General features: G+C 57.7%; 93 protein-coding genes, 8 tRNA genes, 1 pseudogene and 1 riboswitch (1 of these 103 only partly in view). Of the genes and pseudogenes, 40 read left to right on the forward strand and 62 right to left on the reverse strand.

The window, feature by feature from the left end; translation table 11 throughout:
* Positions 1-222: 222 nt before the first annotated feature.
* From LG373_RS09335 to LG373_RS09345, 3 genes are all read left to right on the forward strand, one after another.
* Positions 223-299: transfer RNA gene (locus LG373_RS09335), tRNA-Arg, on the forward strand.
* Between the two features lie 623 nt (positions 300-922).
* Positions 923-2,275: a magnesium transporter gene (locus LG373_RS09340; protein ID WP_114567952.1), complete on the forward strand. Its 1,353-nt coding sequence runs from the start codon at positions 923-925 to the stop codon at positions 2,273-2,275.
* 4 nt (positions 2,276-2,279) lie between these two features.
* A complete protein-coding gene (locus LG373_RS09345) occupies positions 2,280-3,575 on the forward strand; it encodes an Nramp family divalent metal transporter (RefSeq protein ID WP_225749643.1) in 1,296 nt (431 codons plus the stop codon).
* Here the strand turns inward: LG373_RS09345 and LG373_RS09350 are convergent.
* Positions 3,572-4,045 carry an Rrf2 family transcriptional regulator gene (locus LG373_RS09350; RefSeq protein ID WP_114567950.1) on the reverse strand — a complete coding sequence of 158 codons (474 nt, stop codon included), beginning with the start codon at positions 4,043-4,045 and terminating at the stop codon, positions 3,572-3,574. The genes LG373_RS09345 and LG373_RS09350 overlap by 4 nt on opposite strands.
* A 290-nt stretch (positions 4,046-4,335) precedes the next feature.
* Between LG373_RS09350 and LG373_RS09355 the strand changes: the two genes are divergently transcribed.
* A complete protein-coding gene (locus LG373_RS09355; RefSeq protein WP_225749644.1) occupies positions 4,336-5,007 on the forward strand; it encodes a 5-formyltetrahydrofolate cyclo-ligase in 672 nt (223 codons plus the stop codon).
* Positions 5,008-5,064: 57 nt separating this feature from the next.
* Here the strand turns inward: LG373_RS09355 and LG373_RS09360 are convergent, their stop codons facing one another.
* From LG373_RS09360 to LG373_RS09390, 7 genes are all read right to left on the reverse strand, one after another.
* The gene (locus tag LG373_RS09360) at positions 5,065-6,720 is read right to left on the reverse strand and encodes a Na+/H+ antiporter NhaC family protein (RefSeq protein ID WP_216529290.1); all 1,656 of its coding nucleotides are present in this window, start codon (positions 6,718-6,720) and stop codon (positions 5,065-5,067) included.
* 198 nt (positions 6,721-6,918) lie between these two features.
* Positions 6,919-7,920, reverse strand: a complete 1,002-nt coding sequence (locus tag LG373_RS09365; RefSeq protein WP_225749645.1) for a YdcF family protein — start codon at positions 7,918-7,920, stop codon at positions 6,919-6,921.
* A 520-nt stretch (positions 7,921-8,440) separates the two neighbouring features.
* Positions 8,441-9,985: a sodium:solute symporter gene (locus tag LG373_RS09370; protein ID WP_225749646.1), complete on the reverse strand. Its 1,545-nt coding sequence runs from the start codon at positions 9,983-9,985 to the stop codon at positions 8,441-8,443.
* Positions 9,986-10,105: 120 nt separating this feature from the next.
* Positions 10,106-10,297, reverse strand: a complete 192-nt coding sequence (locus LG373_RS09375) for a hypothetical protein (RefSeq protein ID WP_147269851.1) — start codon at positions 10,295-10,297, stop codon at positions 10,106-10,108.
* A 295-nt stretch (positions 10,298-10,592) separates the two neighbouring features.
* Positions 10,593-11,828 (reverse strand): phenylacetate--CoA ligase family protein, encoded by a 1,236-nt coding sequence (locus LG373_RS09380; RefSeq protein WP_216529287.1) that lies wholly within the window; start codon positions 11,826-11,828, stop codon positions 10,593-10,595.
* 192 nt (positions 11,829-12,020) lie between these two features.
* Positions 12,021-12,614, reverse strand: coding sequence for an indolepyruvate oxidoreductase subunit beta (locus LG373_RS09385; protein WP_225749647.1), 594 nt, complete (start codon positions 12,612-12,614; stop codon positions 12,021-12,023).
* A complete protein-coding gene (locus tag LG373_RS09390) occupies positions 12,607-14,616 on the reverse strand; it encodes a thiamine pyrophosphate-dependent enzyme (RefSeq protein ID WP_225749648.1) in 2,010 nt (669 codons plus the stop codon). Before LG373_RS09390 ends, LG373_RS09385 begins: the two co-directional genes overlap by 8 nt.
* Positions 14,617-15,246: 630 nt before the next feature.
* On the opposite strand from LG373_RS09390, the gene LG373_RS09395 reads away from it, so the two are divergent.
* The gene (locus tag LG373_RS09395; RefSeq protein ID WP_225749649.1) at positions 15,247-15,558 is read left to right on the forward strand and encodes a zf-TFIIB domain-containing protein; all 312 of its coding nucleotides are present in this window, start codon (positions 15,247-15,249) and stop codon (positions 15,556-15,558) included.
* 48 nt (positions 15,559-15,606) lie between these two features.
* On the opposite strand, the gene LG373_RS09400 is transcribed toward LG373_RS09395, so the two are convergent.
* From LG373_RS09400 to LG373_RS09410, 3 genes are all read right to left on the reverse strand, one after another.
* Complete coding sequence (locus LG373_RS09400) at positions 15,607-16,293, reverse strand: queuosine precursor transporter (RefSeq protein WP_114566310.1); 687 nt, start codon at positions 16,291-16,293, stop codon at positions 15,607-15,609.
* 12 nt (positions 16,294-16,305) lie between these two features.
* The gene (purE, locus tag LG373_RS09405; RefSeq protein WP_114566311.1) at positions 16,306-16,776 is read right to left on the reverse strand and encodes a 5-(carboxyamino)imidazole ribonucleotide mutase; all 471 of its coding nucleotides are present in this window, start codon (positions 16,774-16,776) and stop codon (positions 16,306-16,308) included.
* A 77-nt stretch (positions 16,777-16,853) separates the two neighbouring features.
* Positions 16,854-17,480 carry a TetR/AcrR family transcriptional regulator gene (locus tag LG373_RS09410; protein ID WP_225749650.1) on the reverse strand — a complete coding sequence of 209 codons (627 nt, stop codon included), beginning with the start codon at positions 17,478-17,480 and terminating at the stop codon, positions 16,854-16,856.
* 198 nt (positions 17,481-17,678) lie between these two features.
* Between LG373_RS09410 and LG373_RS09415 the strand changes: the two are divergent.
* A pseudogene (locus LG373_RS09415) lies at positions 17,679-17,822 on the forward strand (twin-arginine translocase TatA/TatE family subunit); the annotation flags it as partial.
* A gap of 224 nt (positions 17,823-18,046) precedes the next feature.
* Here the strand turns inward: LG373_RS09415 and LG373_RS09420 are convergent.
* The 34 genes from LG373_RS09420 to LG373_RS09585 form a co-directional block, all read right to left on the reverse strand.
* Positions 18,047-18,122: transfer RNA gene (locus LG373_RS09420), tRNA-Phe, on the reverse strand.
* A gap of 63 nt (positions 18,123-18,185) precedes the next feature.
* Positions 18,186-18,788 (reverse strand): hypothetical protein, encoded by a 603-nt coding sequence (locus tag LG373_RS09425; protein ID WP_225749651.1) that lies wholly within the window; start codon positions 18,786-18,788, stop codon positions 18,186-18,188.
* A complete protein-coding gene (locus tag LG373_RS09430; protein WP_225749652.1) occupies positions 18,775-19,443 on the reverse strand; it encodes a hypothetical protein in 669 nt (222 codons plus the stop codon). The genes LG373_RS09425 and LG373_RS09430 overlap by 14 nt, the downstream gene beginning before the upstream one ends.
* A 5-nt stretch (positions 19,444-19,448) precedes the next feature.
* The gene (gene pilM / locus LG373_RS09435) at positions 19,449-20,441 is read right to left on the reverse strand and encodes a pilus assembly protein PilM (protein WP_225749653.1); all 993 of its coding nucleotides are present in this window, start codon (positions 20,439-20,441) and stop codon (positions 19,449-19,451) included.
* 32 nt (positions 20,442-20,473) lie between these two features.
* Entirely contained in the window at positions 20,474-21,328 is an 855-nt protein-coding gene (locus LG373_RS09440; protein ID WP_225749789.1) for an A24 family peptidase, read from the reverse strand.
* 54 nt (positions 21,329-21,382) lie between these two features.
* Positions 21,383-21,778 carry a prepilin-type N-terminal cleavage/methylation domain-containing protein gene (locus tag LG373_RS09445; protein ID WP_225749654.1) on the reverse strand — a complete coding sequence of 132 codons (396 nt, stop codon included), beginning with the start codon at positions 21,776-21,778 and terminating at the stop codon, positions 21,383-21,385.
* A 97-nt stretch (positions 21,779-21,875) separates the two neighbouring features.
* A complete protein-coding gene (locus tag LG373_RS09450) occupies positions 21,876-23,084 on the reverse strand; it encodes a type II secretion system F family protein (RefSeq protein WP_225749655.1) in 1,209 nt (402 codons plus the stop codon).
* Positions 23,084-24,139 (reverse strand): type IV pilus twitching motility protein PilT, encoded by a 1,056-nt coding sequence (locus tag LG373_RS09455; protein ID WP_225749656.1) that lies wholly within the window; start codon positions 24,137-24,139, stop codon positions 23,084-23,086. Before LG373_RS09455 ends, LG373_RS09450 begins: the two co-directional genes overlap by 1 nt.
* A 13-nt stretch (positions 24,140-24,152) precedes the next feature.
* On the reverse strand, positions 24,153-25,850 hold the full coding sequence (locus LG373_RS09460) for a GspE/PulE family protein (RefSeq protein WP_225749657.1): 1,698 nt from the start codon (positions 25,848-25,850) through the stop codon (positions 24,153-24,155).
* Complete coding sequence (locus tag LG373_RS09465; RefSeq protein WP_225749658.1) at positions 25,851-26,381, reverse strand: hypothetical protein; 531 nt, start codon at positions 26,379-26,381, stop codon at positions 25,851-25,853.
* Positions 26,378-26,710, reverse strand: coding sequence for a hypothetical protein (locus LG373_RS09470; RefSeq protein ID WP_225749659.1), 333 nt, complete (start codon positions 26,708-26,710; stop codon positions 26,378-26,380). Before LG373_RS09470 ends, LG373_RS09465 begins: the two co-directional genes overlap by 4 nt.
* Complete coding sequence (locus LG373_RS09475) at positions 26,707-27,378, reverse strand: hypothetical protein (RefSeq protein WP_225749660.1); 672 nt, start codon at positions 27,376-27,378, stop codon at positions 26,707-26,709. The genes LG373_RS09470 and LG373_RS09475 overlap by 4 nt, the downstream gene beginning before the upstream one ends.
* Positions 27,375-31,529 carry a prepilin-type N-terminal cleavage/methylation domain-containing protein gene (locus LG373_RS09480; protein WP_225749661.1) on the reverse strand — a complete coding sequence of 1,385 codons (4,155 nt, stop codon included), beginning with the start codon at positions 31,527-31,529 and terminating at the stop codon, positions 27,375-27,377. Before LG373_RS09480 ends, LG373_RS09475 begins: the two co-directional genes overlap by 4 nt.
* 397 nt (positions 31,530-31,926) lie before the next feature.
* Positions 31,927-33,234: a coproporphyrinogen III oxidase family protein gene (locus LG373_RS09485; protein WP_114566336.1), complete on the reverse strand. Its 1,308-nt coding sequence runs from the start codon at positions 33,232-33,234 to the stop codon at positions 31,927-31,929.
* A 49-nt stretch (positions 33,235-33,283) separates the two neighbouring features.
* A complete protein-coding gene (gene purD / locus LG373_RS09490) occupies positions 33,284-34,576 on the reverse strand; it encodes a phosphoribosylamine--glycine ligase (RefSeq protein ID WP_225749662.1) in 1,293 nt (430 codons plus the stop codon).
* Positions 34,577-34,640: 64 nt separating this feature from the next.
* A complete protein-coding gene (locus tag LG373_RS09495) occupies positions 34,641-35,960 on the reverse strand; it encodes an adenylosuccinate synthase (RefSeq protein WP_114566338.1) in 1,320 nt (439 codons plus the stop codon).
* 177 nt (positions 35,961-36,137) lie between these two features.
* Positions 36,138-38,309, reverse strand: coding sequence for an ATP-binding protein (locus LG373_RS09500; RefSeq protein WP_225749663.1), 2,172 nt, complete (start codon positions 38,307-38,309; stop codon positions 36,138-36,140).
* On the reverse strand, positions 38,306-39,592 hold the full coding sequence (locus LG373_RS09505) for a DNA repair exonuclease (RefSeq protein WP_225749664.1): 1,287 nt from the start codon (positions 39,590-39,592) through the stop codon (positions 38,306-38,308). Before LG373_RS09505 ends, LG373_RS09500 begins: the two co-directional genes overlap by 4 nt.
* A 36-nt stretch (positions 39,593-39,628) precedes the next feature.
* Entirely contained in the window at positions 39,629-41,044 is a 1,416-nt protein-coding gene (gene dnaB, locus LG373_RS09510) for a replicative DNA helicase (protein ID WP_114566341.1), read from the reverse strand.
* A 210-nt stretch (positions 41,045-41,254) separates the two neighbouring features.
* Entirely contained in the window at positions 41,255-41,791 is a 537-nt protein-coding gene (gene rplI, locus LG373_RS09515) for a 50S ribosomal protein L9 (RefSeq protein WP_114566342.1), read from the reverse strand.
* A 15-nt stretch (positions 41,792-41,806) separates the two neighbouring features.
* On the reverse strand, positions 41,807-42,067 hold the full coding sequence (gene rpsR / locus LG373_RS09520) for a 30S ribosomal protein S18 (protein WP_114566343.1): 261 nt from the start codon (positions 42,065-42,067) through the stop codon (positions 41,807-41,809).
* A 23-nt stretch (positions 42,068-42,090) separates the two neighbouring features.
* Positions 42,091-42,543, reverse strand: a complete 453-nt coding sequence (locus tag LG373_RS09525; protein ID WP_114566344.1) for a single-stranded DNA-binding protein — start codon at positions 42,541-42,543, stop codon at positions 42,091-42,093.
* A gap of 60 nt (positions 42,544-42,603) precedes the next feature.
* Positions 42,604-42,897 (reverse strand): 30S ribosomal protein S6, encoded by a 294-nt coding sequence (gene rpsF / locus LG373_RS09530; RefSeq protein ID WP_114566345.1) that lies wholly within the window; start codon positions 42,895-42,897, stop codon positions 42,604-42,606.
* 450 nt (positions 42,898-43,347) lie between these two features.
* Positions 43,348-43,857 (reverse strand): hypothetical protein, encoded by a 510-nt coding sequence (locus tag LG373_RS09535; protein WP_216529260.1) that lies wholly within the window; start codon positions 43,855-43,857, stop codon positions 43,348-43,350.
* A 295-nt stretch (positions 43,858-44,152) separates the two neighbouring features.
* Positions 44,153-44,623, reverse strand: coding sequence for a MarR family winged helix-turn-helix transcriptional regulator (locus tag LG373_RS09540; RefSeq protein ID WP_123191608.1), 471 nt, complete (start codon positions 44,621-44,623; stop codon positions 44,153-44,155).
* Between the two features lie 152 nt (positions 44,624-44,775).
* A complete protein-coding gene (locus tag LG373_RS09545) occupies positions 44,776-45,132 on the reverse strand; it encodes a DUF2200 domain-containing protein (protein WP_225749665.1) in 357 nt (118 codons plus the stop codon).
* 1 nt (position 45,133) lies between these two features.
* Entirely contained in the window at positions 45,134-45,424 is a 291-nt protein-coding gene (locus LG373_RS09550; RefSeq protein WP_114566349.1) for a DUF1905 domain-containing protein, read from the reverse strand.
* An 80-nt stretch (positions 45,425-45,504) separates the two neighbouring features.
* Positions 45,505-45,597, reverse strand: a tRNA-Ser gene (locus tag LG373_RS09555).
* 63 nt (positions 45,598-45,660) lie between these two features.
* A tRNA-Ser gene (locus tag LG373_RS09560) sits at positions 45,661-45,752 on the reverse strand.
* Between the two features lie 308 nt (positions 45,753-46,060).
* On the reverse strand, positions 46,061-47,296 hold the full coding sequence (locus LG373_RS09565; RefSeq protein ID WP_225749666.1) for a peptidylprolyl isomerase: 1,236 nt from the start codon (positions 47,294-47,296) through the stop codon (positions 46,061-46,063).
* 223 nt (positions 47,297-47,519) lie between these two features.
* Complete coding sequence (gene typA, locus LG373_RS09570) at positions 47,520-49,331, reverse strand: translational GTPase TypA (RefSeq protein ID WP_114566351.1); 1,812 nt, start codon at positions 49,329-49,331, stop codon at positions 47,520-47,522.
* 210 nt (positions 49,332-49,541) lie between these two features.
* Positions 49,542-50,108 (reverse strand): J domain-containing protein, encoded by a 567-nt coding sequence (locus LG373_RS09575; RefSeq protein WP_225749667.1) that lies wholly within the window; start codon positions 50,106-50,108, stop codon positions 49,542-49,544.
* 158 nt (positions 50,109-50,266) lie between these two features.
* Positions 50,267-50,342 (reverse strand) — tRNA-Ala (locus LG373_RS09580).
* 84 nt (positions 50,343-50,426) lie between these two features.
* Positions 50,427-50,503, reverse strand: a tRNA-Ile gene (locus tag LG373_RS09585).
* A gap of 248 nt (positions 50,504-50,751) precedes the next feature.
* Here LG373_RS09585 and LG373_RS09590 point away from each other — a divergent pair.
* Positions 50,752-51,261 carry a bifunctional nuclease family protein gene (locus tag LG373_RS09590; protein WP_114566354.1) on the forward strand — a complete coding sequence of 170 codons (510 nt, stop codon included), beginning with the start codon at positions 50,752-50,754 and terminating at the stop codon, positions 51,259-51,261.
* Between the two features lie 148 nt (positions 51,262-51,409).
* Here the strand turns inward: LG373_RS09590 and gyrA are convergent, their stop codons facing one another.
* The 7 genes from gyrA to LG373_RS09625 all read right to left on the reverse strand — a co-directional run bounded on the left by gyrA (position 51,410) and on the right by LG373_RS09625 (position 62,501).
* Positions 51,410-54,001, reverse strand: a complete 2,592-nt coding sequence (gyrA, locus tag LG373_RS09595; protein ID WP_225749790.1) for a DNA gyrase subunit A — start codon at positions 53,999-54,001, stop codon at positions 51,410-51,412.
* A 224-nt stretch (positions 54,002-54,225) separates the two neighbouring features.
* Positions 54,226-56,175, reverse strand: a complete 1,950-nt coding sequence (gyrB, locus tag LG373_RS09600) for a DNA topoisomerase (ATP-hydrolyzing) subunit B (protein WP_181792524.1) — start codon at positions 56,173-56,175, stop codon at positions 54,226-54,228.
* A gap of 129 nt (positions 56,176-56,304) precedes the next feature.
* Positions 56,305-56,910 (reverse strand): phosphoadenosine phosphosulfate sulfotransferase, encoded by a 606-nt coding sequence (locus LG373_RS09605; RefSeq protein WP_216529254.1) that lies wholly within the window; start codon positions 56,908-56,910, stop codon positions 56,305-56,307.
* On the reverse strand, positions 56,907-58,028 hold the full coding sequence (locus LG373_RS09610) for a DNA replication/repair protein RecF (protein ID WP_216529253.1): 1,122 nt from the start codon (positions 58,026-58,028) through the stop codon (positions 56,907-56,909). Before LG373_RS09610 ends, LG373_RS09605 begins: the two co-directional genes overlap by 4 nt.
* Positions 58,029-58,047: 19 nt before the next feature.
* Entirely contained in the window at positions 58,048-59,148 is a 1,101-nt protein-coding gene (gene dnaN, locus LG373_RS09615) for a DNA polymerase III subunit beta (RefSeq protein WP_114566358.1), read from the reverse strand.
* 628 nt (positions 59,149-59,776) lie between these two features.
* Positions 59,777-61,291, reverse strand: a complete 1,515-nt coding sequence (dnaA, locus tag LG373_RS09620; RefSeq protein WP_216529252.1) for a chromosomal replication initiator protein DnaA — start codon at positions 61,289-61,291, stop codon at positions 59,777-59,779.
* 112 nt (positions 61,292-61,403) lie between these two features.
* Positions 61,404-62,501 (reverse strand): ATP-binding protein, encoded by a 1,098-nt coding sequence (locus LG373_RS09625; RefSeq protein WP_225749668.1) that lies wholly within the window; start codon positions 62,499-62,501, stop codon positions 61,404-61,406.
* Positions 62,502-63,378: 877 nt separating this feature from the next.
* On the opposite strand from LG373_RS09625, the gene rpmH reads away from it, so the two are divergent.
* From rpmH to LG373_RS09665, 8 genes are all read left to right on the forward strand, one after another.
* Complete coding sequence (gene rpmH / locus LG373_RS09630; RefSeq protein WP_013981168.1) at positions 63,379-63,513, forward strand: 50S ribosomal protein L34; 135 nt, start codon at positions 63,379-63,381, stop codon at positions 63,511-63,513.
* An 11-nt stretch (positions 63,514-63,524) separates the two neighbouring features.
* Positions 63,525-63,851, forward strand: coding sequence for a ribonuclease P protein component (gene rnpA, locus LG373_RS09635; protein ID WP_123191618.1), 327 nt, complete (start codon positions 63,525-63,527; stop codon positions 63,849-63,851).
* Positions 63,852-63,862: 11 nt separating this feature from the next.
* Positions 63,863-64,096, forward strand: a complete 234-nt coding sequence (gene yidD / locus LG373_RS09640; RefSeq protein WP_114566361.1) for a membrane protein insertion efficiency factor YidD — start codon at positions 63,863-63,865, stop codon at positions 64,094-64,096.
* 47 nt (positions 64,097-64,143) lie between these two features.
* A complete protein-coding gene (locus tag LG373_RS09645) occupies positions 64,144-64,929 on the forward strand; it encodes a YidC/Oxa1 family membrane protein insertase (RefSeq protein ID WP_114566362.1) in 786 nt (261 codons plus the stop codon).
* 59 nt (positions 64,930-64,988) lie between these two features.
* Positions 64,989-65,525, forward strand: a complete 537-nt coding sequence (locus tag LG373_RS09650; RefSeq protein ID WP_114566363.1) for a R3H domain-containing nucleic acid-binding protein — start codon at positions 64,989-64,991, stop codon at positions 65,523-65,525.
* Positions 65,526-65,644: 119 nt separating this feature from the next.
* The gene (rsmG, locus tag LG373_RS09655) at positions 65,645-66,286 is read left to right on the forward strand and encodes a 16S rRNA (guanine(527)-N(7))-methyltransferase RsmG (RefSeq protein WP_114566364.1); all 642 of its coding nucleotides are present in this window, start codon (positions 65,645-65,647) and stop codon (positions 66,284-66,286) included.
* Between the two features lie 123 nt (positions 66,287-66,409).
* Positions 66,410-67,375, forward strand: coding sequence for an AAA family ATPase (locus LG373_RS09660; RefSeq protein ID WP_321191394.1), 966 nt, complete (start codon positions 66,410-66,412; stop codon positions 67,373-67,375).
* The gene (locus LG373_RS09665) at positions 67,368-68,423 is read left to right on the forward strand and encodes a ParB/RepB/Spo0J family partition protein (RefSeq protein WP_225749669.1); all 1,056 of its coding nucleotides are present in this window, start codon (positions 67,368-67,370) and stop codon (positions 68,421-68,423) included. Before LG373_RS09660 ends, LG373_RS09665 begins: the two co-directional genes overlap by 8 nt.
* Before the next feature lie 96 nt (positions 68,424-68,519).
* Here LG373_RS09665 and rlmN read toward each other — a convergent pair whose 3' ends face one another.
* Positions 68,520-69,560, reverse strand: a complete 1,041-nt coding sequence (gene rlmN / locus LG373_RS09670; protein WP_216529335.1) for a 23S rRNA (adenine(2503)-C(2))-methyltransferase RlmN — start codon at positions 69,558-69,560, stop codon at positions 68,520-68,522.
* A gap of 119 nt (positions 69,561-69,679) precedes the next feature.
* On the opposite strand from rlmN, the gene LG373_RS09675 reads away from it, so the two are divergent.
* Complete coding sequence (locus LG373_RS09675; protein WP_114566365.1) at positions 69,680-70,624, forward strand: D-alanine--D-alanine ligase; 945 nt, start codon at positions 69,680-69,682, stop codon at positions 70,622-70,624.
* A gap of 66 nt (positions 70,625-70,690) precedes the next feature.
* Here LG373_RS09675 and LG373_RS09680 read toward each other — a convergent pair whose 3' ends face one another.
* Entirely contained in the window at positions 70,691-71,335 is a 645-nt protein-coding gene (locus tag LG373_RS09680) for a hypothetical protein (protein WP_216529334.1), read from the reverse strand.
* 114 nt (positions 71,336-71,449) lie between these two features.
* Between LG373_RS09680 and LG373_RS09685 the strand changes: the two genes are divergently transcribed.
* The 7 genes from LG373_RS09685 to LG373_RS09715 all read left to right on the forward strand — a co-directional run bounded on the left by LG373_RS09685 (position 71,450) and on the right by LG373_RS09715 (position 84,861).
* Positions 71,450-74,524 (forward strand): helicase C-terminal domain-containing protein, encoded by a 3,075-nt coding sequence (locus tag LG373_RS09685; protein WP_370632901.1) that lies wholly within the window; start codon positions 71,450-71,452, stop codon positions 74,522-74,524.
* Positions 74,525-74,545: 21 nt separating this feature from the next.
* Positions 74,546-75,919: a hypothetical protein gene (locus LG373_RS09690; RefSeq protein ID WP_216529250.1), complete on the forward strand. Its 1,374-nt coding sequence runs from the start codon at positions 74,546-74,548 to the stop codon at positions 75,917-75,919.
* Between the two features lie 57 nt (positions 75,920-75,976).
* Entirely contained in the window at positions 75,977-79,234 is a 3,258-nt protein-coding gene (locus LG373_RS09695) for an aminopeptidase (protein WP_225749671.1), read from the forward strand.
* Between the two features lie 147 nt (positions 79,235-79,381).
* On the forward strand, positions 79,382-79,531 hold the full coding sequence (locus tag LG373_RS09700; RefSeq protein WP_225749672.1) for a DUF5679 domain-containing protein: 150 nt from the start codon (positions 79,382-79,384) through the stop codon (positions 79,529-79,531).
* A 251-nt stretch (positions 79,532-79,782) separates the two neighbouring features.
* Positions 79,783-81,129 carry a citrate/2-methylcitrate synthase gene (locus LG373_RS09705; protein ID WP_216529249.1) on the forward strand — a complete coding sequence of 449 codons (1,347 nt, stop codon included), beginning with the start codon at positions 79,783-79,785 and terminating at the stop codon, positions 81,127-81,129.
* A 696-nt stretch (positions 81,130-81,825) separates the two neighbouring features.
* Positions 81,826-83,496, forward strand: coding sequence for an FAD-binding protein (locus tag LG373_RS09710; RefSeq protein WP_225749673.1), 1,671 nt, complete (start codon positions 81,826-81,828; stop codon positions 83,494-83,496).
* A gap of 60 nt (positions 83,497-83,556) precedes the next feature.
* Positions 83,557-84,861 carry a hypothetical protein gene (locus tag LG373_RS09715; protein ID WP_225749674.1) on the forward strand — a complete coding sequence of 435 codons (1,305 nt, stop codon included), beginning with the start codon at positions 83,557-83,559 and terminating at the stop codon, positions 84,859-84,861.
* Positions 84,862-84,886: 25 nt separating this feature from the next.
* Here the strand turns inward: LG373_RS09715 and LG373_RS09720 are convergent.
* Positions 84,887-84,974, reverse strand: a tRNA-Ser gene (locus tag LG373_RS09720).
* A 161-nt stretch (positions 84,975-85,135) separates the two neighbouring features.
* On the opposite strand from LG373_RS09720, the gene LG373_RS09725 reads away from it, so the two are divergent.
* The 6 genes from LG373_RS09725 to LG373_RS09750 all read left to right on the forward strand — a co-directional run bounded on the left by LG373_RS09725 (position 85,136) and on the right by LG373_RS09750 (position 91,936).
* Positions 85,136-85,639 (forward strand): nucleoside deaminase, encoded by a 504-nt coding sequence (locus LG373_RS09725; RefSeq protein WP_225749675.1) that lies wholly within the window; start codon positions 85,136-85,138, stop codon positions 85,637-85,639.
* Entirely contained in the window at positions 85,636-86,694 is a 1,059-nt protein-coding gene (ispE, locus tag LG373_RS09730; protein WP_225749676.1) for a 4-(cytidine 5'-diphospho)-2-C-methyl-D-erythritol kinase, read from the forward strand. The genes LG373_RS09725 and ispE overlap by 4 nt, the downstream gene beginning before the upstream one ends.
* A 140-nt stretch (positions 86,695-86,834) precedes the next feature.
* Complete coding sequence (locus LG373_RS09735; protein ID WP_225749677.1) at positions 86,835-87,389, forward strand: LemA family protein; 555 nt, start codon at positions 86,835-86,837, stop codon at positions 87,387-87,389.
* 153 nt (positions 87,390-87,542) lie between these two features.
* Positions 87,543-89,495, forward strand: a complete 1,953-nt coding sequence (locus tag LG373_RS09740) for a hybrid sensor histidine kinase/response regulator (protein ID WP_225749678.1) — start codon at positions 87,543-87,545, stop codon at positions 89,493-89,495.
* Between the two features lie 102 nt (positions 89,496-89,597).
* A complete protein-coding gene (locus LG373_RS09745) occupies positions 89,598-89,960 on the forward strand; it encodes a guanylate cyclase (protein ID WP_114566375.1) in 363 nt (120 codons plus the stop codon).
* Between the two features lie 203 nt (positions 89,961-90,163).
* Entirely contained in the window at positions 90,164-91,936 is a 1,773-nt protein-coding gene (locus LG373_RS09750) for an oleate hydratase (RefSeq protein ID WP_225749679.1), read from the forward strand.
* 173 nt (positions 91,937-92,109) lie between these two features.
* Here LG373_RS09750 and LG373_RS09755 read toward each other — a convergent pair.
* Positions 92,110-92,200: transfer RNA gene (locus tag LG373_RS09755), tRNA-Ser, on the reverse strand.
* A 58-nt stretch (positions 92,201-92,258) separates the two neighbouring features.
* On the opposite strand from LG373_RS09755, the gene LG373_RS09760 reads away from it, so the two are divergent.
* The 3 genes from LG373_RS09760 to LG373_RS09770 are packed head-to-tail and all read left to right on the forward strand — an operon-like array spanning position 92,259 to position 95,225.
* Positions 92,259-94,271, forward strand: a complete 2,013-nt coding sequence (locus LG373_RS09760; protein WP_225749680.1) for a DUF2207 domain-containing protein — start codon at positions 92,259-92,261, stop codon at positions 94,269-94,271.
* 50 nt (positions 94,272-94,321) lie between these two features.
* On the forward strand, positions 94,322-94,843 hold the full coding sequence (locus LG373_RS09765; protein WP_114566377.1) for a shikimate kinase: 522 nt from the start codon (positions 94,322-94,324) through the stop codon (positions 94,841-94,843).
* A 13-nt stretch (positions 94,844-94,856) separates the two neighbouring features.
* Complete coding sequence (locus tag LG373_RS09770; protein ID WP_225749681.1) at positions 94,857-95,225, forward strand: tRNA-binding protein; 369 nt, start codon at positions 94,857-94,859, stop codon at positions 95,223-95,225.
* Positions 95,226-95,285: 60 nt separating this feature from the next.
* Here the strand turns inward: LG373_RS09770 and LG373_RS09775 are convergent, their stop codons facing one another.
* Both LG373_RS09775 and LG373_RS09780 read right to left on the reverse strand, forming a co-directional pair.
* Positions 95,286-95,894 (reverse strand): AAA family ATPase, encoded by a 609-nt coding sequence (locus LG373_RS09775; protein WP_225749682.1) that lies wholly within the window; start codon positions 95,892-95,894, stop codon positions 95,286-95,288.
* A gap of 151 nt (positions 95,895-96,045) precedes the next feature.
* Positions 96,046-97,866, reverse strand: a complete 1,821-nt coding sequence (locus LG373_RS09780) for a flavocytochrome c (protein ID WP_225749683.1) — start codon at positions 97,864-97,866, stop codon at positions 96,046-96,048.
* Positions 97,867-98,237: 371 nt separating this feature from the next.
* On the opposite strand from LG373_RS09780, the gene LG373_RS09785 reads away from it, so the two are divergent.
* Positions 98,238-99,668 (forward strand): response regulator transcription factor, encoded by a 1,431-nt coding sequence (locus LG373_RS09785; RefSeq protein WP_225749684.1) that lies wholly within the window; start codon positions 98,238-98,240, stop codon positions 99,666-99,668.
* Positions 99,669-99,830: 162 nt separating this feature from the next.
* On the opposite strand, the gene LG373_RS09790 is transcribed toward LG373_RS09785, so the two are convergent.
* The 3 genes from LG373_RS09790 to LG373_RS09800 form a co-directional block, all read right to left on the reverse strand.
* Positions 99,831-101,318, reverse strand: coding sequence for a sodium:alanine symporter family protein (locus LG373_RS09790; RefSeq protein ID WP_301282395.1), 1,488 nt, complete (start codon positions 101,316-101,318; stop codon positions 99,831-99,833).
* Between the two features lie 160 nt (positions 101,319-101,478).
* Positions 101,479-101,605, reverse strand: a riboswitch (glycine riboswitch).
* Between the two features lie 631 nt (positions 101,606-102,236).
* Positions 102,237-103,700: a L,D-transpeptidase family protein gene (locus LG373_RS09795; protein ID WP_225749685.1), complete on the reverse strand. Its 1,464-nt coding sequence runs from the start codon at positions 103,698-103,700 to the stop codon at positions 102,237-102,239.
* A 175-nt stretch (positions 103,701-103,875) separates the two neighbouring features.
* Positions 103,876-104,316: a MarR family winged helix-turn-helix transcriptional regulator gene (locus LG373_RS09800; RefSeq protein WP_114566385.1), complete on the reverse strand. Its 441-nt coding sequence runs from the start codon at positions 104,314-104,316 to the stop codon at positions 103,876-103,878.
* A 376-nt stretch (positions 104,317-104,692) separates the two neighbouring features.
* On the opposite strand from LG373_RS09800, the gene LG373_RS09805 reads away from it, so the two are divergent.
* From LG373_RS09805 to rlmH, 7 genes are all read left to right on the forward strand, one after another.
* Positions 104,693-107,602, forward strand: a complete 2,910-nt coding sequence (locus LG373_RS09805) for a molybdopterin-dependent oxidoreductase (RefSeq protein WP_225749686.1) — start codon at positions 104,693-104,695, stop codon at positions 107,600-107,602.
* A 1-nt stretch (position 107,603) separates the two neighbouring features.
* Complete coding sequence (locus LG373_RS09810; protein WP_225749687.1) at positions 107,604-108,176, forward strand: 4Fe-4S dicluster domain-containing protein; 573 nt, start codon at positions 107,604-107,606, stop codon at positions 108,174-108,176.
* Between the two features lie 2 nt (positions 108,177-108,178).
* Positions 108,179-109,054 (forward strand): DmsC/YnfH family molybdoenzyme membrane anchor subunit, encoded by an 876-nt coding sequence (locus tag LG373_RS09815; RefSeq protein ID WP_225749688.1) that lies wholly within the window; start codon positions 108,179-108,181, stop codon positions 109,052-109,054.
* 188 nt (positions 109,055-109,242) lie between these two features.
* Complete coding sequence (locus LG373_RS09820) at positions 109,243-109,920, forward strand: molecular chaperone (protein WP_216530010.1); 678 nt, start codon at positions 109,243-109,245, stop codon at positions 109,918-109,920.
* Between the two features lie 20 nt (positions 109,921-109,940).
* A complete protein-coding gene (locus LG373_RS09825) occupies positions 109,941-110,684 on the forward strand; it encodes a 4Fe-4S dicluster domain-containing protein (protein WP_216530009.1) in 744 nt (247 codons plus the stop codon).
* Positions 110,681-111,586, forward strand: a complete 906-nt coding sequence (locus LG373_RS09830; RefSeq protein ID WP_216530008.1) for a 4Fe-4S binding protein — start codon at positions 110,681-110,683, stop codon at positions 111,584-111,586. Before LG373_RS09825 ends, LG373_RS09830 begins: the two co-directional genes overlap by 4 nt.
* Positions 111,587-111,711: 125 nt before the next feature.
* Positions 111,712-112,182, forward strand: a complete 471-nt coding sequence (gene rlmH / locus LG373_RS09835; RefSeq protein ID WP_114566392.1) for a 23S rRNA (pseudouridine(1915)-N(3))-methyltransferase RlmH — start codon at positions 111,712-111,714, stop codon at positions 112,180-112,182.
* Here rlmH and LG373_RS09840 read toward each other — a convergent pair.
* Positions 112,173-115,343, reverse strand: the 3' portion of a protein-coding gene (locus LG373_RS09840; RefSeq protein ID WP_225749689.1) for a peptidase M6. Its footprint extends 240 nt past the window's final position; 3,171 of the gene's 3,411 nt are visible here — the last part of the coding sequence; its start codon lies off the right edge, out of view; it ends in the stop codon at positions 112,173-112,175. The two genes, rlmH and LG373_RS09840, sit on opposite strands and share 10 nt — an antisense overlap.

Genomic DNA, 115,343 nt, shown 5'->3' on the forward strand with positions numbered 1-115,343 from the left:
CTTTTGTCTGCGCAAACAGGGATGTGCTCCAACCCATCCTAGGAGCATGTTTCCTACTCTGAACTGGCCTTGCTCGTACGTTTGGCATCCGTAACCGCATCGATTTCATTCCGAAACCCATCCCCTCGCAACAAGTCGTTATCCAAAACTTTCAACTTTTCTTAAAAAAGTCGTTGACAGAAGATGGGAGTACGGGCATAATATCTTTCGCTGCTTCGACGTGCGCCGTTACCTCAGCTGGATAGAGGGACTGACTACGAATCAGTACGTCGGGGGTTCGAATCCCTCACGGCGCACCATTTAGCATTCAAAACCGTCCAACTGGGCGGTTTTTTTGCGTCTCTTGCAAAACAGAGGAGCTGCCCTCCCCCGAAACAGTGACGAACCTTGCCGGTGCATCGCATTCCGGTGCGCCGGCAACAGGGCTCGCAGCGTCGCTTCCAAGAACCCGCATGCAAGCAGCCCGACGGCTCGTTTCAAATGCGGCTACGACCACCCGGAGCAACCTTGTAACCTACACAAACAAAAAACACGCCCGGATGCTCGGCCAATGAGGTATGATACGTACCAGTTGCGTTGACAATGCGCTTCGATGGCAGCATGCTCATACGCAAACGCGATCAGACGGTTTGACTGAACGGCACGCCGTTCAGAAGCCCGAAATCCGCAACGACTGGTATCAGCACGTGCGGTTTTTTTATTGGTCAATAGGAAAGGGACTTTGTTGAAGGTTCGAAAATCGAAACCTCACAGTAAGTAGCCCTCCTTCGATTTCCTTACGTCGGCAGTCGAAGGTGGCTGCGGCGCTCGTGTTTGACATAGATTTTACTCCCCCGCATCGGGATGCGCGTAACCGCACGCGTTACCATGGGATACGGTACGATCGCTTGCGAACACGGGCATGAACAGTAAGGGATAAACCATGCTCTACCTCTCTCAAATGATGGGGAAACCCGTCGTAGACGCCACGGGCGAAAAGATCGGCACGATCTCTGACCTGGCCATTTCAACTGGCGAGGTGTTTCCGCGCATCACGAGCCTGGCTTTTCAAGGGCCCGGCAAAGTGCCGTTCATGATCTCATGGCGCAAATACGTCGAGGAGTTCGACGAAACCGGCATCACGCTCACCGTGGAAGCGCACGACATCCGCTTCAGCTATCTGCAACCTGACGAAGTTCTTCTCGCGCGCGACTTGTTGAACCGTCAGATCGTCGATACGCAAGGCATGAAAGTCGTTCGCGTCAACGATCTCAAGCTTTCCGTGTCGGGTTCGCAGCTACGCCTGCTTGGCGCCGAAGTGGGCGCGCGCGGCATCCTGCGCGGTCTGGCCCCCTGGCTCGAACGCGCCGTTGTAGCAGTGGCCAAGGTGTTCGACAAAAAAATCGACGAGCAGATCATCGCATGGAACTACATGGACCTGCTTGACCGCGACCTGTCCGAAGTACAGCTGTCCGTTACGCACAAGCGCTTGGACGAGCTCCATCCCGCAGACGTGGCCGATATCCTGGAGCAACTTGACCCGCAGCAGCGAGCCAACGTGTTCCAGCACCTCGACGACGCTCAAGCAACCGAGGCTATCTCGGAAATGGAAGACGAGTACCAGGCCGACTTCATCGAAGACCTCGACGACGCCCGCGCCGCCGGCCTGCTGGGGAACATGGACCCGGACGACGCTGCAGACATCGTGCGCGACCTGTCGTACGAGAAAGCAGAAACCCTGCTGCGCCTCATGGGCGTGGAGGACGCCACCGAGATCCGTCGCCTGCTTGGATACAAGGACGGCACGGCCGGCGGTATGATGACCACGCAGTTCGTTTCCGTCAAGGCCGACACCACCGTTGGCGAAACCATAGAAGTACTGCGCGAACTGCCCGAAGACCATCCCACCGTGCATTACGTGTATGTGCTGGACGACTACGATGAATTCATCGGCGTGCTCAGCCTGCGAACCCTTGTGCTGACCGACGATGCGAAACCCGTGCGCGAAGTCATGTTCGACGACGTGATTTCCGCAACGCCAGAAGAAACCGAAGAGGACGTGGCTGCCGACATCTTCAAGTACGAGCTGCCCGCCATGCCGGTGGTGGACGAGCATGGCGTGCTGCTGGGCATCGTCACCGTTGACGACGCCTGGGACGCTATCGAGGAGGACGTCAGCAGCGACAAGACGCAGGTAACCGCGGCGAAGATCGTTGGCGGCATCATTGGCGCCGTACTGTTCTTGGTCCTGTACACGATGGTGTTGTTCCAGATCATCGGCTACGATTGGAGGTAGCCTCATGGTCGAAAAGAACCTCGAGCGCGCGGACGCTGCGCAAGCGATCGACGAAACCGCACCTGAGAAAAAGAAACCCGATAAGCTCTGGCTGCTCTTGGCCGCCATGGGGCCCGGCATCGTAACGGCTATGGCCGGCAACGACGCCGGCGGCATTTCAACGTACTCCACCGTGGGAGCCAAGTTCGGGTTCGCCACGTTGTGGGTCATCCCCGTCATGTGCGTCCTGCTTATCGTGGTGGAGCTGACCGCCGCAAGAATGGGAGCCGTCACCGGCAAGGGCTTTGCGGCCCTCATCCGCGAGCGCTTCGGCATTCGCCTAACGGCGCTGGCCATGTTAGCGCTGCTCGTCGGTAACGTGTGCACCACGTTTTCGGAGTTCGCAGGCATCGCAAGCGGCATGGAAATGTTCGGCGTGTCGAAATATTTGGCAGTTCCGGTAGCCGCAGCTGCGGTGTGGCTGCTTATCGTGGGCGGCAGCTACAAGCGCGTAGAGAAAGTGTTTCTGATACTGTCGTTGGTGTTCGTCACGTACATCGTAGCCGCGTTCATGGCGCAACCGGACTGGGGCCAGGCACTGCAGAGCACCGCCATCCCCCGCATTGTGGAAGACAAGAGCTTCGTTTCCCTGGTCATAGCCATGATAGGCACGACCATCGCGCCGTGGATGATGTTCTTCAACCAGAGCAACGTGGTTGAAAAGGGCATCTCGGTAAAGGATCTGTTCTCCCAAAAAGTGGACGTGATTGCCGGCACGATAGCGGCTTGCCTGGTGGCGTGGTTCATCATCGTGACCACGGGCGCCGTGCTGCATCCGCAGGGAATCGAAATCGAATCCGCTGCCGATGCAGCACGCGCTCTCGCACCGTTCGCCGGGCACTACGCTGAAGCGCTGTTCGCCATCGGCCTGGTAGCTGCGTCGTTTCTTGCAGCATGCGTATTGCCGCTTACCACGGCGTTCGTTATTTGCGAAGCCTTCGGGTGGGAAGCGGGCGTTTCTTTCAAATGGAAGGAAGCGCCGCTGTTCAAGAGCATCTTCACGTGCATTATCGTGTTCTCGGCCGTCATTGTGCTGGTTCCGAACATCGATTTGATGAACGTCATGCTCACGGCCCAGTTCGTAAACGGCCTTGTACTGCCGGTGCTGCTGGTGTTCATGGCAATTATCGCAGCCGACAAGCGCGTCATGGGCGCCTTCCGTTCGCGCATGACGTCTCGCGTGCTCATCTGGCTGACGGTGGGCATCGTAACGGTGCTCACCGTCGCCTTGCTGATCATGCAGCTTCTGGGTATCGGCTAGTTGTCCGCCACCAGGCGCTGGCTTTCCTGCTTGAGACGATCGGAGAGGTATTGCCGGCTGCTTGATTCGTCCTGAACGCACCCGAGCAGCATGTCGATGGTCAAGCTGGAAAGATACGCGTCCATGCTTTCTTCGATCAAGTTGTACGTTTGCTTGATGTTGTCGACCATCTCGCCGCCCTTGCGCGCGTTGCGCTTTTCACGCGTGGCGCGCTTGGAGTCTTCGTCAAGCGCCTTGATGATTTCAAGCACACTGATTTCGGAAGCATCCTTGGCCAGTCGATAGCCCCCGTGCTTGCCCGGTCGGGCCTCGATGATGCCCGCATTGCGCAAAAGCTGCGCAAGCTGGATCAGGTAGTCGCGAGGAATGGACATATCCTCGGCAATGTCTTTGGAGGAGCAGGTAGCCCCTTGCGCAGCCAAGTACAGAATGGCTCGCATGCCGTAATCGGTCGATGCTTTGAGTTGCACTGGTATCTCCTAACTCGATCCATCACCGGACTCATATTGAGATTCGCGGTAAACGGTTCGCCTTATGGTCAAAGGTTGGCTTGAGTGTACCTAATTCCGATCGATTATAGCAAGGTCATTGATAGGCATGTAGGTCAAACCGAATTGAAACGGTTACGTTTACGATACGTTGCATGCACAAATAAGGTGCTACAGGCCGTCAACCGGCAGGGTCACGCGTGCAAGACCGAATCGCGCGAACGGGTACGGCGCGCAATGCAAGCCGGACAGCTTAGGCTATACTGGCTCGCATGGATGAGAAGAAACGTGTTCGAGAAGAAGTCCTTCGTCGTCGAGATGCTTTGAGCGCTCAAATTCGCGCGCGCAAAAGCCTTGAGATTTGCCTTCGGCTGGAACGTTTGATTGCGGAATGCCTATCAACAGACCCCGCAAGCGAAGAAGCGATTTCCCACACCGACGCGAAGCATGCGAGCGGAAGTCCGGGCGCCTGTTTCGACAAGCCTTGCATTGCCGTGTTCTCCGCCATGCGCAGCGAGGTGGATTTGAGCGCTTTCGTGCAAGCGGCGCATACGCGCGCATGGAGCGTGTGCTTTCCCTGTATGCTGCGCGAAGCCGCCGACCAGCCTGCGCGCATGGCGCTCTACCGTGTGACGCGCGCACAGCTCGATCGTGCACAAACGACGTTTCTCGACCATCCGCTTCGCTGCCTAACGCCTGCAACGCTTGAACGCAACGGGTTCGAAGCCGTTCATCCCAACAAGCTCGACGTAGTAGCCGTGCCGCTGGTTGCGTTCGACGGACAGGGCAACCGTCTGGGATACGGCGGCGGCAACTACGACCGCCTGCTCCCCAACCTGCGCGCCGACGCTCTTGTTGTGGGCGTGGCGTTCAGCGAGCAACGCGTAGAGGTCGTGCCCTGCGAGCCTCACGACCAACCGCTTCCGCTTATCATCAGCGCCTAAAAAAGGAGGGCGCGGAACGAATCCCGCGCCCTCCCCTTGTTTCCTTCGAGCTCAAAACTACTTGGCTGCCCCGTACTTCGAACGGTTGAGCACCAGCACGGCCAGCACCATAACCACAGCGCCGCCCGCAAGGGAAATCCACGGATTGCCCGTGAAGCCGGCAACCACGTAACCCGCGAAGCAGATAACCGCAACCACGGAGGCGTACGGCAGCTGCGTGGCAACGTGGCGCAGGTGGTTGCACTGCGCGCCCGCCGACGACAAGATAGTGGTGTCCGAAATGGGGGACACGTGGTCGCCGTACACCGCACCACCCAGCGTGGCGCCGACGGCAACCAGGAACAAGGGGCCTTCAACCGGGAACACGCCGATAACGATAGGCAGAATAAGCGCGATAGTACCCCACGACGTGCCCATAGCGAAGCCGATGAAAGCAGCAACCAGGAAGATCACGGCGGGCAGAAGCTCCAAGCCAACGCCGATGCTGTTCAGGAAGCCGCTGACAAACTCTCCCGTGCCCAGCAGGTAACGGCAGGTACCGCCCAAGCTCCATGCCAGCACCAGGATCATGATGGCGCCCACCATCGAGCGAACGCCTTCCGAAATGCCCTCCATGTAGCCCGAAAGCGTCATGAGCTTGCGGGGCAAGAACATTCCGGCCGACACGACCAGCGCCACGCACACGCCAATGCACAGGCCGAACACCGGGTTCTCGCCCACGGCAGTGGAGAAGTCGACGCCCTGGAAGAAGCCGCCTGCGTACAGCATGCCCAGAATAGAGAACACGATCAACACGATGATCGGCACGATCAGGTCGAACACGCGCCCCTTGTCGGAGATGGTCATGCCCTTGAACTCTTCGACGGCCGCTTTCGCAGCATCTTCAAGCTCGTCTCGCTCGGCAACGATCGTCTCGATCTTGGCCGGCAGCGGGTCGCCTTCGGCGGTGCCGTCAAGGCGAGCCGTGGACACGGCCTCAAGCGCGCTGTCGGGCGAAGGGATGCGCTGCTGCTGGTCGGCCGACTTATGAGCATCGGCCTCTGCTTGGCGCATGGGACCGAAGTCGCGATTGGAGAAGCACATGAAGAATACGAACACGATGGTCAGAAGCGCATAGAAGTTGTACGGGATGGACTGGACGAACGTGGTGAACCCGCCTTCGCCCAAGTAGCCGCCCACGGCAACGGCCCACGACGACACCGGCGCGATGATGCAGATGGGAGCGGCGGTGGAGTCGATGATCCACGCCAGCTTCTCACGGCTGATGTTGAAGCGGTCGGTAACGGGGCGCATGACCGCGCCCACCGTCAGGCAGTTGAAATAGTCGTCCACGAAAATGATGATGCCCAGAAGCGCGGTCAAAACCTGCGCCATTTTCGCGTTCTTGATGTGCGTGGAAACCCACTCGGCGTACGCACGGGAGCCGCCAGCCGCGGCAATGACCACCACAAGCGCGCCTAAGAGCGCCAAGAACAACAGCAACGCCCCGTTGCCCGCTATCTGTTCCGCCATCATCTGCGGAACCATGGTGAACGAGTCCACCAACTGCTCGAACCCGGCACCGTTCAGCGTGAACTGGTAAATAACCATACCCGTGAACACGCCGATAGCAAGCGACGAGTACACCTCCTTCGTGATAAGGGCCAATCCGAGCGCCAAAATCGGCGGAACGATGGACCACACCCCCGCACTGATCAGGTCAAAACCTTCCATACAATCCCCTTCGTCGATATGACAACCGTGCGGTCGGGCGTGCCGGTTCCCTTCGAACGCACACGCGCGGCTGCACAATAATGGTCACTAGTATACCGAACCTCGCTCGAACGCGAAGGAAAACGCGGATGTTTAAGCCGCAAAATAGCGGTATCACCAGGCGAGCGTTACATTCTTGGGGATGTTCGGCGCAAGGTTTTACCGCGTCGCAAAGCTCAGCACGATCGGAATGATCCACAGCACGAAGATGACCGCGAACGGCCAGCGATGCTCATTGCTAACTGCCACGAACTCCCGTATGAACGCCGTCGGCCAGAAGTACCGGGCGGTCGTGCTTCCCACGCCGTCAGCGGCAAGACCAATCTTATGCGCGTACTCGGCAGCTCGGAACACGTGGTAGTCGCTTGTCACCACAACCGCACGGTAGCTGTCCTCGCCCGACCGGGCGTCCATGATCGCCTTGCTGTTGCGCAGGTTTTCCATCGTGGTTGAAGACCGGTCCTCCACGAGAACCGCATCGGCGGGCACGCCGCAACGATCGACCAAATACGTCCGCATGGCTTGAGCTTCCGAAACCTGCTCGTCAGGGCCTTTTCCGCCGGATGCCAGCATCAGCGCGCGACAGCCGCCAGCCTTCCACAGCTCCACGCCCTTGTCCAAGCGCCCTGCGAGCAGCGGAGTAGGCTCGGTGCCCGACAAGCCGGCGCCGTGCACCACAATGTAGTCGTAGTCGCGACGCTTCGGCAAGCGACGATACAGCCACGAATACAAAAGCAGCGCGAAGAAGGTGAACGCGACGTACGAGCCTTCCATCAAAACAAGGAGGTACAGGGTCAGCACCGGGCCTGGAGCCTGCCAAAGCACCAGCAGCGGACCGGCCAGACACACCGCCACAATGGCTAAAGCCATCAACCCAGGCAGCGCATGCGAAAGCGAGAAGCCCTCGCGCCTAATCACGACAACGGCATTCGCCAGCAAGAACACAACCAGAGCAATCGTGCCGAAGGGAATGGCCAGAATTCCCAAGCCGAACAACCATGGCATGTTGAACTGTATGGACATCCCCCAGAAAGCGAACAGGCACAACAGCAAGAAGTACATGGCGTTGCGGAACTGACGAGGCTCTTTACGGTAATTCCGCACGAACAGAAACCCGAAAACAAGAGCCGGCAAGTACGTGAACAGCAGCGAAAGGAACATGAGAAACCTTTGATAATCGCGGAGGTCTTTTCCCTAGTATATCGCCTGACATTTCTTTGTCGCTAATCTGTTGCAAAGAACGCGCCTTTTGAGCAAACCGCCGAAGAGGGGCGGGCGTTCGGGTGCAGGGCCCGCAGCCGGTTCGGGCACCGGGGCGCAGGGCCGGCCGCCAGGACGCGGGGCGGGCGTTCGGGCGCAGGGCCGTTCTGTCAAAACGAACGAGTTTTGCTGGTCCTCGATCAAGGATAAAGGGATGCCACACGCGTATGACCTGGTACGATAAAAATCGCATGCACGAGAACTTTCCTCGAGGGAAGCAAAACCGCCGCAAAACTCGTTCGTTTTGACAGAACTTGCCGCCGCGCCTCAAATCCCGGTAGCAACAACCCGGCCGCCGGCCCCGCGCCCCAGCCCCAAGCCTCGGCCCCAACCCCACGCCCCGCCCCAGCCTGAAGAACGCAAACCCGCGTGCCAAGAGCCCCTCAAGCCCGGACCCTCGGCATGCAAGCGCAAGCCGCTGCTACTTTGCTTCGGCTTCCAACTCTTGAACGTACTCGCGATCGATGGCTCCCTGAACGCTCGGCGGGTCGATGTCGAAAGGAACGGACTTGGTGAACAGGCTGACCAGGGGAACCAGCACCAAAGAAAGCACCATGGCGATAGCGCCGCAGTTGATGGGAGAAGCGATCAACGGAGCGCCGAAGAAACCCGCGATCATGTTTCCGGTAGTCAGACCCACGCCCACGATAAAGCTAACCCATACGGCAGAGCGCGAAATACGCTTGGAGTACAGCCCCCAGAAGAACGGTCCCAGGAAGGCGCCGGCGAGCGCGCCCCACGAAATGGACATGAGCTGCGCAATGAACGTAATGGACGAGTTGTACTGCACAAGCGCAATCACCGCAGAGATCACGATGAACACCACCAGCAGCACGCGCATGTAGAACAACTGCATCTGCTCGGGCATCTTCTTCACGATGTTTCCCTTGATCAAGTCAAGCGTCAACGTGGAAGACGACGTCAGGACCAGCGAGGAAAGCGTAGACATAGACGCGCTCAGCACCAGCACGATCACGATGCCAATCAGCAGGTCAGGCAGCGTGGACAACATGGTGGGCATAATGGAGTCGTACACCGGCGTTCCCGCAGCGGTCATTTCCACCTGGTCGCCGTACAGGCGCCCGAAACCTCCCAAAAAGTAGCTTCCTCCGGCAACGACCATGGCGAACACGGTCGAGATGATAGCGCCCTGCTTGACGGCGGGACCGCTTTTTATAGCGTAGAACTTCTGGACCATCTGGGGTAAACCCCAGGTACCCAGGCTGGTCAGCACGATAACGCCGATCAGGTCGGGAAGGTTCGGACCGAAGAAGCTCACAAACGGGCCGGCCATCTGAGAGCCCTCTGCCGGAATAAGCGAAAGCTGGTTAATGGCCTCGGTAAACCCGCCGTTGTTAGACAGCACGGCGGCAATGACGGCAACAATTCCCAGCAGCATGACGATACCCTGGATAAAATCGTTCACGACGGTGGCCATATATCCGCCCAGCACCACGTATATGCAGGTGACGACCGCCATTCCGATAACGCATACCTCGTACGGCAAACCGAACGCCATGCCGAACAAACGCGACAGCCCGTTGTACACGCTCGCGGTGTACGGAATCAGGAACACGAAGATGATGGCAGCGGCAGCGATGCGCAAGCCTTTCGAATGGTAGCGCGCTCCGAAAAACTCGGGCATCGTGGCCGCCTTCAAGCGATGCGTGACCTCGCGCGTACGCGGGCCAAGCACCCACCAGGCAAGCAAGCTTCCCAAAATAGCATTGCCGATGCCAATCCACGTGGCAGCAAGACCGTATTTCCAACCGAACTGTCCCGCATACCCCACGAAGATCACCGCGGAAAAGTAGCTTGTGCCGAACGCGAATGCTGAAAGCCACGGTCCTACGGAGCGACCTCCCAGCACGAACCCGTCAACGCTGGTGGTGTGTCGTCTGCAGTAAATGCCCACGCCTATCGCCACTCCGACAAATATGAGCACCATGCAAATTTTCTCGATCATGCGGATTATTCCTTACGTTGAATGCCTGCAACAAAAAAGCCCGTTCAAGAGCTTGAAGGCGCACACGAATTTCCAACGGATGCGTCGAGGTACGACGACGCGCCAGCAGAACCCCGTGTGCTAGAGGTATCGATAGGAATAATAGGAAACGTAATGAGGCTCGGCGGCGTCGAGCGCGCAGGGCTTCGAGCCCAAGTCGAGCGGTGCGAGAATTTCTGAGGACCGAGGGGCGAAAGCCCGGCACGCCGCCGCGAGAGCCAGCTCCAAACGCCAGCGTTCGTCAACAACGATATGTCCCTTTGCAGAATGCATGGGGACACTTTACCATAGCGCAGCGCCAACAGGCGGCAAAATACCGCGAACGAGCCATGCGCTTCTTCGCGCAGACGCAAGCCGTGGACCGCAAGCCCTAGGCCACAGGTGACGAACCGCGAACCGCAAGCCGCAGTCGACAGGCAACGAACCCGCCTTCTTCACGCGCAGCGCGCAAGACAAAGGCGTCGACAATCCGTCGCGCCAAAGCAAAAACCTCCCCGCACGCCTGCTCAGCGCACGGGGAGGAGCACCATCAACGTATCATCCGCGCAAGCCTCACGCTAAAGCGCATTTAGTATCGGCTGTCGAAGATGCGCTTGGTCTTCTTTTCGCTGCGCGGAAGCTCACCCATGGGAACGCCCTTGGCGTCAGGAGTGCAACCGCATTTCGCCTTGAAGATCATGGCGAGTTCCTGCTCGGCGCGCTCCTTTGCCTCGTTCTGCAACGCGGTCTCGAACAGAACGGTCAGCACGTCTTTGCCGCTGATGTTCTCGATCATCACCTGGTACTCGCTGGAAGCCCCGTCGGTTATCGAGATGACCTCTTCAACCTGAGCCGGGAAAATGTTGCAGCCCTTCACCTTGAACATGTCGTCGGTGCGGCCCGTCAGCGTGTCGATGCGCGGATGCGCCAGCCCGCAGGCGCAGTCGCCGGGGATGATGCGCGTCAGGTCGTGCGTGCGGTAGCGAATGAGCGGCGCGCCCTGCTTGCGCAACGTGGTCAGCACCAGCTCGCCCACCTCGCCGTCGGGCACGGGCGCTCCCGTAACGGGGTCGACCACTTCGATATACACGTAGTCGGCCCACACGTGCATACCGTTGTGCTCGCTGCACGAAATACCGATGCCGGGGCCGTACACCTCCGTCAGTCCGTAGATGTCGAAGATCTCCACGCCCAACTCGCCCGAAATGCGCTGGCGCATCTTGTCGCCCCAGCGTTCGCTGCCGATAACGCCCTTGCGCAGGCAGATCTTGTCGCGCAGGCCGCGCTCGGCAATCTCTTCGGCCAGCAGCAGCGCGTACGAGCTGGTTGCGCACAGCACGGTCGATTTAAGATCCTGCATCATCTTCAGCTGCTTTTCCGTGTTGCCCGGCCCCATGGGAATAGCCATCGCGCCCAGTCGTTCGGCACCCAGCTGGAACCCGATGCCCGCCGTCCACAAGCCGTAACCAGGCGTGATGTGGATGCGATCCTTATTGGTGATCCCTGCGGTTTCGTAGCAGCGCGCAAACTGCACGGCCCAGTCGACAACGTCCTGCTGCGTATAGGGAACGATCACGGGCGTGCCCGTGGTTCCGCTGGAGCTGTGTATGCGCACGATCTCTTCGTCGGGAACGGCTTGCAGTCCCAAAGGATACGCGTTGCGCAGGTCGTCTTTTTCGGAGAAGGGCAGCTTCTCGAAATCTTGCTGAGTCTGCACATCGGACAAGTCGATGCCCTCGAACTTGGATCGATAGAAGGCGGAACGGTTTTTCAGCGTTTCGAATTGCTTTTTGATAAGGGAAAGCTGATCGGCAGTCATCTGCATGAGGGGTCCTTTTCTCTCAACCGGAATGTTCGATTCATAGATGCTTCAAGCCTGCACAGAGCGAGACTTGAAGCTAAAGCCATCGACCAGCCGGACCCACGGCTATACAAGGCATATTGTTGAATACGAATTCCATGCGTTCCATTCTAGGCGAACAATCGAACAATGCAAAGCACTTTGAAAAGGACGAGCCTACCTTGCCGCCACATCGATGGCAGCAAGGTTGAGGTCCACGAAGCGCGGCTTCACGCACGCGCGGACCGCGCGGCGCAAGTCGTCCAGGCTGATCGGGATGCAGTTCGTGTTCAACGCACTAGCCAGCAGCAGCGTGTTGAGCACCTTGCGGCCGCCGGCCGCCTCCGTCAACGCGGCGTCGTCTATGGCAATCAGTCGAGCTTGCGTCCCAGCCAAAGATCGAGCGATGCCGTCCACAACGTCGTCGGCGCGGTAAGGATGCTTGCCCAGCGCCGCAGTCACCGGCTGGATGGCCGTAACCGCAGTAACCATCACCCCGTCGGAAGAAAGATACGGAAGAACGCGCGCCGCCTCGGCGGGCTCGAATGCAATCACCAGATCGGCCGTGCCCTGTGCAACCAATGGCGCGAACACCTCTTCGCCCTGATCGCCCATGCGCACGTGAGACACCACGTTCCCGCCGCGCTGCGCCATGCCGATAGTCTCGGCAGTGCGAACATGCCAACCCTTGTCCTGGGCCGCTTGAGCCAGAACCTTCGCAGCCAGCACGGTTCCCTGGCCGCCGACGCCCGCAAGCAGCACATTACGCATGGGAGCCTCCTTCCATCGCAGAGCCGTTAAGGGGTTTGTCCGCCAACGACGCATTCGCGTCCGACATCGTGATCGCATCGAACGGGCACACCTGGGTGCACAGGGTGCATCCGTTGCATAGGCTTTCGTCAACGAACGCCTGACCGCGCTCTTTGCTCTTTGGCCCGCGCGCATCAACGTTGAACCCTATACCCGGGCAGCCAATTTCCGTGATGCACTTTTTACAGCCCGTGCACAGATCCTGGTCGATCACCGCCGGAGGATTCGGCTTCACCAGCTGAATGCAAGGAGATTCGAACAGGATGGCGGAGGGGCCCTCGAACGAGACGGCCTTCTGAGCGGCCTTCGTGGATTCGTCGAAGTTCAGCGGATCAGCATGGACGATGCATTCGAAGCCCACGGCCTCCAGAACGCGCTCGATAGAAATAGGGGTGCGCGTATCTCCCATCAGCGTCACGCCGGTGCCCGGATGCGGCTGAGAACCGGTCATGGCAGTGGTCGCGTTATCCAGCACGCACACCGTGATGTCGTGGCCGTTGTACACCGCGTTCACAATGCCCGGAAGACCGCTTGCGAAAAACGTCGAGTCGCCCACGAACGCGAGCGTTTTCTTCTGCGGCTCGGCCACGGCAAATCCTTGCGCCATCGTGATACCCGCGCCCATGCACAAGCACGTGTCGACCGCATCGAGTGGCTGGGCGTTGCCCAGCGTGTAGCAGCCGATGTCTCCGCACAGGACGGCGGGCGTACGGCCCAGAGCACGTTTAATGGCGTAGAAGCTGCCGCGATGAGGGCAGCCTGCGCACAAAACGGGCGGGCGGACCGGCAGCGGAGCGTCAGCGGACTCGTACACGGGCGGCTGGGCGGCGGAGCGCCCGTCGGAAAGGCCCAGAAAGCGAGTGATTCTGACGACGGCATCGTCCACGTCGTTCTCGCCGCGGTCGCGCACGTCACCGGTAAGCTTGCCCTTCACGTCGAACGACGCATGCGTGCGTCCCGCAAAGACCAGCAAAGCGTCTTCCAGCACGTGGTCGAGTTCTTCAAGCACGAGCACCTGGTCAAGCCCCTGCGCGAAGCGTTCGGCGGTTTCCTCGGGGAAGGGATACGGGGTTCCCACCTGCCAAAAACGATAGGCCGGGACCTCGAAGCCCTCAAGCGCCGCACGCTCCTCGATCATGCGCAAGGCTTCCCGCGCGTAAGCAGCCGAAACGCCGCCCGCCACAATGCCCAAGCGGGGAACGGAAGCTTCCTGCGACGCGTCTTCCGCGGCAGCAGGGTGCGCGGCGCCGCCTTCTTCAATCGGGTTGAACGCCGACAGAACCGGATCGTTCGCATAATCGCCGGCGATGCACCGCAAGCGCTCGTTTATCTCGCCGTGCGCTTCGTATGCGCGGCGCGGGAAGATGACCCATTTCGGATCGCGCTCGAAGCCCTCTTTCGGCACCGGACGGGCAACCGTCGTCTCGGCAACCTCGAAGAACGTGGACGCGTGGCAAATGCGCGTGGTAGGCCGCACGATAACGGGCGTAGCGTAGCGCTCGGACAGGTCGAAGGCGGCCTGCATCATGGCAAACCCCTGGTCGGGAGTAGCCGGATCAAGAACGGGGATCTTCGCGAACGAGGCGAAGCGGCGCGTGTCCTGCTCGGTTTGAGACGATATGGGGCCGGGATCGTCGGCCACGAACAGCACGGTACCGCCCTTCACGCCCACGTAGTTCAGGCTCATCAGCGGATCGCTCGCAACGTTAAGACCCACCTGCTTGCAGGTGAACAGCGTGCGTGCGCCGCAGTAGGCAGCACCGGCCACCACTTCAAGCGCGCTCTTCTCGTTCGTCGACCACTCCACATGGACGTCGCGCGCGCTGCCTGCGCCGTGCAGTTTCGCTATCGTCTCGATAACCTCGGAAGACGGAGTGCCAGGATATCCCGCCACCACGCGCACGCCCGACTCAAGCGCCGCGTGCGCGAACGCTTCGTTCCCCATCAACAATTGCTTCGTCATACGTCTCGCCTGTCTCGCTTTTCGCGGTTCGTGAAGGACCTGCACACGAACGAGTGTTTCACGTGAAACATTTCCGTTCCCATGATAGCAAACCCTTCGCTAGGATTTTCGATGGAGCCGCTGCACATCGGTCGCAGGAGAGCCTTCTCCACAGGAAGTGCCGCGCGACCTCGAACAAGAGGTGCGCTTTGCCCGTTGTCGAACGGCATTCGATATGCAACGAGAGACGCGCAGCGAAGCAAGCGCAACCGGGCCGCGAGCATTCCGAGCAAAACCGCCCCGCCGAGCGAACATCGACATCGGGTTGATCGGCGGTCCCTGAAAATGTGGACGCGAGCGGGGGGCCTGCGGCACCGATCGTCGCCTACAAAACCATAAAACCGCGCATTGGCCTTATCCTGGAACGCGACGGGCATTTTTACGAATACGCCGATCGGAATTGCTCTTCGAAGCTTGATTTCTTTGACATGGGCCCCGTTCGCATCCGCGCAGTTCATCCTCGAACCCCCTCTATGCAGGCAAGAAATTCTTATGTCGTTTCTGATATAAAAGCAAAGAACTTTACCCAAGGCGCGTTTGCGCTCAAAATGGAGGCGCATCGTTTTGCATCCCCGAGAGCAGGAGGTTCCTATGAAATGCCCCCTCTGCGATGTCGACCTGATCATGAGCGAGCGCCAAGGCATCGAGATCGATTACTGCCCGCAATGTCGCGGCGTATGGCTCGACCGCGGCGAGCTTGACAAGATCATCGAGCGCTCAACGTCCCTGGCGGCCCCCGCTGCCGCGCCGAGCGCATCGTATGCAAGCGCGCCCGAGCGCTACGACGAGCGCCGTTACGACGATCGCCGCTATGAGGACAAATACCGTGACGACTATTACAAAAAGGGAAAGAAGAAAAAGCGCGGGGATTTCCTGGGCGACCTCTTCGATTTCGGCGACTAGCCAGCTTCGTGCGTCGCGTGGCCGTCCGAAGACTACCGCAATACGTCGTTAGGCGGCCACACGCGCTCGAACCCTCACGATCACCAGTTTCGTTACGGGATACAGAACAACTTCGTACAGCACCTTGAACAGCACTTGCGAAGCGACCATGGCAATGACGACCTCCGGCGAAAACGTTCCGGCGAACGCGATGGTAATAAACACAAGGGAGTCCACCGTTTCCCCTAAAAGGGTCGACGAAACGCAACGAAAGAACAGGTGCTTGTCGAAGCGCCGCTTCAAGGACGCCATCACGTACGAGTTGAGCAAACTCCCCAGCAAATAAGCGGCAAGCGAGCCTAAAAGAATGCGCCACGAGCTGCCCAGCGTAATAGCGAAGGCGCTGTCGACGCTCGGATCAAGGCCCGGAAGCGCGATGGCAACATGAAACGCCAACGCCGCCAACGCCGCCAATGCGAATCCCAGCAAAATAGCCGAGCGCATGCGCTTGAATCCGAACACGTCGGACAGCACGTCATTGATTATATACACCACGGGGAACGTCAAAATAGATGCTGGAAGCGTAAAAAGCCCCAGATCAAGAGCTTTTGCGGCCAGTACGTTCGATATAACCAACGTACCGCAAAACAGCGCCGTGAACACTCCGTACACGCGCAAGCCTTCCGCCGAAACGGCCGGGGCGCCGTCTCTTGCCGGGCAGACAAGAGCGGCGCCATCCCCCTGATGCTCGGTCACGTTCGCCTGCTCCTATGCTTCGGCCATGCCCTGCTTGAAGTCGATGATCTTCTGACGCGCGTCGTCGCAGCCCGTGCCCAGCATTTGAACAGCTAAGATAGCGGCGTTCTTCGCGCCGTTGATAGCAACGCACGCTACGGGAACGCCGGAAGGCATCTGCACCATGGAAAGAAGGGAGTCCAATCCGCCTAGGTCGCTGGTCTTCATGGGAACGGTGATGACCGGGTTCGGCGTGTAAGCCGCCACCACGCCGCCCAAATGCGCCGCCTTGCCGGCCGCAGCCACAATCACGCGGATGCCGCGCTCGTGCGCAGTAGACGCCCAGTCGTGCACGTCCGCCGGCTTGCGATGCGCGCTGGCAACTTTGACCTCGTACGGAATGCCGAACTCGTCAAGCTGCTTCATGCACGGCTCCATGGCCGGCATGTCGCTTTCAGATCCCATGATAATGCCCACAAGCGGGGTGTTCGGTTCGCAGGACATGACTGCTCCTTCTCCTCGTTCGCTCCGCGGCGCGGATCCCGCGCGCGACGCGTCTGTTTTCGTTCGCTGCAAGTGTATCATCCGACGATGCGGCGAACGACCTCCTCCACGTCCTCTGCCGACATAAGCCCTTCGGACGGGTTTCGCGCCGCGCGAGACAACGCGAACTTCGCCGCCTCCAACGCCTCGGAAACCACGATGCCCGCCTCTTCAGAAGACGACAGAAGCTCGGGGCACGTGCGCAATTGCGGGCGTTCGTCCAGATACGAAGCTACAAGCGTCCTGAAATCGGCTACGAATTCAAACGCGTTGTCCAAGAACATCTTCATAAGCGACGGGGTGTCTTTCACCAACGCAACGCGAAGCGACGATACGTCGCTTTCCCAGTCGAACGATTCAACCACCTGCAAGAACAGCGTCAGCGTGGCGGTGAACATGGTAGCGGGCATCAGGCGGTCGAACGCCGCATGAACCGCATCGGGATCAAGGTTGTACGTACCGATGCCCACGATTGCAGCATCTTTCGTAGGAAAATAATTGAAGAACGTGCCTTGAGACACCTGGGCGCGTTCGGAAATCTGCGCAACCGTTATATTGTCGTACCCTCGCTCTTGCACCAACGTGATAGCCGCGCGCTCGATAGCCGCACGCGTTGCACGGCGCTTTCGCTCGCGCAAGCCGTGCGGAGCCGCATCGTTAGACATAGTCAACCCTTCGTTTGCAATATCGATTCGAATTATACGAAGCTGTGCTGAACCTTGCAGCAATATTGTTGTTTACCTATAAAATTGTAGTGACTATAAATTTAATGTTGCTATAATGCAAGTCAAATACACGCAACCGCGCAAACGCGCACGCAGAGAACCGCTAGGCACGGAAACTTGCTCAAGAAGGAGTGCAGCATGAGGATATTCGGCATGGGAATGCCTGAACTTGTTTTGATTCTGGTAGCCGTCCTGCTTATCTTCGGTCCGAAAAATCTGCCGAAGCTGGGGGCCATGCTCGGCCGAGGCGTGAAGAAGCTGCGCGGTCGCGTCGAAGACGACGACATGGAGCCGAGCGCCACGCAAGGAGCGTAGCGCCGCTCTTAACCGCATGCGTTTCATGCCCCCGAAAACGTCCCGATCACCGGGGCGTTTTCGTATATAAGGGCCGATAAAGACGGTGTGCGAGCGAAAACTCGCAACCCTCCAGCACCGCACGCCCGATCAGAGGCAGACGAAAGTTCAGACACGAAAAAGCGCCCCAATCGGGGCGCTTCGCAATGCAATGGTGGTCGGAGGGGGACTTGAACCCTCGGCACGCGGATTTTCAGTCCGCTGCTCTACCAACTGAGCTACCCGACCATTTCGCTATCCGTAAAGGACGCGGATTGATATTTTACCGATGTAGCCACCTGCGGTCAAGCCCTACTTCGCGCTTTTCTCAACAAGGCCTCCAAGATTCGTGGAGCCGTTCGTCGTTTCAAGGTATGTAACGTTAAACGTCGAAGCCACGCTTTCGACCGACCCGTCCGCCAACAGCTTTCCCGTCATGGAGAAGTTCATGATCTCGCACCGATAAGCGCCGTTCTCCAACGCCCGAACCACATCAAGAGCGGCGCTGTAATTGGAAGTCGTAAACGAAACCGTTACCGGGCGGCGCACCAGATGCCCGTCAAGCACGGACTGCTCGAACTTCAGATCGTACGTAATCACAGAAGCCATCAACGCGTTGAGCTGGTCAAGCTCGTTTTTCAGGTTGTCGTACACCGCCACCTCGGGAACCGGCTGCTGCTTGCCCAGCTCATCCAACTCGGCCTGCATACGCTGACGAACGCTTGCCAGCATAGTCTGCTGGTCAACTTGCAATCGAATGTCCTCAAGCTGCTGTTCGTTGGCAGCCACGGTGTCGGCTACGCTCTTCACCACAAAAAAGTAATGGCAGGCACCCACCAGCAGAACGACTAGCACCAGCAGCAGGCCCTTTTCGCGACCGGAGAACGAGCGATTCAAGAAACTACGCCGCGCCATTGCTGCCTCCCTTCTTCGCCACGTCGCCCTGCGCTTCCGCCATCGCCTTGCCAGCCGCCTGGTCGAGCGCGCCCTTGAAGGTTATCTCGATGGTGGCCGACGCAACCGCGTCGGTTTCTCCTTGCGCGGTGGAAACCGTTACGTGCGCTACGCGATCGTCGCCTTCCAGGTCTTGGACCAGGTGCGACACCTTGGTAAGATCCACTCCCAAGCAGGTAACAGTCGCTTTGTTTCCCGACACCTTCAGCGAGGACAGGTACCCTACGCTCAATACCTTCTGCTCCAGCAAATCGAGCACCGTATCGCGGTCGACCAGGTTCATCTCCTCTTCGGAAAGCCCCGTGACCACGTAGCGAGCGTACTGCTTGTTCAGTTCTGCGTAGTCGTCGTTCTGATCCCTCAGCGCATCAAGCTGGGCTTGCGCGGCCGCAACGTCTCGACCGCTTGCCGCGCTTGCAGCCAACGGGTCCACAACCGCGAACTTGGCGAACAGGGCAATCAGCACCAAACCTATCGCGAACAAGGCAACGTAGGTTGCACGCGACCCACGTTGCTGCTCGACCGCCACAAGGTTGATGAACGTTTTTGTGGGATAGGAATCCTTCTTCGCCGAGGGCGAGAACCCTTTGATGGAAACCGGTTTTTTCAGATCCACGCCCCTCACCTCGCATTCCTGGTAGCGCCCACGGCGGCCGGGCACAAGGTGCGCAAGTCGCGATCGCTTGTGGTGAAGGGCATAAGGTCGATAATGGGGCGAAGTTCGATGTTCGTGTGGGCATCGATGGTTTCCATAAGAGGCTCCAGCAGCGTTCCGCCGCCGCAGCAATACGCCACCTCGATAGCTGCCGTAGGATTATTGAAGCTGTAGAAGTTCAAAGCCCTTCCAAGTTCTACGGCGATAGATGCGTATATCGACTGAACTTCCTTAGAATGCTGCGCGTCCTCAAAATCCGCCAGCTTGTACTTCACGGCAACATGCTCGTCAACGCCGCGTTCGCGAGCGAGTGCGCGATCGATATCCATCCCGCCGATCTCAATAGAGCGAGCAACGTCGTACATTCCGTCCAAGAAGAAGTGCAGCTTCGTGGCGCGATACGAAAAGTCGATGACGCAGCAATTCTGAAACGCAATCGGATTTTTCCTGATCAGATTCTGAAACGCCGCTTGCTCGGGCAATGCTACACGCAACCGCAAGCCGGCGCGACGAAACAACTCCGCAAAGTCGGCGATCGTCTGCCGAGGCGACGCCACGGCCAAAAGATCCATGGTTTTAGGCGTTCCGTCCGGGGCTTCGTTCATGGAAAGCACGGCGTAATCGTACAGGTACCGGTCTTTGCCTTGTGCTATGTAATCGCGAAACTCGTAGGGAAGGTTGAGCTTCAGCTCTTTCTCGGTCATGGCGGGCAACGTAAGCCGACGCACTAGATTGTCGGCCGCAGGAAGCACCAACGCAACGTCCTTGGAGATACCGCCTGCGCTTTTGGCCAGGCTTTTTATGAAATCGGCCATAGCGTCGCGACTCACGATGCGGCCGTCGACAACAAGACCCTCGGGAAGGGACTCCACTACCACCTTTTTAACAGCATCCCCCTCGCACACCGCAAGTTTGATGCTGCTTTCGCCGATGTCGACGCCTGTGCACGTTTTGCCCATGCGGCGTGATCCTTTCAACCTTCTTTTGAACCCTACAAGAACAATCCCGTATACCACGTAAGAGCCGCCGGTCCCACCAGCAACGTCAGCACCGTTGCAAAGGAGATAGCGGGACCGAACGGGATCGCCTTTGTCCGGAAGCTTTCAGAACCCGAATCCGCCGCACCGTCTGCAACGGCATCGGGCGAAGCGGAAAGCCCCCGGACAAGGGCGAACACCAACCCGGCAATGCAAGCGATCAGCAGGTTCAGCAACGAACCGGCCAATCCCAGAAACAACCCCACCGCAAACAAGAGCTTTACGTCGCCGCCACCCAGGGAAGCGCGCTTCGTTGCGGCATCGAACATGATGGAGAACAGCAGGATGCCGCCGCCTACGCCAAGGCCGCCTGCCAAACCGTCGAGCGCCACCGACGCCCACCCGAAACCCGTCAACGAAACGAACAGGCTGCCCACGCCAAAGCTTCCGTTTGCCGGAGGAGACATGAACCCTACGGAAGCCGCCCAAACGAGCAGCGCCGCGACAACGAACCCATTCGGGATGGTAAACGTGTCCAGGTCAACCAAAGCCGCGCCCATGAGAATGGTCGCGAGCGCCATGTACGCCAAGACGGAAATGCCGAAGCCATGCACCACCGCAAGCGCGACGAACACGATTGCCATAACAACCTCGACAAGCGCGTAGCGAGGGCTGACCGGGGCTTTGCAGTGACGGCATCGGCCTCTCAAGGCCAGCCACGATACGACGGGCACCAAGTCGAGGGGGCCGAGCGCATGGTCGCACGCCGGACAATGGCTGCGCCCATGCAGGACGCTTTCGCCGTGCACCATGCGCCATGCCAAACAGTTGATGAAGCTGCCCATGCACGCGCCAAGGAGGGCGACCATCCCCAGAAGGATGGCCGCCTCACCTGGCGTGAAGATGTTGATGGGGAGGGGCAATTAAGCAGCAGGGGTTACGTCGCTTGAGGAAACAACAGCCGTTACGGTGTATCCCTTATCTCCATTTACCGGCACGGCGTCATCCTTATCGCCCTCTTTCCACTCGGCAATAGTCACTTGACCAACATTGCCGTTCTCGTCAACCGTTGCCGTCGCAGTCCATTTTCCGGACTTAAGATTCTCGGGGCCTTTTTCCAGAATGATTTCAGTTGCCGCCACAGCCTTTACAGCACGAATATCGGCCGCCTTAACCGCCTCATTCGCCTTATCCAGCGCGCCCGTGAACACCGGCACGGCGATCGCGACCAGCACGAGCACGATCGCAACCACGATCAGGAGCTCGGCTAGCGTAAAGCCGCCCTTCTCCTCGCGAATCTTCTTGATCATTTCCTTCATAGTTGTTCCTTTCTCCTGGTCTAGCACTTCCGTCGTGCCAAATTCACGTTATATTCTGCACAATGCAACGAAAATAAGTCATAGCTTATCTATTTCGTTACATTGCAGCATACATGGTAAACAGCGGCAAGTACAACGCCACCACGATGAAGCCCGCAAATATCGCCATCAGAACCAGCAGGGTCGGCTCCATAAGCGAAAGCGCGCGATCGGTCACGCGTTGCGTTTCGCTATCGTAAAACGACCCCATGGTTTCCAAGGTCTCTTCAAGTTCTCCGGTGTGTTCGCCCACGATGGTCATCTCGATAAGCGTGCGCGGGAACCAGCGGCAGTCGATCATGCATTCGCCCAGCGTTCGGCCTTCTTCCAGCCCTGCTTCCATGCGCCCCACTTCGCGCGACAGCACATAGTTGTCCATCACGCGAGACGTCACCGACACTGCACGAGGCATGGAAAGCCCCGACGATATGAGCATGGCCATGGTGTTCGCAAACTGCGAAGCACCCGAGTACTTTCCAATCACGCCAAGAACCGGCAGGTTCAGCCGAATCTTCGCGAACTGCGTTTTTCCGGATTCGGTGGTGCTGTACAGCTTGATGCCCAGCACCAACAACGCCACGATCACCAGCACCATCACGATATTCGCCGAAACCCAGTTGGAGGAATCGATCAAAAACTGCGTGATGCCCGGCATGTCGCTTCCCAGCGACGAAACCATGCCGGCTATGGCCGGCACCACCATCACCATCATCACCGCCACTACAACCACAGCGATGATCAGCACGAAGATGGGATACGTGAGCGCGCTGGCCACCTTGGCGGCCACCTTGGATCGCTTATCGTAATACGCGTGCAGGCGCGCGAAGCACTCGGGCAGGTGCCCGCTTTCCTCACCGGCGCGCACGGTTTCGACGAACACGCGCGGCAAGTTCTCGCCCTTGTTCTCAAAGCTTTCGGCAAGCCCGTACCCCGCCGATACGTCGGCGGCAACCTCGACCAGCACGCGCTTGAGGTACTTATCGGCGGTCTGGTCGGCCACCAACGACACGGCGCGCCCAATAGGCAAGCCCGCTTTCAAGATGGTCGAGAACTGCGTGCACATGGTGGCGAGGTTCTTCGTTTTCGCCTTCGGCTTGGTAATGTCCATGGTTAAAATATTGGCGCCTTTTTTGACCTCTTTGACGCTTTGGACCACGCGGCACAGTTCGCGGGCCTTTTCCATGGCCTCGATCTCGTCGAACGCCTCGACCACGCCGTTGATGCGCTGTCCGTCGTTGGCAACTCCCATGTAGGTGTATGCAGGCATTAGCGCGCGTTCCTTCTCACGTAGTCTTCGTCGTACGCTGCGGCGGCTGCCGTTTCCAAGCTGATGGCGCGCGTGCGTACCAACTGGATCAGCGCATTGTCCATGGACACGCTGCCTGCCGCCGCCGAAGTGGCAAGCGAGCTGGCGATTTGCGGCGTTTTCGCCTCGCGAATAAGGTTGCGGATAGCGGGCGTCACCATCATGAGCTCGCAGGCCAACGCGCGGCCCGCCCCGTCGCGGCGCGGCAACAGCTGCTGTGAAAGAACAGCCACCAGGCAGGTGGAAAGCTGCATGCGAATCTGTCGCTGCAAGCCCTCGGGAAACGCGTCCACCATACGGTCGATGGAATCCGCCGCTGACTTCGTGTGCAACGTGGCCAGCACGAAGTGGCCGGTTTCGGCAGCGGTCAGCGCCGTTTGGATGGTTTCCAAATCGCGCATCTCCCCAATAAGGATGACATCGGGGTCTTCGCGCAGGACGGCACGCAGGGCGTCATGGTAGCTAGCCGTATCCTGACCGATTTCGCGCTGAGAGACAATCGAGCGATCCGGCGTGTAGATGTATTCGATGGGGTCTTCCATGGTGATGATGTTTTGGTCGCTCGTATGATTGATGCTGTTGATGAGCGCAGCCAGCGTGGTCGACTTGCCGCTGCCCGTTTCACCCGTAACCACCACGATGCCGCGCTGGATACGGGGGAAATCGAGCACCGCAGGCGGAAGCCCCAGCGATTCGAGCGCGGGTATGGCGTCGGACAAAAGGCGCAGGGCGGCACTGACGTGGCCTTGCTGCCGGAACAGGTTGATACGAACGCGCACACCGGCAATGGTGGCGGCTCGGTCAAGCTCTCCCGAGCGCTTGATGCGCTCGAAATCGTCGCCGGCCAGCTGCCGTGCAAGCTGCTCGCAATCGTCGTGCGTCAACGGCGCGTCGTCGGCGAATCCCGCGTTCGTCAATCGACCCACAACGCGAAACTTGGCCGGAAGGCCGCACACCAGATGCACGTCCGACGCCTGCGCACGATGCGCGGAAGCTATGAGTTCCTCTACGTTCATGATCGGCTCCTTGCTATTCCAACGCCGTAATGGTCTTGCGGGCTTCCTCGGCGGTTGTCACGCCAGAGAGCACCAGCTCACGGCAGGAAGCTTCCATGGTTTTGAACGAACCCGAACGCTCGATGGCGCCCTGCAGCTCTTCGCGCGTCGCGCCTCCTGTGATCGAGGTGCGCAAAGCGCGATCGAGCGTCAATATCTCGAACACGCCGGTCCTTCCACGATACCCCGTTCCGAAGCACAGGGGACAGCCCGTCCCGCGGTAGAACTTGACGTGCGCGTCGTACGGCAGCCCGATCGTCTCGAATTCTTCAGGCTGAGGATCGCACTCCTGCCGACAATGCGGACACACCAAGCGAACCAGGCGCTGGGAGATAATGCCGCGAATGCCGCTTGCGATAAGGTACGGCTCGACGCCGATGTCGACCAGGCGATCGATCGTAGACGCAGCGTCGAACGTGTGCACGGTGGACAGAACCAGGTGCCCGGTGATGGCGGCGCGCATGGCGATCTCGGCCGTCTCGCCGTCGCGGATCTCGCCCACCGCCACAATATCGGGGTCCTGCCGCAAAATAGCGCGCAGGCCGTTCGCGAACGTCATGCCCGTTTTCTCGTTGATCTGGACTTGGTTCACTCCGTCGATGTTGTATTCCACGGGGTCCTCGAGCGTAACCAGGTTCACCGAATCGGTGTTGAGATGGCGGATCATGGTGTACATGGTGGAGCTTTTGCCGCTGCCCGTGGGCCCGACGATCAGAACCATACCGTTGTTCGAGCTGATCAGGCGATTGTATTTTTCCAGGTTTTCCCCAGTAAGGCCGATGCCCTGAGGGTCGAACAGGCTGTCGTTCTTGTCGAGCAGACGAACAACCACCGTTTCGCCGTGGATAGTGGGCAGCGTGTTGATACGCAGATCGATATCCTGTTTCTTCAGGCGAATGCTCGCGCGGCCATCCTGGGGAACGCGACGCTCCGAGGTGTTCATGCCGCCCATGATCTTAAGACGCGAGATAACGGATGCCTGAAGCTCCTTCGGCACCGTCAGTATCGTTCGCAGCAAACCGTCGATGCGCATGCGCACGTGCAGGTCGGCTTCGCGCGGCTCAAGGTGAATATCGCTTGCCCGCTCGGTTGCCGCGCGCTCGATGATGCTGTTCACCAGGCGCACCGTGGGCGCGGACTGGGCGTCGGCATCGTCGCCGAGCGACGTAGCGGCAAACCCGCTGGACGAATCGTCCGCCGGGCGCGCATCGCGCTTCATTTCCTCGATCGCGCGAGCGGCGCCTTCGTTGCCGTACAGCGTCATGATGGCGCGCATGATGGCGTCGTGCATGGCAACCATGGGAACGACGCGCTTGCGGGTGGCGTGCTTCACCGCTTCGATGGCCATGAAGTTCAGCGGGTCGCTCATAGCCAGGTACACTTCGTCAGGCGTAGTGCGAACCGGCACGACGTTGTACTGGCGCGCGACGTTCTTGGACACCACGCGGCTCATCTCGGGATCAAGATCAACCTGGGACAAATCGATGAATTCGACGCCCAACTGCATCTGCAACGCCTCGATCAGACCCGCTTCCGTAATGATGCCCTCGGCAATAAGTTCGTCGCCCAGACGGCGCTTCGTTGTTTTCTGCTCCGAAAGCGCATGCTCTATCTGGTCCTCGGTCACGAGGCCCGCATCGAACAGCACGTCTCCCAAACGTTTGTAAGGCATTTACGATCCTATCCTCAGTACGTTCATGGTGGTTTTGGCAAGCGCATCCTGCGCGACGTCTCCTTCGGCGTACACGCCCAACTCGAAAGACCAGGTCTTGGAGGCGGCATTGTACGAGAGCATTTCAAGCCGCGGGGTAAGGCCGTCTTCGGCAGGAGCAAGAAGAGCCTGCGCGCCGTCGGCGTTCAACCAGATGCCTTGCTGACCGTCGGACTGCAACAAGGCGATTTCATGCCGCGTGGAGCTTGTGAAATACAGAGGGCTCTCGTCAGACTGCACCCCGTCGCCCTCCACTTCAAGCGCGTACGTTAGCTCGTCGCTTACCTCCTCGACCGCCTGCATGAGCATCGCGTTGGCTTTCGTCTGCACGGTAATGCGACTGTACGAGTTCATGGCCGCCTGCAATCCGGCGGTTACCGCAACGCACAGCAACCCGATAAACAAGATGCTGATCAGGTGTTCGCCCAGCATGAATCCCCGCGTATCGCGCAAGCGGCTGCGGAGCATGGCTCTGTACTTCACGTTTTTCATGCGCGCTTGCCTTCGCAATAGCGCTCATAATCGCCCGAACCGTAAAGCGTCACCGCCGGCTCCGGGTCATTCGCCCCTTCCGAATTGGGAATGTAGACTTTTACCTTGGTCAGGTCTACATGCGAATTCATGAGATTCGATTCCGCATCGTACGAAGCGTCCAGCGCGCGCTCGCTCTGAATCGCCGTGCTCGCAGACGCCATCACCATAGTGGCCAGCATCGTTGCGCCCAGCACAGCAATCAAGATAGCCACCAGCGCTTCAACCATGGAGTCGCCCCGACGGTCGACAACCTTGCGGCGGAACCTGTCGAACAAGGATTCGGTCATGACTGACCTCCCGAAGCCTTCTTGACAACAGTATTATCCCCGTATGTGAACGCAGCCAAACGACCGGCGGCATCATACGTCGGAGTACACTGAACGGACACCGTCATATTGTAGGGGGAGCTTGCTGAAAGCTCTTCGTCAAGCGACAGCTCAACGGTTACGTTCAGGTCGGCATCCACCGTCACCTTGCCGTACACGGGGTCCATAGCTTTCGATTCGAACGGCGGGTGCACAACAAGGCGATCGGACGACGAATCGCCTATTGTATAAGGAATACCTTGCTCCCGGCAGGCAAGGATTGTCGCTGTCCGGTCTTTCGTCCAGAAGCCTTTCCCGACTTCCGAATAAACTTTGCTCACGTCGACGGAAGGCTTCTCGTCCGGTCCGTAGCTGATCGAAACCGTCACGCAAGGCGCTGGGCGCGCCTCATAATCCTCGTCCAATATCGTGTCCTCGCCGCCTAATTGCTGGGCTATAAGATCCGCGGCGGATGCCATCGAGTACTCATCTTGCTGCAAATCCTTGTGGGTCTGCACCGCTTTCGCATTCACCGAAGCAGCCGTTACCACCACGGACCCAACGATCGCGCAAATCAAAAAGAACACGAGCGCGATACCAATGGAGGCGCCGCGTTCGTCACGCAGGGTATGTTGAAGCGCGCGGTTCATGCCGCGGCCTTTTCCGCAGGATCCTCAGCATCCGCAGCACCCGGAGGCGCATCCTCAGGTGCAGGTTCGGTTGACTGCGGTTGATTGGGATTGGGAACAGGCTGCTGGTCGGACGGGCTTGGGTCTACAGCAGCCACCGAACGCTGATCGTTAGACCGCGAGGAAGCTTCAGCGGAGCCGCCAACGCTCGCGGCAAGCAGCGCCTGCGCGTGCTTGGTCTGACCCCCTATCACATCCTTCTCTCCAAGCTTTTCCCTGTTTCCATCAGCATCGACGAAGTACACCTCTGTCCCAACCAGATGCTTTACTTGACCGTAGCCGATATGATTGCCCTTCGCAAAGCCGATGAGCGAACCCACGAACGAATCAACCGGACTTTCTGGTCCGATCGAGCGCAGAGAAAGATCGGCATAGGAAACGGCGATCTTCTGACTATTTTCAAGATAAGGGAACTGGCCGCTGAATCTAAGCATGCCCAGCAATCCGCCCATCCTGACGCTCGCTTGTTCCTTCGAGGAATCGAATCGAACGCTAGCCTGCAATGCGACTGCAAAGACCTCGCAGTCTTCCACTCCAACTTTTTCGCCGTCTTCGTCGGGTTCGTTCGACTCCTTGGCATAACCTACCAAGCCGCCGACATTGAGAACGGGGCCGCTGTAAGAGGGGTACGGATTCTTCATGACCACAGCAAGGTTCGTAGCAGAGCTGTTAAAAATATAGCAATTCTCGGCTTCGCCAACCAGCAGGCCAACGTTCGTTGTTCCATTCGTCGCCGGGATGTCAATGACCAGCGAAGGATCGGTTAAGCTGGCCCTGCCTTCACCTGACACGGAGCAGTTTTCAATCGTACATTCCTTAGCCAAACCCACCAAAATGCCTATAGATCCCGCTCTAGTTGTAACCAGCTCTTTTGAAGCGCTATTCTGCTCAAACCCCACAATCTTGATATTCTTCAAAGTTGCATCGCTTGCCTTGGGGAACAGCCCTGCGTAGGCCCCTACGTCACCAATGCCCGACGCTAGCTGATACCCCGTTATCCGGTAAGTACCCCCGTCGTAAATTCCTTTGAACGCATGAGCGAAATTGTATTTCCGAGACGCGTCGCCACCGTTTGCAGCAGCCGACAAATCCATATCGTGCGATTGGAGAAAGGCGTGCTTTACGTAATGTTCCTGCACATCGTACGCAGGCAGGCACCCTACGAACTGGTCCGCATGACGAACGCTCCAGGGGCTATCGTCCTCCCCCCAGTCGTCAGCCTCGCCATCATCAACGGCAATTGCAGCTGCAAAATTCACGTTGTACCAATAGTCGTGCTGATTCGCCCCAAGTCGGAACGGGTAATGCAGCGTGTTTTTTTGAGACTGCCCCCAAACCGTACCGGGCGCTTTGTACGCATCGTACCGAATACCGCCGACGGAGAAGTCTACGTCGACCTTGCTCTCTTTTAGCGATTTCCAATTCCAAGGATCTTGGGCATTGCCGCCTTGCTGATACTCCGGCGCTGCCGCTCCGGCGGGCACCACAACGTAGTAACCCCATGAGGCAATCTCGTTGTTTCCAGGAAGATCACCGTCGCAAGACGAACCGTCCAGCGTTCCGTAATAACCCGTCACTTTATTATCCTGGTCGAATTCAAGGTACATCAGCCCAACGGAATCCTTCGGAACTTCCTTGTACTGCGCCTTCAGTTTGACCGCGCCGAACGCAAGCTGCGAGTCCCAATCGCCCACCAGAGAATTCGAGGTAGGCATAATAGTGAACGAGGGGGATTGGTAAGTGCTGTCGCCCTCAACCTTCCAGCCTGCAAACGCCAGGCCCTCTTTGTTCGGAAGCAACGAGATAGACGCATGCGTTTTGTCATCCTGGACGGTATAGGGCACGTACTGAACATCGTACCCGTCAAGGCGCTTGCCGTTGCCGTCGCAATACTCAACGGCTCGGTAGAAAAGGTAGTCCCTTTCGGTGGACAACTCGTAATCGGCGGACGAGGTTTTGCTGAGCGCGTAATCGCTGCTCGCGCCCGAACGCGACGACCTCACGTATGCCGACGGATTGCTCGACAAATAACCGTCGGACTTCTCGTACAGCCACAATTGCGCGCTCGGAAGCTTCGTGTACGTAGTCACGTTGTCCAGCCCTTTGCCCCAAGCAACGGCAGGCGCCGCCGTGTAATACACGCGCACGTCCCCCTGACGAGGGAACGCTCCGTTCGAAAGATTCAAGCTGCCGCCCTTGGTGGTCACATTGTACAAAGCAACGGTAGAAGAGGCGCCGAACTCGTTTTCAAACGGCTGGCGAATCGGTGCGCCCAAGTTCACGCCGCGCGACCCCGTCGTAGTCTTTCCGTTCGACAAGTACTCGGCAAAGCGCGGGGCTAGACTGGAAAAGTACGCTTGAACCTCATCCGCGCGCGGCGTGGTGCGAACATATATCTCATACCCATCGAAGTCCTGCTCGACCAAATCGTAGAGTTTGACGGTGTCTATAGTAAGCGATGTGGCATAGTTGGCCGACTCCGCAGCAGGCAAGGACGCGTCCTTGCCCGACCACTGCACGCATTCACGCAGATCGCGTCCGAGATTCGTATTCTCCCACGTCCAAGCACCTTGGTCCAAATAGCCGGCTCGTTCGCCGTTGACCCATATTTCGTATATCTGATACTGACGCTGTTTCCCGCTTGCCTCGAACGGTTTTCCGCCAGACCACAGCAACTCGTTGTTTCCAGGATTGACCATTCCGCTTACGTCGATAGAACTTCCCACCTGAGACGTGTACGAGCCTGCGGAAACGAATACGTTAGCTTGCTGTTCTCGAGCGTCCGCAAGTTTCACCCAGGCTCCCGAATACGACTGCCGCGTTGATTCGATATTCTCGGCGGCAAGCACCGAAGATGTTTTTATTCCCGCCGCACTAAGCTCGAACGTCGCCTCGGTCGATATCATGGAAATACCCGTAACCGGCGGCTCGCCTGCAGTTGTGACCAGCTTCACCGAAGGATCGGCATAGACGCCCGATATATGAGCGGCGCGCGATTTGCCGCCATTGTTTTTAGCCTCAAGAGCAGGATTGGTTACCAAAACCGAAAGCTTCGCCACCTTTTCAGGCCACTTGAAATAAGCAGATGCCGTAGCAGGAACGGATGTTTTCTCCAAGCAGGAAACTCGCGCGTCCGCGCGAATATCACCCGCTGAGCTCGACAAAGCACCAATCGTAACAGCAAGGTCTCCTTGACCGCCGGCCTCTTGCAAGACGCGCTTCAAGTCGTTCAGATCGATTGCGTACACGTCAGCCTGAGCAGCATCGCCCTTCAATCCCAGGGAATACACTTTGGTTTCTTTCACCGTGTTGGAATTGGTCTTGGTCTCCGATCCCGCTTGCACGGTGTACGAGGTTTCCGTCCCATCAAGCCCTGAAATTGAAAGAACGCTCGCGCCTAGAGACACGGTCACTTCGATAGAGGTTTTCCATTCGGGGTTCCTTGACAGATTTTTATCCTGCACGCACAACTCGCCATTTTCGTTCAACCACACCACGGGGTTTTGCAGAGCAATTTCAGGAGTTGCCCCGTGCGGAGTGGAGTCGGCATATCCAATCATGTAATCGGCAGCCATGCGCGCGGCCCGGTCGCGCGATCCCCCCGCTTCGTAATACTCTTGCGCGGCATTCGTGCTATCGGGAGCAAAGCTGAAGAACCCGCTTTTTCCATCCGCGTAAAACACGCTGACCACTGTTGCCGTGGTCACATTGAACTCTATGATGAAATCCCCCCGGCGAACGCTATCATCCACAGCAAGAGGAGGGACGATACTGCTCTTTCGGGCTTGGTCAGCCGTGATATAGAACGTATTTTGGGCATCGGTCGGCCTTCCGTTGATCGTGCTGGGAAGATTCACGGCCTTGGTCTGGGCTAATCCCTCGGACTCGACGAGCGACCACCACGCGCCCGATACCTTTTTAGCCGTCATCTGGGATTGCGCAGCGTTTGCTATCGACTCGGCGGCGTTGTTCAACTCGACCATGCGCATGTTGTTCTGAGCGCTTACGATAGAAGGGAACGCCAGTGCTGCAAGCACCAAAAGAATCGCTACCGACAGCAACAGCTCGGCAAGCGTAAACCCTTTCGTATGTGCCTGATGCGCTTTTACCAAAGAAGCATCCCTATCTCATTCGTTCAAGTTCTTAACTAATTGTGCTGGTATGATACCACCACCAGGCATAAATGAGACTACATTACTACGACAATTATAAAGACGGTCAACGCTCGATCGAAATCGGCGGAAACGAGCCACCCAGCTCCTCGAAGCGCCGACAAAGTTTTGGGAAACAGACTGGTCCGACCTGCGCTAATAGCGGTTTTACAGCAAGAAGCCCCTCCGGGAAACCACGTGACCGCGGCCTCGCTTCTTCTCACGCGAAAACAAATCGCCCGAGCAGCGGGGCTTCGCTTTGCGAAACCTCGACGCTCGGGCGACACTGCATTGCAAGATGTTCGGGAGGTGCTGCGTTGCAGCATCGCTTTCAAGAACCTCGCGAAGGGTGCGGCAGTTAGCCGAAAATCAACTGGCGCTCCTCGCCAACCAAGGACGCGCGCGCCTGATCGCGCAGATTGTTCACGCCGATGAAGAACTGGCGCATCATCACAACCATGAGATAGCGGCCCTTCGGCGTAAGCGTGAACTCATCAGGCGTATCGCGGTCGAATGCTCCTGCCGCCTTCATGAACCCAACCTCTACGGGAAGGCCGCGCTCCACCGTGCATCCGAAATCGCGCTCGAACTGGCGCTTGTCCAGCCTCAATCCGAACAGCTGCATCATGAAGCGGTACCGCATGCGATCATGCTTCGAGAACTCCGTCTTTCCCATAAGCGACATACGATCGGAAGAGATTGCGGCATTGTAGTCGTTCACGCTGAACGTGTTCACGTACAGGTTCTTTCCCAAATACGTGATACCGCCGCTGCCGATAGCCGGGTACTCCTCGTAGTCCACAACGTATTCGTCGATCATCGCACCATCGCCCGCAGCACCCGTGCCGCGCTTGTTGAACGTCCAAGCGCTTCCGTGCTCGAACAGTGGATCGGAACCACCGGCAAGCAGTTCGCTGATAATCTCGTAGAAACGCCGTTCACGCTGGTAATCAACCTTGCCAACCGTCCTGGCCAGAGAGCGCGCGACGCTCGGAGAGGCCATCAGCGGATAAAACGTGGTTTGGCTGGTCCCGCTTTCCACCACGCGTTCGATATCCTTGATCAACACGTCTTCGGTCTGCGCCGGGAAATTGAAAATCATGTCCACGTTCAACGACGTGAAGTACGGGCTTGCATCCTGCACGCGCGCCAAGATCTCGGCGGCGCTTCCGTACTTGTCGTAGCGATCCATCTGCTTGAGCAGGTCGTCATCGAAGCTCTGAACGCCAACGCTCAAACGCTGAACGCGACCTTGCAGCTTATCCAAGTAAGAAGGAATCAGATGATTCGGGTTCGTCTCGCTGGAGACCTCGTTGATAGAGAACGTCTCGCGAGCAAGGTCGATAGTGTCGCACAGCTCGTCGATCATGATGGTCGGCGTGCCGCCGCCCACGTACAGGCTGTCGAAATCGTAGCCCAAATCTTTGAGCATCATCATCTCTTTGCGCATGCTTTGGAAGTACGGTACCGCACGATCCTCGGAAAAGGGGAAACGATTGAACGAACAGTACGGGCACAAGCGCTCGCAGAAAGGCACGTGCATGTAAAGCATGTATTTCTGACCAGGCACCGGAGCCGGAACACGGCGCTCGTCAGTGGGCTTGAGTTTCAAGTACTGGTTCGTGCATTGGCGGACTGCCGCCGTAAGCATGCGTTCAGATAGCATAGACTCCTCTGTCCAAAAAAACCGCCGCCCTTTCGGACGGCGGAAACCTTTATTCCCAAGCGGTCCGTCCAGCAGCAGCTTTTTTGCCGATGTCGGTTCGGAATTGTTTGCCTTCAAAATTGATATAGTCGCACGCTTCGTACGCCTTTTCGCGGGCTTCGTCGAACGAATCGCCCAAAGCCACTACGTTAAGAACGCGTCCACCTGCAGTAACAAGTTCCTCGTCGTAGTTCTTGGCAGTACCGGCGTGGAATACGGTAACGCCCTCTATGGCTTCGGCTTCGTCGACGCCAAGGATGACCTTTCCTTTTTCGTACGATCCGGGATAGCCCTCGCTCGCCAAAACCACGCACACCGCCCACTGCTCGGACCAGCGCAAGGTGATGTCGTCCGGACGCCCCTCGGCAACAGCCATCATGATATCTACCAGGTCGGTTTCCAGACGCGGCAGAACCACCTGCGTCTCAGGGTCGCCGAAACGAGCGTTGAACTCGATGATCTTAGGGCCTTCCGGCGTCAGCATGAAACCGCCGTACAGAACGCCGCGATAGTCATGGGCAAACGGCGCGCGAGCCGTAGCAGCGGCAGCCGTCTCCATGATCTCATGCATGGCGGCCAGTTCTTCAGGGGTAACGATAGGCACCGGCGAGTACACGCCCATGCCGCCCGTGTTGGGACCGCGGTCGCCATCGAATGCGCGCTTGTGATCCTGTGCGGTGGTCATACAGTGAGCCTTGCCGTTGCTGACGAACGCAAGCAACGAACACTCGGGACCCGTCAGGCATTCTTCGATGAGCACGGTGGAGCCGGCATCGCCGAACGCGCCGTCGAAGCAGGAACGAACAGCATCCTCTGCGGTTTCCAGGTCGTCGGCAACGACAACGCCCTTGCCCGCTGCCAAGCCGTCCGCCTTGACAACGATGGGAGCGCCCAATTCGCGAACGTAAGCGAGCGCTTCGTCCAAGTTCGTGAAGCTGCCGTAACGAGCCGTCGGAATACCGTTGGCTTGCATGAATTCCTTGCTGTAGGTTTTGCTGCCCTCCAGCAAGGCTCCTTGAGCATCGGGTCCGAACGTAGCCACGCCCGCTTCGCGCAAAACGTCCGCCACGCCGGCGACCAAAGGAGCTTCGGGGCCGATGACAACCAGGTCAATCGCATGCTCCCGCACGAACGCCAGCACGGCATCCGCATCCTCGGGATTCAGCCCGGCAACGTTCTGAGCAACGGCATCGGTTCCGCCGTTGCCAGGAGCTACGTACAGCCGATCGGCGCGAGAAGACTTCGCCAAGGCCCACGTGATGGCATCTTCGCGACCGCCGCCGCCCAACACCAGGATGTTCACATTCGTTCCTTTCATCAACCAACGCGTTTCACGTGAAACGCTCGAAAATCGAAAGCCTGAGAAGCTACGCGCGATCCCAGCCGCGCATGATGGTTTGGTCGCGATCGGGACCCACCGCGATAATGCTGATGGGAACACCGACGATGCGCTCAAGGTACTCGACGTAGCGCTGCGCCGTTTCCGGCAGGTCCTCGAAGGTACGGCATCCGGTGATATCGACGTCCTTCCAACCGGGAAGCTCTTCGTACACCGGCTTCGCATGGAACAGAACGCTCTGCTGCATGGGGAAGTAATCGTAAACCTTGCCGTCGCACTCGTACGCCGTGCACACCTTGATAGTATCGAATGCGCTCAAAACGTCAAGTTTGGTCAGCGCCACATCGGTCAGGCCGTTGACCTCAGCTGCATAGCGCGCGATAACCGCATCGAACCAGCCGCAGCGACGCTTGCGGCCCGTGGTCACGCCGAATTCGTGGCCGACAGCGCACATGAGCTCGCCGGTCTCGGCTTCCTCGCCTACGCCGCCATCTTCGGGAAAGCGCTGCTCGGTGGGGAAGGGGCCGCCGCCGACGCGCGTGATGTACGCCTTCTGAATGCCCAAAACGCGATCGATGGCCGTAGGACCGACGCCCGTTCCGGTTGCCGCGCCACCGGCGCAGCACGAAGAAGAAGTCACGTAAGGATACGTTCCGTGATCGATGTCGAGCAGCGTGCCTTGCGCGCCCTCGAACAGGATGGACTTACCCGCGCGCACGGCCTCGTTCAGCAGCTGCGCCGTTTCGGCCATGTACGGTTTGAGAATACGAGCGTACGGCAGGTACTCTTCGCAGATTTCTTCCACCGTGTACGTATGCAAACCGTAGATCTTCTCCAGAACGGGATTCTTCTGAGCGAGAACCGCTTCAAGCTTCAGGCGGAAGATCTTCTCGTCCAACAGGTCCTGGATGCGGATGCCCTTGCGAGCGACCTTATCCTGATAGCAGGGACCGATGCCGCGCTTCGTGGTGCCGATCTTGTTTTCACCGAGGCGCTTTTCGTCGGCGCCGTCGAAGTCTTTGTGGTAGGGCATGATAACGTGCGCATCGCACGAGATCTTGAGGTTCTTGCAGGAAATGCCCTCGGCTTCCAACATGGCCATCTCTTTGATGAGCACGCCCGGGTCGACGACAACGCCGTTGCCGATAACCGGCACTGCGTTCTCGTACATGACGCCGGAAGGCATAAGATGAAGAGCCAGTTTCCTGCTACCGTGGATAACAGTGTGGCCGGCATTGTTTCCGCCCTGGTAGCGAACCACGTAGTCGTATTCGCTCGCGATGAGGTCAGTGATTTTGCCTTTGCCTTCGTCGCCCCATTGGGCACCGATCAGAACCGTGCTGGGCATGTGCGTGAGTCCTTTCAACGCCCCGGTTTCATCATGCGGGGCAGTCCCGTAACAACCCTTGCATTATAGTATAGTTGCGCGTTCGGCCCCGCGCTTCCTCTGTCTTTATCGAGAAACCCCATCTAATGGGCCCTTATCAGCCGCATAACCGAGAAACAGGCCGGAGTTCAGGGCAAATTACAGCTCCAGCTTGTTCAAGGTTGGATCGACGGCGCGCAGGGCCTTGACCACTTCCTCATGACAGGTGAACAGAAGCACCTGCCGCATGCGCGCCAGTTCCGCAAGGGCACGCGCCGCTCCGGCGCGACGCTCCGAATCGAAGTTGACTAGGATGTCGTCGGCCAGGATAGGTATTGCACGGCCGACGTTGTCAGCCGTCATCAGCAAAGCAATACGCAAAGCAAGATAGAGCTGTTGGCATGTCCCCAACGACAGATGAAGGGGGTCTCGGGCGGTTTTGACTGCGTCGACCACATGCAACCGACCCTCGGCGGTCATGGCCACCTTAACCCACGCGCCGTCGGTCATAACGGAAAGCAAGCGACTTGCCTGGCGATACACTTCAGGCTGGCTCTTGCTCTCCCAAGCGCCAATAGCCGTTTCGAGCATGCGCTTCGCCAGAAGCAGGCGCGCATATTCGCGGGAGCTCTCATCGATGCGCGTCTTCACCTCTTCCGCTTGCAGCTTGAGCGCGTCGAATTCCCTTTCCTTGACGGCATGGGACAGTTCTTGCTTCAGCTCGCCGTACCGGCGGTTCAAATGCTCGCTTGTTTCCAACAGGCCGCTGCGCTGCTGCACCTTTTGAGCCAAAGCCGCGTCAAGCGCTTCCACGGTTCGCTCAGCACGCGAATCGATGCGCTCGAACAAGCGCTTGCGCTGGCGCTTCGCAAGCGCCAAGCTTTCTTCAAGCGAACTGCGCCGCGACACAAGGGCCTGTTGCCGCTGTCGATACAGATTGGATTCGGCGCGGGCATCCTTCGCTTCATCCAACAACGTACGAGCACGCCGAAGCGAACCTTGCGCCTCTTCCAACCCAACCGAATCAAGCTGAGCGCGCGCCTCCCGGCGAAACGACTCCCTGCTTTCCACGCATGCTTCAAGCTTCTTCTTGTCCTGCAACATAACCCACTGCGCATCTTGAAGACGCTCTTCCTTTGCATCGGCCTTCTTATCAGGCCGAAACAGCATCACCATCGCAGCCAGAGCCAACATGATGGCGAAAACGATCAGGCCGATGCCGCCAACGGTGAACGAAAGGCTGGTTATCTCTCGGCCGTGGATGAAAAGCGGCACGCCGGAAAGCATGAACAGGAGAGGCAAGGCGATGGACAGCACGATCTGCGTTGCGCGTTGGCGGCGCATCACCCCTTGCACAGACGTTGCGTCCTCGGACTCGAGCAGTACCTCGTACGCAGCCTTCGAAGTGGAAAAGTTATCCTGGGCAAGATCAACGGCATGCTCGAACTTCGCCTCGTCGACCGCCAAAGACTCGATCTTATCCCGCAACGCACGGTCTTCCGTTGTCGTCAAGCGAACAAGCGCGGCCGAATCCCCTCGATCGCGCAGACGATGCTCCAGTCGCAGCGTTTCTTCTTCAGCCCTTAAAGAGGCGATCTTGTCCTCCAGATCGTCCATCTCTTGGTCGATCTTTTCCACGCTTGCGCGGCAAACCGTCAACGCCTCTATATCGGAGTTAAGCGAGTCCAAACGCGCAAGCAGCTGGTCCCGTTGCGGCGCAAGGTCGTGAAACTCCTTGTCCTGGCGCTTGAACCGTTCGACCGTTTCAGCGGCGTAAGACAGCTTTTCACGCAGTTCGTCCTGCTGGACGCCTAGGTTAACCAGAGAATGTTCGATACCGGCAGCGCGCGAAGTGTATTCAGCCAGGCGATTCTGGATCAATGAGCGCGCGTGGGCGGGGGAGGCTCCGGTTCCCGACCCTGCCGTTAACAGTTTCGCCGTGACGTCCGATGTGTTCCTAAGCGTGCGAAGCTCGTCGCTTGTAAGCGAGAACATGGTTTGGAACGTTTCTTTGTCGATGTCGGACGCCAATGCAGCATCGCCTTGAAGCCCGTCAGCATTACGACCACGCGAGAGTTCGATTTCGTTTCCGCCAGCCTGGAAGAACAAGGACCCGGCGCGTTCGGCGTTCGCAGGCTTGTACGTGTTGCGCATACCGCGCGCGTCTTCCCACCCGAACAGAACGCCGCCGACAAACGAAGCCAAGGTTGTTTTGCCTGATTCGTTTCGGCCGAATATCACGTTAAGACCCGGCGTTAACGGCCCTACCGCCATATTGGAAAACGCGCCGAAGGACGCTATTTTCACGCGCTCAAGATAAGGCCTGGTCATCGGTCCTCCCCTTGAGAGAGAAGATCGAGCACAAGGTTTTCGGCTTCTGCGGACAACTCGTCCACAAGCCGCGTGCAAGCACTGGGCAGCTGCATGCCCTTCGCAAGGAATTCCTCTTGAAGATACGCTATCTCATCGTCGGGATTCGAGCGTTGGGCATCGGCGACCTGAAGAAGCACCGCGGGGAACAGCCCTTCCCGACGCAACGCATCCTTGTCGCGCGGCTCCACCGTTGCATCAAGCAGCGCGTCGCAGAAAAACGCCGGGTACGAATCGTTCAGGTGCTTTCGCAGGTCAGCGCGTATATCATCGCGCTCGAGCATAGCATGAAGATGCGTCGACCCCACCAATGTGATGCGCGAAACCATTTCCTCGCAGTGGGCTTTTCCGTTTTCGCGGAACAGCTCGCGCATGATCTTGTCGGTGACCGCCGGAAGGTTCGCGCAATCGGAAACGTCCACCCGCATGCGCTGCCACACGACGCTTGCCGTGGGAATGGGCTCTATCGTGTTCCGCGCGCCCTCCGTAAGCGTAACGTGGTAGATTCCGCGTTCGCCCGTCTCGTTGATGTCACGGCCCTGAATGCAACCGGAAAACACCAGGCGAGGATCTTCGAAAGACGGGTAAGCGTACCGAAGGTGGATATGCCCTAACGCCCAGTAATCCATCCCGGCGTTCATGAGAGTGGATGGCGCGACGGGCGCTTTCAAATGATCGAGATTGAGGCCCGTGTGCAAAACCCCTACCGCGAACGGAGCACTGGCAACTTCAGGGTATCTTTGAACAAGTGCCTCTTCAGCAGCGCGGCGCGTCACTCCCTCGGCAATGCACTCGTCAGCCGGCCATGTTTGGTTGTAGTACCCGCGACCCCCCACGATGCAAAGCGGGCGGCCATCGCGCTCGTACAGGGCGAATCCCGGACGATCGCCCGGTAGCATGACCGCATTCGAGGGAAGCGAGAAGCTGTCGTGCTGCCACGAGGTATACGGATCATGGTTTCCCGTGATCAGGTAAACGGGTATGCCCGCTTCCTCAAGCCTGCGCAAGCCAGCGAAAAAGTGCAGGTAGTCGCCGTACGAAGGACGGGCGTTATCGAAAATATCGCCCGCCATCACCACGAAGTCGACCTCACGGGCAAGAGCGGCCTCTATCACGCGGTCGTATGCTTCGGACAAAGCCGTGAGCAGGCGCGCTGCCCACGCATCGGAAAGCGCGCGTAAACCGCGAAAAGGAGCGCCAAGATGAAGATCGGCGGCGTGGATGAATGTCAGACGTTCGGCCATGCAAGCAGTGTACCTCGAATGCCTGCGACAAGGGAATTACATATAGCCGCCCGCGCGCGAATCGTCGATGAAATCCATGAAGCGCGTAAACTCGGCGTTGAAAGCCAGGGGGATGTCGCGCGTAGGACCGTTACGGTGCTTCGCCACAATCAACTGGGCGGTGCCCAGGTCAGGACGATCTTCGCTTTCAGCCTCGATTTCGTCCATGCTTCGGTCAATGAAGGCAACGATGTCGGCGTCCTGCTCGATCGAGCCCGATTCTCGCAGGTCGGAAAGCATCGGACGCTTCTTGCCGCGCATTTCGACCGCACGGGACAACTGCGACAGCGCAATAACGGGCATGTCCATTTCTTTTGCGAGCACCTTCAAGCCTCGGGAGATCTCGCCAACCTCGACGGCGCGGTTGCCGTCGGCGCGCGCTTTGGGCGGCTGCATGAGCTGCAGGTAGTCGACGATAATCAACCCTTTTTCAGCGTTGCGCAACTCTCGGCGCGCTTTCGCACGCAGCTCGAGGATGGAAAGCGCCGGCGTGTCGTCGATGTACATTTTCAGATTGGAAAGCTTGCTCGAAGCTTCAACGATGGCGCTCCAGTCAGAATCTTGCAACTTGCCCGAGCGCACGTTCGCAAGACCCACGCGGGCCTCGGCGCACAGGATACGCTGGACCAACTGGGAACCGCTCATTTCCAGGGACAGGAACGCAACCGTAGCGCCCAGCTTGGCGGCATTCGTTGCAAGGTTCAACGCGAACGACGTCTTACCCACACCGGGTCGGGCGGCAAGAATGACCAAGTCTCCGCCGCGGAAACCGTGGAACAGGTCGTCAACGTCCTTGAACCCCGATGCAACGCCGGCGATACCGCCGTCTTGAGCGGCGATCTCCTGGATCTCCTCGAACGCATCGACCAGCAAGGTATCGATACCGGTGAACGCCGACGAAACGCGCTGTTCGGTAACGTTGAACAGCGTTTTCTCGGCTTCCTCTACTACAACGCCCAAGTCGTCGGGGGCATCGTAGGCAAGGGCCGTGATAGACGCCGATGCACGGATCAAGTCGCGCAAAATAGACGTACGCTTAACGATTTCGACATGGTTCTGCCAGTTGGTAAGTGCAAACGTATTGTCCGCAAGCTCGATCAGATACGGTTTTCCGCCAACGGCTTCAAGCTGCCCCAAGCCCTTCAAGTTGTCAGCCAACGAGATATGGTCAATGGGAATATGCCGGGCGTACAAATCGAGCATCGATTCGAAGATACGTTGGTGGGAAGCGCGGTAAAAGTTCGCGGGAACAAGTTTCGCAGCAACTTCCTCGATAGCTTCCTGAGTCAGGATACATGCAGCCAACACGGACTTTTCCGCTTCGATGTTCTGAGGTTCAAGGCGACGGCGATCTTCGACGCGTTCGTCCTCAGGAGCAAAATCCGGGCTGTAGGGCGCAATGGGACCTGACATGAAATCTATCCTTTCAAAGGTATCGGCTCCCTATGATACCCCAAGCATTCTACCTGGTCATCAGTAATTTCTATGAGCCAAACACACCTAGTTTCGTTATCCACCGCAGCAAAAGAAACCCCTTTGCCCGCTATCAGGGGCAAAGGGGTTTTCCTCAAGTTTCCACAGCGTCTTGCAGTGGAAAACTATTTTTCAAGCAGGCTGCGATCGCTATTCAGCGGACTCGGCAGCTTCCTCGACAACCTCCTCGGCGGGAGCGACTTCTTCAGCCACTTCCTCAACCACGGTCTCTTCGACGGCAGCCGCGTCGCCGACGAACAGCTTCACGGTGGTCTTGATTTCGCGGTACAGGGAGATCTGAACCTCGTGGTCGCCAGCCGTCTTGATGGCATGACCCAGCGCGATGCGGCGCTTGTCAACATCAACGTCGGTCGCAGCCTTGATGGCGTCGGCGATCATCTGAGCGGTAACGGAACCGAACAGCTGACCCTCTTCGCCAACCTTGGCCTCAACCTTGACGACGGAGCCTTCGAGCTTGGCTTTCACAGCGTTAGCATCGGCAATGCGATTTTCCTCGCGCTTGGCAATGTTGTGCTTGCGCTGCTCGAGCTGCTTGAGGTTGCCCTTCGTGGCCAGGATGGCCAGCTTGTTCGGCAACAGGTAGTTGTTGGCAAAACCGGGAGCCACGTCGACGACGTCGCCCTCACCGCCCTTGCCCTTCAATTCTTGGAGCAGGATGACTTTCATGGTTCCTCCTAGCGCCTAGCGGCTGCGACGGTCGCCGCGACCGCTGATGGCGGGAACCGCGTAGGGCATCAGAGCCATCTCGCGAGCGCGCTTCACGGCGTTCGCGATGTCACGCTGGTGCTGGGTGCAGGCACCCGTCACGCGGCGCGGCTTGATCTTCCCGCGGTCGGTAACGAACTTACGCAGCATCTGAGTATCTTTGTAGTCGATGAACTGCGAGTCCTCCTTGCAGAACTGGCAGAACTTGCGACGCGGCTGCTTCGCGTAATCGGACATTTCAATAACCTCTTTCGTATCGCTTAAAACGGGATGTCTTCGTCATAAACCGAAGAAGAGGCATCAACCACCGGAGCGGCCATTGCGGGAGCAGCTGCCGGCGCGGAGTACCCGCCGCCCATGCCGCCGCCGTATGACGAATCGCTGTTTCGGCTGGACATGAATTCCAACTCGTCAACGATCACTTCGATCTTGCTGCGCTTCTGTCCGTCGCGCTCCCACTGGCTCCAACGGAGCTTGCCTTCGATGGACACCTTCGTGCCCTTGCTCAGGAATCGCGACAGGCTGTCGGCGCGAGCGCCGAACATCGTGCAGTCGATGAAGTTCGGGTAATCCTCCCATTCGCCGGTCTGCTGGTTCTTGCGACGGTCGTTGACCGCCACGCCGAAGCCCAGAACCGGAAGCCCGCTCGCAGTGGAGCGAAGCTCGGGATCGCGCGTCAGGTTTCCGCTGATGATCACTCGGTTAATGCTCATGGTGTCTTCCTCTTCTCATGACGGGTACCGGGTTTCGAACCGGGACCCTGCGTCGTATCCTTAATCGCGATCGGTGCGCTTGACGATCATGTGACGGACTACAGCATCGGTGATGCGCAGAACACGATCGAGTTCGGCAACGTCAGCGGGATCGGCGTGGAAGTCGATGAGAGTGTAGTCACCATCGGTCAGACCGTTGATCTCGTAAGCGAGTTTACGCTTGCCCCAGTTGTCGACGTTGTCAACCGTACCATTAGCATCGGCGATCGTGGTCTCGATACGCTTCATAACAGCGGCGCGGATTTCTTCGTCGATAGACGGAGCGACAAAAAACAGCAATTCATAAGCCTTCATCAGCTCACCTCCTTTGGACTGTACGGCCCCGGGCTGTGAAGGCGTTAACCGGGGCAGGAATTAGCCTTGCTAGTTTAGCAAAGGAGGAACGAGTTTTCCGTCACAACTCGCAGTATTCCGCCATTACACCGTTTCGCCACACTTCACAACCGGCGCGTTTGCCCAAATATCATTGTCGAACACGTTAAGGACATGATACCAAGGCGATCTAGCCAATACATGACGTGCGTCCAGCGCGCAGCCATCTTCGATCCATCCGAATCTTGCACGGATCTAGCTTCCACATGACCCCGCTCTGCTTTGAATCTAACGCAGCGCTCGCTCGAACCTTGCACGGATCTAGCAAGAATCTACGTCGATCCTAGCACAGGAGGTCAGAGGCGTAAAAAAGCCGCGACCCTCTGCAGGCCGCGGCAATCAATGCGAACAATATGTTCAGGGGAAAACGCCTTACTCGGCAACGTCTTCCTCGAGGTATTTCTCTTCGATATCTTCATCGGCGTAGGAATCGGCATCCTGAAGCGCGATCATGAAGTTGGGAGCTTCGCCAATATAAGCCGGCTCCTCCTCGAATTTCACCTCTCCGTCTTCGGAAGTCTCGTACAGGTACCCCACGGCGTATCCGGTGTCTTCGCCGGGAATGCCGCCTTCGGCGATCAAAGCGTCCTTCACGCCGTCGTCCACTTCGATGTAGCCGTCGTAGCACAGAGCGTACGCCGCCGCGCCGCGGGCATGCTCGACGGTGTGACGTGCAAAGTTGAAGCACTCCTCAGCAGACTCGCCGGGATGATTCTCCAGGAACAGGTTTTCCTTCACCACCAAGGCCGTGAAAGGAATTACCTCGGATCCTTGAGCCAGTTTCTCTTTAGCTTCCTCAAGCGAGAATAGCAGAACCTTCTCCAGGGTTTCTGGAATCTCGGGAACCTCTACGTCAGCGCTCTCGACCATGCGATCAGCCATAACCTCGTCCTTTCAATGAAACGCTCGTATCTTTTCGCAAGCGTGTCTCATAACGGCAATACCGTTTTTTCGCTGCGTTCAGTGTAGAGCTTGCCAACCTTAACGCGTATGACTGCTGATGGTATGCGTTGTATCTTCAGAATTCTCAGGCCTACGCGCGGGCTCTTTTGTTTCACGTGAAACGAAGGCTATGTCCGCGTCGAAGCGCATGCATAATGGAAGCTGGGAATGAAACGCATAAAAAACCCTGCACCGCCGAAGCAATGCAGGGCTCCTTTATTTTGAACAGCGCAGCTTAGTGACAGCTGCAACGATGGGCTTTGCGGCCCTTCTTTTTACCATTGATGCCCTTGTCCTTCATGGACAGAATAAGCTTCTCGGTTATCGCGTTCAGCTGAGCGACCTCTTCCTCGCTCAGACAAGACAGAATTTCATCAGCTGTTTTATCCTGCGCGACAACGCGCTTCTGAGCAACAGCGCGGCCTTCATCGGTCAGCTTTACCGCGTAGGTGCGCTCGCCGTCCGCGTCCTCGATGGTCGCGTATCCGTTGCGAACCGCCTTCTTCACGATATCCTTAAGCTCGCTGCGGCTCATGCCCATCACGCCTACCAGATCGCGCTGGGTTGCGCCGTCGTTTTCGATCAAGGCATTCAACAGTGCGCCCTGGCCGCGTTTATAGCTTTTCGGGCCGTTCTTGTGAAATCCCAGGCGCGTAAGCTTGCTGGCTTTCTTCAGTTGGTTCAACGTCATAGTAGCTTGATTCATAGGTATTCCTTCTTGCATCTTATTGATCTCTGTATGACAGAAGCTACTATACCGCTTGTTTTTTCACCTATTATATTATTCATAAATTTATCGTGATTAATAGTTTTGGCTGATTATAAGCAGTATTTATATTATTCACGAATAAGGAGTTATCAGCTCCTGAGCACCTTCTCCAAGGGTTTCCCCTTTGCCAGCTCGTCAACCAGCTTATCCAAGCGACGGATGTTCCTCATGAGCGGATCCTCTATGGCTTCAACGCGCACGCCGCACACGACGCCGGTTACCTTGTCGGCGCAAGGATTGATTTGCGGCGCCTGCTCGAAAAACGCGGCAAGGTCGGTGTCGTCGCTCGTCTTTTCCTGCAACTCTTCCTGACCGTATCCCGTCAGCCAACGAATTGCCTCGTCAAGCTCGGTTTTTGAGCGTCCCTTTCGCTCCACTTTTTGAAGGTAGAGCGGGTAGACGCGGGAAAACGGCATGGAAAACACCTTTGAGGAATCTTTGCTCATGTCATTCACGCTCCTGCACGGTTACATGGACCGTGTCGCCGATACCTTTACCAAGTTCGCTTCGTATGCCTTTCAATATACCCACTATATAGCAAACAGAGCCGTCTTCGTTTTTCACTCCCATGTTGACGATGCTCCCGTCGTAGGGAATCCCGTCGAACGTGACACGGGCTTTGACGCGGCCTTTTCCGAACTCTTGGCGAACGTCGTAAGGAAACGGAACGTACGCGCCGCCTTTTCCAATTTCCGATGAACGAATAACCGCATCGTATTCGTATACCGCAGGATTCATAATGGTCCCTCGCTTCGAGCATCCGAATGAATAAGGAGCATGATAAAACAAAAAGCGCCCGAAGGCGCTTGTTTGAAAACTGGCGGAGGAGGAGGGATTCGAACCCTCGTCACCGGGGTTGCCGGTGAAACGGTTTTCGAGACCGCCGCATTCAACCACTCTGCCACCCCTCCGCTTGGGGTGTCGAGGCTATGCCCCGTACTGCAAACGCGCCCTTAAAGGGCGCGGAATTAATCTGGCGGAGAGATAGGGATTCGAACCCTAGGTACTCTTTTGGAGCACACACGATTTCCAATCGTGCACCTTCGGCCAGCTCGGTCATCTCTCCGCTTCATGGAATTGCACACCTGAATCGAAACCAGGTCGTGCAGCGAGTATGTAGTATACAACAGCCCTTACGTCCCCACAAGCAATAAATTTCACCTTCACGAGCTTCCCAACCACAGCCCTCATCAATCCAAACCCATGCGCCCGGCGCGAAACAACCTTCGCTCGGCAAGCACGCCGCCTTGCCCGAAAATCACAGCGCATCACCGCGGCGTGCCGCCGCACACGCCCATCGGAAGCAAGCCCTGAAAAGCAGCAAGCCGACCGCTGCGCGCGGTCGGCTTGCTCTCAACTTATGGGAAGCACCTATTACGAAGCTTCTGCAGGCTGGCCGGAGCCTTCGCTCTTCTGCTCGCCTTCGGAAGAAGCATTGTCAGCGTTTCCGGAGTTGTTGGAAGAGTTATCGGCGCTACCTGCTTGCGCGCCCTGATCGGTGGAATTACCCGACTGAGCAGCAGATTCGTCCGTCTTGTACTTCGTCACGTCCACGTTGTAGGGAACGTCAGCAGGCATGTCGTTGATCTTCACGTCAGACGCCTCGCGCTGCTCATCGACCCACTTCTGGTACGCCTCGGACTGAGCCTGAGACTTCAAAGACTGCTTGATCGTATCCAGCCAGTCGGAAGGAATCTGATCGACGCTGGTGATCTCCACCTTTTCAGTGCCGTCTTCAGCCTTGGTCTTGGGAGCCTCGTACACATCGGTGCACTTGATGATATGGATGCCGTACGTGCTGGTCACCAGCCCGCTTACCTGGTCTTTCTGCAGGTTGTTGAGCGCATCTTGATACTCGGTCACCAGCTTGGAGGTCTTATCCCAGCCGATGTCGCCACCCTTTTCGGCGGAAGCGGTGTCGTGCGAGTACTCCTTAGCAGCTTCAGCGAAATCAAGCGCGCCGGAGTTGATCTTGTCCAACACTTCCTGGGCGGTTGCCTCGGCACCGCTATCGAACAGGATATGGGAAGAGCGACGCGCGCCGTCGTAGGCAGTTGCATACATCTGCGCATACTGAAGCTGGTCCGCTTCGCTGGGATCCTCATCGACGGTGAACGATTCCTTCAGGTACTTGTCTGTGAGCTGCAGCTTGACCTCTGCGCGATAATCGTCTTCGGTCATGCCGGACTGTTCGAGCGCGGCCTGCCACTTCTCATCGTTTTCGTAGTTGCTCTTCATCTGGTCGACGTAGCCGTTCACTTCCGCGTCATCAACCGTGACGCCGCGATCAGCCGCGTGAGCCCTGATAACCTCGCGCGTTACGAACGCATCGATGACCTGTTCTCGGAATTCTGCAGGATTCTTATCGAGCTGGACAAGATACTTGCCCCAAGAATCCTCATCGGTCATGCCGTACTGGGTTCTCAGGTTTTCGATGTACTTAGTCACATCGCCTTCGGAAATTTCGACGCCGTTCACCGTGGCTGCCACGCTGTCGGTGCCGGAACCACCCGAGGATCCGTTGCCTCCCGTGCAGCCTGCCAGCCCCCAAACGCACGCAGCGGAGATGCCAACAGCACACACGGTCTTTACAAGATGCAGCTTTTTCATAAGACCCTTCCCTCGAACACGCGTGGTCTTCGCAGTTCATCTGCAAATAACCTGCATGTAAAGATACTGGGCCGTATTTTCGCATACGCACGAAATAGGGTCTCACCTTGCACAAGAAGCCCATGTTCGATTCACAGTCCCCACGCCAGGTTCAGGGAAAACCCTGATACGAAAAGCGCCGCCTCGCATGAGACGGCGCTTGGAACTGCCTTGACTGAAAAGCCTATTTCTTGTTGGCCTTCTTACGCTCGGTAGCGGAAAGAATGCGCTTGCGCAGGCGAATGCTCTTCGGGGTGATCTCCACCAGCTCGTCGCCTTCAATGTACTCGAGCGCTTCCTCAAGCGTGAAGGTTTGCGGGGGAGTCAGCTGGATGGCCTTGTCGGCGCCCGACGAACGCTGGTTGCCCAGCTGCTTCGACTTCGCAATGTTGACCACCATGTCGCCCTCTTTCGCGGACTGGCCCACGATCATGCCCTCGTAGCAATCCTCGCCCGGACCGACGAACAGCTTGCCGCGCTCCTGCAGGGCGTCGAGCGCATACGCAACGCTCTTCTCGGTGGACATGCTGATCAGCGAACCGTTCTTGCGGCCGCCGAACTCGCCGCGATACGGCCCGTACTCGCTGAAGTGGTGGAACATGGTGGCTTCACCGCGCGTGACGTTCAAAAGGCGCGTGCGCAGGCCCATGGTGCCGCGCGAGGGAATCTTGAACACGAGGTGCGTCTGATCGCCGCGCTGGAACATGTCGGCCATTTCGCCGCCGGCGCTGCCGAACACCTCGATCGCCTTGCCGGCGTACTCGCTCGGCACGTCGACGGTTGCTTCCTCGATCGGCTCAAGCTTGCGTCCCTGCTCGTCCTTCTTGATGAGGACGCGCGGACGGCCCACTTGGAACTCGAACCCTTCGCGGCGCATGGTCTCCATGAGAACCGAAAGGTGCAGCACGCCTCGACCGGCAACCTCGACGCCGGACTTGTCCTCAAGCTCTTGGATGCGCATGGAGATATTGCTCTCCGCCTCGCGCATCAGGCGCTCTTTCAACTGGCGAGCGCCCACGATGTCGCCCTCGCGGCCCACAAGGGGGCTGGAAGACGCTTCGAACACGATAGCGATGGTGGGCTCTTCAACCTGGATGGGATCAAGGCGAATGGGGTTGTCGCGACTGGTTACCATATCGCCGATGTCAGCGTCGTCCACGCCCACCACGGCCACGATATCGCCCGCGTGCACCTCGGGCTTTTCCTTCTTGCCCAGCTCCTCGAACGTGAACACCTGCTTGATGTTGGTGTTGTAGCGCGTGCCGTCGTTCTTGATGACCAGCACGGGTTCCCCTTTGTGGATGGTGCCGGAGAACAGGCGACCGACGCCGATGCGCCCGACGAAGCTGGAGTGGTCCACCGTGCAGATCTGCAGCGCCACAGGGCCGTTCGGCTCGCAGTCGGGGGAGGGGACCTCTTTGATGATGGTCTCCAGCAAAGGAAGCATGTTCATGTTGTCGTCGGTCGGGGCGAAGCGCGCGTAACCGTTCATGGCGCTGGCGTAGATGACGGGGAAGTCCAGCTGCTCGTCGGAAGCCTCGAGCTCAACCATCAGGTCGAACACCTCGTCAACCACTTCCTCGGGGCGCGAACCGGGGCGGTCGATCTTGTTAACCACCAAAACAATGCGCAAGCCCAGCTCAAGAGCGCGCTTCAAAACGAACCGCGTCTGAGGCATGGGGCCTTCGAACGCGTCGACGATCAACAGGGCGCCGTCGGCCATGTTCAGAACGCGCTCCACCTCGCCGCCAAAGTCGGCGTGGCCCGGCGTGTCGATGACGTTGATCTTCACGCCGTCGTAGGTGACGGAGATGTTCTTGGACAGGATGGTGATGCCGCGCTCGCGCTCCTGGTCGTTGCTGTCGAGCACGCGCTCTTCAACCTGCTGGTTCTCGCGAAACACGCCGGACGTATACAGAAGACGGTCGACAATGGTCGTCTTGCCGTGGTCGACGTGCGCGATAATGGCTACGTTGCGGATATTCTCTTGTTTCATGCCTTTCTTCTTCTTTCTATTCAAGCCACACCTAGATCGGCGCGGCGATGATCCTTGTGATAGGGCCCGCGGCGGATACCGCTCCCGTAGAGGACGATTGTCGCCCGAAACGTACGTTTTCCGCCTGAATTCCGTACGTTTCGGGCGACAATGCAGGCGCTGCCGGACAATCGATGCAACAGGGAGGAACGATCGCCGGCGAAACGGCGGCTACACGTCGTCCAACTCCTCGGCGAGGCGCCGTTCTTCCTTGTTCAATTCGTCGATATGCTCGTTCAGCGTATTGAGCGTTCGCTGCGAGGAAACCACCTGCACGATGCCCCACACCGCCGCAGCGCCTGAAATAGCGGCAACGATCCCGAACAGGCCGAACGGACGCCTGCCCGTTATGAACGCCACGATACCGCCCACGGCTGCCATAGCCATGCCGTTACGGCGTTCGTCAAGAACCACGTCGCGCTGCTTGACCAGCTGAATGCGCGCGGCAGCGATTCCCGCCATGCGCGCTTCCTCCTGGCTTCCCGTCGCGTAAACGCGATCCGACCCGTCTTGCGCACCTCGGCGCGCTGACGTGCGCGCCCCTTTGCCCTTGGTCAGGTACTCGTATGATTCTTGGAGGTTCTTGAATTGCTCGGTGGCCCGCTCTTGAAGCTTTTTGTTGCTGGCGAACCGATCAGGGTGCAGAATCTGCGCCGTTTCCTTGTAGGCGGTCTTGATGTCCTCAGGCGTCGCGTCCTCGTCAAGACCCAAGATGCGCAGTGCTTCCGTTCGGTTCATAGCTCCCCATGTGCGGTTTTCGAATGCAGCCTTCCACGAAGGCTTGGCGATGGTCGTACGAAAGAAGATTTTACCACGCTCGAGGCTTTTTCAGGGAGCGCGGCGGCGCTCTCACAGAATGGACGAATGAAAAAACGGCCTTGCGGCCGTTGAATACATGGTGGAGCATAAGGGGATCGAACCCTTGACCTCAGGCTTGCAAAGCCCGCGCTCTCCCAGCTGAGCTAATGCCCCATGTTTTGAACCTACAAGGTTCCGAACATTAATAAACGCTCCACCGGCTAACTCGGCTCACGGTGGAGCGTTTATCGCAAAAAATGGTGGGCCCGAATGGATTTGAACCAGCGACCTCACGCTTATCAGGCGTGCGCTCTAACCAACTGAGCTACGGGCCCCAAAAAAGTGCCTGGCTAGTATAACCCACTTTTGAACGATTGGTCAAGCATCGATTTTCTTAAAATTGAAAATTTTTTATCATACCTGGTCAAAGGTGTAATATAGGCTTTTCGGACGCTGTTCGAGCGCGAAACGAGGCAGGTCCTGCAATCCGATGAAGGCGGTACCGTTATAATCGAAGAAAGAATCGCATCGAAAGCTCTCCCGTGCTTCGATGCCGAGGCGAACCTTGCGAAAAGGAGCATCGATGGTACCCGTCAACGTCCAAACCCTGATAGTTTCCGCCGCTCCCACACCCTCGATCATCGTTTTGCAACCGATCGAGGAAGCCCCCCAGCAAGGCAAGTACCGCATCGTCCCCATCTGGGTCGGCGTGAACGAAGCAACCCAGATGGGCGTCGCGCTTGAGAGGGCGCGTTTCTCGCGCCCTATGACGCACGATCTGTTCTTGGACGCGCTGACGAACCTTGACGCCTGCGTCGATCACGTGGTCATCAACGACGTGAAGGGCTCGACGTTCTTCGCGCGGCTCGCCCTGCGCCAACATGACCGGCTGATAGACCTTGATGCCCGCCCGAGCGACGCGCTGGCCCTGGCGGTGCGCCAGAAGGCTCCTATCTACATCGAGGAGGACGTGCTGGAACGAGCATCGTTTCCCTACGTGCTCAAGAACCCGTCAGGCGGCGTGCCCGAACACGAGCTTGAGGAGTTCCGCCAGTTCCTTGAAGGGATTGCTCCCGAGGACTTCGAGGCTTAGCGCAAGGGCACGCTCGAACAACCGACGGCGCCCGGGACGATAAGCCAACAAGTGTGAAAGAAGGGGTCGAACCTGTTGCCGGTTCGACCCCTTCTTCAATGTTCAAGCCGTTGAACGGCTCGTTTTCTCAGCGGGAAGCGCGTCCGTGCTAGTCCTCAGCAGGTGCTTCCTCGGGGGCAGTCGCCGCGTCAGGCGCCTGCGCGTCAGTCGACTCGTCTTCCATGTCGTCGATCTGCGACTCGTCCAGCTCGTCGGCGGAACCTGGCTTCGTGGACTTCTTCTTGCCGCGGCTCGAAATCGCCACTGCGGTCACGCGGTCCTTGTCGGCCACCTTCATGACGCACACGCCCTGCGTGGAGCGGCCCAGCTCGGAAATACCCGAAACCGGGGTGCGCACGACCACGCCCTCTTCGGACATGATCATGATCTCGTCGTCCGATCCGACTATCTTCATAGCCGCGAGCAGACCCTTCTTTTCGGTCATCGTAATGGTGAACACGCCCTGGCCGCCGCGGTGATGCTCAGGGTACTCGGCGATAGGCGTGCGCTTGCCGTAGCCCTTCTCGGTGATGACGAACAGGTCGGTGTCGGGCTGCGCGATCTCCATGCCCAGCACCTTCGCGATAGGCGGCACGTTCATGCCGCGCACGCCCATGGTGTCGCGACCCATGGCGCGCACCTCGCCCTCGTCCCACATGATGGCCTTGCCGGCCGAGGAGACCATGAGCACACGCTCGCCTTGCGCAACGCGGCGCACGCTGATCAACTCGTCGTTGTCCTTCAGGTTGATGGCGATAAGCCCGTCGCGGCGCGTACGATCGTACAGTTCCATCGACGTCTTCTTCACCATGCCGTGGGCCGTGGCGAACATCAGGTACTCGTTTTCCGGGAAATCCTTCGTGGCGATGACGGCGCTGATCGTCTCGCCGCGCTCAAGCGGCAGCAGGTTCACGATAGCCGTGCCACGCGCGTGACGCGACGCTTCGGGCAGCTCGTAAACCTTCAGTCGGTACACCTTGCCCTTCGTGGAGAAGAACAGCATGTACGAGTGCGTGGAGGCGATGAACAGGTGCTCCACGTAATCGTTGTCCTTGAGGTTCACGCCCTGCATGCCCTTGCCGCCGCGCTTCTGCTGGCGGTACGTGGCAACCGGAAGGCGCTTCACGTAACCGGACTTCGTAACCGTGACCACCATGTTCTCCTCGGCGATCAGGTCCTCGACGTCCAGATCCTTCGCCGCGTCGGACAGGAGGGTCTTGCGGGGGGTACCGTACTTCTTCTTGACCTCCAGCAGCTCCTCCTTGATGATCTCACGCACGAGAGCCGGATCGCTCAGAACGCGCTTGTAGTACGCGATGCGCTCAAGCAGTTCGTTCAACTCGCTTTCGATCTTCTCGCGCTCCAAGCCGGTCAGACGACGCAGGCGCATCTCCAAGATGGCATCGGTCTGCTTCTTCGACAACCCAAAGCGCTCGGTCAAGCGCTCGCCGGCCTCTTTGTCGGTTTGGGACGAGCGGATGATGCTGATAACCTCGTCGATGTTATCGAGCGCGACAATCAAGCCTTCCAGGATATGAGCGCGTTCTTCGGCTTTCGACAGCTCGTAGCGCGTACGGCGCACGATGACGTCTTCCTGGTGAGCGATGTAGTAATGCAGCATCTCCTTGAGGGAAAGGACGCGCGGCACGCCGTCCACCAGCGACAGCATGATCACGCCGAAACCCACCTGCAGCTGGGTGTACTTGTACAGCTTGTTGAGCACCACCTGCGGGATGGCGTCCTTCTTCAGGTCGATGATGATGTCGATGCCGTGACGATCGGCGCCGTCGTGGATGTTGCTGATCTCGGGAAGCTTCTTCTCGCGAACCAGCTCGCCCAGCTTCTCCAGCAAACGCTGGCGGTTCACCTGGTAGGGAATCTCGGACACCACGATGGAGCTGCGGCCGTTCTTGCCCTCCTGCACCGAGCACTTGGCGCGCACGGTCAGCGAGCCGCGGCCCGTTTCATAGGCATCCAGGATGCCCTTCTTGCCCATGATGATGCCGCCGGTGGGGAAGTCCGGGCCGGGAAGCGCCTTCATCAGCTCGGCGGTTTCGATCTCCGGGTTGTCCAGCATAAGGCACGTCGCGTCGATCGTCTCGCCCAGGTTGTGCGGCGGGATGTTGGTGGCCATGCCGACGGCGATACCCGACGAGCCGTTGACCAGCAGGTTCGGAAAGCGAGCCGGAAGCACCGTGGGCTCTTCCAAGCTTTCGTCGTAGTTCGGCTGGAAGTCAACCGTCTCTTTGTCTAGGTCGCGCAAGAGCTCCATGGCGGCCTTGTCCAAGCGGGCCTCGGTGTAACGCATGGCGGCGGCGGAGTCGCCGTCGATGGAGCCGAAGTTGCCGTGCCCGTCGATCAGCGGGACGCGCAGCGAGAACGGCTGAGCCAGGCGCACCATGGTGTCGTACACCGCGGAGTCGCCGTGCGGGTGGTACTTGCCGATAACGTCGCCGACCGTACGGGCCGACTTCATGTGCGGGCGGCTGGGCGTGTAGCCGCTTTCGTTCATGGCGTACAGGATGCGGCGGTGAACCGGCTTCAAGCCGTCGCGTACGTCGGGCAGGGCGCGCGACACGATAACGCTCATGGAGTACTCCAAGAACGAAGTCTGCATCTCTTTGCCCAGGTAGGCGCTGCGAACGATGGTGCCCTCGCCGCCGTTGGCGCCCTCGACGATGGATCCATGGGGGTTGCCCATGGACGACGTGTCGATCAGCGCGCGAGCCTTGTCTTCCTCGGACACGCCGGCACCTGCGACGGGCGTTGCATGCGCCTCCGCGGCTTCCGTTTCCTCGTCGGCGCTCTCCTCGGCATCGGCGTCGGCCTCGGCGCGGGCGATCAACTCGTTCAGCTTGTCGTCACGTTCGCCGGAGCCGTCGATGGGGTCGAATTCTTCAGTATTGTCTGCCACTTGCCTTCTCCTTAGATGTCCAGGAATCGGACGTCACGGGCGTGCTTCTGGATAAACTCCTTGCGAGGCTCAACCAAATCGCCCATCAGCTCGGACACAACGCGCTCGGCTTCGGCGGCGTCGTCGATGTTCACCTGCAGCAACGTGCGCGTGGCCGGCTCCATGGTGGTCTCCCACAGCTGTTCGGGATCCATTTCGCCCAAACCTTTGTAGCGCTGCACGTCGAACTTGTTCGGGTCGTCGTACTCGGCCAGCGTTGCGGACAGGGCGGACTCATCGTAGATGTAGCGCTCGATCTTCGGGTTGCGCGAGTTCTTCTTCTTGAGGCCGAAGATGGGAGGCTGCGCGATGTAGATGTAGCCGCGGTTGATCAGCTCCGGCATATAGCGATAGAAGAACGTCAGCAGCAGGCAGCGGATGTGCGCGCCGTCGACGTCGGCGTCGGTCATGATGATGATGCGGTGGTAGCGCGCCTGATCAGCGTCGAAGTCGTCGCCGATATTCGTGCCGATCGCCGTGATCAGCGAGCTGATGGTGTCGCTCGAAAGCGAACGGTGCAGGCCCGCGCGCTCCACGTTGAGGATCTTACCGCGCAAGGGCAGGATGGCCTGCGTCTTGCGGTCGCGGGCCTGCTTGGCAGAGCCGCCTGCGGAATCGCCCTCTACAATGAAGATTTCGGACTCGGCCGGGGTCTTCGACGAGCAGTCGGCCAGCTTGCCGGGAAGCGCGAACGAATCCAGCACGCCCTTGCGACGCGTCATCTCGCGCGCTTTGCGCGCGGCTTCGCGGGCCTTGAGGGCCTGGGTGGCCTTGCCGATGATGCGCTTGGCGGGGGTGGGATTCTCTTCCAGGTACTCGGCCAAGCCCTGCGTGACCGCGTTCTGCACGAGCGGGCGGATCTCGGTGTTGCCGAGCTTCGTCTTCGTCTGCCCCTCGAACTGCGGATCGTGCAACTTCACCGAGATGACGGCGGCGCAGCCTTCGCGCGTATCGTCGCCGGACAGGTTGGAGTCCTTCTCCTTGAGGATGCCCTTGTTGCGCGCGTACTCGTTGATCGTGCGCGTGACGGCCTGCTTGAAGCCGTCGAGGTGCGTGCCGCCCTCGTGCGTGTTGATATTGTTCGCGAACGCCATGACCGAGTTCGTGGAATACGAAGTGGACCACTGCATTGCCACTTCCACCGTGCCGTCAGCGTTTTCAGCCTCGAAGTAGATGGGCTTGTTCAGCGTTTCCTTGCCCTCGTTCAAGAACTTCACGAAGTCGACGATGCCGCCGGCGAACTGGAACACGTCCGTGCGGGGGTTACCGTCGGCGTCGGTTACGCGCTCGTCGTGCAGCACGATCTTCAAGCCCTTGTTGAGGAAGGCCATTTCGCGGAAGCGGCTTGCCAGGGTGTCGTAATCGTACACCGTGGTCTCGGTGAAGATCTCGGGATCGGGCCAGAACGTCACTGTAGTGCCGGTGTGCTTAGCCGGACCCGTTTCGTGAAGCTTCGTAGCCGTCTTGCCGTGATCGAAATCGATCTCGTACGCCTTTCCGTCGCGGCGCACGCACACGGCCACGCGGCTGGAAAGCGCGTTCACAACGGACACGCCTACGCCGTGCAGGCCGCCGGACACCTTATAGCCCTCGCCGCCGAACTTGCCGCCGGCATGCAAGATGGTGAGAACCACCTCGACCGTAGGGATTTTCTCCTTCGGGTGCTTATCCACGGGAATACCGCGACCGTTATCGTCGACCGTGATCGAGTTGTCTTCGTGAATCGTCACTTCGATCTGGTCGCAGTAACCGGCCAAAGCTTCGTCCACGGCATTGTCGACAACCTCGTACACCAAATGGTGAAGGCCACGAGGACCTGTCGAGCCGATATACATGCCCGGACGCTTGCGGACCGCCTCCAGGCCCTCGAGGACCTGAATGTCAGAACCGTCGTAATGGTCAGGTTTCTTTGCCACTGACATGCTCCTTTTGTAGTGCGATGCGTGAGTGAGGCGCGTCGGCGCCAACCTATAAAGTTTACCACAGGTATTCGTGGTACGAATAAAATACATCACGTTTGAAGGCTTTGAGAAGCCTTGTAAGACACGATCTTAGAACTGAACGTCGTTTTTAACGTCTTTCGATGTTTTGCGTTGCAAATCAGCAATCATGGCTTTCTCGAGCGCACGGCGAACAGCGGCGTTGTCCACCGTGGCAACAAGCTCCTCCACCGCCGCGGTCTCCTCGGGCGCCAAAGAGCGGCGCGCAGCAGGACGTACGGGCGCGCCGGAGGCTCCGACACCGGGCTCGTCGGCGGAATCAGGCCGAAAAGGATGCCTCGATTTCATATCGAAGCGCGATGGCTTGATGCAGAACGCCTCCACGTGCTCGCCTTGCTCGTTGAGCTTCATTTTGAGAAATTCCTGCCGCGCGTCAAGGTCGGATCGAATCATGCTGTCATCCGAATACACTACCAACACGGTGCCGCCATCCGTCACCCTCGCCGCCGCGCGCGCGTCGTCCACATCATCCGCCCGCATGACGTACACCGCGTTGATATGGTCGAGAACCATAGGCGCCGCATCTTTGTAAACGGCTTCGACGGCTTTTCGCCACATGACCTTCACCGCTGCCGCGCGACGAGCGCGGGCTCCGGAATCGTCCCCTGCGCCGAACGAAGCCATCAATTCTTTCAAGCCGCTTCCCAGCGTTTTCACGACCGATCGCCTCGATCCCCCAAGCGGACCACCCGAGCGCGTGCAAGCAGATCCTCGTCGAAATACGATAAATTCGTCGTGGTTATGAACGTCTGAATATCCCCGGCCACAAACGACACGAGCGCTCGGCGTCGGGCGGAATCAAGCTCGCTCATCACGTCGTCGAGCAACAGCACGGGCTTCTGCCCCAGAATATCCTGGATAAGCGACGCCTCGGCAAGCTTGAATGCCAGAACCACCGAGCGCTGCTGCCCTTGGCTCCCGAACACGCCCGCGTTGCTTCCATTTATGAAGAACTCGATTTTGTCCGCATGGGGCCCTACGAGCGCGCGGCGGCGCGCACGTTCGTCAGGAAGCCGCTTCTGCAGCGCGCACGACAGCGAGGCGCGCGCCTCGTCGCGACCGAACGAGTACGAGCGCGACACGCTTGGATCGTGATCTTCCCACGACGGCACATAGCACGCCGTCAAGGACTCACGACCTTCGGTAATCTCGGAATAGTAAGAACTCATCGAGCTTGCCAGCTTCTCAAACAACGCGCTGCGGTAGCACGCCAGCTGCGCGCCACAGGTGACGATCATCTCGTTCATGCTCTCGATGAGCAGCGAAGACGAATCTTCCTTGAGAAGATGATTCTTATGGCGAAGCACTTTTTCGTAGTCGCGTCGAATCAAGTAGTGATTCGCGGAAAGCTGAGAGCCCAGCGAATCGAGAGCGGCGCGGCGGACGGACATGGAACCCTTCGACAACTCCAAATCGTCGGGTGTGAACGTCACCGAAGGAACAAGGCCCTTCAAATCTGCCGTGCGCTTGGGCTTCCCGTTCAACAGGTGCTTCTTCTTCCCCTCGGACAACTGGACGCCCAGAGTCAATTGACGGCTTCCGTCGGTGACATCCGCCTGCAACCGACCGAACGAAGAACCGGCGCGCACCAGTTGAGGCACCGTGGGATTCCTGAACGACGATTGAGCCGTTAGAAGCTGCACCCCTTCGATAATGTTCGTCTTGCCTGCAGCGTTCGGCCCGACGAGCACCGTCAAAGGACCGATGTCGCTCAAGGCGAACGCTTCATAGCTCCGAAAATCGCAAAACGAGATATGAGATATGCGAAGATCCACCGCGGACGCTTCTCCCGCTTTACGAAATGCGAACTGGCATGACCAAGTAGAGGTAGTTCTCCCCTTCGTCAGCCTTGAAGATACCGGGCTTGAGCGCGGACTGGACTTCCAGGTACACCTTATCGGTCGCGACCGACGACAAGCCGTCCAAAACGTACGCGTAGTTGAACGCGATCTCGACGTCTTCCCCCTCGCCTTCGCACGGAAGGGTTTCCTGAGCAGTACCCACGTCCTGAGCCACGGCCGATAGCTGGGCGGTTTGAGACGCTATGTTGATATCGAACTTAACCGGAGAGCTCGTCTGCCCCAGAAGAGACGTACGCTTCACGCCGGCCACCAGATGACCGACTTCCATGCTCACGCGCGTGACGTACGAATCAGGGAGCAGTTGGCGGTAGTTGGGGAAGTTTCCCTCGATGCGGCGGTTGATGAACACGGTGTCGTGGTAGGTCACGACGATCTGGTTCTCGGCCAACGCAAGCTTGAGCGGATCGTCGGTACGCTGCATGGACGCAATCTCCTGCAAGAACGAACCCGAGATAACCGCTTGGAAATCCTCTGCCGCCGAATCGGGAAGGTCAGCTTCCGTGATAGCCAGACGATACGAATCGGTGGCGACCATCTTGAGCAGCGTCCCTTCCAGCGTGATGAGCACGCCGGTCAGGATCGCGCGGCTCTCATCCTTCGACACCACGCGAGCCACACGCTTGACCATCGAGGCAAATTGCGAGAACGGAATAGAAATTTCCTGCTGCACGTCAACATGCGGGAAACCGGGGAAATCCTCGGCATCAAGCGTTTTGATCGAGAACGACGACGTGTCGCAGGTGATGACTGCTGAATCGTTTTCAGCATGAACATGCACGGCGGCGTCGGGAAGGTTCTTCACGATTTCGGAGAACAGCTTGCCGGGGAACACGGCTTTGCCTTCTTCCTCTACCAAAGCCGGCACGGCATACTGGATGGAAAGCTCAAGATCGGTTGCCTGAAGCGTGAGCGTGTCGCCGCGCGCATCCAGGTAAATGCCCGACAGAATAGGCAGCGTCGAGCGCGTAGCGATACCCTTCAAAACGACGGACAGGGCATTCTGCAGTTCCGTTTGGTTGATGCTGAATTTCAAGCCGCTCCCTTTCTCTTGCTCTCTATGGTTCCGGTTCAGTATCGCACAATCAATCCGTTTTCACGTTTGCCACCATGATAAAAGCTCTGCCGCGCACGGCAAGCGCACGTGAAGAAAAGGACTCGGAACACGGATCTGCTCATGTATCAAAAGTATGCTTGCAGGAAGTACGGCAGCGTTGCGTGAACATTCAAAAAGAATGGACGTTTGAAATTGAAGAGATGCGACCAAAGGGATGTCCTACACACGTGGCCGAAACGTGCATGTTTCACGTGAAACATGCACTGAGCGAGCGCACGGGTATAAGTTCTTCGTGACGCTCGCAAAGAATCATGATCTTAGGTTTTGGGTTTTAAGGGGTCTTCCCTAAATATATATAAGGTTTTAATAGTTGTAATAATAAGGGCGGTGGAAAAGTGGATAACTATTAAAATACCAGATCAGAAGCTGAAAATAATACCTTTCTAGATGTTTAGATCCAGTACCCTCCATCAACATGAATTATTGCTTATATTATCTTTCCAGAGGGTTTCGGGGGTTTTCTTCAACTTGTCAGTCATATTTCAGTCATCTTTCCTCCGAACGTTCGTGCGCCCGCCGAATGGATCGGGCGGGCGCACGAACAAGGCTATATTTCCCTGATAATTTGCCGGAGCGTTTCAAGCTCTTCGCGAAGCTCCCGGTTCTCCTTCATTTTCGCCTCGATGTTCGAGACCGAATACATGACGGTCGAATGGTCGCGGTTGAACTTCTTTCCGATGTCGCTGTACGGTATATCGACCATTTCACGGCATAGGTACGTGGCGATCTGTCGTGCGTAGGTGATGTTGCGCGTTCTTTTCTTTCCTACGAGATCGGCGTGGCTCACCTTGTAAAACGTTTCGACTTCCCTTTGGATATCGGCAATGGTCAGGCGTTTCGACGGGCCTCCTGAGAAGTGATTCTCAAGCAGCGCGCGCGCATCGTCGAGCTTCAGGTTCGGTTGGTTGAAAAACGTCATCTGATAGATAACCTTCGTGACGGCGCTTTTCAATTCTCGGATGTTCGAGCTCGAGCTTTCCGCTATGTACATCTGAATGTCTTCGGGAATATTGAAATCTTGAGACCCCTCCGCATCCCGGTATTCCTGAACGAAGCTTTTCACGATGCCCAGTTTCGTCTCGATCTCGGGAGGCTGGATGTCGAACGTCCCGCCCGAATTGAATCGGCTTTTGTAACGCTCGTCGATGTCGATGTTCTTGGGAGCGCGGTCTGCGGAGAGCACGACTTGCTTTCCCTGGCTGGTCAGCTTGTTGAAGATCTGGAACACGATGTCGAGCGTCTGCTTCTTTCCTTGCAGATACTGAACGTCGTCGATCAGCAGCACGTCGGCTTCTTCGTAGCGCGTTTTGAAGTTCTTGTAGCTGGATTTCTGCTTGTCGTGCGCCGCGCTTGCTTCGGTGTATTCCGATAAGAACTCGGCCGAGTCCACGTAAATGGTGGACAGCTGGGGGATGTTCTCGCTGATGTAATTTTGGATCGCGCGCATGAGGTGCGTTTTCCCCAACCCTGATTTTCCATAGATGAACAGGGGATTTAAGTGCGCTTTACCCGGCATTTCCGCAACGGCGACCGCCATGGAGTACGCCATGCGGTTGGAATCGCCTATGACGAAGTTCTCGAACGTGAGCGTGGACGTCGGACCGTCTTGTCCGGTCTCCGCGTTCTCGCCGTCTTCGCTGCCGCTTTCCTCTATTTTTGGGGCGACGTCTTCCACGAGCGGTTCTTCCGGGCGCAACGTCGGTGCGGGCTCCACTGCGGCCGCCGGCGTCGGCATCGGTACAGCGGGTCGTTCCTGGCGCGGCGCGCTGCTCGCCGCAGGCGTCGGCATCTCGTCAGCGGCGGTGATGTCCACTTCTATGATGACGGTGAACGAAACATGGAACAGGTCTTCGAGCGCTTGCTTGATGAACCCGACGTAATGACGCTCGATCCACGTTTTGATGAAGTCGTTATCGGCCGTCAGCATGAGAAAATCCTCGCTCATCGCCTGGGGATGCAGGCGGGAGAAGAAGGCGCTGATCTGTGACGGGTCTATGTTATTGTAGCTTTTGACCTGGTCGCATACTTCTTGCCAGGTTTCTTCGAGTTTTTGGCTGTTCATACGCTGCTTCCTTGGTGGGTTCGCCCCCGCCCGGGGAGCGACGATGGCGTGCTCCCAATGGCCGTCCGCTTCGTGTTCGATTGTATATAAAACGATAGGGTCAGGCAAAGGGTTACAGGGAAATGGCTACCTGGTATCCCAGATCCGTCAGAATGCGCTTCTGCCCCGCGGTTTTCTCTATCAGTCCGGCTTGCTCGAGCTTCGTCAGCGTTACGTACGTGCTCGATTGGGGAACGCCGGTGATGCGCACCAGGTCGGTTACGCCGAGTGCCCCTTCGTTCAGGAATATAGGAAGGAAATCTCGCTCGCGTTGGGACAGGGGCGGCACCAGCGGCGTGACGGAATGGTGCGGATAACCCGCTTGAGGCATGGACGGCACTGCCGCCGTGGGGTACCCGTAGGCGGGCGCTTGCATCGGATATCCTGTCGTACCGTACGGTTGTGCTTGCTGACCAGGGTAAACGGTTCCCGGCATAGCGCTCATCGGGGCCATGTGCTGGATGGGCTGCATAGGTTGAATAGGCTGTGCCGGCACCGTGTAGCCCTGTGCTTGGGGTTGGTACGCCTGCTGTTGGTAGAGGTTTTCCTGATAAGGCTGCACGGCTTGTGCGCCCTGAGCCTGGGGCTGCCTTGCGGGTCCTTCCGCCACGGCGTCAAACAGCTCCTGCACTGCCGACTCGCTCGGCTGCAGGCTGATGGTGACGACGGATCCGGTTCCCAGGTTGTCCTCTATGGTTATGGTTCCGTGGGAGAAGTCCAGGTATTCCTTCACGATGGGAAGCCCCGACCCTACGCCGCGGATGTACTGCTTCATAGACTCGACCGCCGAGGAGAACCCCGGAAGCTGTGCCTTGTCTTTCTGAAATATCCCCGGCCCCTGGTCGGCGAAGCGAATCGTGTTTCCACCGTCCAGGATGGACACGGTCACCTCGGCGAATTGGGCGTGGATGAAGTTTTCCGACACCTCTCGGATCACCGTGTACGGGATGGTTCCTCCGCTGAGCTTCGCTTGTTCGTAAATGCTCGATGCGAGGTTTTCAATGTAATCCGCCGTCGGTGCGGGGTTGATCTCGGTGACGCGCGGCGCGCTCTTGAGATCGTCGTACAAAGCTATGCGCGCGATCGAGTCGACATGTGCATAGTCGTACAACGCCGAGTTTTCATCGGGCGTTTTACCTTGGTGATCTGCTTTTTCAGTCTGGTTGTTCAATTCTGTTCCGTTTTTCAGATCCGATATTCAGCATTTTTCAATGACTTTCAACGGCATTGTATACGTTTTCAACTTTAGAATCTATCCACCTGGGATATTCAATGCGTTTCATTGCGGATATTCCCGTTTTCCAGAAAAGAAAATCGACTATCTACGCGGCCTTTTCAGCGTTTTCCACTTTTTATTCAAAAATTGTGGAAAACTTTGAAGAAAAGAAAGAACCGAGAAGAAACCCATAGTGAAAAACTCTTGGGAAATGTTGATAGAACCGTGGTCGGGCGCGATCGAAGGGCGTCTGTTTAACGCACCATCGGCCATAGCTGAACGGTTTTCCTGAAACAGTGGATTTGTATCACCTACGTCAAAGAACGCCCTCTTCAAAAGCTAGAGCTTTATAAAACACCAGTTCAGAAGCCTAATTATTCAGTTGAAAACAACTAATGCCTGATGAGGGGCTTGTAAAAATAAGCAAATTCATATCTTGACAAAACAGCGAAATTGGAGATTTCCACAATGATGCTCGAATGAAATAAGAGTTTTCAACATTTTCCACAATTTGGTTTCTCGCTTTTGGGGATAAGTCTGTTTAGCGGGGCTCTTTTCACGCTTTCGGAAGCGATTCAACGCTGTTTTCAGCATGAGCATGGCGTTTGACATCGACGAGGGAAACGGGCGTTCTTGTTGGCAGTATGTTGAAACGCGTATTCGGGGGTCTTTTCGATCGAGTCGACGAGTGGTGAGCGTGCAGCGGGTAGGCAGTGCGACCCAGCGCGAAGACTTGAAACGGAGTTGGTTTGTTCTTGTGAGTTTCGCTTGACTACGCCGTAACCTGCGCTATACTTTCGAGGTTGCTCTAAAACCATGAAAGGGAATCAATATGAAGCGCACGTATCAACCTAACACTCGTAAGCGGGCTAAGTGCCACGGTTTCCGTGCTCGTATGTCGACGAAGGGCGGCCGCAAGGTGCTGGCTGCTCGCCGCGCAAAGGGCCGCAAGCGTCTCTGCGTGTAAAGAGAGCGAGATTGGAGACGATAAAGTCCCGCGAGGACATCTCCGATCTGTTCTCTTGCGGCAAGCGTTTGCATACGCCGTACCTTACGCTCATAGTGTTACCCACGAAGCAGCACGGCCTCAATGGTCGTGTTGCTTTTGTTGCGGGTAAAAAGCTAGGGAACGCCGTCTGGCGCAATAGCGCAAAGCGGCGTATGCGCGCAGTCTGTCATGAGCTCGGAGGGCCTTGGAAGGGCTTCGATGTGATATTTCTCGCGAAGTCGGGTATTTGCAGGGGTTCTTATAGTAAAGTGCTAGCAGCATGCGACGAGACGTTGGAACGCGCGGGGATCCGATAAGGTCGATCGATATGAAGGCTTTTGTAAAGCGCTTGCCGTGTACCATTGCGGTGATGCTGATCACCTTCTATAGGGCCGCTATATCGCCCCTGTTTCCTTCTTGCTGTCGTTTTACGCCGACATGTTCCGAGTACGGACTCATAGCGTTTCAACGCTACGGGTTTTGGAAAGGCTTGAAGCTCACGTTCAAACGTGTGCTGCGCTGCCGTCCGGGAGGTCCGCACGGCTACGATCCAGTACCGTAGGATTGTAGAAGCGGCCTTCTTTGGTATAGAGGAAGGAACAACATACAATGTGGGACGTAATCAAGGACTGGGTGTTTAACATCATCCATTTCTTCTACGATTTTTGCGGCGACTGGGGACTCGCCATCATCGTCGTCACGGTGATCTTCCGTGTGCTCATCTCTCCCTTGATGCACAAGCAGACGAAGTCTTCCTATCAGATGCAGAAGGTTCAGCCTCTGATGCAGGAAATCCAGCGTAAGTACGCTGATGATCCTCAGCGTCAGCAGGAGGAGATGCAGAAGCTGTACGCCGAGGCGAAGTTCAACCCGCTGGCCGGCTGTCTGCCGATGCTGCTTCAGATGCCTATCTTCATCGCGCTGTTCCAGGTGTTGAGCGAGATGGGTTCCCGTACGCAAGGCACCACGTATGAGTTCTACAACCTGGTTCCCAGCTTGGTTATGCGTCCTTCCGAGGCGTTTTCCATGGGATTTGGAACGTTTGTTCCCTATCTGATCCTTATGGTCGTGTTCGCTGCCGCCACGTTCTTGCCCATGATTCTCATGCAGATGGGCAACAAGGATAACCCGCAGCGCAAGCAGACCATGATCATGGCGGCCGTCATGAGCGTTTTCATGCTGTGGATCAGCTGGGGCTCTCCTGCCGGCGTGCTCTTGTTCTGGGGCGCTTCGTCGCTCATCGGCATTGCTCAGCAGCAGATTTCCATGCGCATCATGAAGAGGCGCGACGCTGAAGCTGCCGAAACTATCGAGGTTAAGCCTATCGAGGTTGACGTTACCCGTAAGGTGAAGAAGCCGCGCCCGACCAAGAAGGACACCGTCAAGAAAAGGTAGCTCGGCGGTGTTTCACGTGAAACACCCCAGCTTTTCTGTTTCGATAAAAGGAGTCTGTTATGGCTGAAGAGTTGGTTGAAAACGTTGAGGAGTGCATCGATCCCTCTGAGATTGATTCCACCGAGTTGACCGATGAGGAGCTTGATCGTATTGCTGATACTGCGATCGGTGCCCTGCAGGATATCCTCAAGTATTTCGACGTTGGAGAAGTCACTATCGATGAGTACGAGGGTGACGAAGGCGAGCTGATTCTTGATATTACCGGTGACGATCTGGCCGTGCTTATCGGTCGCCACGGTAAGACGCTTGATGCCCTGCAGTTCTTGGTATCGGCGATCACGGTGCGGACGATCGGCTTCCGTTATCCGGTTATCGTAGATGTCGAGGGCTATAAGGGGCGTCAGCGAGAGAAGCTTGAGTCGATTGCTCGTTCTTCAGCGAATCGCGCTGCAAGTCAGCACCGCAGCGTCAAGCTTCGTCCAATGACTCCTTACGAACGCCGAATCGTTCACATTACGCTTCGTGACGACAAGCGCGTTGAGACTGCTTCTGAAGGCGAGGGAAGCGCGCGCCACGTGGTGATTCTTCCTCGATAACGGCACGTTCCTTGTTTTGATCGAAAGCCCGTATCTTCGGATACGGGCTTTTTCATGTTTGAAAGTTTCACGTGAAACATTCCTTTATACTACAGAGGACATCTTATGAAGGAGCATGCATGCACGAAGATCTACTGAAGCGACACCTCGAGCTTGTTATAGAGGCAAATAAAACAACGAATATCACTCGAATTTCAACATGGGACGAAGGTATGCTCCTGCATGTGCAGGATTCTCTCATAGGTCTGCCGGAGTTGAATGATGCTCCCGAGGGTTGGTATGTGGATATAGGATCGGGTGCGGGATATCCGGGGATACCGTTGGCAATAGAAAGCGGGAGAAAGACGCTCCTCGCCGATTCAGTAGGCAAGAAAACCGCTATACTTGACGGTATTATTGCTCAACTTGGCCTTAGCTCGGTAGAAACCTACACGGGGCGAATAGAGGACCTCGCACGAGAGCATCCGGGTGAATTCGCTGTAGTCACCGCTCGTGCATTGTCTCGAGTTTCCGTGCTTATGGAATTCGCGTCGCCTCTTCTGCAAAAAGGCGGCCGCTTAATCTGTTATAAAGCCCGTATGGAAGATGATGAGCTAGACCACGCGCTATCGTTGCAGGAAACGCTAGGTATGACTCTCGTGTCTGATCGAACGCTTGAATTGGAAGATCGGTGTCGTAGGATCATGTGCTTCGAGAAAACGGCGAAGCCAAAGATTAAGCTTCCCCGTAAAACAAGTTTTGCCCAAAAACGTCCTCTCTAAGGGTGTTTCACGTGAAACACTGGCAGAGTAGAGCGGTTGTGGGAATGCTCCGTTTCAAGGGGAGCGCTTTATATAAGATGCAAACAAGGTATACTGTCGTTGCGGTTAAGAAAGGGGGTCCCTGTGGGACTATTCGATAGTCTTAAACGAGACAAAAAGCCAGCCGAGACTGTCAAGCGTGACGAAACCATACTTGTTGAGGATGATTTGTCGATCGATCATATAGAAGTGGTTGAGCGAGAGGTTCCCGCTAAAGTGGAGGAACCTGCTCCGCCGAAGCCTATCAAATCGTTCAAGGATAAGGCTCCGGTGAAGCATGTGGTTGGTCAAACCAAGGTTATGGCCATTATCAACCAAAAAGGCGGCGTCGGTAAATCTACGACGGCGATCAACCTTTCAGCTGCTCTAGGAGAGCTTGGCAAGCAGGTTTTGCTCGTTGATTTGGACCCTCAAGGGAATTCCTCAAGCGGCTTGGGCATCGAGAAGAGCCAGGTGTCCAACTGTATTTACGATGTCCTGCTCAATGATGTGCCTATCGAGAACGTGATCATTCCCGATGTATGCGACGGTCTTGACGTCATTCCAGCTACCATCAACCTTGCTGGCGCTGAAGTCGAGCTTGTCTCCGAGATGGCACGAGAGAACCGTTTGAAAGACTCCGTTGGAAGTCTGCGCGGCAAGTACGACTACGTTTTCATAGATTGTCCGCCTTCCCTTGGGCTTCTTACCGTGAACGCATTAGTAGCTGCGGACAAGCTGCTTATTCCTATCCAGTGTGAGTTCTATGCACTGGAAGGTGTGACAAAACTTCTTGATTCAATGAAACGTGTCAAAACTCGCCTTAATCCTACTTTGGATATCTTCGGCGTGCTTTTGACTATGTACGATGGACGTACCACGCTCTCGCGGCAGGTGGTAAGCGAGGTGCGCGGTTATTTTGGAAAAACTGTCTTTACGACATTGATCCCTCGTACCGTTAAGTTGTCCGAGGCACCAAGCTTCGGGCAGCCTATTACGCAGTACGACCCGTCGGGAAAAGGTGCTCAGTCGTATGTGGAGCTTGCAAAGGAAGTGATTCAGCGTGGCTAAGTCGGCGAAAAGTGGTTTGGGACGAGGTCTGAACTCGCTGCTGGGAGGTGCTTTCGAAGAAGCGGCTCCTATCGAGTCCGCTCCGAAGCGGGTGTTGGTGGAAAATGAGCAAGAGGAAGCCCCCCGTCCTCCTCGTTCGGCACCGAGTGAACCGGCGCGTCCTCTTGACGATGCAAGCGTCAGAATCACCTCTTTTCCTGCTGAAGGCGAATCTATCGTCGAAGAAGGAAGCCAGGTAACCATCAAAAGCGTGGTGCAACGTAATACGGACGAAGTTGCTATCGAGTCCATTAGCCCGAACCCCGATCAGCCTCGTACGAATTTCAAGCGCGAGGAATTGGAGGAGCTTGCTGCTTCCATCGAAAAAGACGGGTTGTTGCAGCCTATCCTGGTAAGGCCGCTCGGCCAGCAAACGTATCAGATCATAGCCGGAGAGCGCCGTTGGCAAGCGTGCAAGCTTGCTGGCTTGAAGAAGGTTCCCATTCGCATCAAGGAAGCTGACGACGATCGTTCTTTAGAGCTTGCACTTGTTGAGAACATCCAGCGTTCCGATTTGAACCCTATCGAGGAAGCGTACGGGTATCGTCGCTTGATGGAGCGCTGCAACTTTACTCAGTCTGAAGTTGCGCAAGCTATGTCGAAGGGTCGCTCGACCGTTGCGAACGCGTTGAGGTTGCTTGAACTTCCTGAAGAAGCGCAGCAGCTTTTGTTCGAGGAGAAGATTACGGCAGGCCATGCTCGTGCGATTCTATCCATTCCGACCAAGGAAGGCCGTCAAAAGCTCACCGATAAGATTATTGCGGATAAGTTGACGGTGCGGGAAGCTGAAGCAATCGCGCGTTTGATGTCGGGTAAGAAGAACGAATCCGCTCAGCCGAAGGCTCCGCTGCCTAAAACTTACAAAACCGTCGCTCGTGCTTTGAAAGATGCTCTGCATACGAATGTAAGGGTTAAGTCGGTCAAAGGGAAGAATAAGATAGAAATCGAATTCAAAGACGAAGAGGATCTTGAAAGATTGTTCGAGGAGCTGCTTTCTAAGCCCTCATAATGATTTAGACGAGTCTGTACTCAAGAAACACCAATATATGACGTTAGAAGGGCTTAGAAGAGCTCTTCTAACGTCATAGTACTTTAAATAGGTTATCTATCCTTGGTTTTTATGATACGTATTTTTTAACTGTCCGCACGCTCCGTCGATATCGGAGCCGCGAGAATCACGCAAGGTAGCTTCGGTGCCGTGCTTCTGAATTTCACGGAGCCAGGTTTCAATGGTTTCCTGATCGCTCGGTTGAAAAACGGAATCGGGAACGGCGTTGATGGGAATCAGGTTGACATGGCAGTGAAGACCGGAGCAGAACTCTTTCAGTTTGGAAAGCTCTGCATTCGAATCGTTCACGCCTTCTATCATGATGTATTCCAACGTCACGCGACGGTTGGTTTTCTCGACGTACGACTGTAGCGCCTGCTTGAGGTTTTTAAGCTTGAAGCGATCGACTTTCGGCATAAGCAAATCGCGGGTGCCTTGTGCGGCGGAGTGAAGCGATACCGCAAGCGTGAACTGCTCGGGCTCCGTGGCGAACTTTTCTATACCGGGAAGTATGCCGCAGGTTGAAATGCTAATGTGGCGCGCGCCAATTCCGACTGCCTTCGGGTCGTTGAGTATGCGCAGCGCGGCAAGCGTATTGTCGTAGTTAAGGAACGGTTCGCCCTGTCCCATGCCCACAGCGTTCGTGACCCGCGTTCCCGTGTCCTTCTGGATCAAGAGTATTTGGTCCACCATTTCACCCGGAAGGAGGTTCCTGGTGAACCCTTCCCTTCCCGTTGCGCAAAAGGCACATGCCATGCCGCACCCAGCTTGTGTCGAGAAGCATACTGTCAAACGATCTCCGCTTCTTGAGGGTATGGCAACCGTTTCGACGCACACGCCGTCTTCGTACGATATAAGGTATTTTCTGGTGCCGTCGCTCGATATTTGACGGTCAACTACCGAAGGAGCATCTATCGAGAACTTTTCAGCAAGAGATGATCTGAACGCTGCAGGGAGATTCGACATTTCATCAAACGACTGCACGTTGTGTGTATAGAGCCATTCGTAGAGTTGCTTTGCGCGGAATGCCGGCTGTCCCAGGTCTTTCACAATCTGAGTAAGACCGTCGAGTGTATAAGCTTTAATTGAAGTATTCATGCCGGTCATTATACATGTTTCACGTGAAACATTGCTCCTCTCGCACCATGGTTTTCGCTCGGTGTTGCTCGTTTTGCTATACTGCTGACGTTCGTATCCATAGGGTGAAAGAAGGACGCATGTCTGAATGCTTCGATCCGCGCGAGTGTCGCGTGGCGTTGCTTGCCGGGGGAAAAAGCGGGGAGCGAGAGATATCGTTGGCTTCTGGAGAAGGGGCTTCCCAAGCTCTGAAAGAAGCGGGATTTAACGTGACCGTCCTTGATCCTGCTGAGAAAGAGGATTTGAAGCGTCTGATCGACGAACCTTTCGATGTTGCATTCCTATGCTTGCACGGAAAACTTGGCGAAGACGGCACGGTGCAGGGCTTCTTGGAAGTGATTGGGCTTCCTTATATTGGCTCAGGGGTGTGGTCAAGCTCCTTGGCCATGGATAAGGCGAAAGCGAAGTTGTACTATCAGCAGCACGATATTCCTACGCCTCCTTCCGTGACGGTTCGCGCAGGCGATTCCGTAGACGCTCGTCAGGTTATCGCTTTTCTTGGGGATCACTGCGTGGTGAAGCCTGGTACGGAAGGCAGCGCGCTCGGTGTGTTCATCGTCGAGGGAGAGCAAGCTATTCTGGATGCGGTGGAAAAGGCGCTCGAGATAGATGATGAGGTCCTTATCGAACGGTACGTCAAAGGCACCGAGCTGACTGTTGCGGTTATCGGAGGGGATGATCTACAGGCTCTTCCGATTATCGAAATCGTTCCGAAAAGCGACTTTTATGATTTTGAATCGAAGTACGCTCCCGGAGGGTCGCAGCATATCTGCCCTGCTCTGCTTTCTGACGAGACGACGAACATGGTGCAGAAGCTAGCTATCGAAGCGCACAAGGCCCTTGGATGCGATGGTGTTTCGCGCTCCGATTTCATTTTGGAAGAAGATGGGTCGTGCTGGATTCTGGAAACCAATACGATTCCTGGCATGACCGGCACCTCGCTTTTGCCGGATGCTGGCAGGGCGGCGGGGATTTCCTTCCCTGACTTGTGCACGAAGTTGGTACAGTACGCGCTTCGCGCCTAAACTTTCAACGGTGGGGTAAAAAATAGGGCGAGGTCACGAACCTCGCCCTATTTTTTCTGCAAGCGTTTACAGTATTCCGCAGGATTTCAATCCGAACAACGCTAAGGCGACGATTGCAAGAAGGAATATCCAGCTTACCGCATAGCACCCCTTGTTTCCCTTGCGCCCTTGCTCGATCAGCTTCTCGCTCATTTTGCGGCGGCTTTTCATAATGACGGTTCCAGGCTTTTTCTCAGGAAGCGGCACGGTGTCTTTCGGTTGCCATGATCCTTCGCTTTCGACAATCTGCTGCACTGCTTGATCGCCGAATGAGACATCGGGGCGAACCCCGTCCGCCAAGCGCGCCGAGATTCCCTGTATGAAGGAACTCATAGGCTGCTCAAGCTCATTCTCGTAGCAAACGAGCGCGACTTGTCCCCAGTAATGGCCTGGATCGGGCGCGTCGGTGAACGCTATGAAAGACAGGATCGCCTTGAGGTTCCACCCGCGAGCAACGAGGATGCTGAGCGTGCGAGAAGTCTCTTCGTCAAGATATCCGATAAGCCCGCCGAAACGGTTCTTCAGCCAGGCAACGTTCTTCTTGTCCCGAACGATGAACTCTAGTTCGAACACATCGCCAACCAGGTTGTCGGCGCCAAGCAGCGCCGCTGCATCCTTCTTGGATTTTGTCTCGAATCGAGCGTATGTTCCGAAATAGCGTTCCGCCTGCATCTTTTCTCCTCTACCATGGTGTAGCTCAGGGTGTGTCGGGCGTGTAATCACCGTGTTTTAGGTTTGTGCGATCCTATGATAGATGATAGGCTGATAGCTATGGATAATCAAAGTATGCTCAAGCAGGATACCCTGCAAAGTTTCATAAGCGATGGAACACCCCAGCCCGTGTGCGACCGTTACGCATTGCTCCCTTCGTGGGCGGAATCCCTTGATTTCGGCGAACTTGACCGTAACGTGGTTGTGCTTGATACGGAAACGACGGGGTTCTCGTACAATCACGATGAACTGACCCAAATTGCCGCTGCTCGCTTCGAGCAGGGCGAGATAGTGGATTGGTTCATCACGTTCGTGAATCCGGGTAAGCCTATTCCGGAAGAAGTGGCTCGTCTGACCGATATCCACGATAGCGATGTTGCTGAAGCCCCTTCCCCTGAAGAGGCGCTTGCTGCACTGGTGTCGTTCGTCGGCGATGCAAGCGTGGTTGCTCATAACGTTGATTTCGATCGCACGTTCACGACGCGTCATCCCAGCGGGTATCCGCTTCTGGAGAACACTTGGATCGACTCTCTTGATCTTGCTCGCATAGCTTTACCGCGCTTGAAGTCTCATCGGCTTTTAGATCTTGTGCGAGCTTTCGGCGCACCGCTTTCCACTCATCGCGCCGATGCGGACGTGGCGGCCACCTGCGCGATGTATCGCATCCTTCTTGCTGGCGTGGCGGCTATGCCTCCTGCGCTTGTGAGGGAAATTGCTCGAATGGCAACCCCTGACCAGTGGTCTACGCAGGTTGTGTTCGATCGTATTGCCGATCTTCAATCGAGCTCAGCGTACAGCAAGGTCTTTTCCAGCCTTTGGAACGATGTTTCACGTGAAACATCGTCGAATGCCGCCGTTGAGCCCGGTGATGTTTCACGTGAAACATCACCGCTTGATGCAAAGCACCACTTCTCCCTTCGTGCTTTGAGAAGGGATCGACTGGGTAAAAAAGAGCATGCTCCTAAGGTGGATGCAGACGATATAGCCTCCAATCCCCAACGAGAGCTTGTGTTTCCTTCGCAAGAAGCTATCGACCAAGCGTTTTCCGAACAGGGACTTGTTGGAGCTTTGTACGGCGATTTCGAGCCGCGCAAAGAGCAGCGCATTATGGCCGAAGCCGTGCGCGATGCGTTTGCCAGTTCGGAAAATCTTATTGTCGAAGCGGGTACGGGCGTTGGAAAGTCGATGGCTTATCTGGTGCCGGCTGCGCTTACGGCGCAGGCGAACAACATTACGGTAGGCGTTGCGACGAAAACCAACGCACTGCTTGATCAGCTGGTGTACCATGAGCTTCCTGCGCTCGCCGAAGCGCTTCATACGGTGAATCCCGAGATGCCGCTGTTGACGTATGCTCCGCTGAAGGGGTTCTCTCATTACCCGTGCCTGCGGCGCATAGATCGCATTGTGTCTGATGGCCCTCAGATGAGGCTTGTGAATGGTAAGGAGCAAACTCAGGCTCCGGCGCTCGCGGCTCTTCTTTCTTATGTGGAGCAAACCTCGTACGACGACATGGACGGGTTGAAAATCGATTATCGAGTACTGCCCCGTCGAGCGGTAACCACGACGAGCCATGATTGTCTTCGCCGTAAATGCCCTTACTTCGGAACGTCTTGTTTTGTGCATGGGTCTCGCCGGCGTGCCGAGGCGGCCGATATCGTTGTGACCAATCATAGTCTTCTCTTTTGCGATTTAGTGGCCGATGGCGGGTTGCTTCCCTCTATTCGATACTGGGTGGTGGACGAGGCTCACGGGGCTGAATCGGAAGCGCGCCGAGCTTTTTCGGTTTCTCTGGCTGCTGAGGATATTACGCGTCTTGCTCATCGCGCCGGTGCTGACGAAGCTTCCCGTAACGTGTTCGTTCGAGCCGAGCGCCGCGTGGTGGTTTCCGGAAGCGAAGAAGGAAGCTCCCTGTTCTATGCGTTGACCAGTAAAGCTCGAGCTGCCGGGAAAACGTATGCCGAAGCTGCGCAGGAATTCGCTTCCCACATGAAAGACCTGCTGTTCTTCGATCAGAACAAACGAGGACGAGGGTACGAAACCGTAGAACTCTGGATCAATAACGATATTCGCAACAGCGCTACGTTCGGTCAAGTTACATTGCTGGGGCGGGCTATGTCGGATGCTGCGGAAAAGCTGGTGGCCGCATGCCAAAATCTGGTTGCGTATCTGGAAGAGGTTGACGGGGCGGCTGAAATTCAGCGCGAGATCGCATCGATGGCTATCGAGCTGAAAGAACAGATCGATTCCGTTGACATCATATTGACTAAAGCGCCCGAATCCTGCGCATACTCCGCAACAATCAATCGCAAGAAAGACCGCGTTGCCGAAAAGCTTGAAGCGCTGATGGTCAACATGGGCGCGATTATGAACGAGACCTTGTTCGCGAAAACCCACTCAGTGGTGTTTGCTTCGGCCACGCTGTCGGTTGATGGAAAATTCACTGCGTTTGAGAACTCGCTCGGGCTGAACGAAACCGAATTCTCGCAATCCAGGACTTGCAAGCTTGATTCGAGCTACGACTACGACGGCCATATGACAGTGTACGTTGTTGACGATATGCCCGAACCGAGCGACGCAGCCTACCTTTCTTCGTTGCAGCGCCTTCTGGTGGACGTTCATCGTGCGCAGCAGGGGTCTATGCTGACGCTGTTCACGAATCGTCGCGAAATGGAGAAGTGCTTCGACGAAGTTAGTCCGCAGCTTAAAGAAGACGATCTCCGTGTTGTCTGCCAGAAATGGGGCGTGTCGGTAAAGGGACTTCGCGATGATTTCCTTGCCGACGAACATCTATCGCTGTTCGCTCTCAAGAGCTTTTGGGAAGGGTTCGATGCTCCCGGGGCTACGTTGAAGGGCGTGATTATTCCTAAGCTGCCGTTCTCCAAACCTACTGACCCCTTATCGTGCGAGCGCGCGGCGCGCGACGATCAGGCATGGCGCCGTTACGTGCTTCCCGCTGCTGTCCTTGAAACGAAGCAAGCGGCAGGAAGGCTTATTCGCAAGGCCGAGGACGAAGGCGTGCTTATTCTTGCTGATAAGCGATTGCTTACCAAGAGCTATGGCAAGGCTTTTTTGAATTCTCTACCAAGCCGAACTATCAAAATCATGTCCGCGCGCGAGATAGCGGACGATGTGCGGCGCGGTCGTGCGTGATCTAAGCTGCGACGGGGTTGTATGGCCAGGAGAGACGACAAGCTAACGCGAGCTGCACATATTAAGAGGCATACGAAGGGCACGTCGAACGAGATTTCGTTCAGCGTGCTCGATGCCGCTCGAGAGGCTCTTGACGGTGGCCGCGCAGAGAAGGAAAAGCGCGGCCCGTTCGGTCATGTGTCCTTGTTTACGCTGCCCGCGCGCAGAAAAAAACCCTCAGGAACCCCCACTAAGGAAAAAGGACTCCCTCTTTCGACTGGTGACTTCGTATCGGTGGACGACAAAGAGGTTTTTTCGCGCTTCGATGCGTTTGATTTTGCAGCTCCAGCGATGGGGGGCGCTCAGTCTGCATCCTCGGACAAGACAAGACGTTCAAGGTTGTCTTCGTCGGCCTCCTCTGCACCGAGGAAAGCATCGAGCCCTTCTAAACCCGTTCGGTCTCCTGAAGAGGAAATAGCCCTGCGCAAAGCCCGCCGCAAATTGAGCAAAGTGGTGGCTGCTGTTGTCATATCGCTTACGATGGTGGTATTGCTGTCGCTTGGCGGGATGTATCTGTACAACGATCTTAAGAGCCATCAGAGCAATGTCGCGCAATTAGACGAGGCGCTTGATTTGGTGAATCAGGCTGACGAAGTGATCGTGGAGCTCGATGATGTGGTCTCGCATCCTTTTGACGAGGGAATGGCGCAACGGCGCAAAGACGTGTACTCGCAGCTTGAAGCCGCGTCCCTTCAATTGAATCAGGCTGACGAAAAGGCCCGCGCTTCATCGCTTAATCTGAACGAATCGCGCGATAAGGAAGCGGCTAATCAGACTGTGGCCGCTATTGCTGCTCGTCGGTCGCTTATTGAATCGGGTACGGAGCTGCTTGAAGAGTCTTCCAGGGCTGAAACTGCCGCTATCAATCTTCAAAATGTTTGGAACGAGGTTCTGAAGGCCGATAGCCTCGCACGCGACGCGGCTAAACTGGTGAAAAATACGACAGCTGAGAATGTTCAGGCTTCGAAAGATAAGACCAACGAGGCTCTTGCTGCGTTCAATGACGCCTATAGCGCTCTTTCCGAGGTGCAACGTGCCTACGATGAAGCCGATATGAGCGCATTGCTCTCTTATGTGGAAAAAAGAATAGAGTCCCTTGGCTATGCGATAGCTTCGGATGACGCGTTTTTAGCTAAGAACAAAGAAGAGGCGTCTGCTCAGAACGAGGCGTACAACGTTGCCGATGCAGAGGCGGTCGCTCTTGCGAAGGCTATTCCCGAAAAACCCGAAACGCTTGTGTACGAAGCATACGAACAGGTCGTGTCCAGCATGGAGGAGTCGTACTCAACAGCTCGTTTACAAGCGGGGACGGCCGATGCTTTTATTCGCGATTATTTGGGCGCGGAAAGCAAATAGCGTATACTTGCGTTATATGTGCCTTGTAGAAACACCAGGGAACGAAAGGCAAAGCTAATGCCGGAAATAGTAGATCACGTTGCGTATCTGTCCCAGGAAATCGGCCCGCGTCCAGCGGGAACCGAAGAGGAGCAGCAGGCGGCGCTGTACATAACCGAGCAAATGCAGAAAGAAGCTGGCCTTTCCGCAGTGATCGAGGATTTTAACGGCTCTCCGGATGCCGATATTCCCCGCATGATTTGCTGTGGTTGCTCGCTGGTCATCACGGTCGCGGCTTTGTTCGTGCCTGTTCTGGGAATCGCCTCGGTGGTTGTTACATTGATAGCAGCGCTTTTGTTTGCAGCGGAGGCGTTCGATCGACCGGTTCTGTCTAAGGTTTTGGCGCGAGGCGTCAGTCAAAACGTGGTGGCGAAGTACGATCCGGGCTATTCTGCTGAAGCAGGCGGATCTCGTCGGCGTAAAGTCGTCCTGGTGGCTCGTTATGATAGCGGCAAGGTGCGTGCCGAGCTGAACGGTCCGCTTGCGCAGGCGCTTCCTGCCATTCAATGGACGACGTTTGGGGCTATGGCCTTGCTGCCCGTTGTTTTACTGCTGCGCAACGTGGTGTTCTTGAACGACGGTGGAATGGTTTCCACGGTTCTTAATGTGATTGTCGTCATCCTGCTGGTTCTTGCCTGCATTCCTTTGGTGACCGGCGCTTTTCATAAATTCGCCGCTTACAACGAGGGCGCGAACAGCAACGCTGCGGGTACGGCCGTACTGCTTGAAGTGGCGCGCCGCGTGGGTCGCGGCCGCGTAAGTGAAGCTGAACTGGCCGAACGTGGAGAAGCTGCCATTCATGGCGAAGATGCGGCCCGGGCTGCTGGATTGGTTCCCGAGGGAGTCGAGCTGGTATACGAGGCCGAGAACTTGAAGCCGCCCGCGATGGCTCCCCAGACGCCCGAAGCTCGTTTGGCGGCTGCAAAAGCGGCCGTTGCGGCTTTGACCGGAAAACCTGTAGCGGGTGCTGCTGCCGCTGACATAGCGCAGAATCTCGTCCAGATCAAAGAGCCTCCCCTGCCTCGTCCTTCCGATGAAGATTATCACGAGGTGCGCGGAGAGGTTTTGGAAGCGTTTTCCACTATTCCCCCCGATACCATGCAGGAAGCGCTCGCTAAGGCTGAAGCCGCTGCCCAGGATGTTGAGGGAATCGTTGCAGCCGGCGATGCTGCCCTGAACGTGGTTTCGTCGGTCGAGCCTACCCCGTACTCCACCGCATCGACGGGTGGAGTTCCCGATTGGTTCAGGAAGGCGCAGGAAAAGGCGAAGAAGCCCCGCACCGTTGAAAAGCCCGTGCAGCGTTCTCGTTATGCGAGCGCGCTCGATGCGGCCGTAAGCGAAAGCGCTGGTCATTTTGCCGAGGCGAACATGGCTGTTGAGCGCCGCTTCGAGCAGCAGATGGACGCGAACCGCGATGGCATTCGCGAGATAAAGGCCCCTCAGTGGAACGTTTCCCCCGACCATGCCGAAGCTCCTGGCAATGCTTCCAAGGACGGAGAAGCGGTCGACGGCGCTGCTTCTGCTGCCGAATATGGCGCTGAGAACGTGCATTCGTCGGACCCCTTCGACGGATCTGCGCCTTCCGCTCCGCAGGATGCGGAAAACGATCCGCTGTCCACCACCGCGATGGCTCCTATCGATGTAAGCGGCCTTCGACCGGGTGATCTACCTTCCATGCCGGAACTATCCATGCCGTCGTTTTTGGATCCTCGCAAGGTTCAGGAAGAGGCTTTGGCAACGCGTCAAGACGAGCACCGTACGGATAACCGCGTAAACGTGACCGACGGCGTTTCTGAAGAGGATGAAGCGGTGTTCGGGCTTGCTCAGGATACCCCGCTCGACGAGGCGGCGCGTAAGCCCATCGTGCTGCCCGATATCGGCGTTTCTGCGGCGAAGCCGGCTCCTATCACCGAGCTGCCGAAACAGCGTGCTCCTTTAGCGGACGTTGAAAGCGCTGGTAAAACTGCTGCGAAGAGCCTGCTTACCATGCTTCCTTCCATCAGTTTGGGATCTTCCGACGAAAACGACGGATCGGGATCGACGTCTGCCGAAGGTTCCCCATCCGAAAAAGGCGCTTCCCTTCGCTCTATGCTTCCGTCTTTGTCGGGGGCTATTGCACGCACAAATGCGCCCGAGGCGAAAAGCTCTAACGTAAATGCCGCTGGGTCGTTCGCGCCTGCTGGAGCTACCGGCGCCTTCGCTCCTGTTGGCGATGAACTGCTCGACAACGTGGATCCCGACGACATCTACGTCGACGATGCTGATGACTCGGCGTACGATGCTAACTTTACCGAAACGGGCGCTTTTGCCGGACCTGGGTACGTGGAAATGCCGAAATCGCGCGTCCGTCGCTTGCTCGATCGTTTCCGTCGCAAAGATAAGGAAGAGGCGCCGAGCGCTCAGGAGTGGTTGAACGTAGACGACACGTTCGATGCGCGCACCGTGGGAGCCGAGCGTGGCGGATGGGAGAGCTTCCGCGAGGAAGATGAGTCCGCGGGCGGCGTTGATCCTTCTGCAACTACGCGTATGGATGCGTACGAGGGCGATTATCTTGATGAGTCGTTCGATACGTTCGACGAGAACGCTTTTGTTGGCCAAGGTGATAGCTTTGAAGCCGATGGGTTCTACGACGAGGAGCTTGATGTCGAGGATGACGAATTCGACGGCTATAAAGGCAACGCCTCTCGCCCTTGGAACGGCGGCGCGTTCTCGGCCCGTCGCGTAGAGAACGCGGATTTCGATTCTGAGAGCCTTGCGGAAGAATCGGCACAAGCTGCTGCGTCTGAAATCGAGATTTCGGACGAACTTCAGCAGATATACCAGTTCCGCAACCCTGATATCAATACGGAAGTATGGTTCGTCTCGCTGGGATCCGAGCTTACTCAAAACAGCGGTATGAAGGCTTTCTTGGCAGAGCACCAGCAGGATTTGCGCGGTGCGATCATCATCGATCTCGAAGCTCTGGGTGCAGGCGATTTGAGCATGATTGAACAGGAAGGCCAGTTCAAGACGGTAAAAACTTCTTCTCGTATGAAACGGTACGTAAAGAAAGCTTCTCAAGCAACCGGAGTCAGCGTGTCGGGCGGGCGTATTCTGTGGCAGGACAGCGCTGCTTCGTTCGCTATCAAGCACGGCCATCAGGCAATGCACCTGGTGGGCATGGCGGGGTCCAAGCCTGCTTACTTCGCCCAAAGCGACGACGTTTTGGAAAACATCGATGAAGAAACGCTGTCGTCGAATGCAGACTTTGTTATGGAGTTGTTGAAGAATATATAGTCACCTGCGGATATACTCTTCAAGCATGTTCCAGGTGACCTATAATGGGCAATTGCGCATCTTGGGATGCAAGTTTACAACCTTGATTTAAGAGACGGGCTGCTTTGCGGTTCGTGAGAGTACAGGACAGAGAGGTGTTTTTCAGCCATGGCTATTGAGGCATATTGCGTGAAGTGCAAGGCAAAGAAAATCATGAAGGATCCCGTTGAGAGCATGACGAAGAACGGTAAGCCCATCACGAAGGGCAAGTGCCCGGATTGCGGCACCACGATCTGCCGTATCGGTGCTGCGAAATAGCCACCATCTCTTTTAAGAGTATTGAATGCCCGTCGTAGGACGGGCATTTTTATATATACCGAAGGTCTCGTATAATACTCTTTCACCATGGTTTTCACCGATAACTCCCTTTGGCTCGTTGTGCGGAAGGTTGTTGCGCTTTATCATGGTAAAGACTTCATTCTCCACTCTAAAGGTACGCAAGGCCGTCGTTTCAGATTGGCCGTATCCGCTTTATCGAAAAGCCGTTGCTGCGGCAGGAAGGATGCGCTATGGGAGACGAGAAAAAAATCGCGCTGTACGAAAGCTTCAAAACCATTAACTCGATTGATGTCGATAATTACGATCTATACGACGTTAAGCGCGGTTTGCGCAATGCTGATGGCACGGGTGTCGTAGCGGGATTGACCAATATTGCGAACGTTCATGGCTACGTGATTTCGGATAATGAGAAAATAGCCGATGACGGCATGCTCCGATATCGCGGCTACGATATCTACGACCTGCTTGATACCGATGCTATCGATCGTCGCTTCAACTACGAAGAAGTTGCTTACCTTCTTCTAATGGGAGAACTTCCTACGCAGGACCAGCTGGATCGTTTCGTTTCCGTTCTGGATGCTGAGCGCGAGCTTCCTGATGGGTTTACCGCGTCGATGATCATGCGCGATACTCCCCCCGATATCATGAACGTTCTTGCGCGCACTATTCTGCTGCTGTATGCGTACGACCCCGAAGCTGAAGATCGCAGCGCTCATCACGAGGTTCATGCGGCTATTTCTCTCATATCGCGCCTGCCTCGTATTATGGTCCTTACGTATTACGCCAAGCGTGCGCGTTACAACAACGAATCGATGATTATGCATCGGTTCCTGCCGGGGCAATCTACTGCAGAGACCATCTTATCTATGCTTCGCCCAGACCGTGCTTTCACGCCCGAAGAAGCGCGAATGCTCGATATTATGCTGTGCCTGCACGCCGAACACGGCGGCGGCAACAATTCCACGTTCACGACGCGCGTTTTAACTTCGGCGGATACTGACGCGTATTCCACGTATGCGGGCGCAATTGGATCGTTGAAAGGCCGTAAGCACGGCGGTGCGAACCATCAGGTGCTGGCTATGCAGAAGGAAATCAAAGACCATGTTTCCGATTGGTCTGATGAGGGCCAGGTTGCAGATTACCTGGCGAAGATCGTCAATAAGGAAGCATACGATAAGACGGGGCTGGTATACGGCATGGGCCATGCCGTATACACGAAGTCGGATCCGCGTGCCGTGATCTGCAAGAAGTTTGCGGAGAAGCTTGCTCGAGGAACGGAATACGAGGCGGAATTCCAGCTGCTTGAGAATATCGAACGTCTTGCTCCTGAGGTTATCTTGAAGGAAAAGGGTACGCGCAAGGATATGTGCGCCAACGTCGATATGTACTCAGGCTTCGTGTATTCGATGATGGGCATTCCTGAAGATCTGTTTACTCCCCTGTTCGCTTGTGCTCGCATGTCGGGATGGGCTGCGCATCGTTTCGAGGAAATCGTTTCGGGCAAGCGCATTATTCGTCCGGCTTACAAGTCTGTACGCAAGGGAAAGCGCGACTACGTTCCCATGACGGATCGTTAAAGATTGCAGCACTACTCAGGAAAAGCCGATGTTTCACGTGAAACATCGGCTTTTCTTTTTTGGAACGTATCGCTACTTGTTTTACGAGGATAGGCGATAGATTGGTTTTCATGCGCTGTGCCGTTCGTGTCTGAACGTCTTGAGGTTAAGATGTTTCACGTGAAACATCTTAAAAGATCGGGCATTGACGAAGGCGATTGGTTGCAATCGAGGTACTTTTTTCTGTGCAGGTGTGCAGGTGTGCAGGTGTGCAGGTGTGCAGGTGTGCAGGTGTGCAGGTGTGCAGGTGTGCAGGTGTGCAGGTGTGCAGGTGTGCAGGTGTGCAGGTGTGCAGGTGTGCAGGTGTGCAGGTACTTCGCGTCAAACAGATAAAGGGCCAGTTCGCGAGTTACCGTGATACTAAACCCCGCTACTCTTAAATATTATTAAATAAATTATAAATAAAAATACGAAAGCATACGTTCTGGAACAAACGCTTTCTCAGTCCCGTTTCCCCCGTAGCGAAAATCGCCACCGTGTGGTATCGCCTTTCATAATACGTATTTGATCAGGTAAAACAAGAATATCAAGCTAACGATTATTGCCATCTTGACGCTTTTAGAATCGGTTTCGTACACTGGCGCAACCGGTAAGGGGAATCTGCAGATCCTTCGCAATCGAACATGTGAAACAGTCGTGCTTTGGAAAGGATCGGCCATGGAGGGCATGAAACGTACCGTAGAGGCAAACGCTGCAAAACGATTTACTCGTCGCGAGGCGTTGTTCGCTGGCGGCGTCGTGACAGTCGGCGCGTTGGCGAGCAGCTTGCTTGGGGGTTGTTCAGGCGCGGCGTCATCGTCGTCCGCAGAATCATGGGATAAGGAAGCGGACTTGGTAGTCGTAGGCGCTGGGACAGGATTGTACACTGCGCTTCGAGCACGTGAAGAAGGACTGAGCGTTATCGTGCTGGAAAAGGGTGCGAAGCCCGGTGGCTCTACCCTGTACTCGTCCTCGGTGGTTTGGGCTCCTGCGAACAAGCTTATGGAGCAGAACGGTGACAAGGATTCGAAAGCGGACGCACTCGCGTACCTTGCAGCAGGATCGGGTGAAACGTACCTTCCTGATCATGCTGAAGCTTTCGTAGACAATGTGAACATCGCTCTAGACAACGTGACGCGCCTAGCAGGCGTCGAATGGGTGTATTGGGCACCCGGTATCGACTACCGCTCTGATCTGCCGGGAGGAAGGACCATAGGGCGCTCTCTCTGCCCCAAGGTAGAAAAAGATCAGGCAATCGCCGGAGTTCTGGGCGGCGCCCTTGTATCGAGCGCGGAAAAAGCAGGCGTTGAAATCATGGCGAAAACTCCGGCAACCCAGCTTGTCACGCGCGTTTCTGACGATGGTTCCACCGAAGTGCTTGGCGTGGTCGCAAAGGACGGCAAGAGCGAAATGAAAATTCGCGCCAAACGGGCGGTCGTCATGTCGTCGGGAGGGTTCGATTGGAACGAATCGATGATGAAAACCTATCTGCGCGTCCCCGCGTTGTATAGTTGGGGCACGCCGGACGGCACCGGCGACGGACAGCGAATGGCTATGAAGGCGGGCTGCGATCTTAGCTTCATGAACGAAGCTTGGCTTTCGCCCGGGTACAAGGTCGAGTACGAAGAAGCTCGGGCTATGGGAGCGAGCAAGCTTTCAACGGCTATTCGCGACGATTGCAAGCGCGGGGTGATCTACGTCAACAAGCACGGAAAGCGATTCACGAACGAATGCTCCAACTACGATTCCGTAGGCAGGTCGTTCTGCGCTTTGGAGAACGGGGTTGAGCCTCGCGGTTGGCAGAACCTTCCCGCGTTCGCGATAGCCGACCAAGCTGCGGTCGACACGTATGGGCTGAACGGCGGAAAGCCCGGTCAGCCGGGGGCGGCGTTCAAGCAGTACGGCTCCATCGAAGAACTTGCCCAGGCATGCGGCATCGATGCTGCGGGTCTTGCCGAGGAGCTTGCCCAATACAACGACCATGCGCGGAACGGTTCGGATCCCGATTTCGGTCGCGGGCAAGACTACTATGGACAGCACTACGTGGGTGGCGACTCGAACTACGAAGGAGCGGCTCGCACGCTTGCTCCACTGGAAACCGGTCCTTTCTGGGCGGCTGAAGTGGTTCCCGTTGTGCTTGGAACCATGGGCGGGATGAAAATCGCCGCAAACGCTCGGGTTTTGGATACGGACGGTAACGAGGTTAAGCGTTTATTTGCTCATGGCAACTGTGCGGGGGTTGGCTGTGGAGGGGCATTTTATGCAGGAGGCGGCGGCACGTTGGGCCCCTCTCTGGCGTTCGGTGAAATCGCCGCGGCCCAGCTTTCTTCGCTCGAAGCCTGGTCGTAAAAGTTACTGCATGCCATGGGAGGTGCAGCCCTCCCATGGCATGAGGGAGCGGAGGGGTCTGTGTCTTTGGGTTTTTTAAGCAGTCCGGAGTTTCAGCTTCTGCTTTCGGCAACGGCGCGCCGCCCCATGCTGAAAAGCGAGCTTGATCGCCGGTTCGTACCGGACGGTTATACAGCGGACGAAATATGGGAAGCGTTGACGGCCATCCGACGTGGCCAGGCGTTTTACGGGCCGATCGTCGAATTCACTCCCGAGGGAGTTCGTAAGAACTGGCATACGGTTCCAGCGACGTTGCAGTATTCGTTACGCCAGATAGCTCGTAAAACGCAACGGGGATCGTTTCTTGATCTTCTTATATCGGAGCGCGCCGGGTGTCGCTTTGTGACGCAGTATTACATAGAGGAAGCCGTTGCGAACTTAAAGCACGATGGGTTTGAAACGGACTACGAGAGCGTTCGTGCGGCAATATTCGGCGAGCGTGCATGCATGACCTTCGCGGAGCGGCTTGCGGTGAACTTTCATTCTATTATGAGGGATTTGCCTGCGTACGAAGAGCTCCCCTTCGACGAATCGGTCATTATGCGTTTGTACCAGGACCTTACCGAAGGGCTTTCGGATGAGGATCTTCCTGCTCCGGGTACGGTGTCCTTGTTGGATCAGCATGCTGTTTCGGCTCGAGACAACGGCGTGCTGGATATTATCGTTGCCACCGGAAACGACTTGAACACCGAGCCGGTTCAAGATCCCATTATGGTGTCGATGCTGGTGAACTGCCATTTCTGGAGGCTTTCACCGCTTCCGTCGTGCAATAACCTCATGGGGTGCATAGCCAGCCGGTTCTATCTGCTTAAAAAAGGGCTTCCTGCGTTTCGCTTCCTTCCGAAAACGAAGATTCTGGAAGATTGGAGCATGGGAAGCAGTTTTTCAGGAAGCGCTCGCTACTCTTTGCGAGAGTCGATTGTGGCGGACGGGGCTGCTACGGATTGGACGGCGTACTACGATTCGTTTATGTCCATCATGTTGCACATGCTTCAGCTTATGGAGGAATCCCTTGCAAACCTCAAGGAGTCAGACGATTTGATCCTTGCGCGCATTGCGACTTCGGATGGATTTAATCATCGACAGAAAACCCTGTTGAAACGCGCGGTTCTTGCACCCGAGACGGAATTCGCCATATCGGAACATCGCGCTGCGCATGGAATCGCGTACTCGACAGCACGGACCGATTTCGAAGATTTGGTTGCTCGGGGGCTGCTTGTTCGAACTACGAGGGCTACGGCGAACGTGTACTTGAGCGCACCCGACTTGCGGGTATCGTTCGCTCGGCTGATCGAGCGAACCGCATCGGAAAAAGCTGCGTTGTGATTTGGGCGATCAGCAAGAATAGCAATGGCGGAGGCGGTAGGATTTGAACCCACGAACGCGTGAACGTTAACAGTTTTCAAGACTGCCGCCTTCAACCACTCGGCCACGCCTCCGCATTTTTGGTCCTGGGGCTTTGCGCGATTGGTTTGGCGAACGCGTTTAGGCTTACTTGTTTCACGTGAAACAATGATATTTGAGCCGCTCCAGCATTCTGGCCATGCGAAAATCGCGTTGAATCCCTGAACGATTGGTAGGATACCATATAATATGCGACATGACCGATGAAGACTACATGCGTATGGCTCTTGCCGAAGCGCGCCGTGCCGAACAGTTGGGCGAAGTTCCTATCGGCGCCGTTGTCGTATACCAGCCTATTGATCCCGCTACCTGCAAGCCGTTGGCTGATCCGGTGGTTATTTCTCGGGCTTGCAATATGAGGGAAACGACGAAAGACCCAGCTGGACATGCAGAGTTTTTGGCTATGAAGCAGGCTGCTGAGTATCTAGATGCATGGCGTCTGACGGGTTGCACGGTGTACGTGACGCTCGAACCCTGCATTATGTGCGCTGGGCTGATGCACCAAGCGCGCGTTGATCGGTGCGTCTTTGGCGCTCCTGATCCGAAAGCTGGTGCGACGGGCACGTTGTACTCCGTCAACGCTGACGAACGGCTTAACCATACCTTCGAGGCGACTTCCGGCGTCCTTGCCGACGAATGCGCCCAGATACTACGCGACTTCTTCGCAAGCAAAAGAAAGAGGCGAACGAAACCTTTATGACGAATACGACCGAACTTCCGGAATCCAGGCCCGTTTCTCCAGGTGCGGAAGGGCCCTCTTCTCGTGCAAACGACCCGCATGTTGTTGATATGTTCGAGGTTGCGTGCATCGCTCAGGGGGTGGATGTCGCCTCGTTCAATGCCTTCGGATCCGTTAAGATGGTTGCTCCTGCGAAGGTGAACCTGTACCTCGATATAGGCGAACAGCGCGCGGACGGATACCACGAGGTTACTACCGTCATGCATGCGCTGTTGCTGCATGACGTCTTGCGCATGAAAACCGCCCCGGCGGCGCCGGGTGCGGGATTGGCGGTTGATCTGGCTTCACGCTCGTGCGAGGGACTTGCGCCGCTCGACGTTGCCCCTTCAGACAATATCGTGAGCAAGGCTATTCGCCGTTTCGCCGCCGCGCTTGGGCGGCAGCAAGACGAAACGATTGTGGTAAGTATCGAGAAGCACATTCCCGCAGAAGCCGGTCTTGGGGGCGGGTCTTCCGATGCCGCTGCCGCTTTGGTGGGCGCGGCGCTCTTATGGGGCGTTCCGACCGACGATGCTTTGATTGAGGAAACCGCTCGGTCACTCGGTGCCGATGTGGCGTTTTTCTTGCACGGCGGCTGCGCGTGCTTGACCGGCGTAGGGGATGTGCTTGACCATAAGCTGACGCCCATGAACGGGCCGGTGGTGTTGATCAAGCCTGAAGGGGGCGTTTCGACGGCCGCTGCTTATCGCGCCTTTGATAAGAACCCTTCGTTCGTTTCAGCCGATCAACGTGCTATTGCATTACGTGCCACGCGTGCGCAGGATGTCCCCTTGATCAATAACTTGGTGCCGGTCTCCGAGGATATGCTTCCGGCTCTTGCGGATATTCGAACATGGGCAAGCTCTCATGAGGATGTGGATGCCTCGCTCATGTCCGGCAGCGGATCCGCCGTGTTCGCGATGTGCAAGTCGATCGATGCCGCAACGCGCGTGGCAGCGCAGGCTCGAAGCCGGGGTTGGTGGGCTCGCTCGACAACCTTCGGTCCTTCGCGTGCGGCTTCCGTTCCGGTGAGATAGGTTCCCGGCCCGCTTGATGCGGGACTGGGGCGATTGATCGGCGAGTCTTACCGTAAGGGAACGGTTACAGAATAGTGGCGTACGATAGTCTCGTTTCCAGCGATGGTAGAATGAGCCGTACGCATTAGCAAAGGAGAGCTATGGACATCGTATGGATCGTCGTGCTTGTCATTGTCGTTGTGCTTGCTTTGGCTGTTATCGGGTTGTACAACAACCTGGTCAAGCTGCGCAACATGGTGGACAACGCCTGGGCACAAATCGACGTTCAACTGCAGCGTCGTTTGGATCTTATCCCCAATCTTGTTGAGACCGTCAAGGGTTATGCTTCGCACGAGCGCGGTACGCTCGACGAGGTCACGCAGGCTCGCACAGCCGTCATGAACGCCGGCACTCCCGAAGGGAAAATGCAGGCTGATGGCATTTTGACCGGGGCCCTGAAAAGCCTGTTCGCCGTTGCGGAGGCATACCCCGACCTGAAGGCGAACGTGAACTTTCAACAGCTGCAAGCAGAGCTTTCCAACACGGAAGACAAGATCAGCTACATGCGCCAAAGCTATAACGACACGGTCATGAAGTTCAACACCGCTATTCAGACGTTTCCTGCCGTGCTTATTGCCGGTATGATGGGTTTCAAGGAGCGTCAGAGTTTCGATGCCGCGTCGGGCGCGGAAGTGGCTCCCCAAGTTCAATTCTAGCAAGGGCAGCCCCTCGTTTCGTGTCTGGGACGAGGGGCTTTTGTTCTATACCGGGATCGTGCTGCTGAGTTTTGACGATTGACGGGGTCCGGTACAACGACCCGGCTCGATGCGTCCTGCTCCCCTTCCCTGGTTTGTCAGACGGAGCGGTTTATGGGCAAGCGCGAAGATCGACAATCGAAAACGTTTGACCGCCTTCTGGATTCCTCGGGCGTCTTTGCCGTTGTCGCGTTGATTCTGGTTGCGTTTTTGGTTGGCTTCTACGTTGTTCTGTCTATAAACATGAATGAGATAGACCAGCGAACCGAGCGGTTGAAAGACCACCCCTACGCGGTGACGCTGGCCGCTGGTCGGGCTGAGACGTATCTGATGTCCATGAGAACGCTCGACGATCGCCTGGGTTTCGCGCGCACTCCTGAAACCGTGGAGAGCGTTCGGGTTGAGTTCGAGGAAATCGACCAGCAGATGATCAAAGAGCTTGAGCAGGTTTCCGATCGGTTCATCGCCGCTCCTGAACTTGCCGTCGAGCTCTCGAACCGCTACGAAGAGTTCCGTCTTCAACAGCAAGAGCTCATCGATATGAGCTTGGGCGATGCGAGCGATCATGATGTAGCTCGCTTCCTTTCCGACAATATCGACCCGCGCATCAACCACATGCTAACGATCAACACCGAGATCATCGACGTTGCGTCCGAATCGTTTGACAGGACGTACGCTCAGATAGCCGATGCCCGGAAAGAGGCTATAGACACGGCAACGGTTCTCTTGAGCGTGTTCGTCGTTGCGCTCATCCTGTTCATCATTGTGATCATGCGGAAAAACAATCAACAACGTGCGCTCCAGGAAAGCCTGAGCTGCGCGCTTGAAGCTGCGCAGGAAGCCAACGAGGCGAAGTCGAGGTTCCTGTCGAACGTGTCCCACGACATTCGCACGCCCTTGACCGCGATCATCGGGCTGGCGAACATAGCCAGCGAGCACGAGGATGACCGCGAGCGCGTGGGGGAATCTATCAGCAAGATAAAACTCTCCTCGCATCATCTTTTGAACCTGGTCAACGACGTGCTGGACATGAGCAAGATAGAAAGCGGGCAAATCGATCTAACCCGCGCGACGTTCAACGTGTGCAATTTGGTGGAGATGATGGTTTCCATCGTTCGCCCGCAGGCCGATACGAAACAACTTTCGTTCGAGGCGGTCAATTGCTCGCTTGGGCGCACGATGGTGGTTGGCGACGAGATGCGCGTAAGTCAGATTTTGGTCAACTTGCTGGGCAATGCGGTGAAGTACACGGAGCCGGGCGGTCACGTGTGGTTCTCGGCGGCCCGTATGCCGTTCGGCGAAGTGGCGGAAGAGTTGAACCTGAACGAGCAGGATGCCCAGAAAACCTGCGTAGTTCGCTTTGTGATCGAGGACGACGGCATAGGGATGTCGTCGGATTTCGTTGAGCGCATGTTCGATCCGTTCGAGCGGGAGGAGCGCCCATCGCGTCTTGCGGTGGAGGGAACGGGTTTGGGGATGTCTATCGTGAAGAACCTGATCGATGTTATGAACGGGTCCATTAAAGTGGAGAGCGTTCAAGGGAAGGGTTCGAAGTTCACGGTGGATCTTCCCTTCGAGATGCAGGAGGAGGCCTCGGCGGACGCCGAAGATCTTTCGACGGCGCCAGACGACGCAGAACTGCCTGATGGCGGCCGTTCGGCTGATTGGGCGCGCGTACGGGTTCTGCTTGTTGAGGATAACGACATCGTGGGAGAAATCGCCGAGGAGTTCATCAAGAGCACGGGCGCTTCGGTCGATCGCGCTTGGGACGGTCTTGAAGCGGTCGAAACGTTGAGGTCGGCACCGGAAAACTATTATGACCTGGTGTTCATGGATATACAAATGCCGCGCATGGACGGTTTGGAGGCCGCTCGCGCAATCGTGGAGGAAAGCTCTTGCGCGCATCGTTCGCATCCGCCGATTATTGCCATGACGGCCAATGCGTACGTCGAGGACAGAAAACGTGCTTCCGAGGCGGGGATGGACGGCTATGCGGTCAAGCCAATCGGAAAAGACGAGATCGTACGGCTGCTTGAAACGCACGTGAAGCCACGGAGCGCCCGTTAGAATCGATGAGCCTTCGCGCGGCCTCTTGCGAGTCTGGTATGATGCGGAATCAAGGAGTTCGTACAAGCAAGGCGCTTGCTGTTCTGAGAGAGGAGTTCCGTCATGATCGCCCGCTTATCGCGCATCGCTGTGCTGTTGGTTGTTTTGGCGGTGGTCGCGCTGGTGGTCTATCTTGTTGCCACGTATCGCTACTCGCCAACCCGTGCGAAGGAAATCCTCATCAAACTGTTCACGGCTATCACGGGCGTTCTTTCCTCGTTCTTTGGATTGTTCAGCCTGTATGCGTGGTTCGAGCACAATGTGGGCGTGTTCGATCTGGCGTTTAGCTTTTTACTTACCGCTTTGGTTGCGCTTGGCGTGACACAAGTATGCCGCGCTGTTTTCCTCAAGCATCATCCGGCGTACCGCAAAAAGCCGATGAAGGCGAAACGGATCGGCTCGCGCTTCAGGGGCCGCCGAGGCTGATCGGCTGTACTCGTTGGTATTCGAGCGGACCTGCGCAACAGCGGGTCCGCTTGTTTTCCAACCCATTCGTAACTGCTCTTTTTCGATCCGCCTTCCTTTTCGTACTGGCCCCTGTTTCGATCGGGGTCAGTCATACGATGGCATTCGTGCAACGTATGGTTCCGGCGCTTGCCGGCGCTGGCGATGGGAAAGGAAGGGTTCGCATGAGGTACACCAACGGCAACTACGAAGCGTTCGCTCGGCCTAGAAAACCCAAGGGAGTCGATGACAAGTCGGCGTATTTGGTAGGCGGCGGCCTTGCCGGTTTGGCAGCTGCGGTGTTTTTGCTACGCGACGGACACATGCAGGGCAATCGGATTCATGTATTTGAAGAAACGGCTGTTCCGGGAGGATCTTTAGACGGTAAGGCGGTGCCGCTTGACGGATTTGTGACGCGCGGCGGCCGCGAGATGGAGAACCACTTCGAGTGCTTATGGGATTTGTTTCGATCCGTTCCATCGCTTGAGGTGGAACATGCGTCAGTGCTCGATGAATTCTACTGGCTTGATCACGACGATCCGAACTCCTCCAACTGCCGCATCATTCACGATCGCGGGTGCCAGGTTGAAGACGATGGCGACTTCACGCTTTCCAAGAAGGCGAAAAAAGAGCTGATCGAGCTATGGATGGCTTCCGAGAAATCGCTCGAAGGCAAGCGCATAGAAGACGTTTTCACCGAGGAGTTCTTCAAATCGAACTTCTGGCTGTACTGGTGCTCGATGTTCGCGTTCGAGCGTTGGCATTCCGCTATAGAAATGCGCCGCTACATCATGCGCTTCATTCACCACGTCAAAGGGCTTCCTGATTTCACCGCGCTTAAGTTCACGCGCTTCAATCAATACGAATCGCTGGTCAAGCCCCTGGTTTCGTACTTGAAGGAGAACGGCGTCCAGTTTGAGTGCTATGCGCGGGTCGTTGATGTTCGCGTTGACGTTTCCGACGACGCGAAGGTCGCCCGCGAGCTGGTGGTGGACCGCAGCGGTCGCATCGATCGCATAGGGCTGACGGAAAACGATCTGGTGCTGATCACGAACGGATCCATAACAGAAAGCTCCACGCAAGGCAGCCATTTCGATCCGGCTCCCGTCACCCATGAGCTGGGCGGCAGCTGGACGTTGTGGAAGCGGTTGGCCGAGCAATCGCCCGAGTTCGGCAACCCTGACGTGTTCTGCGAGAACCTGCCCAAGGAAAGCTGGTTCGTTTCCGCAACGGCTACCTGGCAGAACAGCAAGATCGACCCGTATATAGAGCGATTGACGAACCGGGGCCTCAGGACCGGAAAGGTTGTGACCGGCGGCATCGTTACCGTGAAGGACTCCAACTGGCTTATGAGCTTCACGATACATCGTCAGCCTCATTTCAAGGAACAGCGTCCCGACCAGACGGTCATGTGGATCTACGGCCTGCTATCGGGCGTTTCCGGCAACTACGTCAAGAAACCCATCGAGGCGTGCAGCGGCCAGGAGATTGCGCAAGAGCTATTGTACCATTTGGGCGTTCCTGAATCTCAAATCGAGGCTATGGCGCATGATGATTGCACGGTGATGCCCGTGTACATGCCGTTCATCACGTCCTACTTCATGCTGCGCAAGCCGGGGGATCGTCCTTTGGTGGTTCCCCAGGGCTCGAAGAACCTTGCGTTCATCGGCAATTTCGCTGAAACCGAGCGCGACACGGTTTTCACGACCGAGTATTCTGTGCGCACCGCCATGGAGGCGGTGTACCAATTGCTCGACGTGGAGCGCGGCGTGCCTGAGACGTTCGCGTCTGCGTACGATGTGCGCGCCCTTGCGAGCTCTCTGTACTATCTGTCGGATCGCAAGAAGCTTGTCGACATGGATCTTCCCTTTGTGGAGCAGCGAATTGTCGATTCGTTCGTCAAAAAGACCGAGAACACTTACATCGGCGATATTCTCAAGAAAAGCCATTTGGCGTAAGCGTTCGGCGTATACTGCGTTGCTTGCCGCTCGGCTTCGCTTGGGCCAAGCATCGTGCGGCCGGTTTGCACCTGAGGAGCGGTGCACTGGTACCTATCCGTTGCCGTAGGGAAACCGGTTGGACGATATAATGAAGCCCGGCAGTTGAAAAACTGTCGGGCTTTTGAAGTTGGTGGCGGAGAGCTGGGGATTCGAACCCCAGACACCCTTTTGGGGTGTACTCGCTTAGCAGGCGAGCACCTTCGGCCTCTCGGTCAGCTCTCCACAATATAATAGGTGCGGTTTGCTATGATACCGTGACCACCTCCAAGTTGCAAGGAGCATGATTGTGCAAAACATGAGCGGTACGCAACTCCACATTTCCTTCGCTATGCAGCGCAGGCGATTCGCGCTTGCATTCGCCTGCCTGATCGCCTTAGCCGTGGGCGTTCTGGCGTGCTCGCCGGCCTATGCCGACGCGAAGTCGTACACCATGCCTAAGGTTGATATTCAGGCGCAAGTTGAAACCGATGGGTCCTTGCATGTGGTGGAGCAGCGCGCATTCGACTTCAGCGGCGATTTCACGGCTGTATGGTGGGAGCTCGGCAGCGGTCTTCCGTCGAACGCGTCCATCAAGATCAACGGCATGCGCATGGGCCAGCTTGGCGCCGACGGATCCATTTCGGGCGAATGGACAACGCTCAAAGACGTGCCGTTCGTGCTGGGCTGGCGCGAATCGGGCGGACCTGGCACGGATGCGTACTCGTTCGACGAGCCGAAGAACACCGTGTACGCGTTCTTCAACCAATCCGATACGCAGGCGATGATAGAGCTTGACTACACGGTGGTCAACGGCGCGCAAGCCTATGGAGACGTGGGAGAGGTGTACTGGAAGTACATAGGGTCCCAATGGGCCGAAGCGTCCGATAACGTGACGATGACCCTTGCGCTGCCGGTGCCTCAGGGAACCGAGGTGAAAGCGGGCGATAACGTGCGCGCTTGGGGCCACGGCCCGCTTGACGGATCGGTGTCGGTCAATGCGGATGGATCCGTTACGTACAAGGTCCCCCATGTGTCGGCCGGGCAGTTTGCCGAAGCGCGCGTTGTGTTTCCCGTGAAATGGCTCACGAACCTTTCAGCAAAAGATGCCGCTGCGCACGGTGGGGCCATGCGTCTTGATACGGTGTTGAAAGAAGAGCAGTCGTGGTCTGACCAAGCGAACGTTCAGCGCACCATGTCGCTTGCATTCATCGTGGGCTGCGGTGTGATAAGCGTTTTGCTGCTGCTTTGGGGCTTGTGGTCGTATCGTCGGTACGGTCGCGAGCATGAACCTGACTTCAAGGACGAGTATTGGCGCGACGTTCCCGATTCTGCCGTGCACCCTGCGGTGATCGGTCGCCTGTGGCGTTGGGATCGCGAAAGCCAGGATGATTTCTCGGCTACGCTCATGCATCTGGCTCATATCGGTGCCGTGCGCATCGATGCCGGCAGTTATGACGAGCCGGGTTTGTTCGGATCGTCCAAAACGAAGGGCGACTACTATATAACCAAGCTGCCCGCCGCCGACGCGGTGGCCGATCCTATCGACCGTGCGGCGCTCGACCTTCTGTTCGGCCGGGTTGCCGAAGGCCGCGACTCGCTGTGGTTCGGCACGATCGAAACGTACGGCAAAGACCATCCTCAAGAATTGCTTGACGCCATGCAGTCGTGGCAGGGAACGTTGTCCGCCGCAACGAACAGCCAGGATTTCTTCGAAGCAAAGGGCAAGCGCTATCAGGGGTATTTGATTGCTCTTGCCGTAGTGATGGCCGTTGGCGGCGTGGCGATTTGGTTGATGATGGAGAACTTCATACCTCTCATCTTCATGCTTCCCGTGGCTATTGCCTTGGGCATTATCGCCAACTACATGCCGCGCCGAAGCGTGCGCGGAAACAACCTGATCGCGCGTTGCAAAGCGCTGCGCAACTGGTTGCGCGATTTCTCGTCGCTTGACGAGCGCCCGCCCACCGACGTTAAAGTGTGGGGCGAGTTCATGGTGTATGCGTACTTGTTCGGCGTTGCCGACCAGGCTATCAAGCAGCTGCAAACCACCATGCCTCAATTGTTCGAGTACGACGGGTCCTTGGGCGTGTCCTACATGCCGTGGTGGTTCTGGTACACGGGCGGGCATACGTCGACCGGCGTTGCCATGCCTGCGGTGGGCGATCTGTTCCAATCGTCCATGGCTAACACCTTGTCGTCGGCTCAGGCCGCCCTGTCCGCTGCAAGCGGGGACTTCTCAAGCGGCGGCGGATTCGGTGGAGGGTTCTCGGGCGGCGGAGGCGGCGGCTTCGGCGGAGGCGGCGGTGCGCGCTAGAAAGGCCGTGCTACAATGCGGATGAAGTTGTCAGCTAGGGAGGAGCCAGTATGGCGGAAAAAGACAATATCGTTCTGATCGGCATGCCCGGTGCGGGCAAGTCGACGCTGGGCATTGTGTTGGCTAAGATCATGAACTATCACTTTATAGACGCAGACCTGGTCATCCAGAACCAGTGCGATAAAACGCTTCAGAAGCTTATCGATGCATGCGGGCCCGAAGGGTTTATCGAGGTTGAAAACGAGATCCTGCGCGATATCGAAGCGTCCAAGAGCATTATCTCCACGGGCGGTTCCGCGGTTTACTCGGATGAGGCCATGCAGCACCTGACCGAAATCGGTACGGTTGTGTACTTGCAGATATCCTACGACGAACTGGTGAACCGCTTGCACGATTTGCAGGAGCGCGGCGTGGTTCTCAAGGGCGGCATCGGCATGAGCCTGCGCGAGCTGTTCGACGAGCGCAAGCCGCTGTACGAGCAGTACGCCGAGATCACGGTCGACGTGAACGATTTGACCATTACCGCGGCGGCCCGCAAGGTTGCCGACGCGATCAAGCAGGCGCAAGCGTAGCGAAGGAGGCTCCATGGTCGAAACGATAGAAACCGCTCCCGTGAAACCGCTGATCACGATTGACGACTTGGATAAGCTGGATATTCGCGTCGGGCATATCGTGCTGGTTGAAGACGTGGAGAAGTCGAGCAAGCTTATAAAGATGACGGTGGATTTCGGTGGCTTTACGCGCACCATTCTTTCGGGCATGAAAGAGGAGCGAGAAGATCCGAAGGCCGAGATCGAGGGCAAGCAGGCTCTGTTCGTGGTAAACCTTGCTCCGCGAAAGATGGCGGGCGAAGTGTCCGAGGGCATGATCTACGATATCGGATACGAAGACGGCATCCTGCCGGTTCTCGCCGTCCCTGAACGCGACGTGCCGAACGGCGTGCGTCTCGGCTAAGTGCGAAACAGGGACGGAGCGCGCAACTTGCTGGCTCCGTCCCTGCTGGAGTTCCCTGGTCTATCGGGGCTGTTGCGCTTCGACGAACGCGCGAATCACCGAAACGGCTCCTTGCGCATCAAGCTGTCCGGAGTTGAGGCACAAGTCGTAATTGGAGGCTTGCCCCCATTGCTCGTCCGTGAAGTAGCGGTAGTAGCTGGCGCGCGCTTTGTCTACTTTGGCGATGCGCGCACGAGCTTCTTGTTCCGACAGGTTGTTGCGGCGCATGACGCGCTTGACGCGGGCGTCCATCGGGGCGCTGACGAACAGGCTGACCAAGCCCGGGTGCTTTGAAAGCACGTAATCGGCGCAGCGGCCTACGATGACGCACGGTCCCTCGTCCGCTATGGATTTGAGAATGCCCACTTCCGCTTTGTAGATGCGCGCCGCGACGGGGTGCTCGATGTCCGTCCCGCAAAAAAAGTTGTTCGGGTTGAGCAGCAGCGGTCGCAGGGGCTTTTCGTCGAAGTCCGCGATAACGTCCCCGTCGAGGCCGCTTTCCTCGGCTATGCGCTTGAGCAGCAACTTGTCGTAGTAGGCGATGCCCAACTCGTTTGCAAGGTGCTCGCCTATCTCGCGCCCTCCGCTGCCGTATTCTCTGCTGATTGCGAATATCAGATGCTGGTCCATGCAATCCCCTTCTTGCGTTTCGAGCGCGGACGTCTGTGGTATGCCGCTCATTGTACCAGTTCGGGCCCGCGTGCTGCGGGCCCGAACCAAGGGAGGGAATATGCTCGGCCGCTGCGGGAGCGCTGCGGCCGAGCCGGATGGACCGACGGCGCTATGCCGAGTAGGCAGCTGCGTTCGTTCCGGCAATGCGTCCGAACGTGTAGATGTCGGTCATCGAGCAGGAACCCAGGCGGTTCGTGCCCATCTTGTGACCTGCCACTTCGCCGGCTGCATAGAAGCCCGGAATGGGCGCGCCCGTCTGGTCGAGCACCTGCGCGTCGGTGTTGATGTGCAGGCCGCCCATCGTGTAATGGACCGCGGGCTTGCAGGCCATCAGGTAGTACGGCCCCTCTTCGATGGGGTTCATCGTGCCGCGGTAGTTGAACTCGGGATCCTTGCCGTCCTTGCAGTACTGGTTCCAGGTGTCGATGGTCTTCTGCAGTTCGGCAGCGTCAACGCCCATCTGGCTGCACACGTCGTCGAGCGTGTCGCCCTTTGCGATGACCTTGCGAGCCAGAATGTTCTCGTACTCGTCGGCGTGCGTGACCAGCAGTCCTGTTTCGTCGGCGCCCTTCTGGTTGAACAGCAGGTAGCCCTTGCCGTCGCTTTGCTTCGTGATGGCGTTGGAGATGACGTCGCGGCGGTCGAGTTCTTCCACGAAGCGATCGCCTTCCTTGTTCACCATGATCGCCTGGTATTCCAGACGCACGTCGCCGACGTACAGCAGCGCGCCGGTCGAGGGGTCGCATACGGGATACGTCTGGATGTACTCCATGTCGATCAGGTTTGCTCCGGCTGCCTCGCCCATGGTGATGCCGTCGCCCGTTACGCCTACGGAGTCGGTGGACAGGATCTTGTCGTCCATGGCCGGGTTGTACTTCACGCGCATCTCGATGTTGGAGCCGAATCCGCCGCTTGCCATGACCACGGCTTTGCAGGCAACCGTGCTCTCTTCGCCGGTCACGGTGTTCTGTACCTTGACGCCGCTGATGGCATCGCCGTTTTTCACCAGCTCAACGGCGCGCGTGCAGTCGACCAGCGTAATGTTGTCGATCTCGTTCACGCGCTTGGTCAGCTTGGTGGTCATCTCGGACCCCGAGTGCGTGATGGGGATGATGGAGCGCTTCGTGTTGTGCCCGCCGAACTGCATGAGGTCGTGCTTCCACGACACGCCGCCTTCGAAGGTGAGCCATTGCGAGCTTTCCAGCGCGCCGTCGGCGATCACCTGCACCAACGCCGGATCGCCCGCGTTGTCGCCGCCTTCAAGCATGTCCTTCGCCAGGGCTTCGGGGCTGTCGGCGATGCCCTCCTTCACCTGGATCCAGTTGCCCGGAACGGCCATCTCGCCGCCGGAAAGCGCGGTGTCGCCGCCCAGTACGCCCATTTTTTCCATCAAGACGACCTTCTTGCCGGCGTTCGCTGCGGAAATAGCCGCTGCGAATCCTGCGCCGCCGGCCCCGATGACCACCACGTCGGTGGATTCGGGCAGCGTCGTCTCGTTCGCGTATTCGGCCTTGTCGCGCTTCTGCCATTCGCTCGACTTCTGCCCCAGGTCGTCCAGGGCGCTTGCCACGGCGCCGGTGAACGCCATGCTGGACAGCGTGGCTCCTGACACGGCGTCAACGTTGAGCGTCTGATTGTCGATGATCAGCTTGGTGAGTTTCTGCATGGCGACGTCGCCCATGCCCGGCGTTTCGCGCGAATCGAGCACGGTGATGCGGTCGATGGCTCCGTCGGTTACCGACACCTCTACATTGAACTCGCCATGCTTGCCCATGCCCGACCCGATTGCCGTGCTGGTTGCGCCGTCGCCGGCTGATGCGTTCTTGGAGCCTGCCGTGCCGCTGGGCGCGCACCCGGCGAGTGCCAAAGTGCCGCCGAGCGCCGCTACGGCGCCGCCTGCAATGAACTGCCTACGCGAGAATCGTTCCATGTGTATAGTCCTCCCTACAAATCCCGTCCCGCTGCTTCGCGGGTTGCTCCTTTTGCATGCGGGTCCGTCGGATGTTGCCGAGCGTTGGCCGCACACGCCCGCCTCAGCTTGGCGAACGTTCGCAACCGTGCCGCAATGCCTCTCCAAAATGCCGCGATGAGCCGCGTCGCGCAATTGTCCGCGTAGGTTAAATGCGTAACCCTTGCCATAACCCTCTTTCGCCATCAGGCTCTTTTGGCTATGATGAACCGCGGCTAGGGAGTTGAAGCTGCACTGCTTCGCCGCCCGGGCGCAGGGGCGCCGAAGCCCTTGGACGTTTCACCGGTTGGTGCTGCATCGCACCGCCGTTCCACTTGTTTGGGGAGGAAACCGTGGAAAGCGTGGAGAAGCAGGGGTTCGCCCAGCGGTGGAAAGCCATATTCGGGCGCGTGGCGATCATCCCGTTCGTGTTCTTCGGGGTTGGCCTGTACCGCGCGTGGATTGCGACGCTTTTCCGCTACGAGGCGTTTCCCACCATTACCGTGTTCGACTACTTTTTGTTCGAAGCCGCTATTGGCGTGGTGTCGTTGGCGCTTGCTTTCGCTGCTCGGCGCGTGGCGCCCCTCTGGGCGAACAAGCCCGCCGTGATTGCAACGGGCGCCAGCATGACGGGCGGCTCGGCTCTTGTCGTGATCGCTTGCTTCTTCGTTCCGTTCGAGCCTTTGAAGGTGGCCGGATTGCTGCTTGCCGGTGGCGGTTTGGGATCCCTGATTCTTATGTGGGCGGAATTCTACGGGTCGCTCAATCCGCTTCGCGTGGCGTTGTACCATGCTATCGCCATCTTCGTGGGCGAGGTGGTGAAGTGGCTGTTTCTGGGGATGTCCGTTCCGTACCTGGCGTTTTTCGCCGTGGTCTTGCCGCCGATCTGCCTGGCGTGCGTCCGCTCGAGCATGCGGCGGCTGCCTGACCGCGATCTTCCGCGCGCCGTGCGCGAAGGCGATGTGAAAACCATACCCTGGAAGCCCATCTTCCTTATGGCCACCTGCACGTTCGCAGCGGCTTTCGGCGCGCTGCCCATGCAGCCGCTGGTCCCCGGCAACGTCGTGGGCGCGCTGTTCGTGACGGGGCTCGTGTTCTTCGGCGTACTGTCCGCTTCGCGCTGGTTCAACTTCGAGACCATTTACCAATTGGCATTTCCGCTGTTCATCGTAGGGTTTTTGTTTGTTATGCCCTCGTTTGCCGGCAGCGCACAAATTATGGCGCTGTGCTACGACGCCGGATACACGATGCTGTCCATGTACATCATGATCGTCATGAGCAACATCACGTACCGCTTTGGCGTGAACGCGGTGTGGATCAACGGCATCGAGCGCGGCATTCGCTACCTTGTCGAGCTTTTGGGGTGGCTGACGTTTGCGGGCGCTTCGGCGTATCTGGGCAGCGCCGACGCGAACATGGTGTACAACGGGATTGTGGTGGCCGTTGTGGTCGCGTTCTTGGTGATCTTCTTCACCGAGCGCGGGCTTTCGGCGAAATGGGGCGTTGCTCTGAACGACGACCAGATGGAAAGCGGCCCCGCCGAAGGTCGCACGGCTATGCGCGTGTCGGACCTTTCTCGCGTGTACAGCTTGAGTCCTCGCGAAGAAGAAGTGCTGCAGCTTTTGGCCCAACGCGCCACGGTCGCGGAGATCGAAGAGGCGCTGTACGTGTCCCAGGGCACGGTGAAAGCCCATATCAACCATATTTACCGGAAGCTGGGCATTCACAGCAAAGCCGAATTGTTCGGTTTGCTTGACAGCCCTGAAAAGCCGGCCAGGCGCTAGTCGGCGGGGGTGTGGGCCTGGCGGGCGATGGCGGCGTCGGCGCTGCGAGGCGCCGCCATCGCGGAGTGCGAACTGGCGCCCCGCCCCGCTGGGCCGGCGTCCTATGCGAAAGGCCCGCAACGTGAACGGGCCTTTCGCGGAAGTGCGGAGAGTTTTAGCGAGCTAGTTCTTCGATCCCAGACGATCGGTCAATGCGTCCAGGGGCGGGATGTCCCAGTTGTCGCCGATCAAGTGAGGTTCCATGCCGTCTTCGTCACCCGCGGCTTTCAGGCGCGCGAAGTAATCCTTCGTCTCCTTCGCCACCACGCCGGACAGGGCGATAAGGGCGATCATGTTCGGCAGGGCCATCAAGCCGTTGAAGATGTCGGCGATGGTCCATACGGCGGCAACCGTCATGTACGGGCCGATGAACACGGCGGCAATGTAGAGCCAGCGGTACACCTTCACGGATTTCATGTTGCCGTTGCTGAAGTACTCCAGGCAACGCTCACCGTAGTAGTCCCAACCGAGAATGGTGGTGAAGCCGAACAGAACCAGGCACGCCATCAGCACGAACGACACGATCTCGCCCGGGATGAACGGCAGGCCGGCCTGGAACGCTGCCGTGGTAACGGCGGCTCCCTCAAGGCCGGGGATCTGGTAGGCGCCCGTCATGACCAGGGCAAGGCCCGTCATGGAGCACACGACGATGGTGTCCAAAAACGTGCCGGTCATGGACACGAGGCCCTGACGCACCGGCTCTTTCGTCTGAGCGGCCGCTGCGGCGATCGGAGCGGAACCCAGGCCGGCCTCGTTCGAGAAGATGCCGCGTGCGATACCCTTCTGCATAGCGATGATGATGGCGCCCAGCGCACCGCCGGCAGCTGCCTGCAGGCCGAACGCGCTTTCGAAGATGGTCACGAACGCGCCGGGAACCTTGTCGAGGTTCGTGAAGATCAGCAGCAGCGAGAAGCCTACGTACAGCACCACCATGGCGGGAATGACGCGCTCGGAAACCTTCGCGATGCGCTTGAGGCCGCCGATGACCACCAGGCCCACCAGCACGGCCAGCACGAGCGAGCCTATAACGGTGAAGATGGAGTAGTCCATGCCCAGGATGCTGACCGTCATGGACTTATTGGGATCAAAGAAGCCGGTGATGGCCGTCGAAATCGAGTTCACCTGCGTGAACGTGCCGATGCCGAACAAACCAACGCACATGCCGAAGAACGCGAACATCTTGGCGAGCCAACGCCAGTTGCGCCCCATGCCGCGCTCGATGTAGTAGAACGGACCGCCCAGCACGTGCCCGGTCTTCTTGTCGACGCTGCGGTACTTGACGGCAAGCAGGCCCTCCGAGTATTTCGTCGCCATGCCGAACAGCGCTGCAAGCCACATCCAGAACATCGCACCCGGGCCGCCGGCTACGATAGCCGTGGCCACGCCCACGATGTTGCCCGTGCCGATGGTGGCCGAAAGCGCGGTGCACAATGCGCCGAAGCTGGTCACTTCGCCGGTGCCGTCTTTTTCGTTCTTCACCATGTAGCGCAGTGCGCGGGGCAGCTGGCTGAACTGGACGCCGCGCAGGCGCACCGTCAGCAGGATGCCTCCGAACAAGATGAGCACCATGAGGGGAACGCCCCAGATGAAGTCATCGATGGCGACCAACATATCGTTGATCGTGCTGAAAAACCCTTCCACCAGTTTCCTCCTTTATGCATGTACGTACGTGCAACTTCTGTAGCCTCGCAACAACGCGGAACAAGGCCGAACAGGAGGATATGCAAGGGGAAACCAAGGAAAGCGAGCGCCGCCTAACGCGACGAACTCGTAGCTTAGCTCTGTCCTTTTGCCTGAGAGTTTCAACGGTGCCGCGCGTGGACCGCGTCCACGTTCGCGTATGCATTCCGCCTTGCCCCTTCGGCACCCGATAGCCGGGATTCTCCAGAGGCCCCTTCCGCGTCCTGTCTCGTAAGATTCAGGACGTATCAACGGGGTACGCTATGAAATTGTGGGCACATTGTAGCAGGTAACAGTTTGGTTGTGAACGAAAAGAAAGGCTTGCGACCTGAAAATTTGCGCTGTGCGGTTGGTCGGAGCCTTTGAATCAACGCATCTCGTGTTGGCGGCAGCTTTTCGAACTTCCCCTAAAACACCAGTTCAGCAGCATCCCCCGCAGCGGGGCAGGGCATCTTCCTCCGAAGTTCTTTCGCGGTGGGTGATTTCCCGACCGCGCGGGAAGCGCTGATTGCAGGCGCGTGCACCCGGGTGACGTCCAGGCAATCCCGCCGTTCTGTCAAAACGGACGAGTTTTGCTGGTCCTCAAGCAAGGATAAATGCTCCTTGCAGTTCTGTGACCTGGTGCGATGTAAAACGCGCTTGGGGAAAGGTGTCTTCGAAGGCGGAAAATCGCCGCAAAACTCGCTTGTTTTGACAGAGCGGCGGGAGCGGCGGGTCGCGACGACCGCCGAGTGGGGATGGCGCGCCCTGCGGCCTCGAGTGAGGCATGCGTCTGCGGCCATGGGTTGGGCGGGCGGCCCTGGACGCGCGCGGCGCGGCGACGATCCGCCGCGCCGACAACGCGGGTTCCTACCAGTGGCTTACTACGACGTCGCCGCCCTGGACTATCGCGTACAGTTCCCCCGCCTTGTCGGGAGGCAGGTTGACGCATCCGTGGCTTCCCAGGCCGTCGGCGTATTTCGTGCCGCCGAAGCCGCTCGTCTGCCATTCCGCATCATGCAGGCCGATAGCGCCTCCTACGAATGGCATCCAGTACTGAACAGGGGTTTCATAAATCTGGGTGTCGCCGTCGTAGCCCTTCAGCGTAGACGGGCTTTCCTTGCGGTTCATCCAGTACACGCCGTCGGGGGTGTCGTGCGTCCCGTCGGGAATGCCCGTGATGATATCGGACTCCCAAACAAGAGCACCCGACTCATCGTAGAAGCGCGCATGCTGCTCGGACAGGTCGATGTCCAAGTATCGTTTGCCCCAGTCCTGCACACCGGGGCCCTTGAATGTTTCTCCGTGCGTGACCGTAGGTACGGCGATCGCCTGCGTGCTTCCGGTGGAAACGCCTTCCTTCACGGCTGCGAGCAATGCGTCTCGGTCGATTTCCCAACCGTATACGCCGCCTTTCACGGTGATCTGCTTTCCGTCGGCACGCGTGTACGTGCGCGCGCTGCCAACGGTGTTGTTTGCTTGAACCAGTTGATCAACCCAGCTGCCAAGGGCGGTTTCGTCCAGTGTGGCTTGGGCCTCGTCGTTCACGGTGATCCACTGAGCAACCAGGTCGGCGTCGACTGTTGCAAGGGGATAGTCGTCCATGGTCAGGGGGATGTTCGCGGCGATCATTACGTTGGCGGTTTCGATGGCCGACTTCAGGCGCTCGTCGGTTTTCAGGATGGTTGGCTGCTGCAGCTGGTCCGTCGTGATGGCGGCGCGGCGATTGAGCGCGGAAAGCGCATCTTCCGCCACTTTGACCACGGCATCTGCATCGAGGGCCGTACCCACCGATTCCGGTTCGATATTGAAGGTTTTCGTTGCCTTGTCGAACGCGAGCGTCGCGTTTTTCGGCGGCGTGGCGTTTGCATTGACCTGTTCGACGGCGGCTTTCACGGCATCTTCAAGGGCGGTGCCGCTGGACCCCGCTACCAGTTTGGCGGACTCGTCGTGCTGCGCTCCAATCTGAAACGGCCAGAGCCAGGGATTCACGTCCGACAGCATGTCGTCTATGACGGCCGACGTGTTGACGGCCAGGCCAGCTTCGGATGCGGTCAACTTGAGGTCGAGGCCTTGTCCGCTTACGGAAAGCGTATAGTCGTCCAGCTTGTTTTTTAGGGATTGCTCGGCCTCTGACGAGGACATGAGAGACAGGCTCATGCCTCCTGCCGTCGTGTTTGGCATGAAGCGTCCAGAAAAGTACAAGGCAACGCTGACGTATACCGCTAACAGCAAGGCCAAAGCGCAGGCCAGCATGATGCCGATGACTTTAAGGGGGTTGGTGCGGCGGTGTTCAACGTGAAAGCCGCGCGGGGCGTTTTGATACTGGTTCATGTGCGCGTCCTTGAAAAGGTGGGTTGAAAATATAGTCCAGTATAGGAATAGGGTCCAGCCGGTGCAATCGAACCCGCGAAAAACCGACAATCGGCAACCCGAAGAAACGGGGGCGGCGATCGCCTTCGGCCGCAAGCCGTAAAGCGATCGCCGCCCCCGTTTCTTCGGGTTGCCGCTACTTGCCGGAAATGGATTCGGCGTTTTCCTTGAGCTTGGCCAATACGGCAACGAAGGTGTCGAGATCTTCCTGGTCAACGCCTTCGACCAGGCGCTTTGCTCGGTCGAACGTGATTGGCTCGGCTGCTTTCAGCAGCGCGCGCGCTTCGTCGGTGATGCTGACCGCATGAGCGCGTCGGTCGTTTTTGTCGCGCGTGCGAACAACAAGACCCTTGCGTTCGAGCAGGTCGAGGTAGCGCGTGATGGTTGCCTGTTCTTTGCGGGTTCGCTCGGCAAGTGCTTTCTGGGAAAGCTCGCCAGCTCGGTCGAGCTGGTTGAGCAGGTTGAACTGTCCGGGCGTGATGCCAAGTGGAGCGAGCGCCGTTTCCAGGGACTTATAGATGGAGCGTTGGGCGTCGTACACTTTGAAGCCGATGAGTTGATTGTGCTCGTTTGCCATGGATGTCCTTCTTGTGAGCGTATGGCGGCAGGAGAGACTGTGTGCATTGTTATACAGAGTATACATAACCACAAGAGACGATCCTTCGTCAAGAATCATCTCTCGTGGGGTTGAATTTGTACGCACGTGGGCGGGCGCGTGCTGCCTGGTCGGTCCTCTATACGCCGGCTATTTTATCCTCAAAATAGGAGAATTTAACTTGTTGAACTAATAATTACAGTAAATATAATTAGGTATGCAAGTAAATAGCGGGGATCGAGGGTTCGGGCTTCGGAAGAAGGCGCCCATGCACTGCTTGCTGCGTACCTTGCGCAGGGCGTTCAGAGAAGTCCTTCGGCTCCTGCTAGAAAAGGGAGAAGCGGGAAAAGGAGGAGGAATGGCACTGAAAATGAGCCGCCGCGGCTTCGTGAAAGCTTCGGCAGTTGCGACTGCGTCCACGCTTTTGCTTGGGTCGCAAAGCGGCACCGCCCTCGCGGACAGCGCGCAAGGCGCGTCGGACGCGGCGCGATCCGACGACGTGAAGAAGATTCCCAGCGCCTGCCGGCAGTGTTACGGCCGTTGCGCGCTGTTCGGACACGTCAAGGATGGCCGCGTGGTGAAGATCGAGGGAAACCCGGACCTGTTCAGCGAGGGAACGCTGTGCTCGCGCGCCTTCGCGATTCCGCAGGAGCTGTACAATCCGCTGCGCGTGCGCTATCCGCAGAAGCGCGTCGGCGAGAAGGGTTCCGGCCAATGGAAGCGCATCACCTGGGAAGAGGCGTACCAGGAAGCGGCCGACCGGTTCACCAAGATCGGCGAAGAACACGGGTGGCACACCATTGCTCACCAGTACGGCACCGGCCGCGACATGCTGCAGTTCCAGGCCATCAACAAACTGTGGCTTGAGCTGGGAAGCACGGCTACGTTCGGCGTGGGCAACCTGTGCTGGGTGGGATCGTACTTCACCAGTCAGCGTTTGTACGGCGACGAGACGCAGTACACCGGATGGGACGGCAACAACACCAACTGCATCCTTATCTGGTGCCGCCAAGAGCGCAGCCGCGGTTACTACGACTGGCTGACCGTCAAACGTGCTCAGGAGCGCGGCGCGAAGGTCATCTGCGTGGATCCGCGTTATACCTGCACGGCCAGCAAGGCCGACCTGTGGCTGCCCATCCGTCCCGGCTCCGATATGGCGCTGGTGCTGGCCTTCATCAACGAGATCATTCACTCGGACAAGTGCGCCACCGATTTCGCACGCGCGTACACCAACGCACCGTTCTTCATCGACGAAGCGGGCACGGGCTACCAGCTGCGTCAGTCCATGATTCAGGAAGGCGGCTCCGACGAGCTGTATCCTGCTTGGGACGAGGCGCATGACCAGCTGATCTTCTGGAGCGGCGACTGGCAGAACAAGCAGAACCTGGGCGGCCCGAAGGCGTTCCAGTGGCTGGACGCCGAAGGCAACATCGTGCCCGACGCGAAGCCGGCCCTTTCCGGCAGCCGCGAGATCAACGGCAAGACCTACCGCACCAGCTGGGACATTCTGGTCGAGCATGTCACGCCGTGGACCGTCGAGCGCGCCGCCGAGTTCTGCGAACTGCCCGAGGACAAGATTCGGGAAGCCATCAAGATCTACATCGACGCCAGCCCTGCGGCATGCTTCTGCCGCGGTCAGAAGGTGGAGTTCTCCATCAACACGTCCGGCATCTCGCAGGCGTTCACCATCATGATGGCGCTGGCCGGCAACTTCGACACGAAGGGCGGCCAGAACATCGGCCGCGAACCTGCCACCGGTTACGACTCGTTCATGTTCGACGTGGTTCCCAACAGGGAAGGTCGCATGGGCAAGCGTCGCATGGAAACGGCCAGGAACATCAAGAAGCTGTCCGTGTGCCAGAACACCGGCTATCAGCAGATTCTTGTGGCCGACGACGCTACGGGCGAGCTGAAGGAAACCACGCAGAACTCCGGAGGCCAGGTTATTTACGGTCAGCAGGGCGGTTTCGGCGCGGCTACCACGAAGGCCATGGCCAAGGGCGACCCGTTCCAGATCCATGGGTACTGGCAGCAGACGTCCGAGCCTATCCTGTCCATCGAAAGCGGCCACGAGATTGTCGAGGGCTTCAAGAACCTGGACTTCTTCGTGAACGTGGACATCTACATGACGCCTTCGGGCGAGCTTGCCGACATCATCTTGCCGGCCGCTCATCCCAACGAGGTCGATCGCGTGGAGTGGGCGCACTCCGGCCACGGGTATCCCACCAGCCACACGTACCTCATCCGCCAGCCGTTCCATAAGCCGCTCGGCGAATGCAAGGACGACATGGACATTTGCTTCGAGTTCGCCAAGTACATGGACGTGGACATGTACTGGAAGGACAAGTACGAGTTCTTCGATTACATGGTGAAGGGCCCTGAGACGCTGCCTCCGAAACTGAGTTGCGCCAGCTTCGAGGAGTTCCGCGAGCGCATCAGCGTGACCGGCGTCCAGATGACCGACGTGAAGGGCGCGCCGAAGTACGAAACGGGCTTCATGCGCAAGACGAGCGACTTCCGTCCCGGCTTCAACACCATGTTCCGCGGCAACAAGATGGGGTCGGTGTATCGCTTCCCCGGCGCGAAGACGCCGGACGGCAAGGTCATCCCGCCGCATCCGCAATCGGATAACGGCAAGATGGAACTGTGGTCGGAGGACCTGCTGCTGTACGGCAACGGCCCGCTGCCGCTGTACATCGAGCCGCCCATCACGCCGCTGGCTCGACCCGACTTGCTGGACGAGTACCCCTACACCCTGATCACCGGCGGGCGCAGCCATGCGTTCTTCCATACCGAGTATCGCAACAGCCCGTGGTTGCGCGAGGTCCACATGTTCCCGACGATGGACATCAACCCCGTCACGGCTGCCGAGCACGGCATCGAGCAGGACGATTGGGTGTACATCGAAACCTACGTGGACAAGATCAAGCAGCGCGCGAACCTGACCGAGGCCATCAATCCCGGCACCATCCACGTCGAGCATGACTGGTGGTTCCCCGAGCGCGAAGCCACCGACGACCTGCACGGCGCGTACGATTGCAACTGCAACGTGCTGTTCGAGAACAACGGCCCTTACGATCCAGCCGTGGGCACGGACAACTACGGCGGCCTGTGCAAGGTGTACAAGGCCGAAGACGGCGCGCCTGCGAACATCTGCATGAACGAAGAGGACCTGAAGATATTCCTGCCGCTTTCCGCCGAAACGCTGGCCTCGGACGACCAGGCGAACGGCGTGGCGCAGGTGACGGTGAAGGGAGGTGCGAAGTAGCATGACCCGCAACATTATTTCCATCGATCTGGACAGCTGCATTGGATGCCATTCGTGTGCGGTTGTCTGCAAGCAGGAAAACGGCGTGGGCCTGGGCACGTACTACAACAAGGTGCTGACGGTGGGTCCGTCCGGAACGTACCCTGACCTGGAGATGTACTACCTGCCCGTATCTTGCCAGCATTGCGACAACCCCGAATGCGTCAGCGTGTGCCCCACCGGCGCAAGCTACAAGCGCGAAGACGGCGTGGTGTTGGTGGACCACAGCAAGTGCATCGGCTGCCAGTATTGCGTCATGGCGTGCCCGTACGGCGTGCGCGCATACGACGAAGGGCGCGACAAGGGCGTTATCGAGAAGTGCACCATGTGCGCGCACCTGATCGACAAGGGCGAGCAGCCCGCATGCGTCAAGCATTGTCCCGGCCAGGCTCGTTTGTTCGGCGATTTGGACGATCCCGAGTCCACGCCGTCCAAGATGCGCGCGTCGAAGAAGACCTACAAGCTGACCGACGTAGGGAACCATCCGGGCGTGGACTACGGCTTGGACAAGTTCTCTTGGAAGGGCGGTGAGTAAGCATGGAGATCCAGTGGCCCCTTTTGATCTTCAGCGTATGCCTGGGCGTTACTTCGGGAGCGCTCGTGTTCCTGGGCGTGGGCGAGCTCAAGGGCAAGTTCAAGGACGTGCGCTTCCTGGGAGCTTTGATCGCGTTCGTCTGCCTTGCGGTCGGCGGCTGCGTGTCGGTGCTGCACATGGGACATCCCGAGCGTGCGACGCATTTGCTGGGCAACCTGGGATCGGGCTTGTCCAAGGAGCTGTTCATCGTCGCCATCATGGGCATCGTTTCCTTTGCCTACCTGATTCTGGCGAAGAAGGACTATCCAGGCGCGAGCAAGGCGCTTGGCGTGGTCGGCGGCGTGTTGGGGTTGGCGCTTCCGGTGGTTGCCGGCATGTCGTACTTGATCGCGGCGCGTCCCGCATGGGACAGCATCACGCTGCCTCTCATGTACCTGGGTGCGGGTTTGGGCATGGGCATGCTGCTCATGTGCGGGCTGGTGCTGCTGCGCGGCAATGCCGCTGAAGAAGGCGGATTCGCGCTGCGCTTGGCTCTGGCGGGCGTGGCCGTCATGGTCATCACGTCGCTGGCGTACGTGATCTGGATTGCCATGGCGCCCTACCAGGCTCCGTCGCGTTCGATCGAGCGCCTGATCTCGGGCGATCTGGCGTTGCTGTTCTGGGGCGCGGTCGTGGTGATCGGCTTGGTGGTTCCGGCGGTTTTGACGGGCTTGGCCTGCATGAAGGCCACGAAGGGCGACAAGGGGTTGGGCGCAACCGATCCGAAGAAGCTGGCTTGGTGGCTGCTCGCGGCGTTCGCCTGCTCGGGCATGGGAGCTGTGGCGTTGCGCGTCATCATGTACGACTTGGGTACTAGCGTGGAGTCGTTCATTTACTGATGAAGCCGACAAGGCGGCCGGAACGACCTGTTCAGGGTCGTTCCGGCGCCCCGCCTTGGATCGTCGATCGTCCCTCGTGCCGGATCGAGGCCCCCTCCCCCATGCCGCGTTCCGGTACGAAGGACGACCAACGAACGGATGTCGAACCTCCCGGCGTCATGTCGGGCTGCCTTAGAAGGAGAAGCATCATGAGCGAGAATTTGACCAGCGAGCTCACCGAGAACTTGATCGAGTTTTGCGAGAGCCGCAAAAGCGTGTACGCATTGCTGTCACGCTGCTACGAGAAGGAGCTGGATGCTGCATTCGCGAGCGATTTTGCCGCAGCTCCGGCGTTGATCTCGGATGACAAAGCGCTCGCGGAAGGATTCGCTCTTTTGCAGTCCGATCTTTCGAACTGCGGCGAGGATGACCTCGAGCGGTTTGCCGTGTCGTTCAACCGGGTGTTTTTCGGCATGGGCCCGCGTACTGCCCAGAAAGCATTCCCGTACGAATCCGTGTACACCAGCTCGTCGGGCCTTATGATGCAGGACGCATACGCCCAGGTGAGAACTTTGTATCACGCCATGCGCTTTGCGAAAACCCCCGACTTCCCGGAGCCCGAGGACCATCTGGCCGTGGAGTTGGCGTTCATGGCGCGCTTGTGCGACGTGGCGGTGGATGCTTTGCGAGAGGGTGACGCCGCGGCCGCCGAAACCGCCCTGTCCGCTCAGCTGTCGTTCTTGCGCGACCACCTGTTGAACTGGATAGACCGGTTCGTCGTCGATGCGAAGAAGGCCGACGACGGCGGGTTCTACGGGGATTTGGCTGCGTTTACGCAGGCGTATTTGGAGGCCGACGTTGATGCGGTGGCGGAGGTTGTCGAGTAGAGCGTGCGGAGGCGAGAGGGATGACGGAGCAAATTACCCGACGAGGATTCTTGGCGGCCGGCGTTGTGGGCGCGGGTCTTGTGGGGCTGGGGGGATACGGTGCCTTGACGCGGCAGGCCGACGAGGCGTTCGTGCGCCCGCCCGGCGCGCAGTCGTCTTCGGACCTGGTGGCTGCGTGCGATCGCTGCCAGCGATGCCTGCAGGCATGTCCGTATGAGATTGTGACCCCGGTCCCGCTGTCCCAAAGCTTGGTGGCCTACGGCACGCCGATGCTTGCATTCGAGAACGGGTGCTGCGATTTCTGCATGAAGTGCACGGAAGCGTGCCCGACGGGCGCGCTTTCCTTCGGCGGCCCGCGCGAGCGGGATCTGGGCGTTGCCGTGGTGGTGAAGGACGCGTGCGTGGCGTGGGACTGGGCCGGATGCACGGTGTGCGTTGACGAATGCCCGGTCGAAGGCGCGATCGAGCTGGACGGCAACGACCGTCCGCTTGTGCACGCCGACTATTGCGACGGCTGCGGCAAGTGCGAGAAGGTGTGTCCGTCGGCTTCGCTGCGAGCGTACAACGCGGGCGTTGCGGACAAGGGCATCGTAGTGGTTTCGCGCGCCAGCGAAGCGGCTCAGATGACGGGCGCGGTGGATACGGCCACGCTGGAAGCGGGTAAAACCGTTGCCGTGACGCGCGGCGCGGAACTTGCCGCGCATACGAAGGGCGTCCATCCCGACGGCCCGGATAAAACACGCGAGGCGGGAGGGCTTCGATGAAGACGCGCGCGAAGATGGTTCGTATTGCGGTGGCTTCGGGCGTGCTGGTGCTTGCCGTTGCGCTTGCTCATGTGGGGGGCGTTGCGGCTGCGGGCACGCTTTGCGCGCTTTGCCTGGTTGGCTTTGCGCAGATCGCCGCGGCGTCGGGCTCGATTCCTTGGGGGCTTGCGCCCGGCGTGCTGGCCGTGCTGGCAATCGTGTTCCTGATCGGCCGGGCGTTTTGCTCGTGGCTGTGCCCTTCGCAGCTTTTGAAAAACGTGTTCGGCGGCCGTTCGCCTCGCGGCATTCTAGGCCGCAGCGGGAAGGCGGCGAACGGTCGCGCGCTCGAATCGTGCGCGCCGAACGACGATGCCGCGGCGCCTGCGCATGGGGGCTGCGCGTCGTGTGCGGAGGCTTCGGGGCTCGGCCTTAAAACGCAGGGCATCGTGCTGGTCGTGCTGTTGGTCGTGTCGTTTGCCGTCGGGTTCCCGGTGTTTTGCCTCCTGTGTCCGATCGGGCTTGTGTTCGGTACGCTGTGGGCGTTCAATCGCGTGTTCGTGCTGTTGCAGCCGGGCTGGGAGCTGATCGTGTTTCCGCTTATGCTGGTGGCCGAGCTGTTCTTGTTCAAGCGCTGGTGTTCGTCCGTGTGTCCGCTGGGATTTTTCTTCGGGCTTGTGGGCAAGCTGCGCGCGAAGCTGGGGTTCGGGGTGCGCCCGGTTGCCGACTGCGCAACCTGCCTATCGCGCGAGGGCTGCCGCACGTGCTCGACGGTGTGCCCCGAGGACATCGACGTCTCGGATTCCGGCAAGACCACGCTCGAGCACTGCACGTTCTGCCTTGATTGCGTGGAAAACTGCCCCACGAAGTCCATCAAGCTAGCCGTGAAGGAATCTGCGGCCGACGCCGATCGATCCTCTCATTAGGTGTGATGCGACTAGTTTTCCGTGCCGCCCGATGCTCGCGCTTTCCGGTATCATGGCTGCATCAAGTGCGATGAAGCTTGCCGTGCGGTAGCCGTGCGGGCAACAAGGAAAGCGAAGGGAAGTCGATGAAGTTCACGATTGTGGCGGTGGGCAAGCTCAAGGAGCGGTTCTGGGCGGACGCCTGCGCCGAGTACCTGAAGCGTTTGCAGCCGTACGCGAAGACAACCGTGAAGGAGATTCCCGATGTTGATCCTGCGCGCGCCGGCGGCGTGGACGCCGCGCGCGAGCGGGAGGGCGCGGCCATCGTGGCGGCGATTCCTCCCAGCTCCCATGTTCTGCTGCTTGCCATCGAGGGCAAGCAGCATTCAAGCGTGTCGCTGTCGAAGCGCATCGATGCGCTGGCGCTGGGGGGCACGAGCGACCTTTCCTTCGTCATCGGCGGATCCGACGGCGTGAGCGCTGCGGTGCGCGAACGCGCGAACGAAACGCTCTCGTTCGGCCCCATCACCTTGCCGCACAACTTGGCGCGCGTGGTGTTGCTCGAGCAGCTGTACCGCGCTCAAAAGATCTCGCGCGGCGAGCCTTATCACAAGTAGCGCGCGCTGCCGGATCGGTCGGATCGCCTCTGCCGTCGCGCGGCCGCCGCTGCGCCGCCAGCGAGCATAGCGAGCGCGCCCGCGGCAAGCGTTGCCGTTGTTGCTGCATCGCCGGTTGGCACCAGGGCTTTCGGATCTTCGGGTTTCGCTGCGTGGTCCTTGGTCGGATCGGTCGGCGCAACCGGCGGGGTGAGCGGATCGTCCGGCTTCTGAGGCTCCACGTCAAGGGGCGTCGTGATGTTGTAGAACAGGAAATCGCCCGGCCATGTGTTTTCGCGGCCGCCTTCGTTTGCGCCGGCGGGCGAGCCTTTAGGCCCGAACAGCGCCATCAGGTCATGGCCTATGTCCAGCCACCTTCCGTCTGCCAGCCAAGCGCCCGTGCACACGGGCGCCGTGGACAAGGAAGCCGTTCGATTCATGGTGGCATCAAGGAATTGAACGGTGCCCCTTATGGCTCCTTGAGCTGGCAAGGGGCCGCGCGCAAGAAGCGCGATGCCGCCGTTCTTCCCAACGCGCATGTGGCTGAAGGCGTCTCCTGTTGCGGCGTCCATGCTGATGTCGGCGCGGGCGATTTCGACGCCCTTGTCGTCGAAGCGGACGAGCAAGCCGTCCTCTCCCTCTGCTTGAGGGTCGTACGGGACCGAAAGCAGCACGTAATAGTCGCCGTTAGCGCGTTGCACGTCAAGGAGCGACCGCCCGACTGCAAGGGGGAGCGTGGCGCTCATGACGTCGGAGGTGCACGCGTTTCCTCCATCGCTTGCGTTTTCGGGGCTGTACGTGCTGTTGGCAAGCTTTCGAGCCAAGTCGGTTCCGGCTACGATGCCCACTTCCTTCAATGCGCCGGTTTCGTTGTCGATGGTTCCGCAGGCGATTGCGTCGCTTCCCGCGAGGGCGGTCACGTCGAACGATGTCCAGCCGTAGCGTGCATCGGTCGTTTTGTCCGCTTGGAGCGTCAGCTTGGTCAAAAGGTTGCCGGCTCGCCATCCTTGCGGAGTGTGCCCCGGGTACGCGGACAACATGATGACGCTTTCATCTGCGCTTATGATCCTTGGATGGCTTTCGCTGCCAAGGGAACACGTTGCTTCCACCGCGCCGCGCTCAAGATCTATCCAGTAGCCCTCGCATGATTTCGTTTCGTCGTTCGGCGTGGCCAGGAATGCGCGCTGGTTCGACAGCGGCACCGCGGTTAGGGTCTTCACCACTTCCCCGGCGGGCATGTCGGCCCCTTCGACCACGACGGTTTGAAGGTGCCCGGGGCTTTGCGGATCAATCGTGTGCAACTTGAGCTTTCCGTCTGCCACCTGGAAGAACTTCTGAGATCCGTCAGAGGCTGAAAACAGGTCGCTGGCAGCGGTTTGGCTGTCGTGGTATTCCGTTTCGAAATACTGGCCCGACTGCGAGATCGTTGCCATGTGGGCATCGACTTCAAGGGGGATGCGCACTTCGGGGGACAGGACGTCCTCATCGTTTTCCCGTGCGATCACGAACGTGCCTGCGGGAAAAACTATCTCGCATGTCGAGGTCGGCTTCAGATCGGCGGGGTTCACGAAGAACGGCACGGTTATCTTGGTTCCGTCTATTTTGATGTCGTAAAGGGGTGCATGCTCCCCGTCTACGATAAGGGTGGGCTGGGGTGTTGGGCCTAAGGGAAAGCTTGGCGCGCTCGACGCCTCGAACACCAGGTTGTTCGCGTTCGACACCGTGCTGAACGCAGGGGTCAGCGTGAAATCGCTCGGAGCTGCGGGCTTGTCTTCGGAAGAGTAGGAAACGGAGAATTTTCCTGCGCCTCCCCCTGTTTCGGTTGCGGTTATGGTCAATCCGGTAAAGCCCAGGTTGACGTTCTCGAAGAAGTTGGTTGACGGAAAGCTGCGCGGGGAGACCGTGTCCCCTTCGTATAGCATGCAGCCGTAGCCCGTTCCGTTTACGGCTGAAGAGACAAGCCCGCCGCCGCCGTTGGTGTGGATCTCGTTCATGTCGGGATCGACCAGCTCTATCAGCTGGTTGTACACGGTTCCGTGGCTGTTCGTGTGCGCGTAGTTCTCTCCGTTCGCGGTCAGCTCCCCTTGCACGCGGAACAGGCGGAAGCCCGAGGGCAGCGGCATCTTTCCCTCGGAAGAGCTGCCGTAGTAGACGCTTTGGTTCCCGGCGAATTGGTCGTATTCAAGCACGTAATACGACGAGAACATGCCTTCGTCCTGGTTCGAGACGACGGCTATCCGGCCGGCTTTCGTCGGATCGTTCGAGGTGAAAGGCTCCAGCGCCTGCTCGACGGTCGCGTTGCTGGGCGCTTGCTCCACAACGGTTTGCCCCTGCTTGACCGTGATGCCTTGCTCGTTGGCGATCACGCGCGTGACGTCTTCGTCGGCTATCCACCCGAGCAGCCATTTGGAAAAGCCGTTGTGGTCGCCTTGGTTGTCCATCATCATGTCGAAGGTGAGAAGCCCCGTTCGAGCATCGGTGCTTCCCTGCTGCGCCGCGTACTGGTAGTAGTCGGGCAGGCCCAGAACGTGCCCGGTTTCATGGATGAGCGTTTGCGCGGCGTGTGCGTCGTTCGACGGCTCGGCCAGCGTGACGGTGTTCCAAAGGCGCACGCGTCCGTTTTCGTACGTTTCGGTCGAGCCGAAGGCGGTGCTTTCGTTGCTCCACCATACCGAGCCCCATCCGGTGTCTTTCCCGGCGAATCGCAGGTACACGGCGTCGATCTTCCCGTCCTCGTTGGCGTCGAAGCGCGTTAGATCCACGCTGTCGTCGAACGACTTGAGCGCTTCCTCGAACAGGGCCGTTATGTTGGTCGAGTAGTAATCCCGGGGGTGTTGCGCGCGGTACTCGAACGTCTCTCCCGTAAGGGAGAGCTTGCCGTACGACGCCCGGTAATAGTACGCGCTCAAGCTTTCGTAGGGAAACGATGCGGCTCCGGGATTGGCGGCGGCTCCTTCGGACGTAGGCCCGATAAGCGCCTGCAAGGCTTGAGCCGTGTCGCCTGCTTCGAAAGAGTAATCGGGAAACGTGACGTGCAGGGCCAGCACGTGGGCCTTCCCTTGCGTGGCCATGCCGCTTGCCCAAACGCTGGGAACCGATCGCTGGGCAATGCCGTCCTGGGCATTCTGGCGTGCGAGGGCCTGCTGCACAAGCGCGTCGTTCGGCTGGTCGTTTTCGAGGGC

The sequence above is a fragment of the Paraeggerthella sp. Marseille-Q4926 genome (genome assembly GCF_916618935.1).
GTDB lineage: Bacteria > Actinomycetota > Coriobacteriia > Coriobacteriales > Eggerthellaceae > Paraeggerthella > Paraeggerthella hominis.

Coding starts and splice junctions, on each gene's coding strand:
- LG373_RS09340 (WP_114567952.1), top strand. CDS start 923: ATGCTCTACCTCTCTCAAATGATGGGGAAACCCGTCGTAGACGCCACG.
- LG373_RS09345 (WP_225749643.1), top strand. CDS start 2,280: ATGGTCGAAAAGAACCTCGAGCGCGCGGACGCTGCGCAAGCGATCGAC.
- LG373_RS09355 (WP_225749644.1), top strand. CDS start 4,336: ATGGATGAGAAGAAACGTGTTCGAGAAGAAGTCCTTCGTCGTCGAGAT.
- LG373_RS09360 (WP_216529290.1), bottom strand. CDS start 6,720: ATGGAAGGTTTTGACCTGATCAGTGCGGGGGTGTGGTCCATCGTTCCG.
- LG373_RS09365 (WP_225749645.1), bottom strand. CDS start 7,920: ATGTTCCTTTCGCTGCTGTTCACGTACTTGCCGGCTCTTGTTTTCGGG.
- LG373_RS09370 (WP_225749646.1), bottom strand. CDS start 9,985: ATGATCGAGAAAATTTGCATGGTGCTCATATTTGTCGGAGTGGCGATA.
- LG373_RS09375 (WP_147269851.1), bottom strand. CDS start 10,297: ATGCATTCTGCAAAGGGACATATCGTTGTTGACGAACGCTGGCGTTTG.
- LG373_RS09380 (WP_216529287.1), bottom strand. CDS start 11,828: ATGCAGATGACTGCCGATCAGCTTTCCCTTATCAAAAAGCAATTCGAA.
- LG373_RS09385 (WP_225749647.1), bottom strand. CDS start 12,614: ATGCGTAATGTGCTGCTTGCGGGCGTCGGCGGCCAGGGAACCGTGCTG.
- LG373_RS09390 (WP_225749648.1), bottom strand. CDS start 14,616: ATGACGAAGCAATTGTTGATGGGGAACGAAGCGTTCGCGCACGCGGCG.
- LG373_RS09395 (WP_225749649.1), top strand. CDS start 15,247: ATGAAATGCCCCCTCTGCGATGTCGACCTGATCATGAGCGAGCGCCAA.
- purE (WP_114566311.1), bottom strand. CDS start 16,776: ATGTCCTGCGAACCGAACACCCCGCTTGTGGGCATTATCATGGGATCT.
- LG373_RS09410 (WP_225749650.1), bottom strand. CDS start 17,480: ATGTCTAACGATGCGGCTCCGCACGGCTTGCGCGAGCGAAAGCGCCGT.
- LG373_RS09425 (WP_225749651.1), bottom strand. CDS start 18,788: ATGGCGCGGCGTAGTTTCTTGAATCGCTCGTTCTCCGGTCGCGAAAAG.
- pilM (WP_225749653.1), bottom strand. CDS start 20,441: ATGGGCAAAACGTGCACAGGCGTCGACATCGGCGAAAGCAGCATCAAA.
- LG373_RS09440 (WP_225749789.1), bottom strand. CDS start 21,328: ATGGTCGCCCTCCTTGGCGCGTGCATGGGCAGCTTCATCAACTGTTTG.
- LG373_RS09445 (WP_225749654.1), bottom strand. CDS start 21,778: ATGAAGGAAATGATCAAGAAGATTCGCGAGGAGAAGGGCGGCTTTACG.
- LG373_RS09450 (WP_225749655.1), bottom strand. CDS start 23,084: ATGCCTGCATACACCTACATGGGAGTTGCCAACGACGGACAGCGCATC.
- LG373_RS09455 (WP_225749656.1), bottom strand. CDS start 24,139: ATGAACGTAGAGGAACTCATAGCTTCCGCGCATCGTGCGCAGGCGTCG.
- LG373_RS09460 (WP_225749657.1), bottom strand. CDS start 25,850: ATGCCTTACAAACGTTTGGGAGACGTGCTGTTCGATGCGGGCCTCGTG.
- LG373_RS09465 (WP_225749658.1), bottom strand. CDS start 26,381: ATGAAAAACGTGAAGTACAGAGCCATGCTCCGCAGCCGCTTGCGCGAT.
- LG373_RS09470 (WP_225749659.1), bottom strand. CDS start 26,710: ATGACCGAATCCTTGTTCGACAGGTTCCGCCGCAAGGTTGTCGACCGT.
- LG373_RS09475 (WP_225749660.1), bottom strand. CDS start 27,378: ATGAACCGCGCGCTTCAACATACCCTGCGTGACGAACGCGGCGCCTCC.
- LG373_RS09485 (WP_114566336.1), bottom strand. CDS start 33,234: ATGCTATCTGAACGCATGCTTACGGCGGCAGTCCGCCAATGCACGAAC.
- LG373_RS09495 (WP_114566338.1), bottom strand. CDS start 35,960: ATGCCCAGCACGGTTCTGATCGGTGCCCAATGGGGCGACGAAGGCAAA.
- LG373_RS09500 (WP_225749663.1), bottom strand. CDS start 38,309: ATGACCAGGCCTTATCTTGAGCGCGTGAAAATAGCGTCCTTCGGCGCG.
- LG373_RS09505 (WP_225749664.1), bottom strand. CDS start 39,592: ATGGCCGAACGTCTGACATTCATCCACGCCGCCGATCTTCATCTTGGC.
- dnaB (WP_114566341.1), bottom strand. CDS start 41,044: ATGTCAGGTCCCATTGCGCCCTACAGCCCGGATTTTGCTCCTGAGGAC.
- rplI (WP_114566342.1), bottom strand. CDS start 41,791: ATGAAAGTCATCCTGCTCCAAGAATTGAAGGGCAAGGGCGGTGAGGGC.
- rpsR (WP_114566343.1), bottom strand. CDS start 42,067: ATGTCCGATTACGCGAAGCAGCCGCGTCGCAAGTTCTGCCAGTTCTGC.
- LG373_RS09525 (WP_114566344.1), bottom strand. CDS start 42,543: ATGAGCATTAACCGAGTGATCATCAGCGGAAACCTGACGCGCGATCCC.
- rpsF (WP_114566345.1), bottom strand. CDS start 42,897: ATGAAGGCTTATGAATTGCTGTTTTTTGTCGCTCCGTCTATCGACGAA.
- LG373_RS09535 (WP_216529260.1), bottom strand. CDS start 43,857: ATGGCTGATCGCATGGTCGAGAGCGCTGACGTAGAGGTTCCCGAGATT.
- LG373_RS09540 (WP_123191608.1), bottom strand. CDS start 44,623: ATGAATCAAGCTACTATGACGTTGAACCAACTGAAGAAAGCCAGCAAG.
- LG373_RS09545 (WP_225749665.1), bottom strand. CDS start 45,132: ATGAGCAAAGATTCCTCAAAGGTGTTTTCCATGCCGTTTTCCCGCGTC.
- LG373_RS09550 (WP_114566349.1), bottom strand. CDS start 45,424: ATGAATCCTGCGGTATACGAATACGATGCGGTTATTCGTTCATCGGAA.
- LG373_RS09565 (WP_225749666.1), bottom strand. CDS start 47,296: ATGAAAAAGCTGCATCTTGTAAAGACCGTGTGTGCTGTTGGCATCTCC.
- typA (WP_114566351.1), bottom strand. CDS start 49,331: ATGAAACAAGAGAATATCCGCAACGTAGCCATTATCGCGCACGTCGAC.
- LG373_RS09575 (WP_225749667.1), bottom strand. CDS start 50,108: ATGAACCGAACGGAAGCACTGCGCATCTTGGGTCTTGACGAGGACGCG.
- LG373_RS09590 (WP_114566354.1), top strand. CDS start 50,752: ATGGTACCCGTCAACGTCCAAACCCTGATAGTTTCCGCCGCTCCCACA.
- gyrA (WP_225749790.1), bottom strand. CDS start 54,001: ATGGGCAACCCCCATGGATCCATCGTCGAGGGCGCCAACGGCGGCGAG.
- gyrB (WP_181792524.1), bottom strand. CDS start 56,175: ATGTCAGTGGCAAAGAAACCTGACCATTACGACGGTTCTGACATTCAG.
- dnaA (WP_216529252.1), bottom strand. CDS start 61,291: ATGAACAGCCAAAAACTCGAAGAAACCTGGCAAGAAGTATGCGACCAG.
- rpmH (WP_013981168.1), top strand. CDS start 63,379: ATGAAGCGCACGTATCAACCTAACACTCGTAAGCGGGCTAAGTGCCAC.
- yidD (WP_114566361.1), top strand. CDS start 63,863: ATGAAGGCTTTTGTAAAGCGCTTGCCGTGTACCATTGCGGTGATGCTG.
- LG373_RS09645 (WP_114566362.1), top strand. CDS start 64,144: ATGTGGGACGTAATCAAGGACTGGGTGTTTAACATCATCCATTTCTTC.
- LG373_RS09650 (WP_114566363.1), top strand. CDS start 64,989: ATGGCTGAAGAGTTGGTTGAAAACGTTGAGGAGTGCATCGATCCCTCT.
- rsmG (WP_114566364.1), top strand. CDS start 65,645: ATGCACGAAGATCTACTGAAGCGACACCTCGAGCTTGTTATAGAGGCA.
- rlmN (WP_216529335.1), bottom strand. CDS start 69,560: ATGAATACTTCAATTAAAGCTTATACACTCGACGGTCTTACTCAGATT.
- LG373_RS09675 (WP_114566365.1), top strand. CDS start 69,680: ATGTCTGAATGCTTCGATCCGCGCGAGTGTCGCGTGGCGTTGCTTGCC.
- LG373_RS09680 (WP_216529334.1), bottom strand. CDS start 71,335: ATGCAGGCGGAACGCTATTTCGGAACATACGCTCGATTCGAGACAAAA.
- LG373_RS09685 (WP_370632901.1), top strand. CDS start 71,450: ATGCTCAAGCAGGATACCCTGCAAAGTTTCATAAGCGATGGAACACCC.
- LG373_RS09690 (WP_216529250.1), top strand. CDS start 74,546: ATGGCCAGGAGAGACGACAAGCTAACGCGAGCTGCACATATTAAGAGG.
- LG373_RS09695 (WP_225749671.1), top strand. CDS start 75,977: ATGCCGGAAATAGTAGATCACGTTGCGTATCTGTCCCAGGAAATCGGC.
- LG373_RS09700 (WP_225749672.1), top strand. CDS start 79,382: ATGGCTATTGAGGCATATTGCGTGAAGTGCAAGGCAAAGAAAATCATG.
- LG373_RS09705 (WP_216529249.1), top strand. CDS start 79,783: ATGGGAGACGAGAAAAAAATCGCGCTGTACGAAAGCTTCAAAACCATT.
- LG373_RS09710 (WP_225749673.1), top strand. CDS start 81,826: ATGGAGGGCATGAAACGTACCGTAGAGGCAAACGCTGCAAAACGATTT.
- LG373_RS09725 (WP_225749675.1), top strand. CDS start 85,136: ATGACCGATGAAGACTACATGCGTATGGCTCTTGCCGAAGCGCGCCGT.
- ispE (WP_225749676.1), top strand. CDS start 85,636: ATGACGAATACGACCGAACTTCCGGAATCCAGGCCCGTTTCTCCAGGT.
- LG373_RS09735 (WP_225749677.1), top strand. CDS start 86,835: ATGGACATCGTATGGATCGTCGTGCTTGTCATTGTCGTTGTGCTTGCT.
- LG373_RS09740 (WP_225749678.1), top strand. CDS start 87,543: ATGGGCAAGCGCGAAGATCGACAATCGAAAACGTTTGACCGCCTTCTG.
- LG373_RS09745 (WP_114566375.1), top strand. CDS start 89,598: ATGATCGCCCGCTTATCGCGCATCGCTGTGCTGTTGGTTGTTTTGGCG.
- LG373_RS09750 (WP_225749679.1), top strand. CDS start 90,164: ATGAGGTACACCAACGGCAACTACGAAGCGTTCGCTCGGCCTAGAAAA.
- LG373_RS09760 (WP_225749680.1), top strand. CDS start 92,259: ATGATTGTGCAAAACATGAGCGGTACGCAACTCCACATTTCCTTCGCT.
- LG373_RS09765 (WP_114566377.1), top strand. CDS start 94,322: ATGGCGGAAAAAGACAATATCGTTCTGATCGGCATGCCCGGTGCGGGC.
- LG373_RS09770 (WP_225749681.1), top strand. CDS start 94,857: ATGGTCGAAACGATAGAAACCGCTCCCGTGAAACCGCTGATCACGATT.
- LG373_RS09775 (WP_225749682.1), bottom strand. CDS start 95,894: ATGGACCAGCATCTGATATTCGCAATCAGCAGAGAATACGGCAGCGGA.
- LG373_RS09780 (WP_225749683.1), bottom strand. CDS start 97,866: ATGGAACGATTCTCGCGTAGGCAGTTCATTGCAGGCGGCGCCGTAGCG.
- LG373_RS09790 (WP_301282395.1), bottom strand. CDS start 101,318: ATGTTGGTCGCCATCGATGACTTCATCTGGGGCGTTCCCCTCATGGTG.
- LG373_RS09795 (WP_225749685.1), bottom strand. CDS start 103,700: ATGAACCAGTATCAAAACGCCCCGCGCGGCTTTCACGTTGAACACCGC.
- LG373_RS09800 (WP_114566385.1), bottom strand. CDS start 104,316: ATGGCAAACGAGCACAATCAACTCATCGGCTTCAAAGTGTACGACGCC.
- LG373_RS09805 (WP_225749686.1), top strand. CDS start 104,693: ATGGCACTGAAAATGAGCCGCCGCGGCTTCGTGAAAGCTTCGGCAGTT.
- LG373_RS09810 (WP_225749687.1), top strand. CDS start 107,604: ATGACCCGCAACATTATTTCCATCGATCTGGACAGCTGCATTGGATGC.
- LG373_RS09815 (WP_225749688.1), top strand. CDS start 108,179: ATGGAGATCCAGTGGCCCCTTTTGATCTTCAGCGTATGCCTGGGCGTT.
- LG373_RS09820 (WP_216530010.1), top strand. CDS start 109,243: ATGAGCGAGAATTTGACCAGCGAGCTCACCGAGAACTTGATCGAGTTT.
- LG373_RS09825 (WP_216530009.1), top strand. CDS start 109,941: ATGACGGAGCAAATTACCCGACGAGGATTCTTGGCGGCCGGCGTTGTG.
- LG373_RS09830 (WP_216530008.1), top strand. CDS start 110,681: ATGAAGACGCGCGCGAAGATGGTTCGTATTGCGGTGGCTTCGGGCGTG.
- rlmH (WP_114566392.1), top strand. CDS start 111,712: ATGAAGTTCACGATTGTGGCGGTGGGCAAGCTCAAGGAGCGGTTCTGG.